Annotated in this window: 106 protein-coding genes, 2 pseudogenes and 1 riboswitch (2 of these 109 only partly in view); of the genes and pseudogenes, 77 read left to right on the forward strand and 31 right to left on the reverse strand. The window is 33.4% G+C overall.

What is annotated here, in order from left to right; genetic code table 11:
- The 19 genes from megL to NRK67_09910 form a co-directional block, all read left to right on the forward strand.
- Positions 1-605, forward strand: the 3' portion of a protein-coding gene (gene megL, locus NRK67_09820; protein ID UUV19706.1) for a methionine gamma-lyase. 586 nt of this gene lie to the left of the window's left edge; the window shows 605 of its 1,191 coding nt (coding positions 587-1,191); the start codon falls outside the window, past its left edge; its stop codon occupies positions 603-605.
- Between the two features lie 114 nt (positions 606-719).
- Positions 720-1,127 carry a PhnA protein gene (locus NRK67_09825; protein UUV19707.1) on the forward strand — a complete coding sequence of 136 codons (408 nt, stop codon included), beginning with the start codon at positions 720-722 and terminating at the stop codon, positions 1,125-1,127.
- 12 nt (positions 1,128-1,139) lie between these two features.
- Positions 1,140-1,991 carry a PHP domain-containing protein gene (locus NRK67_09830; GenBank protein ID UUV19708.1) on the forward strand — a complete coding sequence of 284 codons (852 nt, stop codon included), beginning with the start codon at positions 1,140-1,142 and terminating at the stop codon, positions 1,989-1,991.
- A 32-nt stretch (positions 1,992-2,023) separates the two neighbouring features.
- Positions 2,024-2,123, forward strand: a riboswitch (TPP riboswitch).
- Positions 2,124-2,219: 96 nt separating this feature from the next.
- Positions 2,220-2,417 (forward strand): sulfur carrier protein ThiS, encoded by a 198-nt coding sequence (gene thiS, locus NRK67_09835; protein UUV19709.1) that lies wholly within the window; start codon positions 2,220-2,222, stop codon positions 2,415-2,417.
- A gap of 2 nt (positions 2,418-2,419) precedes the next feature.
- Complete coding sequence (locus NRK67_09840; protein UUV19710.1) at positions 2,420-3,190, forward strand: thiazole synthase; 771 nt, start codon at positions 2,420-2,422, stop codon at positions 3,188-3,190.
- A gap of 8 nt (positions 3,191-3,198) precedes the next feature.
- Positions 3,199-4,305: a 2-iminoacetate synthase ThiH gene (thiH, locus tag NRK67_09845; GenBank protein UUV19711.1), complete on the forward strand. Its 1,107-nt coding sequence runs from the start codon at positions 3,199-3,201 to the stop codon at positions 4,303-4,305.
- Positions 4,302-4,847 (forward strand): sulfur carrier protein ThiS adenylyltransferase ThiF, encoded by a 546-nt coding sequence (gene thiF, locus NRK67_09850; protein UUV19712.1) that lies wholly within the window; start codon positions 4,302-4,304, stop codon positions 4,845-4,847. The genes thiH and thiF overlap by 4 nt, the downstream gene beginning before the upstream one ends.
- Positions 4,834-5,463, forward strand: a complete 630-nt coding sequence (gene thiE, locus NRK67_09855; protein UUV19713.1) for a thiamine phosphate synthase — start codon at positions 4,834-4,836, stop codon at positions 5,461-5,463. Before thiF ends, thiE begins: the two co-directional genes overlap by 14 nt.
- Before the next feature lie 13 nt (positions 5,464-5,476).
- Positions 5,477-6,757 (forward strand): phosphomethylpyrimidine synthase ThiC, encoded by a 1,281-nt coding sequence (gene thiC, locus NRK67_09860; protein UUV19714.1) that lies wholly within the window; start codon positions 5,477-5,479, stop codon positions 6,755-6,757.
- The gene (locus NRK67_09865) at positions 6,757-7,128 is read left to right on the forward strand and encodes a hypothetical protein (protein ID UUV19715.1); all 372 of its coding nucleotides are present in this window, start codon (positions 6,757-6,759) and stop codon (positions 7,126-7,128) included. Before thiC ends, NRK67_09865 begins: the two co-directional genes overlap by 1 nt.
- A gap of 342 nt (positions 7,129-7,470) precedes the next feature.
- Complete coding sequence (locus NRK67_09870; protein ID UUV19716.1) at positions 7,471-8,160, forward strand: amino acid ABC transporter permease; 690 nt, start codon at positions 7,471-7,473, stop codon at positions 8,158-8,160.
- Positions 8,160-8,888 (forward strand): amino acid ABC transporter ATP-binding protein, encoded by a 729-nt coding sequence (locus NRK67_09875; protein UUV19717.1) that lies wholly within the window; start codon positions 8,160-8,162, stop codon positions 8,886-8,888. Before NRK67_09870 ends, NRK67_09875 begins: the two co-directional genes overlap by 1 nt.
- Positions 8,889-8,942: 54 nt before the next feature.
- Entirely contained in the window at positions 8,943-10,259 is a 1,317-nt protein-coding gene (locus tag NRK67_09880; GenBank protein UUV19718.1) for a YjiH family protein, read from the forward strand.
- A gap of 18 nt (positions 10,260-10,277) precedes the next feature.
- Positions 10,278-11,012: a basic amino acid ABC transporter substrate-binding protein gene (locus tag NRK67_09885; protein ID UUV19719.1), complete on the forward strand. Its 735-nt coding sequence runs from the start codon at positions 10,278-10,280 to the stop codon at positions 11,010-11,012.
- Between the two features lie 138 nt (positions 11,013-11,150).
- Positions 11,151-12,314: a M20 family metallopeptidase gene (locus tag NRK67_09890; GenBank protein UUV19916.1), complete on the forward strand. Its 1,164-nt coding sequence runs from the start codon at positions 11,151-11,153 to the stop codon at positions 12,312-12,314.
- 14 nt (positions 12,315-12,328) lie between these two features.
- On the forward strand, positions 12,329-13,075 hold the full coding sequence (locus NRK67_09895) for a basic amino acid ABC transporter substrate-binding protein (GenBank protein UUV19720.1): 747 nt from the start codon (positions 12,329-12,331) through the stop codon (positions 13,073-13,075).
- Positions 13,076-13,120: 45 nt separating this feature from the next.
- Positions 13,121-14,494 carry an argininosuccinate lyase gene (gene argH, locus NRK67_09900; protein UUV19721.1) on the forward strand — a complete coding sequence of 458 codons (1,374 nt, stop codon included), beginning with the start codon at positions 13,121-13,123 and terminating at the stop codon, positions 14,492-14,494.
- Positions 14,495-14,509: 15 nt separating this feature from the next.
- Positions 14,510-15,262, forward strand: a complete 753-nt coding sequence (locus NRK67_09905; protein UUV19722.1) for a transporter substrate-binding domain-containing protein — start codon at positions 14,510-14,512, stop codon at positions 15,260-15,262.
- A 9-nt stretch (positions 15,263-15,271) separates the two neighbouring features.
- The gene (locus NRK67_09910; GenBank protein UUV19917.1) at positions 15,272-16,462 is read left to right on the forward strand and encodes an argininosuccinate synthase; all 1,191 of its coding nucleotides are present in this window, start codon (positions 15,272-15,274) and stop codon (positions 16,460-16,462) included.
- Between the two features lie 47 nt (positions 16,463-16,509).
- On the opposite strand, the gene NRK67_09915 is transcribed toward NRK67_09910, so the two are convergent.
- Positions 16,510-17,382: an AraC family transcriptional regulator gene (locus tag NRK67_09915; GenBank protein ID UUV19723.1), complete on the reverse strand. Its 873-nt coding sequence runs from the start codon at positions 17,380-17,382 to the stop codon at positions 16,510-16,512.
- A gap of 259 nt (positions 17,383-17,641) precedes the next feature.
- Here NRK67_09915 and NRK67_09920 point away from each other — a divergent pair, with 259 nt between their 5' ends.
- Positions 17,642-18,811, forward strand: coding sequence for an IS110 family transposase (locus NRK67_09920; protein ID UUV19724.1), 1,170 nt, complete (start codon positions 17,642-17,644; stop codon positions 18,809-18,811).
- Positions 18,812-19,094: 283 nt separating this feature from the next.
- On the opposite strand, the gene NRK67_09925 is transcribed toward NRK67_09920, so the two are convergent.
- Positions 19,095-19,358 (reverse strand): co-chaperone GroES, encoded by a 264-nt coding sequence (locus tag NRK67_09925; protein UUV19725.1) that lies wholly within the window; start codon positions 19,356-19,358, stop codon positions 19,095-19,097.
- A gap of 537 nt (positions 19,359-19,895) precedes the next feature.
- On the opposite strand from NRK67_09925, the gene ilvB reads away from it, so the two are divergent.
- The 5 genes from ilvB (at position 19,896) to NRK67_09950 (ending at position 26,120) form a co-directional block, all read left to right on the forward strand.
- Positions 19,896-21,605 (forward strand): biosynthetic-type acetolactate synthase large subunit, encoded by a 1,710-nt coding sequence (ilvB, locus tag NRK67_09930; protein ID UUV19726.1) that lies wholly within the window; start codon positions 19,896-19,898, stop codon positions 21,603-21,605.
- Positions 21,602-22,081 (forward strand): acetolactate synthase small subunit, encoded by a 480-nt coding sequence (gene ilvN, locus NRK67_09935; GenBank protein ID UUV19727.1) that lies wholly within the window; start codon positions 21,602-21,604, stop codon positions 22,079-22,081. The genes ilvB and ilvN overlap by 4 nt, the downstream gene beginning before the upstream one ends.
- An 18-nt stretch (positions 22,082-22,099) precedes the next feature.
- Positions 22,100-23,059, forward strand: coding sequence for a ketol-acid reductoisomerase (gene ilvC, locus NRK67_09940; GenBank protein ID UUV19728.1), 960 nt, complete (start codon positions 22,100-22,102; stop codon positions 23,057-23,059).
- A gap of 161 nt (positions 23,060-23,220) precedes the next feature.
- A complete protein-coding gene (locus NRK67_09945) occupies positions 23,221-24,432 on the forward strand; it encodes a family 10 glycosylhydrolase (protein ID UUV19729.1) in 1,212 nt (403 codons plus the stop codon).
- 23 nt (positions 24,433-24,455) lie between these two features.
- Positions 24,456-26,120 carry a peptide ABC transporter substrate-binding protein gene (locus tag NRK67_09950; GenBank protein ID UUV19730.1) on the forward strand — a complete coding sequence of 555 codons (1,665 nt, stop codon included), beginning with the start codon at positions 24,456-24,458 and terminating at the stop codon, positions 26,118-26,120.
- A 69-nt stretch (positions 26,121-26,189) separates the two neighbouring features.
- Here NRK67_09950 and murI read toward each other — a convergent pair whose 3' ends face one another.
- Entirely contained in the window at positions 26,190-26,981 is a 792-nt protein-coding gene (gene murI, locus NRK67_09955; protein ID UUV19731.1) for a glutamate racemase, read from the reverse strand.
- 217 nt (positions 26,982-27,198) lie between these two features.
- On the opposite strand from murI, the gene lysA reads away from it, so the two are divergent.
- Positions 27,199-28,485 (forward strand): diaminopimelate decarboxylase, encoded by a 1,287-nt coding sequence (lysA, locus tag NRK67_09960; protein UUV19918.1) that lies wholly within the window; start codon positions 27,199-27,201, stop codon positions 28,483-28,485.
- Positions 28,486-28,524: 39 nt separating this feature from the next.
- Here the strand turns inward: lysA and NRK67_09965 are convergent, their stop codons facing one another.
- The 5 genes from NRK67_09965 to NRK67_09985 all read right to left on the reverse strand — a co-directional run bounded on the left by NRK67_09965 (position 28,525) and on the right by NRK67_09985 (position 34,724).
- The gene (locus tag NRK67_09965; GenBank protein UUV19732.1) at positions 28,525-30,048 is read right to left on the reverse strand and encodes a DHA2 family efflux MFS transporter permease subunit; all 1,524 of its coding nucleotides are present in this window, start codon (positions 30,046-30,048) and stop codon (positions 28,525-28,527) included.
- A gap of 17 nt (positions 30,049-30,065) precedes the next feature.
- Positions 30,066-31,238, reverse strand: a complete 1,173-nt coding sequence (locus NRK67_09970) for an HlyD family secretion protein (GenBank protein UUV19733.1) — start codon at positions 31,236-31,238, stop codon at positions 30,066-30,068.
- Positions 31,239-31,275: 37 nt separating this feature from the next.
- The gene (locus NRK67_09975; protein ID UUV19734.1) at positions 31,276-32,811 is read right to left on the reverse strand and encodes a TolC family protein; all 1,536 of its coding nucleotides are present in this window, start codon (positions 32,809-32,811) and stop codon (positions 31,276-31,278) included.
- Between the two features lie 199 nt (positions 32,812-33,010).
- A complete protein-coding gene (locus NRK67_09980) occupies positions 33,011-33,853 on the reverse strand; it encodes an AraC family transcriptional regulator (GenBank protein ID UUV19735.1) in 843 nt (280 codons plus the stop codon).
- A 19-nt stretch (positions 33,854-33,872) separates the two neighbouring features.
- Positions 33,873-34,724: a MurR/RpiR family transcriptional regulator gene (locus NRK67_09985; GenBank protein ID UUV19736.1), complete on the reverse strand. Its 852-nt coding sequence runs from the start codon at positions 34,722-34,724 to the stop codon at positions 33,873-33,875.
- 209 nt (positions 34,725-34,933) lie between these two features.
- On the opposite strand from NRK67_09985, the gene NRK67_09990 reads away from it, so the two are divergent.
- From NRK67_09990 to NRK67_10020, 7 genes and pseudogenes are all read left to right on the forward strand, one after another.
- A complete protein-coding gene (locus NRK67_09990) occupies positions 34,934-35,500 on the forward strand; it encodes an undecaprenyl-diphosphatase (protein UUV19737.1) in 567 nt (188 codons plus the stop codon).
- Between the two features lie 74 nt (positions 35,501-35,574).
- A pseudogene (locus NRK67_09995) lies at positions 35,575-36,141 on the forward strand (thymidine kinase).
- A 9-nt stretch (positions 36,142-36,150) separates the two neighbouring features.
- The gene (gene bioD / locus NRK67_10000) at positions 36,151-36,798 is read left to right on the forward strand and encodes a dethiobiotin synthase (protein ID UUV19919.1); all 648 of its coding nucleotides are present in this window, start codon (positions 36,151-36,153) and stop codon (positions 36,796-36,798) included.
- Positions 36,788-37,642, forward strand: a complete 855-nt coding sequence (locus NRK67_10005) for a pseudouridylate synthase (protein ID UUV19738.1) — start codon at positions 36,788-36,790, stop codon at positions 37,640-37,642. The genes bioD and NRK67_10005 overlap by 11 nt, the downstream gene beginning before the upstream one ends.
- A 17-nt stretch (positions 37,643-37,659) precedes the next feature.
- Positions 37,660-38,079, forward strand: a complete 420-nt coding sequence (locus NRK67_10010) for an HD domain-containing protein (GenBank protein UUV19739.1) — start codon at positions 37,660-37,662, stop codon at positions 38,077-38,079.
- A gap of 68 nt (positions 38,080-38,147) precedes the next feature.
- On the forward strand, positions 38,148-39,926 hold the full coding sequence (locus NRK67_10015; GenBank protein ID UUV19740.1) for a TIGR03960 family B12-binding radical SAM protein: 1,779 nt from the start codon (positions 38,148-38,150) through the stop codon (positions 39,924-39,926).
- Between the two features lie 155 nt (positions 39,927-40,081).
- Positions 40,082-40,354 (forward strand): hypothetical protein, encoded by a 273-nt coding sequence (locus NRK67_10020; protein UUV19741.1) that lies wholly within the window; start codon positions 40,082-40,084, stop codon positions 40,352-40,354.
- A gap of 186 nt (positions 40,355-40,540) precedes the next feature.
- On the opposite strand, the gene NRK67_10025 is transcribed toward NRK67_10020, so the two are convergent.
- Complete coding sequence (locus NRK67_10025; protein UUV19742.1) at positions 40,541-40,849, reverse strand: thioredoxin family protein; 309 nt, start codon at positions 40,847-40,849, stop codon at positions 40,541-40,543.
- Between the two features lie 262 nt (positions 40,850-41,111).
- On the opposite strand from NRK67_10025, the gene NRK67_10030 reads away from it, so the two are divergent.
- Complete coding sequence (locus NRK67_10030; GenBank protein ID UUV19743.1) at positions 41,112-42,395, forward strand: L-serine ammonia-lyase, iron-sulfur-dependent, subunit alpha; 1,284 nt, start codon at positions 41,112-41,114, stop codon at positions 42,393-42,395.
- Between the two features lie 26 nt (positions 42,396-42,421).
- Here NRK67_10030 and NRK67_10035 read toward each other — a convergent pair whose 3' ends face one another.
- Positions 42,422-43,768, reverse strand: coding sequence for an MATE family efflux transporter (locus NRK67_10035; protein ID UUV19744.1), 1,347 nt, complete (start codon positions 43,766-43,768; stop codon positions 42,422-42,424).
- Between the two features lie 213 nt (positions 43,769-43,981).
- Here NRK67_10035 and NRK67_10040 point away from each other — a divergent pair, with 213 nt between their 5' ends.
- The 6 genes from NRK67_10040 to NRK67_10065 all read left to right on the forward strand — a co-directional run bounded on the left by NRK67_10040 (position 43,982) and on the right by NRK67_10065 (position 53,780).
- The gene (locus tag NRK67_10040) at positions 43,982-45,133 is read left to right on the forward strand and encodes a pyridoxal phosphate-dependent aminotransferase (protein UUV19745.1); all 1,152 of its coding nucleotides are present in this window, start codon (positions 43,982-43,984) and stop codon (positions 45,131-45,133) included.
- 509 nt (positions 45,134-45,642) lie between these two features.
- The gene (ftsY, locus tag NRK67_10045) at positions 45,643-46,731 is read left to right on the forward strand and encodes a signal recognition particle-docking protein FtsY (GenBank protein ID UUV19920.1); all 1,089 of its coding nucleotides are present in this window, start codon (positions 45,643-45,645) and stop codon (positions 46,729-46,731) included.
- A 229-nt stretch (positions 46,732-46,960) separates the two neighbouring features.
- Entirely contained in the window at positions 46,961-47,956 is a 996-nt protein-coding gene (gene pta / locus NRK67_10050; protein UUV19746.1) for a phosphate acetyltransferase, read from the forward strand.
- A gap of 99 nt (positions 47,957-48,055) precedes the next feature.
- The gene (locus tag NRK67_10055; protein UUV19747.1) at positions 48,056-49,249 is read left to right on the forward strand and encodes an acetate kinase; all 1,194 of its coding nucleotides are present in this window, start codon (positions 48,056-48,058) and stop codon (positions 49,247-49,249) included.
- Positions 49,250-49,735: 486 nt separating this feature from the next.
- Positions 49,736-53,260 (forward strand): pyruvate:ferredoxin (flavodoxin) oxidoreductase, encoded by a 3,525-nt coding sequence (gene nifJ, locus NRK67_10060; GenBank protein ID UUV19748.1) that lies wholly within the window; start codon positions 49,736-49,738, stop codon positions 53,258-53,260.
- 205 nt (positions 53,261-53,465) lie between these two features.
- Positions 53,466-53,780, forward strand: coding sequence for a hypothetical protein (locus tag NRK67_10065; GenBank protein UUV19749.1), 315 nt, complete (start codon positions 53,466-53,468; stop codon positions 53,778-53,780).
- A 31-nt stretch (positions 53,781-53,811) separates the two neighbouring features.
- On the opposite strand, the gene NRK67_10070 is transcribed toward NRK67_10065, so the two are convergent.
- The gene (locus NRK67_10070; GenBank protein UUV19750.1) at positions 53,812-55,164 is read right to left on the reverse strand and encodes an MATE family efflux transporter; all 1,353 of its coding nucleotides are present in this window, start codon (positions 55,162-55,164) and stop codon (positions 53,812-53,814) included.
- A 309-nt stretch (positions 55,165-55,473) separates the two neighbouring features.
- Here NRK67_10070 and NRK67_10075 point away from each other — a divergent pair, with 309 nt between their 5' ends.
- Complete coding sequence (locus NRK67_10075) at positions 55,474-56,376, forward strand: hypothetical protein (GenBank protein ID UUV19751.1); 903 nt, start codon at positions 55,474-55,476, stop codon at positions 56,374-56,376.
- Positions 56,377-56,474: 98 nt separating this feature from the next.
- Here the strand turns inward: NRK67_10075 and recR are convergent, their stop codons facing one another.
- On the reverse strand, positions 56,475-57,068 hold the full coding sequence (gene recR / locus NRK67_10080; protein UUV19921.1) for a recombination mediator RecR: 594 nt from the start codon (positions 57,066-57,068) through the stop codon (positions 56,475-56,477).
- 282 nt (positions 57,069-57,350) lie between these two features.
- Here recR and NRK67_10085 point away from each other — a divergent pair, with 282 nt between their 5' ends.
- On the forward strand, positions 57,351-58,388 hold the full coding sequence (locus tag NRK67_10085; GenBank protein ID UUV19752.1) for a hypothetical protein: 1,038 nt from the start codon (positions 57,351-57,353) through the stop codon (positions 58,386-58,388).
- A 591-nt stretch (positions 58,389-58,979) separates the two neighbouring features.
- Here NRK67_10085 and NRK67_10090 read toward each other — a convergent pair.
- Positions 58,980-59,291, reverse strand: coding sequence for a DUF496 family protein (locus NRK67_10090; protein UUV19753.1), 312 nt, complete (start codon positions 59,289-59,291; stop codon positions 58,980-58,982).
- Between the two features lie 193 nt (positions 59,292-59,484).
- Here NRK67_10090 and NRK67_10095 point away from each other — a divergent pair, with 193 nt between their 5' ends.
- Entirely contained in the window at positions 59,485-60,342 is an 858-nt protein-coding gene (locus NRK67_10095) for a MurR/RpiR family transcriptional regulator (protein ID UUV19754.1), read from the forward strand.
- Positions 60,343-60,452: 110 nt separating this feature from the next.
- On the opposite strand, the gene NRK67_10100 is transcribed toward NRK67_10095, so the two are convergent.
- Entirely contained in the window at positions 60,453-61,361 is a 909-nt protein-coding gene (locus tag NRK67_10100; protein ID UUV19755.1) for an acyl-ACP desaturase, read from the reverse strand.
- Between the two features lie 385 nt (positions 61,362-61,746).
- Here NRK67_10100 and NRK67_10105 point away from each other — a divergent pair, with 385 nt between their 5' ends.
- The 3 genes from NRK67_10105 (at position 61,747) to NRK67_10115 (ending at position 65,755) form a co-directional block, all read left to right on the forward strand.
- Positions 61,747-63,420, forward strand: a complete 1,674-nt coding sequence (locus NRK67_10105) for a histidine kinase (protein ID UUV19756.1) — start codon at positions 61,747-61,749, stop codon at positions 63,418-63,420.
- Complete coding sequence (locus tag NRK67_10110) at positions 63,420-64,136, forward strand: LytTR family DNA-binding domain-containing protein (GenBank protein UUV19757.1); 717 nt, start codon at positions 63,420-63,422, stop codon at positions 64,134-64,136. Before NRK67_10105 ends, NRK67_10110 begins: the two co-directional genes overlap by 1 nt.
- A gap of 191 nt (positions 64,137-64,327) precedes the next feature.
- On the forward strand, positions 64,328-65,755 hold the full coding sequence (locus NRK67_10115; protein UUV19758.1) for a carbon starvation protein A: 1,428 nt from the start codon (positions 64,328-64,330) through the stop codon (positions 65,753-65,755).
- A 129-nt stretch (positions 65,756-65,884) separates the two neighbouring features.
- Here the strand turns inward: NRK67_10115 and trpS are convergent, their stop codons facing one another.
- The 5 genes from trpS to NRK67_10140 form a co-directional block, all read right to left on the reverse strand.
- Positions 65,885-66,847, reverse strand: coding sequence for a tryptophan--tRNA ligase (trpS, locus tag NRK67_10120; GenBank protein ID UUV19759.1), 963 nt, complete (start codon positions 66,845-66,847; stop codon positions 65,885-65,887).
- 261 nt (positions 66,848-67,108) lie between these two features.
- The gene (locus tag NRK67_10125) at positions 67,109-68,776 is read right to left on the reverse strand and encodes a glycoside hydrolase (GenBank protein ID UUV19760.1); all 1,668 of its coding nucleotides are present in this window, start codon (positions 68,774-68,776) and stop codon (positions 67,109-67,111) included.
- Between the two features lie 22 nt (positions 68,777-68,798).
- Complete coding sequence (locus NRK67_10130) at positions 68,799-69,341, reverse strand: hypothetical protein (GenBank protein ID UUV19761.1); 543 nt, start codon at positions 69,339-69,341, stop codon at positions 68,799-68,801.
- A 65-nt stretch (positions 69,342-69,406) separates the two neighbouring features.
- Positions 69,407-70,741 (reverse strand): HAMP domain-containing histidine kinase, encoded by a 1,335-nt coding sequence (locus NRK67_10135; GenBank protein UUV19762.1) that lies wholly within the window; start codon positions 70,739-70,741, stop codon positions 69,407-69,409.
- Positions 70,725-71,396 (reverse strand): response regulator transcription factor, encoded by a 672-nt coding sequence (locus NRK67_10140; GenBank protein ID UUV19763.1) that lies wholly within the window; start codon positions 71,394-71,396, stop codon positions 70,725-70,727. Before NRK67_10140 ends, NRK67_10135 begins: the two co-directional genes overlap by 17 nt.
- 139 nt (positions 71,397-71,535) lie before the next feature.
- Between NRK67_10140 and NRK67_10145 the strand changes: the two genes are divergently transcribed.
- The 11 genes and pseudogenes from NRK67_10145 (at position 71,536) to NRK67_10195 (ending at position 82,253) form a co-directional block, all read left to right on the forward strand.
- Positions 71,536-71,883 (forward strand): hypothetical protein, encoded by a 348-nt coding sequence (locus tag NRK67_10145; protein UUV19764.1) that lies wholly within the window; start codon positions 71,536-71,538, stop codon positions 71,881-71,883.
- A 412-nt stretch (positions 71,884-72,295) separates the two neighbouring features.
- Positions 72,296-74,344 (forward strand): ATP-dependent DNA helicase RecG, encoded by a 2,049-nt coding sequence (gene recG / locus NRK67_10150; GenBank protein UUV19765.1) that lies wholly within the window; start codon positions 72,296-72,298, stop codon positions 74,342-74,344.
- Positions 74,345-74,354: 10 nt separating this feature from the next.
- A complete protein-coding gene (locus NRK67_10155; GenBank protein ID UUV19766.1) occupies positions 74,355-75,059 on the forward strand; it encodes a serine/threonine protein phosphatase in 705 nt (234 codons plus the stop codon).
- Positions 75,060-75,168: 109 nt separating this feature from the next.
- The gene (locus tag NRK67_10160) at positions 75,169-76,674 is read left to right on the forward strand and encodes a glutathione ABC transporter substrate-binding protein (protein ID UUV19767.1); all 1,506 of its coding nucleotides are present in this window, start codon (positions 75,169-75,171) and stop codon (positions 76,672-76,674) included.
- Positions 76,675-76,698: 24 nt separating this feature from the next.
- Entirely contained in the window at positions 76,699-77,463 is a 765-nt protein-coding gene (locus tag NRK67_10165) for a DUF4344 domain-containing metallopeptidase (GenBank protein ID UUV19768.1), read from the forward strand.
- Positions 77,464-77,843: 380 nt separating this feature from the next.
- Entirely contained in the window at positions 77,844-78,401 is a 558-nt protein-coding gene (locus NRK67_10170) for a phaC PHA synthase (protein UUV19769.1), read from the forward strand.
- Positions 78,402-78,588: 187 nt separating this feature from the next.
- The gene (locus tag NRK67_10175) at positions 78,589-78,744 is read left to right on the forward strand and encodes a hypothetical protein (protein ID UUV19770.1); all 156 of its coding nucleotides are present in this window, start codon (positions 78,589-78,591) and stop codon (positions 78,742-78,744) included.
- Positions 78,745-78,777: 33 nt separating this feature from the next.
- Positions 78,778-79,227, forward strand: a pseudogene (locus NRK67_10180) (porin family protein).
- Between the two features lie 383 nt (positions 79,228-79,610).
- On the forward strand, positions 79,611-80,519 hold the full coding sequence (locus NRK67_10185) for a VirK/YbjX family protein (GenBank protein UUV19771.1): 909 nt from the start codon (positions 79,611-79,613) through the stop codon (positions 80,517-80,519).
- Positions 80,520-80,591: 72 nt separating this feature from the next.
- Entirely contained in the window at positions 80,592-81,140 is a 549-nt protein-coding gene (locus NRK67_10190; GenBank protein ID UUV19772.1) for a hypothetical protein, read from the forward strand.
- A 156-nt stretch (positions 81,141-81,296) separates the two neighbouring features.
- Positions 81,297-82,253, forward strand: a complete 957-nt coding sequence (locus NRK67_10195) for an outer membrane beta-barrel protein (protein UUV19773.1) — start codon at positions 81,297-81,299, stop codon at positions 82,251-82,253.
- Positions 82,254-82,314: 61 nt separating this feature from the next.
- Here the strand turns inward: NRK67_10195 and NRK67_10200 are convergent, their stop codons facing one another.
- Positions 82,315-83,127 (reverse strand): MerR family transcriptional regulator, encoded by an 813-nt coding sequence (locus NRK67_10200; GenBank protein ID UUV19774.1) that lies wholly within the window; start codon positions 83,125-83,127, stop codon positions 82,315-82,317.
- 299 nt (positions 83,128-83,426) lie between these two features.
- On the opposite strand from NRK67_10200, the gene NRK67_10205 reads away from it, so the two are divergent.
- The 4 genes from NRK67_10205 to NRK67_10220 all read left to right on the forward strand — a co-directional run bounded on the left by NRK67_10205 (position 83,427) and on the right by NRK67_10220 (position 88,864).
- Entirely contained in the window at positions 83,427-85,148 is a 1,722-nt protein-coding gene (locus NRK67_10205; protein UUV19775.1) for a proline--tRNA ligase, read from the forward strand.
- Positions 85,149-85,968: 820 nt separating this feature from the next.
- Positions 85,969-87,252: a branched-chain amino acid transport system II carrier protein gene (brnQ, locus tag NRK67_10210; GenBank protein UUV19776.1), complete on the forward strand. Its 1,284-nt coding sequence runs from the start codon at positions 85,969-85,971 to the stop codon at positions 87,250-87,252.
- A gap of 121 nt (positions 87,253-87,373) precedes the next feature.
- Positions 87,374-87,949, forward strand: coding sequence for a porin family protein (locus NRK67_10215; GenBank protein ID UUV19777.1), 576 nt, complete (start codon positions 87,374-87,376; stop codon positions 87,947-87,949).
- Between the two features lie 9 nt (positions 87,950-87,958).
- Entirely contained in the window at positions 87,959-88,864 is a 906-nt protein-coding gene (locus NRK67_10220) for a YdcF family protein (GenBank protein UUV19778.1), read from the forward strand.
- Positions 88,865-88,911: 47 nt separating this feature from the next.
- Here the strand turns inward: NRK67_10220 and NRK67_10225 are convergent, their stop codons facing one another.
- On the reverse strand, positions 88,912-89,598 hold the full coding sequence (locus NRK67_10225) for a TIGR02206 family membrane protein (protein ID UUV19779.1): 687 nt from the start codon (positions 89,596-89,598) through the stop codon (positions 88,912-88,914).
- A complete protein-coding gene (locus NRK67_10230) occupies positions 89,599-90,381 on the reverse strand; it encodes a ribonuclease H family protein (GenBank protein ID UUV19780.1) in 783 nt (260 codons plus the stop codon).
- Positions 90,382-90,515: 134 nt separating this feature from the next.
- On the opposite strand from NRK67_10230, the gene NRK67_10235 reads away from it, so the two are divergent.
- The 10 genes from NRK67_10235 (at position 90,516) to NRK67_10280 (ending at position 98,290) form a co-directional block, all read left to right on the forward strand.
- Positions 90,516-91,217: a DUF547 domain-containing protein gene (locus NRK67_10235; GenBank protein UUV19781.1), complete on the forward strand. Its 702-nt coding sequence runs from the start codon at positions 90,516-90,518 to the stop codon at positions 91,215-91,217.
- Positions 91,218-91,323: 106 nt separating this feature from the next.
- Entirely contained in the window at positions 91,324-91,533 is a 210-nt protein-coding gene (gene rpmE, locus NRK67_10240) for a 50S ribosomal protein L31 (GenBank protein UUV19782.1), read from the forward strand.
- Between the two features lie 73 nt (positions 91,534-91,606).
- Entirely contained in the window at positions 91,607-92,230 is a 624-nt protein-coding gene (gene upp, locus NRK67_10245; GenBank protein UUV19783.1) for a uracil phosphoribosyltransferase, read from the forward strand.
- 183 nt (positions 92,231-92,413) lie between these two features.
- On the forward strand, positions 92,414-92,998 hold the full coding sequence (locus NRK67_10250) for an NAD(P)H-dependent oxidoreductase (protein ID UUV19784.1): 585 nt from the start codon (positions 92,414-92,416) through the stop codon (positions 92,996-92,998).
- Positions 92,999-93,024: 26 nt separating this feature from the next.
- Positions 93,025-94,011 carry a hypothetical protein gene (locus tag NRK67_10255; GenBank protein UUV19785.1) on the forward strand — a complete coding sequence of 329 codons (987 nt, stop codon included), beginning with the start codon at positions 93,025-93,027 and terminating at the stop codon, positions 94,009-94,011.
- Positions 93,971-94,459, forward strand: coding sequence for a DUF2147 domain-containing protein (locus NRK67_10260; protein UUV19786.1), 489 nt, complete (start codon positions 93,971-93,973; stop codon positions 94,457-94,459). Before NRK67_10255 ends, NRK67_10260 begins: the two co-directional genes overlap by 41 nt.
- Positions 94,446-95,051, forward strand: coding sequence for a class I SAM-dependent methyltransferase (locus NRK67_10265; protein ID UUV19787.1), 606 nt, complete (start codon positions 94,446-94,448; stop codon positions 95,049-95,051). The genes NRK67_10260 and NRK67_10265 overlap by 14 nt, the downstream gene beginning before the upstream one ends.
- A 145-nt stretch (positions 95,052-95,196) precedes the next feature.
- Positions 95,197-95,829 (forward strand): CoA pyrophosphatase, encoded by a 633-nt coding sequence (locus NRK67_10270; GenBank protein UUV19788.1) that lies wholly within the window; start codon positions 95,197-95,199, stop codon positions 95,827-95,829.
- 66 nt (positions 95,830-95,895) lie between these two features.
- On the forward strand, positions 95,896-97,143 hold the full coding sequence (locus NRK67_10275) for an exopolysaccharide biosynthesis polyprenyl glycosylphosphotransferase (GenBank protein UUV19789.1): 1,248 nt from the start codon (positions 95,896-95,898) through the stop codon (positions 97,141-97,143).
- A gap of 1 nt (position 97,144) precedes the next feature.
- Positions 97,145-98,290, forward strand: coding sequence for a glycosyltransferase family 4 protein (locus NRK67_10280; GenBank protein UUV19790.1), 1,146 nt, complete (start codon positions 97,145-97,147; stop codon positions 98,288-98,290).
- Positions 98,291-98,358: 68 nt separating this feature from the next.
- Here NRK67_10280 and NRK67_10285 read toward each other — a convergent pair whose 3' ends face one another.
- Positions 98,359-99,822 (reverse strand): amino acid permease, encoded by a 1,464-nt coding sequence (locus NRK67_10285; protein UUV19791.1) that lies wholly within the window; start codon positions 99,820-99,822, stop codon positions 98,359-98,361.
- Between the two features lie 534 nt (positions 99,823-100,356).
- Here NRK67_10285 and NRK67_10290 point away from each other — a divergent pair.
- Positions 100,357-101,130 (forward strand): tRNA 2-thiocytidine biosynthesis protein TtcA, encoded by a 774-nt coding sequence (locus tag NRK67_10290; GenBank protein ID UUV19922.1) that lies wholly within the window; start codon positions 100,357-100,359, stop codon positions 101,128-101,130.
- Positions 101,131-101,172: 42 nt separating this feature from the next.
- Positions 101,173-102,117 (forward strand): tRNA 2-thiocytidine(32) synthetase TtcA, encoded by a 945-nt coding sequence (locus NRK67_10295; protein UUV19792.1) that lies wholly within the window; start codon positions 101,173-101,175, stop codon positions 102,115-102,117.
- A gap of 52 nt (positions 102,118-102,169) precedes the next feature.
- On the opposite strand, the gene NRK67_10300 is transcribed toward NRK67_10295, so the two are convergent.
- The 8 genes from NRK67_10300 to NRK67_10335 all read right to left on the reverse strand — a co-directional run bounded on the left by NRK67_10300 (position 102,170) and on the right by NRK67_10335 (position 110,177).
- Positions 102,170-102,838: a deoxynucleoside kinase gene (locus tag NRK67_10300; protein UUV19793.1), complete on the reverse strand. Its 669-nt coding sequence runs from the start codon at positions 102,836-102,838 to the stop codon at positions 102,170-102,172.
- Positions 102,839-102,868: 30 nt separating this feature from the next.
- Positions 102,869-103,462 carry a Holliday junction branch migration protein RuvA gene (gene ruvA, locus NRK67_10305; GenBank protein ID UUV19794.1) on the reverse strand — a complete coding sequence of 198 codons (594 nt, stop codon included), beginning with the start codon at positions 103,460-103,462 and terminating at the stop codon, positions 102,869-102,871.
- Positions 103,463-103,506: 44 nt separating this feature from the next.
- Positions 103,507-104,415 (reverse strand): RluA family pseudouridine synthase, encoded by a 909-nt coding sequence (locus tag NRK67_10310; GenBank protein ID UUV19923.1) that lies wholly within the window; start codon positions 104,413-104,415, stop codon positions 103,507-103,509.
- Between the two features lie 169 nt (positions 104,416-104,584).
- The gene (locus NRK67_10315) at positions 104,585-106,045 is read right to left on the reverse strand and encodes a TrkH family potassium uptake protein (protein ID UUV19795.1); all 1,461 of its coding nucleotides are present in this window, start codon (positions 106,043-106,045) and stop codon (positions 104,585-104,587) included.
- Complete coding sequence (gene trkA, locus NRK67_10320; GenBank protein ID UUV19796.1) at positions 106,042-107,418, reverse strand: Trk system potassium transporter TrkA; 1,377 nt, start codon at positions 107,416-107,418, stop codon at positions 106,042-106,044. The genes NRK67_10315 and trkA overlap by 4 nt, the downstream gene beginning before the upstream one ends.
- 229 nt (positions 107,419-107,647) lie before the next feature.
- Positions 107,648-108,043 carry a cytidine deaminase gene (gene cdd, locus NRK67_10325; protein UUV19797.1) on the reverse strand — a complete coding sequence of 132 codons (396 nt, stop codon included), beginning with the start codon at positions 108,041-108,043 and terminating at the stop codon, positions 107,648-107,650.
- A 153-nt stretch (positions 108,044-108,196) separates the two neighbouring features.
- Positions 108,197-108,895 carry a purine-nucleoside phosphorylase gene (gene deoD / locus NRK67_10330; GenBank protein UUV19798.1) on the reverse strand — a complete coding sequence of 233 codons (699 nt, stop codon included), beginning with the start codon at positions 108,893-108,895 and terminating at the stop codon, positions 108,197-108,199.
- 16 nt (positions 108,896-108,911) lie between these two features.
- Positions 108,912-110,177 (reverse strand): phosphopentomutase, encoded by a 1,266-nt coding sequence (locus NRK67_10335; GenBank protein UUV19799.1) that lies wholly within the window; start codon positions 110,175-110,177, stop codon positions 108,912-108,914.
- A gap of 256 nt (positions 110,178-110,433) precedes the next feature.
- On the opposite strand from NRK67_10335, the gene NRK67_10340 reads away from it, so the two are divergent.
- The 4 genes from NRK67_10340 to NRK67_10355 all read left to right on the forward strand — a co-directional run.
- Complete coding sequence (locus NRK67_10340; GenBank protein UUV19800.1) at positions 110,434-111,474, forward strand: TetR/AcrR family transcriptional regulator; 1,041 nt, start codon at positions 110,434-110,436, stop codon at positions 111,472-111,474.
- A gap of 110 nt (positions 111,475-111,584) precedes the next feature.
- A complete protein-coding gene (uvrA, locus tag NRK67_10345; GenBank protein ID UUV19801.1) occupies positions 111,585-114,410 on the forward strand; it encodes an excinuclease ABC subunit UvrA in 2,826 nt (941 codons plus the stop codon).
- A 134-nt stretch (positions 114,411-114,544) separates the two neighbouring features.
- Positions 114,545-114,802 carry a 30S ribosomal protein S15 gene (rpsO, locus tag NRK67_10350; protein UUV19924.1) on the forward strand — a complete coding sequence of 86 codons (258 nt, stop codon included), beginning with the start codon at positions 114,545-114,547 and terminating at the stop codon, positions 114,800-114,802.
- A 97-nt stretch (positions 114,803-114,899) separates the two neighbouring features.
- Positions 114,900-115,343: the start of an ABC transporter permease gene (locus tag NRK67_10355; protein ID UUV19802.1), read on the forward strand. Its footprint extends 723 nt past the window's final position; the window shows 444 of its 1,167 coding nt (coding positions 1-444); its start codon is at positions 114,900-114,902; the stop codon falls past the right edge of the window.

A 115,343-nucleotide genomic window follows, 5' to 3' on the forward strand; every position in this document is an offset into this window, starting at 1 on the left:
CTATAAAATTAGGAGCTGACTTAGTAGTTCATTCAGCAACTAAATATTTAAACGGTCATGGAGACGTAGTAGCAGGATTTGTAGCAGGAGATTTAGAAACAGTAACTCAAATAAGATTAATAGGTGTAAAGGATATGACGGGTTCAGTTCTTAGCCCCCAAGATGCTTTCCTTATGATAAGAGGAATGAAGACTTTAGAACTAAGAATGGAAAGACACTGCAGTAATGCATATGAGATAGCTAGATTCTTAGATGATCATCCTATGATAGAAAAGGTATACTATCCAGGACTTGAATCTCATGAAGGACATGAAATTGCAAAGGAGCAAATGAACGGATTCGGTGGAATAATGGCCTTTGAGGTAAAGGGTGGAATAGAAGCAGGAAAGAAATTATTGAACAGTTTAGAGTTATGTACTTTGGCAGTAAGTTTAGGAGATACAGAAACATTGATCCAGCATCCGGCATCTATGACTCATTCTCCATATACTAGAGAAGAGAGATTGGCATCAGGAATCACAGATGGATTAGTTAGAATATCTGTAGGTTTAGAAGGTGTAAATGATATTATAGATGATTTAAAGCAGGGATTGGAAAAATTATAGAAGATATAAAATAGCGGAGATCTTTCTTCGCTATTTTTTTATTATCACTAAATTTTTTATGTTGTTTATGATATAATAACAGGTGGAAATAAAAAATAAAAAGGAGATAGGAACATGGCTAAATGGACAGGGAGAAGCAAGGGAAGAAAAAATAATGTAGTGGAATTCGGAAAAGAATTGGTAAGAAGATCTAAATCAACCTGTGAACTATGTGGGGAATCTGGGAGAAGTCTCAGTGTATATGAAGTTGGAAAAACAGAGGAAGATGCTGACTTAGAAAGATGTATCCATGTATGTGATGAATGTAAAAATACAATAAAAAAATTAAATAAAGCCAGTGAAAATGACCTGAGATTTTTAAATCATGCAATCTGGAGTGAAGAAAATACAGTAAAAGCCACAGCACTTCATATCATTTCTGAGATAGAGAACAGGAATAGATATTCATGGATCGGTGATCTGGTGGATATGGTTTATATAGACAATGAATTAAAAGAGATATGTGAAAGGATGAAACATTAAAAAGGAGGGTTCATGATAGATTTACATATGCATTCTACATTTTCAGATGGGACACTGACTCCTGCACAGCTGGTAGAACGAGCTAAACAAAATAATATAGAGGTCATGGCTATTACTGATCATGACAATGTGGATGGTCTGAAAGAGGGAAGGATAGAGGCAGAAAAAAAGGGGATAACTTTTGTAAATGGAATAGAGGTTTCAGCTAATTTTATGGATAAAGACGTCCATATACTGGGATATTTTTTAGATTTAGAGGATAAAGAATTTTTGGGATGGCTGAAAAATTTACAGGAGAAAAGGCACAATAGAACTTTGAAGATACTGAAAAAATTAAGCAGCTTAGGGATAGACATAAGTTTATCCGAAGTAGAAGGTGAAGTTCTTGGGAATGTAATAGGGCGGCCTCATATAGCTAAGATGATAATAAAAAAAGGTTTTGCAGTTACCATGGATGAAGTATTTGACAGATATTTGGGAGACGGAAAACCTGCATACGTTCCCAAGGTAGGAGTAGATATGGTGGAGGTAGTGAAAAAATTAAAAGCCAATGGAGCTGTAGTTATCTTAGCTCATCCCCATCTGATATCTCATCCAGATGATACAGTGATAAATATAATAGATAATTTGGTAAAAAATGGATTGGACGGGCTGGAATTGTATTATCCGAATATAGCTCCAAGAAAAAAAAATAAACTTATGAAAACCGCTAAAAAAAGGGATCTTATCTTAACTGGAGGTTCTGATTTTCATGGGCTTCATAGGGCAGGGATAGATATAGGACTGGGAAATATTTCTACAGAAGTGTTTCAAAAAATGGTAGAAAAAAAAGAAAAGATTGACAAAAATAGAAAATATATATAAACTGAAATTGAGTTAAGATAAGAGACAATCGAATAGACAGCTAGGGGAGCCATATGGCTGAGAAGTATAATTACTGACCCTTTGAACCTGAATCTAGTTAGCACTAGCGTAGGAAAGCGGAGTTTTTTTATAAAATTTATAGTAAGTTATATTTTTTTAGAGAACGATTATAACCGTATACCTGTGGGTATGCGGTTTTTTTATTACATAAAGACTAAAGGGGGATAGATGGAGATAACTTTAAATGGTGAAGTAAAAAAAGTGGAAGCAGAAAATATCTATGATCTGATAAAAAGTTTGGGTCTGGATAGTGATGGTGTGGTAATTTTACACAACGATGAGGTCATAAAAAAGGACCTTTGGTCGGAAAGTAATTTGAATCTAAAAGATAGCGTAGAAGTATTATATTTTGTATCAGGGGGATAGAGATGGATAAATTAATATTAGGCGGAGTGGAATTTAAAAGCAGATTATTGACAGGAACAGGTAAGTTTTCTTCTAAAGATGAGATACCAAAGATGCTAAAAGCCAGTGAATCACAGATAATAACCATGGCCCTTAGAAGGGTAAATCTAAATAATAGTGATGAAAATATATTGAACTATATTCCTAAAGACATTACTCTGCTGCCCAATACATCTGGAGCTAGAAATGCTGAAGAAGCTATAAAGATCGCAAGAATAGCAAGAGCTGCAGGATGCGGAGATTTTATTAAGATCGAGGTAATAAACGATATGAAATACCTGATGCCAGACAATGCAGAAACTATAAAGGCAACTAAGGTCCTGGCAAGTGAGGGGTTTATAGTATTGCCGTATATGACTCCGGATCTAATAGCGGGACAGAGATTAAAGGAAGCTGGAGCAGCAGCAGTAATGCCTTTGGGGTCACCTATAGGATCAAATCGTGGGATAGAAACCAAGGCAATGATAGAGATAATGATAGAAAATATAGACCTGCCAATCATAGTGGATGCAGGGATCGGTAAACCATCCCAGGCAGCAGAAGCTATGGAAATGGGAGCAGCAGCAGTACTTGTGAACACTGCAATAGCCTGCTCTCCTAACCCGGCTGAGATGGGGGAAGCCTTTTCATTGGCAGTAAAAGCAGGAAGGATGGCATATAAAGCCAGAATGGCTGAGGAAAGCAGATATGCCAATGCATCGTCACCGCTGACAGGTTTTTTACATAATAATTAGGAGGAAAGATGTCATTTTATAATGAAATAGAAAAATTCAAAGATTTTGATATGGAAAAATATATGGATGAACTGACCCATGAAGAGATAAAAAGATCTATAAAAAAAGATAAACTAACTAAGTTTGATTTTTTAAATCTTTTATCTCCTAAGGCCAAGGATCACCTGGAGGAGATGGCAAAAATAGCTCAAAGGAGGAGTATACAGCAGTTTGGGAAGATAATTAGTCTGTATATCCCCATGTATATTTCGAATTACTGTACCAATGAATGTACCTATTGCGGGTTTAATAAAAATAATAAGATAGACAGAAAACACCTTAAACTAAACGAGATAGAAGCTGAAGCTGTGGAGATAGCTAAAACAGGGATAAGGCATATCCTCCTTTTAACAGGGGAAGCCGAAGGGTTAGTAGGAGTAGGTTATATAGAGGACGCAGTTAAAATATTGAAAAAGCATTTTGATTCTGTAGTGGTAGAGATATATCCATTGGAGACAGAAGAATATAGAAGGCTAGGAAAGATAGGAGTAGACGGGCTGACTATATATCAGGAAGTTTACGATGAAAAAATTTATAAAAGTGTACATTTGGGAGGTAAAAAATCAGACTATATGTGGAGGCTGGAAACTCCTGAAAGGGGGGCTAAAGCAGGGCTTAGAAGTATAAATATAGGGACGTTATTTGGATTGGGAAATCTGGTAGAGGAAGCTTATTTATCGGGGCTTCATGCTAAATATCTTACAGATAAATATTTAAACAGTGAGTTTTCCATCTCCCTGCCCAGGATAAATGATGCAGAGGGGGGCTATAAGAGTAAATATATCTTAGATGACGCAAGTTTTGTCCAGTTTGTTCTGGCCTATCGACTATTTCTTCCTAAAGCAGGGATAAATATCTCTACCAGAGAGGTGGCTGAGTTCAGGGATAATCTGATTGGACTGGGAGTTACAAAATTTTCAGCAGGATCCAAAACCAATGTAGGGGCATATAGTGATTTAGAAAAATCAACCCCTCAATTTGAAATTTCAGATAACAGAAGTGTAGAAGAAACGGAAAAAGCCATAAAGGCAAGGGGTTATCAGGTAGTCCATAAAGACTGGGAGCTGATTGTATGAAGATAGGTATTTTAGGAGCTGGGGGGATAGGATCAAATGTAGCTGTAAATTTAGTGAGAAGCGGAGTATCTAACCTTAAGATAGCTGATTTTGACAGGATAGACCTTTCTAATCTCAACAGACAGTTTTATTTTCATGACCAGATAGGAAGACCTAAGGTAGAGGTGTTGAGGGAAAACTTAGTGAGAATATTACCTGACTTAGAGATCGAGGTCATAGATAAAAAAATTGAAAAAAACAATATAAAAGATCTTTTTTCCGACTGCGATATCTTAGTGGAAGCCTTTGATAAGAAGGAATATAAGAGGTTATTGGTAGAGGAATTTTATGGTTCTAACAAACTCATTGTTTCAGCCTCAGGTATAGCTCATCATGATCTAGATGATATACAGACTAAAAAAATTGGTGAAAATCTATATGTGGTTGGAGATTTTAAGAAGGGAATTGAGGAGTATAAAACTTACTCTCCCAAGGTTTTGATAGTAGCTTCTATAATGGCTAATCTTGTTATGAGTAAGGGAGGATATTATGAAAAAAACTAAAAGAACTATACCTCATGGGATATATGGGATCACAGGAGAGAAGTTTGCCAATGGAAGATCTAATATAGAGTGTGTGAAATCTATGATTGATGGCGGGATAAAGATAATTCAGTACAGGGAAAAGGAAAAATCCATAAGGGAAAAGGTAGAAGAGATTATAGAGATAAGAAGGTTGTGCCTTGAAAATAATGTTATTTTTATAGTCAATGATCATGTGGATATAGCTATTTTAGTGGATGCAGACGGTGTTCATGTTGGGCAGGATGATATGGAGATATCCCATGTTAGAAAGCTGATAGGAGAAGATAAGATAATAGGAAGATCTACCCATTGTCTTGAACATGCCAGGAAAGCTGTGTCAGACGGGGCTGATTATATCGGTGTAGGACCTATATTTAAGACCACTACAAAAGAGAAAGATCCTGTAGGACTGGGATATTTAGAAGAGGTAGTTAAGAATATAGAGCTTCCCTTTGTAGCTATTGGGGGGATAAAAGAAAGTAATATAGATAAGGTGAAAAAATTGGGAGCTAGTAGTATATGTCTGGTCAGTGAGATAGTAGGAGCAGAAAATATTGTAGAAAAGATTAAAAAATTAAATGAAATAATAGATTAAATAGGGGGACAGGATGAATAATTACACAACACAGATGAATGCAGCTAAAAAGGGGATAATAACAAAGGAAATGAGGGACGTACTGGCATCTGAAGCTATAGATGAAAAGACATTGCTTAAAAAAATGAGTGAGGGAAAGATCGTAATACCTGCAAATAAAAATCATAGATCTCTCAGGGGAATAGCTGTTGGAGAGGGTGTGAAAACTAAGGTAAATGTAAATTTAGGGGTGTCAGAAGATTCCTATGATTTAGATTTAGAGTTTGAAAAGGTAAAAAAAGCATTGGAGTATAAGGCTGATGCGATTATGGACCTAAGCATCTTTGGAGCTACCAATGAATTTAGAACTAAGTTAGTAGAATATTCAGACGTTATGCTGGGGACCGTGCCTATGTATGATGCAGTAGCAAAATATGGGAAAAATATAAAGGATATGACAGTGGATGATCTCTTTGAGGTAGTGGAGGAGCATGCAAAAAATGGGATAGATTTTTTGACTATCCATGCAGGATTAAACCAGGTATGTGCAGAAAGAGTAGACAACAACCCTAGATTAACTAAGGTTGTAAGTCGTGGAGGAGCTATCTTATATGAGTGGATGAAATTAAATAATAAGGAAAATCCATTCTATGAACACTATGACAGACTGTTAGATATATGTGTAGAGCACGATGTAACCCTTAGTTTGGGAGATGGTCTTAGACCAGGAAGTATAAAGGATGCAACAGATGCTCCTCAAATTCAAGAATTATTATTTTTAGGAGAGTTGACAAAAAAAGCATGGGCAAGGGATGTACAGGTAATGATAGAGGGACCTGGACATGTTCCACTACATGAGATAGCTGCTAATATGCAGTTGGAAAAAAAATTATGTCATGGAGCACCATTTTATGTGTTGGGACCCCTTGTTACTGATATTGCTCCAGGATATGATCATATAACTTCAGCTATTGGAGGAGCATTGGCAGCTGCCAGTGGAGCAGACTTTCTCTGTTATGTAACACCGGCAGAACACCTTAGATTACCGGATTTAGATGACATGAAAGAGGGAATAATAGCTTCAAGGATTGCAGCACATGCAGGGGACATAGCTAAGCAGATTCCCGGAGCTATAGAGTGGGACAATGCCATGAGTAAAGCTCGTGGGGAATTAAACTGGGATAAGATGTTTGAACTATGTATCGACCCTGTAAAGGCAAAGGAGTATAGAAAATCATCTCAACCGATAGATGGGGAAACTTGTACTATGTGCGGGGACCTGTGCCCCATAAAAAGAACTAAAGACCTTGCATAATGAAAGTTTTGGACGAAGATGATTTTAAACGAGATGAGTTTAAAATAAAATTTGTTGGGAAGATAGATAATTTTTTTATTTTAAATTCCATGCTGGAAGACCTAAAGATTAGTTCGAAGGATGAAGAAGAACTTATTTTAAATGTTTTTTTTAGGAGATCTAAAAAATTGCTGGATAGATTGGTGGATATAATAGATCTTTTAAAGGGCAATTATTCCTTTGAGATATATTCTTCTGATTATAGATTTAGATTCATAGATTTTTATGGAAAAGCTGTATTTAACTCTGAAGACAGGAAAAAAACAGGGAAATTTATAATAGATGATGGGTATAGAATCCAGGAAATTTCTAAGTTTGAGAAAGTATTATAAAAAAAACAGGAAAATATTTTAAAATAAAAGTTGACCAAATGAAATAAATTGTGATAGTATTTCTTTAAATAAATTAGAGTAAAAAATTCAAAGAGGAGGTTTAGCCATGTTAATAAACAGCAGGATAAGGGGAAGAAAATTACACCCAACTAAATTTATAAACAGGCTGATCTTCGGATAGACTTTTTGCAAAGATTAGAGATAGTAACATTATGTCTCTATGAGTATATTAAGTATTGAAATTTTAGCCGTCAACTATGACGGCTTTTTTTATCCCAGGAGATGTAGTCTAACTACGTGTTTTGGGATTTTTTTTATGAATAAATAAGGAGGAAAGGAAAAATGGCATATTTAGAAACACTTAAGGAAATATTTATAGATGGGGACAGATATATGTATATCCTGAAAGGGTTATTGTTTTCCATCAATGTAACGATATTAGCAGCAATAATTGGAATAGTATTAGGAGTAGTTTTGGCCCTCTGCAGACTGAGTCACTTCTACCCATTTAAAAATAAATTTAATCCATTGTCTCAGGGAGCATTGATCTATGTTGACCTGATTCGTGGAACACCAGCTGTGGTGCAACTGATGGTTTTAGCCAATGTAATCTTTGTAGGAGCCTTAAGAGATGTACCGATCTTAGTGGTAGCGGGATTAGCTTTTGGATTAAACAGTGCAGCATATGTAGCAGAGATCATAAGAGCAGGAATAGAAGGATTGGATAAGGGCCAGAGTGAAGCAGCCAGAGCATTGGGGATGAACTATATAACTACCATGAAGGAAGTTATCGTACCTCAGGCAGTGAGAAAGATACTACCGACACTGGTAAGTGAATTCATATCTCTTTTGAAGGAAACATCTATAGTGGGATTTATCGGTGGGGTGGACCTGCTCCGTTCGGCAAATATAATAACCAGTCAGACATATAGAGGTGTAGAACCACTCCTGGCAGTTGGAATTATCTACCTGATATTGACAAGTTTATTTACTAAGTTTATGAGAAAAATTGAGGAGAAGGTGAAAAACTGATGATTAAAATAGAGAACTTATATAAAAGTTATGGTGACCTGGAGGTATTAAAGGGAATAAGTAAAAATATCGATAAGGGAGAAGTTGTAGCAGTGATAGGACCTTCCGGATCTGGAAAATCTACATTTTTAAGATGTATCAACATGATGGAAGAGATAACTTCAGGAAAGGTAGTTGTACAGGGAAAAGATCTTACCGATCCCAAGGTAAATATAAATAAGGTCAGACAGAATGTAGGGATGGTATTTCAGCACTTTAACTTATTCCCTCACAAGACAGTATTAGAAAATCTTATGCTGGCTCCCATGAAGGTAAAAAAGATGAAAAAAATAGAGGTTATGGAAAAATCAAAAACTCTGTTAAAAAAAGTAGGATTGGAAGATAAGGCAGATGTATATCCTGATTCTCTTTCAGGAGGGCAGAAACAAAGAATAGCAATAGCCAGAGCATTAGCTATGGAGCCAGATGTACTTTTATTCGATGAACCGACATCGGCACTGGATCCAGAGATGGTAAGAGAGGTGCTAGATGTAATGAGAGATTTAGCGAAATCCGGTATGACAATGATAGTTGTAACTCATGAGATGGGCTTTGCCAAGAGTGTAGCCAACAGAGTGTTCTTTATGGATTACGGAGTTGTTCTTGAGGATGCCGCTCCCAAGGAGTTATTTGAAGCTCCTACCCATGAAAGAACGAAGGAATTTTTAGACAAGGTATTAAACCATTAAAAATTTACTTTTAAACAGTAAAACACAATAAAAAAAGAAGAAAGAGGAGAAGAAATGAAAAAAAGTTTAAAATTTATATTACCATCGCTATTAGGGATAGGACTATTTATCCTGCCGATAACATTCAACGGAACTACAACTGTATTTTTAGGGCATGCCAATGGTTTTGTAAAGAATAATATTAAGGATCAGGTATTATTTTACGGGATGTTGATCTCAGTCATAACGATTATCCTTAGTATATTGGGAAGTTTAGTAAAACCTAAGTTTATTGAAGACAACGAGATGTTAAAATCTATGTTTAATATGAGTTTAGGAGGGTTAGTGGTAAGGATCGTAGGTGCTTTATTCTATATCATGGTTTATTTTAAGATAGGACCTGAGATGGTTATTGGAAAATATACAGGAGGACTGGTAGTAAATGATTTTATCGGGTCATTGTTAGTAACATTTACAGTTGGAAACTTAATACTGCCATTTCTTTTAGACTTTGGATTACTGGAGTTTCTGGGAAATTTATCTAAACCAATTATGAGAACTCTATTTAAGGTGCCGGGAAGAAGTGCTGTAGATGCTATCACTTCATTTGTAGGAGATGGAACCCTGGGAATATTAGTTACCGATGAACAGCATGCCAAAGGATATTATACCAAGAGGGAAGCTATTATAATCTCAACATGTTTTTCAGTGGTAGGGATATCATTTACTTCCTTTGTAGCAGAGGAGCTGGGATTTTCAGAAAGATTTCCGTTATTTTATGGGACGATAATTATGACCTGTATTCTGGTAGCAATGATAATAGCAAGGTTACCAATAATGAAAAAATACCCGGATGAATATATGAAGGGTGTAGGGAAACAAATCTCAGAAGAGGAATCTCAGGTGAATCTGAAGGTAGCGTATGCCACAGCAGTAAAAAAAGCTGAAAGTGGAAATGTATCTTCATTTAGTAAGATGGTTCCTGCAATAGTAAATATTCATATGACATTTATTCCCACAATAGTTTTTGTAGGAACTCTGGGATTGATCACAGCAGAACACACAGAAATATTTAATTATATAGCGATGCCTGTAACACCGATATTTAAAATTTTAAATATTCCAGATGCAGCTCTGGTAGCCAAGGCATCTTTAGTAGGGTTTACAGATATGTATCTGCCGACAATTTTTATAAAGGGTTCGGAACATGAGATATCTAAATTTATAGTTGGGACTCTATCATTTACACAGTTGATCTTTATGGCAGAGACCGGATCAATCTTGTTGAAAACAAAGATGAAATTTAATATATTGGAAGTAGCTGGATTTTTCTTACTGAGAACAGCTCTTAGTTTACCGATAATAATAATAGTAGCGAAATTATTTGTTTAAAATTAAAGGAGGAACAAAATGAAAAAAACGATGAAATTAATAATGACAGTAATAGTGGGAATATTTATGGTAGCTTGTGGAAATAAGAGTGAGGAAAAAATATCTAAGATATACGTGGGAACCAATGCCGAGTTTGCACCATTTGAATATTTAGAAGATGGAAAAACAGTGGGATTTGATATGGATCTGATGGCCGCGATATCAAAGGAGATAGGGGTAGAGATAGAGATTAAAGATATGGCTTTTGATGGTCTGTTACCGGCATTACAGGCTAAAAAAGTGGATATGATAATTGCAGGGATGACAGCTACAGAGGAAAGAAAGAAAGCTGTAAACTTCAGTGAAACATACTATAAAGCAAATCAAGTGATCATAACAGCTGAAGACGCAGAGGATATCTCAAATTTTAAAATGTTAAAAGGAAAGAAAGTAGGAGTAATATTAGGATTTACAGGAGATGTAGTAGTCAGTGAGATAGATGGTGTAGAAGTAAAAAAATATAATGCAGGGTATGCAGCTATAATGGACTTAAAGGAAGGAAAGATAGACGCAGTAGTATTAGATGGTGAACCAGCTAAGAACTTTGTAAAAAACAATGAGGGGATAAAAGTTACATCGGCAGAGGGAGAAAAGGAAGAGTATGCAATGGCAGTATCTAAAGATAATGCAGAGTTATTGAAAGATATAAATACAGCTTTAACAACATTAAAGGGAAATGGAACGTACGATAAATTATTAAAAAAATGGTTTTAGAAAGAGAGATTAATATGGGAAGCAGGTATATTGAAAATTAAATAGGAAATAAATCATGCTAATCTAACAGGGATTCTGTTGAAAACGGCAGGGTCCCTTTTTTATACAAAAAAATAAGGAAATTTGGAGGAAAAGATGATATTAAATGCGAAAAAAATTTATTCAGATTATGCAGATGAACTAATAAAATTAAATCATTATATCTATAAAAATCCAGAATTAGGAAATCGTGAAATAAAAGCAAGGGATGCTCATACTGTCCTTTTAGAAAAAAATGGATTTCAGATAGAAAAAGAATTTATAGGGATAAAAACAGCATTTAAAGCCACCTATAAATCCAAAAAAAATGGACCTAAAATAGCTTTTTTAGCTGAGTATGATGCTCTTCCAGAGATAGGACATGGGTGCGGGCATAATATATTGGGAACTTCCAGTACAGGAGCAGGATTAATATTAAAGGAATTTGCAGAAGATTTAGGTGGAGAAGTAATAGTTCTTGGGACACCGGCAGAGGAAACTGACGGAGCCAAGGTGGATATGGCTAAAGAAGGGGTCTTTGAAGATATAGATGTAGTGATGTCAGTTCACCCTACAGGGGAATTTCATATTGAAAGCGGAACCTCTCAGGCTATGGAAGCTATAAGGTTTAAGTATTTTGGTAAGACAGCTCATGCGGCAGGATCTCCTCACTTAGGGATAAATGCTCTGGATGGAGTTATAACTCTTTTTAACGGGGTAAATGCCATGAGACAGCAAACTTATGAAACCGACAGGATCCACGGAATAATTACAAATGGAGGAGAAGCTGCCAATATAATCCCGGATTTTTGTTCGGCAGATTTTTATATAAGGAGCAGTAGCGATAAAGAGTTGAAAAAATTGTCAGAAAGGGTAAAAAAATGTGCCGAAGGAGCAGCCCTTGCTACAGGAACCAGACTGGAGATGGAAAATTATGAATACAGTTTTAAAGATCTTATAACCAACAAAAAATTATCTGAAACTTATATAAAAAATCTGAAACTTTTAGGTGTTAAAGAGATAAAAAAAGGAGAAAAATCAGGTTCTACAGATATGGGAGATGTCAGTTACTGCTGCCCGGTTATTCATCCATATTTTCCCATAAGCGATGAAGAGTTACCAGGTCATAGTGTAGAGTTTGCCAGAGCAAGTATAACAGAAAAAGCTTACGAAGGAATGAAGGAAGCAGTTCTATCTATGGTAATGACTGCAGTAGACATAATAATGGATAAAGAATTATTAAAAGAAATTAAAGAGGAATTTCTTTTAACCCATAAAAAATAAAGGAGATAAAACTTATGAAAAAATTAATAAATTTAGTTGGAATTTTAATGATGGTTGTATTGGCTGGATGCGGTAAAGAAGAGGTGCAGACTAAAAAAATATACATAGGAACAAACGCCGAATATAAACCCTATGAATATATTGAAAATGGAGAAATAACAGGGTTTGACATCGAGTTTATGGAAGCTTTGGCTGAAAATTTAGAGTATGAAATAGAGTGGAAAAACTTAAGTTTTGACGGATTATTACCGGCTCTTCAGACCCATAAGATAGATATGGTGATAGCCGGTATGTCACCTACAGAGGAAAGAAAAAAAGCTGTAGATTTTACCGATATCTATCATAGCAGTGGACAGGCTGTTTTAGTTAACAAAGAAAATAAGGAGATTCAATCAGCAGAAAATTTAAAGGGAAAAGTTATAGGGGTCCAGTTGGGAAGTCTTCAGGAAGGTATCGCTTCTAAAATAGAAGGTACAGAGGTAAAAAATTATAATTCTTTTACGGGAGCAGTCTTAGAACTTAATGCACAAAAGATAGATGCTGTTATAGTTGGGGATATTGTAGCAGATAATTATTTGGAAAATAATAAGAATTTAAAGAAAATAAGTTTATCGGAAGAGCAGCAGAAAGGGACAGACGGAACAGCTATAGCCCTGGAAAAAGGCCAGACTGAGTTACTTAAAAATCTCAATAAAGGGATAAAAGAGTTAAAAACTAATGGGAAATACCAGGAACTATTAAATAAATATTTTGGTGACTAGTATATAAATAAAAACTAATGAAATCAATATATTCAAGGAGGAGCAATGAAACTTTGGGGTGGACGATTTAATAAGGAAACAGCAAAAATATTAGAGGAATTCAATGGATCTATAAATTTTGATAAAAGAATGTATGAAGAGGACATAGTGGGGAGTATAGCCCACTCTAAGATGCTGGCTAAACAGGAGATTATTGGAATAGATGAACAAAAAAAAATAGAAAACGGACTGAAACAGATACTCGAAGAGATAAAGGCTGGGAAGTTTACATTTGATCTAAAAGATGAAGATATCCATATGGCTATTGAGAAAAGATTGATAGAGATCGTAGGAGAAGTAGGGGGGAAACTCCATACAGCTAGAAGCAGAAATGATCAGGTAGCTTTGGATATCAGAATGTATCTAAAAAAAGAAAGTATGGCAATTGAGGAATTATTAGGAGAACTATTGGATGGGTTGGTAGAAACAGCTGATAAAAATAAAGATGTTATTATGCCTGGATACACCCATCTCCAGAGAGCACAGCCTATCTTATTTTCCCATCATATGATGGCTTATTATGAGATGTTTAAAAGAGATTTAGACAGATTAAAAGACTCCTACAAAAGACTGGATGTAATGCCACTGGGAGCCGGAGCGTTAGCTGGGACAACCTATAATATCGACAGACACTTTGTAGCCGGTGAACTTGGATTTTCTAGTGTTACTAAAAATAGTTTGGATACTGTCAGCGACAGAGACTTTATAATTGAATTGAATTTTATAATTTCTATGGTATCTATGCATATGTCCAGACTGGCTGAAGAGGTTATTTTATGGTCTACAAGTGAATTTTCCTTTGTGACTTTGGATGACTCCTATTCTACAGGATCTTCTATTATGCCCCAGAAAAAAAATCCGGATATAGCAGAACTTATTCGGGGGAAAACAGGAAGAATTTTTGGGAATTTAATGGGAATATTGACTGTTATGAAGGGACTGCCACTGGCTTACAACAAGGATACTCAGGAGGATAAGGAGGGAATTTTTGATTCCATAGATACCATAAAGATCTCACTGGTTATCTTTAAAGAGATGCTGGTTACTATGAAGATAAATGAAAAAAATATGATAAAAGGGATTGAAAATGGATTTATAAATGCTACCGATGTAGCTGATTATCTGGCAAAAAAAGGTCTGCCATTCAGAGAAGCCCACAGAATAGTAGGGGAATTGGTTGTTTATTGTGAGATAAATAAAAAAAGATTATCAGAATTAAAGTTAGAGGAATTTAAAGGGTACAGTGATCTATTTGAAGGTGATATAAATAAAAAGATAAGTATAGAGGAGTGTGTCAATGAGAGAAAAAGTTATGGTGGAACCGGGATAGAATCGGTAGAAAGACAGATAAAGGATGCCAAGGAATTTTTAAAAAAATAAAAAAGGAGGAAAAATATGAAAAAAATAATGCAATTAATGATGGTGTTAATAGTGGGATTAATAATGACAGCATGTGGAGGAAGTAAGGAGGAGGAAAAGGTTATAGTTGTAGGAACTGCTCCGAATTTTGTGCCATTTGAATATATGGATGGGGATGAGATAGTAGGGTTTGATATGGACCTGTTGAAGGAGATCGGAAAAGAAAGCGGACTTAAATTTAAAGTAGTAGGGATGGATTTCAGCGGACTTCTGCCAGCTCTTCAGACTAAAAAAATAGATTTAATCGTAGCTGGAATGTCAATAACAGAGGATAGAAAGAAAAATGTGAATTTTAGCCACCCATATTTTAATGTGAGTCAGGTAATCATGGTAGAAGAAGGATCAAAAGACATAGGGAAAGAGTCGGAGATAGCAGGTAAGAAAATAGGTGTGGTGATGGGTACAACCAGTGATACCATAGCTGAGGATCTATCTAAAAAATTAGATGGGGTAGAGGTAGAAAAATACAATAAATTACATGAAGCGGCTTTATCATTACAGGCAGAAAAAATAGATATGATAATCCTGGATTACCAGCAGGCAGTTAAAACTGTGGAAAAAAATAAAGGGTTAAAATTAGCTGCTCATACTCTGCAATCGGAAGAATATGCCATAGCTATAGGGAAAGAGGATGTAGAACTGTTAGATAAAATAAATAAGGCCTTGGATAAGATTCTTGGAAGCGAAAAATATAATGAATTAATAGAAAAACACATAGAAAATAAATAGGGGGAAAAAATTATGGAAAAAGTAGTATTAGCATATTCAGGGGGATTAGATACATCTATAATAGTGCCTTGGTTAAAAGAAAATTATGATTTAGAGGTTATCGCTGTCTGTGTAAATGTAGGACAGGAAGACGAGATGGAGGAGGTAAAGGTAAAGGCTATTGAATCTGGAGCGTCTAAAATTTATATAGAAAATGTAGCTGAGGAGTTTGTTGGTGAGTATGCTTTTAAAGGGCTGAAAGCAGGAGCGATATATGAGGATAATTATCTATTGGGAACAGCATTTGCGAGACCACTTATAGCTAAGAAATTAGTGGAAGTTGCACATAAAGAAGGGGCTGCTTATATTTGCCACGGGTGTACTGGAAAAGGAAATGATCAGGTAAGATTTGAAGTGGGAATAGCTTCGATAGATCCTGCTATAAAGATAATTGCTCCTTGGAGAGAGTGGGATATTAAATCCAGAGAAGATGCCATAGACTATGCTGAATCTAAAGGGATTGAGCTTTCTGTGACAAAAGAAAAGATCTACTCAAGAGACCAGAATCTTTGGCATATAAGTCATGAAGGAGGAGATATAGAATTTTTAGAAAATGAACATAAGGATGAACTCTATATGATGGTAAAATCCCTTGAAGATGCTAAGGATGAGGCTGAGTATGTGGAGATAGGTTTTGAATCAGGAGTGCCGATAAGTGTAGATGGGGAAAAATTATCTGCTGCTAATCTTTTGATAAAATTGAATAAAATAGCCGGTGAACATGGGGTAGGAGTAGTGGATATTGTAGAAAACAGACTTGTAGGAATGAAATCCAGAGGGATCTATGAAACTCCTGGAGGAACTCTACTGTATAAAGCTATAAAAGAATTAGAAAGTATATGTCTAGATAAGGAAACACAGGCTTTTAAGAAAAATATGGGACAAAAATATGGAGAACTGGTTTATAATGGTTTATGGTTTACTCCTTTAAAAGATGGGATGGATGCATTTATAGATGAAGTTTGTAAAGTAGTAACTGGAACTATAAAACTCAAGTTATACAAGGGAAATATAAAGGTAGCAGGAAGAGTATCTCCTAATGCTCTCTATGATGAAGGTATTTCATCTTTCGGAGCCAGCGATCTGTATGATCATCACGATGCTGAAGGATTTATTAAATTATTCTCCCTTCCAAGTAAGATCAGAGCAATGAAAGGATAAAAAAAGAAATTGAGGGCAGTTCTAGCTGCCCTCAATTTCTTTTTTTATTATTTTATAGGGATATAGATATCGATTTCAGAGTCATCGCTGTTATTTTTGAAGCGTTCATCATAAAATTCAAAATTAAAACTTTTATCTACTTGAAACTCTGTGGATGGAAGAAGTTTGCCATATAAGTAGTCGTATGTTTTTGGCAGTTTTGATTCCCCATTTTCATAAAATAATCTTCCTTTATGGGTAAATACAAGGTACTTTTGTGGTGCTATTACTTTGGTTGCCATACCTTCAGGAATATCCTCAAAAGATGATACTTCAAGAGCAACCATCTCATCAAATTCATAAGTTTCCGGGATCATATTATATGCCAATCCATAACCACCAGTGTTTGAGTTGTTTTTGATTTCTTCTGTTCTTGTTAAAAATGTTTCCCAAAGCTGCGGGATAGTATTATTTGGCATAACTACCCTTTCTTTCAATCCGACTAATTTGATTTCCCCTTTTTCAATTATTTTGTAATCCATACTTGTTCCTCCTTTTAAATTTTTGATTTCCAGGTTAGCAAGATAAAGTTCACTTTTTTCATAAAACCATATACTGGGTTTCACTCTTCTAAAATTTAGAGGTGAAGAAGAAAAATACTGCTTAAATGATTTTGAAAAAGCTTCTTGGGAACTGAACCCGGATATAATAGCTATTTCAAGAATTCTTATATCAGTATTAATTAATAATTTTGCCGACTCACTCAGTCTCCTTCTTCTGATATATTCGTGTGTTGTTATTCCTATGACAGCTTTAAATATTCTTGAAAAGTGATAGGGGGATATATAAACAAAATCTGATATATCCTGCAGCATAAGTTTTTCACTGAGATTCTCTTCAATATAATCTAGTGATTTTTGTATAGAAGCTATATAATCCATAATTCCTCCTTGTATAATGAAATAGAACTGTATAAGCACTATTTCTAGTTTATTTAATTTTTAATATATAATTAACATAGACGCTGTGGATTAGTTCTTCCTCCTATAGCTTAGACTATTTCATTAAGGCTCTAACCATAGTTCTATGTTCAATTGTTAATTAGTTAGATAACACTCGATGTTTTATATGTAGCAAGGATACGTTAACATAGTTTTTATGGAGCACAACGTCAAATAAATTATTTAAGGAGTGGTAACTATGATTTTTGTTGGTATCGATGTTGCTAAAAATAAACATGATTGCTATATTTTTGACTCTTCAAAAGAAATAGTTGAAACAAAATTTTCTTTTCTAAATTCTTTTGAAGGGTTTACAACTTTTAAAAATGTTTTATCTTCATATTCTGATGATTTTTCCAATATAAAAGTAGGAATAGAATCAACTGGGCATTATGGCAATAATATTATCAATTTCATTCGCAAAAACAGTCTGGAGTTAAAAATATTTAACCCGCTTGCTGTAAACCTTTATCGTAAAGCTATGACACTTCGAAAGACTAAAACCGATAAAATTGACGCTCAAATTATAGCTCAAATGCTTTTCAGCGATGATTCTAATTCCTACCTACCTATAGATTACAACATAAATGAGTTAAAATCACTAGCAAGACATAGATATAGGTTGGTAAATCATCGCGGGAAGTTAAAAATATCTGTAACAAGGATATTAGATCTTGCTTTCCCTGAGCTAAGTAATGTAGTTTGGTCAATACATCAAAAATCTTCTTATGCTTTATTATTAGAATTTCCTACAGTAAAAGATCTTTCAAAAGGTCATTTAACAAAGGTAACAAATATCTTATCTAAAAATTCTCATGGGCGCTATGGTAAAGAAAAAGCTAAAGAAATTAAAATCCTTGCAACTAATTCTATCGGTACAAGCGAATGGTCAATTGGTTTTGAATTACAACAAAGCATAAGGCTAATCCAAAACATCCAATATGAAATAGATCTTTTAGATAAAAAAATAAAAGAAGCTGTCATAGCAACTAAAACACCATTATTAACAATTCCAGGAATATCCTATGTTTTAGCTAGCATTATTCTATCTGAAATTGGAAATGTTAAAAACTTTTCAAATTCTGGAAAATTATTAGCTTTCGCGGGATTAGACCCTTCAACTCATCAATCAGGCAATTATACTGCAACTATGGCTAGAATGGTTAAAAGAGGCTCTAAATATCTTCGTTGGGCACTATTACAAGCAGCTAGGACAGTTAGTATAAGAGTTCCTGTTTTTAAAGAATACTTATATTTAAAAAAATCTCAAGGAAAACATTACTTAGTAGCCATGAGTCATACAGCTAAAAAATTATTAAGAGTGATATTTCATTTATTAAAAACAGGCGAAAAGTTCATCTGTAGTTAACTTAAAAAAATTAAAATGTCTCACTTTTTTTGTAATGCAATTTTTTAGGATTCCAATTAAAAAATATATTAACTATTTTTACTTGACTTCATATAGTTAGTCTTAATTTATCTTACTTGATCCAAGTATATCATAAGAAATTTTGTTTTTTTTGACGTAGATTGCTATAAATAAAAATTAAAATTTTGAGTATATTTTTTTTTGATTTTAGTATTGATATAGAAAAATGAGAAGTAATAATTAAAGAATTATTACCTCTCATTTTATAAAAGATTTCTATTTTTTATCCTATTACAGCCAATACTTCTTCTACCTCTAAGATGAGAAAGTTCTTATCTGAATCGGGTATTTCTATTCCAGAATGAGGTTTGAAAAATACCTTATCTCCCAGGGTGATCTCCTCTTTAATATTTCCAAGTGCAACAACAACTCCCATATTAGAAGATGTAGCTTCCCCAGAACTTGGCAGGATTATACCACTAAAAGTTTTTTCTTCAACCTTTAAAGGTTCTACTAATATTCTATTTCCAATTGGTTTAATTTCCATAAATAAACCTCCTTAAATGATTTTTTTATATCTATTATTATACACTAAAATAAAAGATATTAGAATTATCATTAATTGATGAAATAAAAGGTTAAATTAAGTAATGTTTCTTTAATTGGTGTAAAAGTTTTTATTTTTATACAAAAAAGTGTTGACATAAAAAAAAAAAACTGGTATTATCTTTCTTAATTACAAAAGAGGAGGAAAGGAATATGATTTTAACTAATGTTTTATTTATGAATTTATTATTATTGCTGCTAGTCTTATTAGACTTAAACCGCAATCAATTGAATAGATTAGGAAAATAATATTAGGAAAATTATATGCTTTTGGAGTGAGAAACTTTATTTTAGAATAGTTAAAAGTATAATTTATAGGTGGCAGCTAATGTTATTAGCTGCTTTTTTTATAAAAATAAATAAATTTAGAAAGATGTGTAAACTTTTTTTTAGATTAGGCAGCTATAGTCATAGCTGCTTTTTTTTATAACTTGATATAGGTAAAAATAATATTAAAAAATTATTGGGGGTGAAGTTAATGAGAGAGATAAATGGGGCAGAAATAATTTTAGAAATTCTGCAAGAGCATGATTTAAACACAGTATTTGGGTATCCAGGTGGATCAGTACTCCCTATCTACGATGCTCTTTATTCGTATAGAGAACAGATAGATCATATTTTAACTAGGCACGAACAGGGAGCAGCTCATGCAGCAGACGGGTATGCCAGATGTAGTGGGAAAACAGGAGTTTGTATAGTTACTTCAGGGCCTGGAGCGGCTAATACAGTTTCTGGCTTGATGACAGCTTATATGGATTCTACACCCATGCTTGTTATTACAGGGCAGGTATCCGTTAATAATTTGGGGACAGATGCTTTTCAAGAGTTGGATATAACAGGGGTAACCGATTCCATTACAAAGCATAATTACCTTGTGCGTTCACTAGAAGAACTACCTGACCTCTTGAAAGAAGCGATTTATTTAACAAAAAATGGGAGACCGGGACCAGTACTTATAGATATCCCCAAGGACATTCAGATGAGTAAGATGAGTTATGGCAACTTCAAGGGTGGTTGCAGCGGTGAATATAACACAACTTCAGAGTATAAATATATCTATGAAAAACCGAAAAAAAATGAAACTGATGAGTTTGTAGAGATGATAAGAAAAAGTAAAAGACCAGTTATTTTAGCTGGGAATGGAGTAATGAAATCGAACTCTTCTAAAGAGCTGAAAGAGTTATCTCAAAAATTTGATATACCGGTAGCATCTACTCTTTTGGGATTAGGTATCCTTCCATCAGAAGATAGATATAACCTTCATATGCTGGGAATGCACGGGACAGCTTATGCAAATTATGCTGTGGATGAAGCAGATCTTGTAATAGCCTTAGGGATGAGATTTGATAATAGAGTTACAGGGAATATCCACAGGTTTTGTAAAGATGCAAAAATAATTCATGTAGATATAGATGAGGCAGAGATAGATAAAAATAAGCGTGCTGACCTACATATAGTTGGAGATGTAAATTTAGTCTTGAAAGCTCTCTTAAAATATAAAGAAGAGGGAGAAAATAAAACTTGGATGAATAGGATAATGGAACTCAAGAAAAAATACCCGTTGGACAGGAATTTTTCGACAGATTATATATTACCGCAATACCTGATTTTTAAAATAAGTGAAATGACTAAGGGACAAGCGATTGTATGTACAGACGTGGGGCAGCACCAGATGTGGACTGCACAATATTATAATTTTAATAGGATTAATAGTCTTGTAACTTCAGGGGGAGCAGGGACAATGGGGTTTGGGCTGCCGGCAGCTATAGGAGCAAAATTAGCTAATCCTGATAGAGAGGTTGTAGCCATAGTTGGAGATGGAGGATTTCAAATGAATTCACAAGAACTTATGACTATCTCTGAATATAATTTAGATATAAAAATTATTATTGTAAATAATTCATTTTTAGGGATGGTAAAACAGCTGCAGGAAGTTTTTTATGAAAAAAGACATTCATTTGTAAAATTAGAAAAAAATCCTGATTTTGTAATGCTGGGTCAGGCATATGGAATAGATTCCCACCTTGCAGAGACTCCTGCAGAGCTAGATAAGCTTTTAAAAAAAATATTTTCTACAAAGAGATCATCTTTAATTAACTGTATCGTATCTAAGGAAGAAAATGTGTTTCCAATGATACCTGGAGGGAGATCGGTAGATGAGATGATTATATCTAAGGAGGAGTTATGAAAAAATACCAAATTTTAGTGATCATGAGAAACAGGCCGGGGATATTATCTAAAGTTTCTGGATTATTTTCAAAGAGGGGATTTAATATAGATGGAATAACTTGCGGAGTAAGTGAAAAAAAGGAACATTTTAGGATGACAATCACAGTTATTGGTGATGAAAGTTTTGTTGAGCAGGTAAAAAAACAAATAGCTAAACTCATAGATGTAGTAAAAGTAGAAATTTTAGATGAAAAAAAGGTAGTTAAAAGAGAGTTAGCATTAATAAAGGTTAAATCGGATTCTAAAAATCGTTTAGAAATAATAAACATAATCGAGATTTACAGAGCTAAAATTATAGATATTTCCCATGAGGCACTGATTATAGAGCTTACTGGAGATTCAAATAAAGTAGAAGGGTTGATAGGTGTCATGGATGAGTTTGGAATATTGGAATCAGCTAGAACTGGAATAAGTGCTATGAACAGAGGAATTTAAACTTTAGGAGGTAAAAAAATGAAAGAACTAAAATTTTTAGAGGGAAAGAAGTTAACGGTAGTCGGTTATGGGAGTCAGGGACATGCACATGCATTAAATCTTTATGATCTAGGAATGGATGTAACTGTAGGTCTTAGAAAAGGATCAAAATCATGGGAAAAAGCTGAAAATGACGGTGTAAAAGTAGCGACTGTAGGAGAAGCTGTAAAAGGTGCTGACGTAGTAATGATCTTAGCTCCAGATGAAGCTCAGCCGGAACTATATAGATCTGAAATTGAAGAAAATTTAAAAGATGGGGCTTATTTAGGGTTTGCACATGGATTTAATATTCATTATGAAAGAATCACACCAAGAGAAGGCATAAATGTATTTATGGTTGCTCCTAAGGGACCGGGACATATGGTAAGAGAGATATTCGAGGGAGGACATGGTGTTCCTTGTTTGGCAGCAATACATAATGATATAACTGGAGATACCAAAGAGGCAGCATATGCCTGGGCAAATGGTGTAGGAAGAAAGGTCGGCGTGATAGAAACTACATTCCAAGAGGAAACAGAAACTGATCTATTTGGAGAGCAGGCAGTACTATGTGGAGGAGTAACGGAATTGATGCAGGCAGGATTTGATACTTTAGTAGAAGCAGGGTATAATCCTGAAATAGCATATTTTGAATGTGTACATGAGATGAAGTTAATAATAGATCTAGTATATGAAAAAGGATTTGCAGCAATGAGAGATTCTATTTCAAATACAGCTGAATATGGAGATTATATAACCGGTAAAAAAATAATTACAAAGGAAAGTAAGGAAGCAATGAGAGGAGTGTTAAAAGATATCCAAAATGGAAAATTTGCTAAAGATTTTATAGAGGAAACAGAAAATGGATATAAGTTTATGAATGAAGAAAGATCTCAGTATTTTGATTCTAAGATAGAGGAAGTGGGATCAAAGATGAGAAAGATGGTATTTTCAAAATAAATAATAAGATCTAAGCAGGAGTTAATTTACTCCTGTTTTTTGATAGAAATAAATTTTATTTTAAATTTGACTTTTTCTTAAAAAAAATTAATACTTATAGTAATAAACAGTAAGGTAAAAAAGACAATAAAAAGTTATAGATAATTGAGGGAGGAGAGAAAATGAAGAAATTTTGGAGTATATTATTCCTATTGATATTAGTGGGGTGTAGCGGAATAGATAAAAGAGACAACAGAGTAGAACAGAGGGAAGGACCGGAATTCAGAGGAGTTTGGATAGCCAGTGTTGTGAATATAAACTGGCCTAAAACTGTGGGGACAGGTAAAGACGCCGAGAAAGCCCAAAAAGAAGAGTTTATAAAGTTACTTGATCAGGCTGTAGAAATGAATATGAATGCTGTAGTAGTTCAGATTCGGCCTACTGCTGATACATTTTATCCGTCTTCATTTGAACCATGGTCAAAATATCTTACAGGAACTCAAGGAACATCTCCAGGTTGGGATCCATTGCAATTTATGGTAGAAGAATCTCATAGAAGAGGTTTGCAATTTCATGCATGGTTCAACCCATACAGGGTAACTATGAAAAAAGAAGATGTTCCTATGAGTAACCATCCAGCTGTTTTAAATCCAGAGTGGACATTTAGATATGGAGGAAAATTATATTATAATCCCGGAATTCCAGAAGCTATGAACTATAGTATAGATAATATTATGGAAGTGGTGAAAAACTATGATATAGATGGGGTACATATGGATGATTATTTTTATCCATACCCGGTTAAAGGAGAAAAACTGCCTGATTGGAAAACATATTTAAAATATGGAAAAGATTTTTCTATAGCAGCTGACTGGAGGAGAGATAATGTAGATAAATTTATTAAAACTCTGAATGGCAGGATAAAAAAGGAGAAACCAAATGTTCAATTTGGTATCAGCCCCTTTGGTGTATGGAGAAACTATAATATAGATAAAAGCGGGTCAAAAACCAGAGCAGGGATAACGAACTATGACAACCTCTATGCAGATACCAGAAAATGGATAGACAGGGGATGGATAGACTATATTGTGCCACAGATCTATTGGAATCAGGGGTTTAAGGCAGCTGAATATAATACCCTTGTTAATTGGTGGGCCCATGAGGTAAGGGGAACCGGTGTAAAATTATATATTGGCCAGGCTGCCTACAAAGTTGGAACCAAAGGATGGAAAGATCCAGATGAGCTCATAAATCAGGTTAGATATAATAGAGGAGTAGAAGGGGTAGGAGGAAGTATATATTTTAGTATAGACTCCCTCATAGATAATCCTATGGAAATAAAAGAAAATATGAAAAAGACAGTATATAAAGAAAGGGTTAAAATCCCGAATTAGAAATTGTTTTAGGAGGGGGAAAGATGAAAAGAATTATGTATGTTTTTAGTGTTTTACTACTACTGCTGCTTACAGCATGCGGGGGTAATAAAAATGAAGATCAAGGGGAAGCTGGAGTAAATAAGGTAGAACAGGTTTTGAGATTTAACTTAGATGCAGATCCTCCATCCATTGATCCACAATTAAATACCGATTCATCTGGTGCAATGGTGATCAATAATACCTTTGAAGGGCTGATGAGAAATGATGCGTCAGGGAAACCGGAACCGGCAATGGCAGAATCTGTGGATATTTCTGAAGACAAGACTGTATATACCTTTCATTTGAGAAAAGGTGCTAAATGGTCAGATGGTAAACCGGTAACAGCTGAAGATTTTAAATATGCCTGGTTGAGGGGCTTAGATCCAGAAGTTGCTTCTGAATATGCTTATCAGCTTTATTATATTAGAGGTGGGCAGGATTATTTTAAGGGGAAAGGAAAGAGGGAGGATGTAGGATTAGAAGTCTTGGATGACTATACCCTAAGGGTTGTTTTAGAGGCTCCTACACCATATTTTTTAAACTTAGTGACATTTTTTACATATATGCCTGTAAGAAAAGATATAGTGGATCAAAAATCTGAGGGGTGGGCAAAAGATCCTAAATTAACCGTATCAAATGGTCCCTTTGTCGTGTCGGAATATAAGATAAATGATAAGATTGTATTGACTCCCAATAAAAACTATTGGAACAAAGAGAATATAAAACTAAAGAAGATGGTACTTACTATGATTATAGAGGGAAGTACGGTATTAACTGCATATGATAACAACGAGATAGATGTTATATCCGGCCAGGTACCTATACAGGAAATCCCCAAAAGACAGATGGAAGATCCAACCTTTAAAACGTTACCATACCTAGGAACATATTATTACCTATTCAATGTAGATAAAGCACCTACAAATGATATAAATGTAAGGAAAGCCCTTTCACTGGCTATAGACAGAGAGGCCATTGTAAATCAGATTACTAAGGCGGGACAGATGCCGGCAACAGGATTTGTTCCCAATGGACTCATAGATTCTAAAGGGAATGACTTTAGAGCTACAGCCGGTGACTACGATATGTCTACAACAGCCAATATAGAGTTAGCTCGTGAATATTTGGCTAAAGCTGGATATCCAAATGGTCAGGGGATGCCTCCTGTGGAACTTATGTATAATACCAGTGAATCCCACAAAGCCATAGCGGAAGCTATCCAGAGTATGTGGAAGAAAAATCTTGGAATAGAAGTTACCTTGGCTAACCAGGAATGGGCAGTGTTTAAAACTACAAGAAGTATGGGGAACTTTCAGGTGATGAGATCTGTGTGGCTGGGAGATTACAATGATCCTATGACATTTTTAGATATGTGGACCTCATATTCAGGAAATAATAATGCCCAGTGGAGAGCCACAGAAGACGGTAAATTTCCAGAGAATAAAAAATTTACAAGAATGATTGAGGAGTCGAAGTTAGTCAGCGGGGAAGCTCGTGATAAAAAACTCTATGCTGCTGAAAAGATAATAATGGATCAGGCCATTATAGCGCCTCTTTATTATTATACAGGTGTAGTAATGATTAAGGATAAAGTTAAAAGCTGGGAAAGGGATATACTGGGAACTTGGTATTTTGGAAATGCAGAGATAACGGAAAAATTAAAATAATAATTTAAGGTAGATAAAAGGGGTTCTATATTTTAGAATCCCTTTTTATAATTTTATAGTGTTAGAGTTTTAATAATCCACAGAAAAAATATTATTAAATTCTTCCATGAATATCTCTGGAAGTCTGTTTAAAAGAAGAGATGTGTCTCCATTGATGCAAAAATCTACATTTCCTTTTTTATTTTCTTTGTTGAAGAGATCCATGGAAATAAGTAAATTTAACAGTTCAAAGACAGATTCTCTGGAAGAATCCACAATTTTTTCAGGGAAAATTTTTCTAATATCCTCCTTTATAAGGGGATAATGTGTTCCGCCGAGAATAAGGGTATCGGTGTCCTTTGGAATTTTATCCAAATATTTCTTTAAAACTTCCAGACGATTGGGATGATTTTCCCAGCCAGATTCAATTAGGGCACAGAGTTTTTTACAGGGGATACCATAGAGGGATCCATCCTTTGAGTATTTTTTATAGGTCTTTTCATAAATTTTAGTTTTTACAGTAAAAGGATTTGCAATATAGGCAATCTTTTTCTTCTTACTTTCCAGAAGGGCTGCTTTTACTCCTCCTTCTACAACTCCTATGATGGGAATAGGATATTTTTCTTTTAAATATTCCAAGGAAGCTGCAGTCATAAGGCTGCAGGCTATTATGATTACCTTACAATGATTTTGAATCATGAATTTAACTATATCTTCACTTAATTTTTGAATCTCTGAGGTAGTCTTAATACCATAGGGAGTATTTTTAAAGTCCCCGTAGTAGATGATGTTTTCTCTGGGTAAAATTTTTCTGATCTCCTTTAGGATGGTAAGGCCTCCAATCCCTGAGTCGAATATTCCAATAGGCATTTTATTTCTCATAGTTTACTCCTTAGTATCAAGATATTATTAAGTATAACTCCATATTTGAAATACTTCAAATTAATATATTTTTAATATATGTAAAAAATGCATTTGATATATGTAGGTCTAGTGCAATTAATGGTGGTTATTTATTTTATATAATATCTATATTTTACAGAATGAGGCAAAAAAGATAAGATATTTGTATAAGAAATTAAAGAAAGGCGGGGATATTATGTTTGGAACTCAAGAGATTAATGGCGATGGAATTTTGGAAATTGGTGGAGTATCGGTAAAGAAATTAAAGGAAGAGTATGGAACTCCCCTCTATGTTATGGATAAAAATTATATAGTAGAAAAGGCGGAATTAATAAAAACAAGTTTTCAATCTAAAGTATTTAAGACTGAGGTAGCCTACGCTTCCAAAGCATTTTTAACTGTTGGGATGTGCAAGATAGTAGATGAACTGGATCTTTGTTTAGATGTTGTTTCTGGAGGAGAGATATATACTGCTTTAAAGGCAGGATTTCCAATGGAGAGGGCTCATTTTCACGGGAACAGTAAATCTATAGAGGAACTTGAGATGGCAGTAGAATATGGGGTGGGAACCATTATAGTAGATAATCATTTGGAATTTGAATTGTTAGAAGATATATGTGTGAAAAAACAAAGGAAGACAAATGCAATCTTACGTGTAAATCCAGGGATAGATGCACATACCCATGAGTATATTCAGACCTCTAAGTTTGATTCGAAATTTGGAGAATCGATCTTTCTGGAGGAGACCAAGGAACTCATTAGAGGAATTCATAGAAGTAAGTGGATAAAATTTGAGGGACTCCATGCCCATATAGGTTCTCAAATATTTGATATCAATTCTTTTTTGAAGGAAGCTGAAGTTATGACCGAGTATATAAAAGGATTGGTTGGAGAAGGGATAGGAGTAGAAACCCTTAATTTAGGCGGCGGATACGGTATCTATTATTCAGAGGGAGATGAGCCTATCGATATAGAACTCTGCCTGAAGGAACAAGTAAAGATTATAGAGAATATAAATGAAGAATATAATTTAGGGATCAAAAAACTCCAGATTGAACCGGGAAGATCGTTAATAGCCAATGCCGGGACTACCCTTTATACGGTGCAGGGATTAAAAACTACCTATTCGGGGAAAAATTATTATTTTATTGATGGAGGGATGACGGATAATATAAGACCGGCTCTGTATCAGGCAGTCTATAGTGGGACAATTGGGAACAGGTGTTTGGAGGAAAAAGAAAACCTGGTAACTGTAGCAGGGAAATGCTGTGAATCAGGAGATCTAATTCTGAAGGATACAAAATTACAGAAAGCAGAATTGGGAGATGTTTTATGTGTATTTGGTACAGGAGCATATAATTATTCCATGGCAAGCAACTATAATAAGATCCCCAGACCTGCTGTGGTTATGGTAGAAGATGGGGAATCAGCTCTCATGGTTAAAAGGGAATCATATGAAGATTTAATAAGAAATGACCTGTAGAGTATTAAATAAAAAAAGTCGTGAATTTCACGACTTTTTTTAATGTCCACCTTGGGCAGAACCTGTTGTTCTGTTAGCCAAGAGTACAAATGGAACCAGAGCTAAGGTGATAAATCCAGCAATCAAGAGGACATCATTTACTCCCATGGTAGCAGATTCCTTAGTGATCAAACCATTTATAACAACTAATTTAGCCTGGATAGAACCAGGGATAGAGTTAATCAGGGGTAAAAAGTTTGGGTTGCCTGTATGGATATGACTGGCCAATACCTCGTGGTGATAAGCCTGAGAATGGTTCCACAGGGGAATAAACAGGCTGCTGCCGATACTGTTCCCCAAATTTCTCATGAAGTTAAAGATCCCGGCGGCAGCTACAATCTCTGTGGGTTTTATACTGCCCAGGGAAACGTTGTTCAGGGCTACAAAGAAAAATGCAAGTCCGATACCGCTTAAAGCTCTGGTATATGAAACATAGCTAGAGGTAACATCTAAACTGTAATTAGCAGTAAAAACTGTAACTATAGTAAAAATAATAAATCCTGTAATGGTAATGTATCTGTTGTCTATTCTATCTGTATATTTACCTATAATAGGAGATAAAAGCAATATGGGTAAACCCAAGGTAGCTGTTGTTTTCCCACTTATAAATGAGGTATAACCCATAACATTTTGCAGCCAAAAAGGTAAAATAACAGCAGTCATATAGAATGCTGCAGATACAATTAGGAGGGAAAATACTCCTATGGTAAAGTTTTTATTTAAGAATAGTCTGACATTTATAACTGGATTTTCATGATACCACTCCCAAATTCCCAATATAACCAGGGACATAAATGAAATAAGAGCTAGTATAACGATCGATGGACTGGCAAACCAGTCTAAATCGGTACCCTGTTCTAAAAAAACCTGGAGGGAACCGATACCGCTTATAAGTAAGAAGATACCTACAACATCCGTTTTTACCCTTATAAATTTTTCACTGGCATAATCCTTCTTAAACATATAGTAGATTACACCACTGGATAAAAAACAAAGGGGGATACTAAAATAAAAACACCATCTCCAAGATGCTACATCGGTAATGGCTCCTCCAATAACCGGGCCTAAGATAGGACCCAGTATAAGGGTCATTGTCCAGATAGCTATTCCTATTCCCTGTTTTTTCTTGGGAAAAATCTTCATTATCAGAGTCTGAGAAAGGGGGATCATACTAGCTCCTACAACTCCCTGCAATAGTCTGGCAGCAACCATTGAAGAGAGGGAAAAACTCAGTCCGCAGAGTAAACTGGCTATGGCAAATAATATTGTGGACCAGATATACTGCTTCACAGTTCCGAACTGCAGCGTCAGCCACCCGATAAGGGGTAATACTATGGCTTCAGCAACGGAATAAGACGTGATAATCCATGTACTTTTACTGGTAGCCATCCCAAAATCTCCTGCAATATGTGTCAGGGATACATTGACTATACTGGCATTTAACATATTTAAAAATGAACCCATAGCAAGGGCTATAGTTATAAAAATTATTTTTCCTGTGATCTTATCATTTGTTTCTGGCATACAACCCTCCCATGCAATTAATATAAATTAGCTTTAACTATACGATCTATTGTTCTTTGAATTTTTTGTACATTCAAAGAGTATGGATTGGAAGATTTAACCTCTATATCGGAAACCTCATCCTCTACTGAGTTAGTGTTTATCTCAGCATCCATAGTAGTTCCCAGGGGAAGCACTCCATTCTTTTCTAAACTTTCTTTATGAAAGGCAACTCTCACAGGGAGTCTCTGGGTGATCTTGATCCAGTTACCACTTGCATTTTGAGGTGGCAGAAGGGAAAATGCATTCCCGGTACCAGCAGAGATACCCACAATGTGACCCTCATAGATTTTTTCATTCAGGCTGCTTGTTAATTCCACTGTATTTCCAATTTTTATATTTTTCATTTGATTTTCCTTTAAATTTACCTCTACCCATTCATTGTTCAGATCTACTACGGAAAATAATGGATGTCCAATTCCAATTTTTTGTCCCAAAGAGACAGATTTTTTAGCAATAACTCCATCTACAGGAGCATAAACTTTTGTTCTAGACAGATTAAGATATGCCTGTTTATATTTTAAAATTGCACTTTGAATAGCGGGATGACTATAAGCATCCTTTGAACTGGCCTGCAATTGTGCATTTGAAAGAGCTTCTTTTTTTTGAGAAACGGCTAATTTTGCATTTTCCAGCTGGGTAGTGGTTGTATCCATCTGTTGACGACTGATGATACCGGCATTAAATAGCTTAAAGTTTCTATCATAATTTTTTTTAACGTTAGTTAAATTGTTCAGACTCTCTCCCAGGGCATATTGATACTGGGAAACATTAGTTTCAAGGGCCGAATAATTTCTAACTGCTTGAGCCAGAGCAATCTCAGCTCCTTCTAAGGCCAGCTGGTAGTCTGTGTTCTCAAATTCTATCAACAGGTCACCTTTTTTTACTTTTGCAGTATCTACAAAATTGATCTGAGTTACTCTTCCTGCTATCTGGGCAGTTACAGCAGTTTGATTCCCTGTAACATAGGCATTTTCAGTAGATTCATAGCCATTGCCGTAAAGGAAAAAATAGAGAGCATAAAGAACTCCCAGAACTGCCATTCCCCCAAGAAAGGTCCCAATTTTTTTCTTGGCTTTTTTTCTATTTTCTTCTATTTTTATATCTTTTTTATCTTCTAAATTTTCATTTGTTCTTATAACTTCTGACATATATATAACTCCTTTAATTTTTTTAATAGATTAAAATCTATATTTTTTCTTTTATTACCTGCTCCTTGCTCTTATACACTCCTCCTAAACTGTTGATCAGATCGATTTGATCTGAGTAAAGTTTATAGACCTGCTGGGTTTTGTGGAGGGAAGAACTCAGGTAGATATAGTGATCTTTTAAATTTTGATATTCAGAAATAGAACCATTTTCTAATTTTAAATTTGAATTTTTATAGATCTTTTCTTCGTTTTTTTCAATGATATCCAAGTTCATATAGTTGATCTTTGATACTTTAGCACTGCTTAACTTGTTATTGATATCCTGAATAGAATTATTGATAGTTTTATTGTAATTTGCAATAAATGTATTTACCTGGATATCAGCAATTTTATAATTAGCTTTGATACCAGATAGGTTAAAGATTGGAAGATAAACCTTTGGCCCGAATGACCACATTAAAGATGAAAAATCTTGAAAACTATTGTCTATTCCCAGTCCTCTGTATCCTATGTCTCCTCCAATTGAAACCTGCGGGTAGAAATCTGACTTTAATGACTTTAACTTGGCTTTTTGAGAGTTGATCATCATGAGATAATATTGTACATCGGGACGATGGATAATAACATCGGAAGATATCTTGTCGGGAATTAGAAGTTCCTGATCCATAAGATGAGAGTAAACAGCGTCTTTTAATATCTTTTTTACCTCAGTCTTATTTTTATAAGATGACAATGAATATATAGTCTCTGCAGTAGATTCTTTTTTAAATCTGTTTATATTTATATATCTTTTTAGATTAAGGATCTTGTTTTGGATAATCAGCAGATCATCTTCTGATCCTCCACCAAATTCAATGGTTGATCTGACCTTATCTTCGATAGATACCAGTACAGACAGCTTTTTATCGAGGTTTATTTTTTCCTCCTGGAGATAGATATAATACCCGTAAAGTTTAGCAATATTTGTAGTAATATTCAGTTCTATCAGTTTTGAATGAAATTTAGTACTTTCAGCCATATACGCTTTCTGCTTAGTTAAATTTTCATATTTATCATAAAAATCAAAGTTGTAATTAGCTCTGATCCCTGTCCCGGCTACATAAGCAGTTTCCCCTGCAAGTGCATCTTCAGAAAGCAGTGTAGGAGTAAGGGGAGTCCCTCCTGGTCCGGAAATAGATCTTGAGACAGCTTTTGATTTTGTATATGTTTTACTTGTACCTACGACATTTGCTCCTGCATAGAGTCCCATTTGAAAAGCACTGTGGTCAGCTGCATCAATAACCGCAGTGGCAGCCTGGATATTTAATTTAGCTACTCTCAGATCGGTATTTGAATCTAACACAATTTCCATCAGTTTATTAAGAGCCGGATCATTGTAGTTTAACCACCATTTTTCATGACTAAAAACCAAGTTTTGATCTTTGGAATCACTTGTTTCTCCTAGGGTGAAATTATCCTGTAACTGGATCTCGTTTTTTGTCTGCATGAGGTCTTCATGGGTCTCTGGAACATAGCTGGAACATCCCATTATCAGGAGCAGCCATGAAATTAATATTATTTTTTTTGCCTTCATCTATATCCTCCTATTTACTAAATGTGTACTATATATACACGAAAGTTTTGAAAATTAAGTTAACCTAAAGGTTGAAGTAATTTGTTAATTAAATTTTAGCATTTTTTTCTATGAAAGAGTTAAACCATTCTTGCTACATTAAAAAAAGACGATATATCCTATAATATCGTCTTTTTTTAATATTTATTGTTTAAATCTTTTATTGGCTTACTTTTACAGGGATCATGATGGAATAATGAGCCGGATTATCGATGAAAAACTGCTGAACAACCTCAAGGGTATCCGTATTAGGAGTGAGGTGTTCCTTGTCAAAAATACTCTGTATATCATTCATTACAACACCTAAAGAGTTATACAACCGGTCACCAGAATAGTGGAGGAGAGCATATAATCCTGAAGGGATTGTGAAATGTTCTTGAAAATCAAGTTTTTTATCGGTAAAAAAACCAAAGGTATAGATATCTTTAGTTCTTTTGATAGAAACATAGTAGAATTTTTTTAGTCGGGGTGTAGCGATAAAATCCTGTGATTTTATCTTGGTAAACGCCACAACTTCCTCTTCGCTAAGGGGTGTTTTAGTAAGGTCTATAGAATAGGTAATTCCATAAACCTTTGTTTTTTTAAAATACTCCAGGGAAAGGTCGATTCTAATCTTTCCATTTAGTGAGATAGTTTCCTTTTCCAAAATGATCAGTCTCTCCTGTATGACCTTTCTGATGTTGTCTTTCCGATACTGTGTAGGAGTAATATTATAATATTTTTTAAAGGTTCTATTCAAAATCTGAGGGTGGGTATAGGAATATTTAAGAGCAATTTTCCAGATTTCCTCAGTTCTGTTACCTAAGATATCATCGCCTATATACTGGAGCCTTCGCTTACCTATGTATTGCCCAAAGGAGATACCGGTATAAACTTTAAATATTCTATGGAAATGAAATTTTGAGATAAAAAAATTAGCCGAAATTTCATCTAAAGTGATAGGTCTGTAGATATTATCTTCAACATAGTTGATTATCTCCTTTAATATAGGTGTATAATTCATAAAATTGACTCCCTTATATTTATACTGTTTTTAATTTTTTTATCAGATCTCTGCTTTCCTTTATAGATGTTGTTGAATTTTGATACTCTCTTTGAACGATGCCGATAAAGAGTATGTCTATGAGGGACAGCTGTGCCATTCGAGATGAGATAGCCGAAGATCTGAAAAGATCCTCGTAGGCAATAGAGTAAAGATTTATATCACTATTATTGCTCACAGGATTGTTGCCTATATTTGTAATGGAAATAGTAGTAGCTCCATGTTCCTTTGCTTTTTCAACCCCTAGTATAACTTCCTTACTCTCTCCTCCGTGGGAGATTGCTACCACTAAATCCTCTTTATTTAAAGTAGTGGTATGAGTCAGCTGTACATGGGGATCAAAGTCATGAAATGCCATCTTCCCGATCTTACTTAATTTATAGAAAAAATCTTTTGCAACCAGGGAAGAAGCTCCGACACCTAATATCACTATTTTTCTTGCCTTATGGAGATAGTCTATAGCTATATCTAACTGGTGAAAATTCAGGTTATCCAAAGTTTCACTGATAGCATTTATGCTGTTATAGGAAAGTTTTTTTGATATATCTTCCATGGAATCATTTAAGGTGATATCTCCATATAGATATGACGTTGTAGATGAGGCCTTAGCCAACTCCTCTCCCAGACTTATTTTAAACTCTGTAAATCCCTTGATATCTATTTTTTTTATAAATTTTATGATAGTGGATTGGCCAACTCCTATTTTTTTAGCCAGATCAGAGGATGTTATAGTTTTAACCTCTTCTAGATTGTCCAATATATAGTTAGCCACTTTTATTTCAGTTTTAGATAAATTTTTTATTTCATTTTTTATTCGCAGTGTTATAGACACCATTCCCCCCCTTAATCAACCTTATTTTTACTTTTATTATAACCTTATTTAAAACTAAGGTGAAGTAAAATTTGAAAAAGGTAAAAAATCAAAAATTTCAAACTTTCTGAGGAAATGCTAAATTGTAATAAGGTAGAAAATATGTTACAATTTAGTCTGAATTTAAGGCGGAGAGATTAGAAAAATCAAGTAAGAGGGAGTAAAAAAATATGGTGAAAAGCTTGAATCAATGGTTATTTTTGTCTATCAATAATTTGGCAGGGAAAAGTGATGTATTAGACAAAATAGGGGTGTTCTTGGGAGAAAAAGGACCTTATATCTTTATGGGTTTAATAATTTATATTTATTTTAAAAAGCAGAATAAAAAAGAAGCTGTCTATGCTACGATTACTGTTATCTTAGCTATACTGCTCAATCATTTTGTAGAATTGTTTTATTATCACCCCAGACCATTTGCAGATGGATTAGGAGTAGTTCTGAAAGAACATATAGCAGACAGTTCTTTTCCTTCAGATCATACAACCTTTATGCTGGCTTTATCTTGGTCTTTGACTATGTTTAAAGATACCAAAAAATGGGGAAGAAATATGCTGATACTGGGGGTCTTATCGGGGCTCTGCAGGGTTTTTGAAGGGGTCCACTATCCATTTGATATATTAGGAGCTTTAGTTATGGGGTATTTCAGTGCGGTTATAATTTATAGACTAAAGAAAACGTTAAAACCATTAATAGATTTAATTTTGAAGATAGATAATAAACTTTTTAGAAGAGCCTAATTAGTAATGATTAATTACTAGTTACTTATTATATAGATGAGGTGAGAGATTTGCAATTTATAGTAACAGAGGGAATGGGATGGTTAGAAGTTGTAACTGGAAGTATGTTTTCAGGTAAGAGTGAGGAATTAATAAAAAGATTGAGAAGATCAAAGTATGCACGTCAAAAAGTAGTAGCCTTTAAACATGCAAGTGATGTTAGGTATGATGATGAAAAATTGGCCTCACACAGCCAGTCTTTTATAGAGGGTGTGCCGGCAGCCAGTGTTGAAGAGATGAAAAAAATATTCTTTGAAAAGTACAGTGATGCACAGGTAATTGGAATAGATGAAGTCCAGTTTTTTGGAAACTCAGTTGTTAAATTTTGTGAAGATTTGGCTGATATGGGAAAGAGAGTGATTGTGGCTGGTTTAGATAAAGATTTTAAGGGTGAACCTTTTAAACCTATGGATGAACTTTTGGCCAGAGCTGAATATGTAGATAAATTTCAGGCTATTTGTGCTGTATGTGGAAATCCTGCCACAGTATCCCAGAGATTGATAGACGGAGAACCAGCTTATTATGATGATCCCATTGTATTGGTAGGGGCGACAGAATCATATGAACCTAGATGCAGAAAGTGTCATAGAATAAAATATAAAGATGACAGTATGGGAAATATTTATTTTATAGTGGGAACTGGAACTGAGATCGGGAAAACCCATGTGACTCTAAAATTGATAGAGGAAGATCTTAAAAATAAAAAAAATGTTATGGCATTAAAGCCCATAGAAACAGGATCAGAAACTTTTGGTGAAAATTTAGAAGGATCGGATACCAGAAAATATGCGGATCTTTTAGGGAAAAGTATGGAAGAGATAAATACATATTTCTTTAAAAAGCCTATGTCTCCTCATATTGCAGCAAACCTGGACGGGAAACAAATATTTGTCGATAAGTTAAAGAAAAGGATAGATGAAGAAATTCAAACCAGTGAAATTTTGTATGTTGAGGGTGCAGGAGGTTTGTTGGTTCCTTATAAAGACAGGTATACATATTTAGACCTTTTGGTAGATTACAGAAAAAAATCAGAGGTTATAGTAGTAGCTGCTAATTCTTTGGGTACAATCAACCATACCTTATTAACAATAGAAACATTGAAAAGAAATGATATCATGATAAAGGGGATTATCTTTAATAATAAAGATAATGATACCGATGAAATTTTATTGAAGGATAATATAGAAACTATAGAGAAATTAAGCGGGATAAAGGTTTTAAAAAACATGGGATATGACGGAGGCACAGGTGAATTTTAGGAGTTTAGAAAAAACAACAAAATTTGGATATTTATTTTATATCTCATACAGAGGAACTAAATTTCATTCTTTTGATGAAAATAAAGATGAAAATTCCACGAAGAAAACTGTAAAAGGTGAATTTATAAAGATATTAGGAGAACTGGGGATTACATGGGCTAAGGGAGTTCAGCAAGGCGGAAGAACCGATGGTCAGGTAAGTGCCAGGGAAAATATATTGTATATAAATTCAAACAATAAGATAGATAAGGTCTCATTGAAGGACAAATTCAATAAAAAAATAAATGAGATGAAGATCGTAAAGATAGAAAAAACTCTGCCTAACCTGGCTCTGCCTGAGATGATAGAGGGAAGGGTCTATCGGTATAACTACCCGACAGATAAGATAACCTCTACTAAAGAAGAGATCTTAAAAAGATGTGATGAACTTACGGGAACCTATGATGTAAGTGAATTTACCGATAGAAAAGGTCAGAAATTAAAGGAAAAAATAAGAAGAGTAGAGATATCATACGACAATGGAAGTTTGGTATTTTTAGGAAACTCATTTATGCCAAAACAGGTAAGGATCATGTCTGGCTATATATTAACCGGGGAGAAAAAAATCCTGCCGGGGAAATATCTGACTTTGGAAAAGATGATCTTATCCAGGGAGTTAGAGGAGATAATAATAGAGGAAGTTCATGATATTTCTGAAGATAATATTTTGAAAATAGAAAAAATTAAAGATATCTATATTTTCTATGTGGCTAAAAACAAAAAAGGTGAAGTTATTGGTAAAAATGCCTCTAATATCAAAAATTTAAGAAAAAAATATGGAAAGATAATAATAAAGACAATCTAATTTTCCGGAGTGGTATCATGGGCAGAATAAAACAGGGATTAAATTATTTATTTGGAAAACCTAAGGCTGAAAAGATAGAAGAGATAAAATTATTCTTAACAGGGGAAGAATATAATATTTTTATAGATATGGATAACTATGATAAAGTACATAGTATAAGTGTTTATGAGATGGTAAAGAAAGACAAAGTGTTAAATAGTGATGAAAAATATTTGAAATTAGCCCTCCTGCATGATTGCGGTAAGGAAAGAGTTTGCCTCCTGACTAGAGTAAAAAAAGTTTTAGTAGGAGACAAACAGTTGGATATGCACCCTAAATTGGGGTATGAAAAATTAAAAGAGATAGATCTGGAGTTGGCTAATTTAATTTTAAATCACCATGATTTAGATGGAGATGAGAGGTTAAAGAGGTTCCAGGAGATAGATGATAAAAATTAGTGAGAAACTAAAAAAAAATAGTTTAAATTCAAGGTTAAGGTCAAAAAAATAATTACAAGGAGTAATGTATGATGATTGATATAGAAAAATATCTACTTTCAGTAGAAAAACCGGTGCAATATATGGGGAATGAGGTAAACAGTATACATAAGAAAGATTATAAAGCAAATATGTGTTTATTTTTCCCTGATATCTATGAGGTAGGGATGTCCAACTTAGGTATAAGAATATTATACGATATATTAAATAAAGTTGACGGGTTTTCATTGGAGAGAGGATTTTCTCCTCAAGAGGATATGGAAGCTGTTATGAGAGAAAATAATATACCGATGTTTTCATTAGAGAGTAAGACTCCTCTAAAAGAATTTGATGTGGTAGGGTTTTCACTTTCATATGAGATGAGTTATACCAATGTGTTAAATGCACTTGATTTAGCAGGAATACCAATGAGAGCAGAGGATAGAACAGAAGAATATCCGCTGATTATGGCAGGGGGAACCTGTACGGTAAATCCAGCTCCAATGAGTAAATTTGTAGATTATTTTGTGATTGGTGATGGAGAAGAAGTTATGCCGGAAATAGCTGAGATATTTGTGGCAAATACCGATAAAACTAAGGCAGAAAAATTAGAACTGATAAAAGATCTAGATGGAGTATATATTCCAAAACTCCATAAGGATAAGAAAATAAAAAAGGCTATAGTTCATAATTTGGATAATACAGAATTTTATACTGACCAAATAGTTCCCTTTGTTAAGATTGTTCACGATAGGGTATCTGTAGAGATCCAAAGGGGATGTACCAGAGGATGCAGGTTCTGTCAGGCTGGGTATACATACAGACCTGTAAGGGAGAGAACTCTGGGAAAAAATATGGCTCTTATAGAAAAAACACTTAAGTCTACCGGGTATAATGAAGTATCTTTATCTTCATTATCGAGTAGTGATTACAGTAAAATAAACCCTTTGTTGGAAAATTTACAGAAGAAACACGGTGAGAGTAATTTGAGTATAGGGCTTCCTTCTCTAAGGATGAACCCATATTCTGTAGAGGTTGCAGAGCAGATCCAAAGTGGTAAAAAAACTGGATTTACATTTGCACCAGAAGCAGGAACTCAAAGGATGAGGGATATTATTAATAAGGGTGTTACAGAGGAAGATATTTTAGAAACGGCGATTTCAGCTGTAAAAGCTGGATGGGGGACACTAAAATTTTACTTTATGATAGGTCTGCCTTTTGAAACAGATGAAGATTTAAAAGGGATACATGAGTTAGTAATGAAGGTAGTAAAAGTATGTAAACCATTTACAAAAAAATTAAATATAACAGTGAGTATATCTAATTTTGTGCCAAAACCTCATACTCCATTCCAATGGGCTGAGCAAATGAATATAGAGGAGATGGAAAGAAAGCACCAACTCCTAAAAGATATTTTTTATAGAGCAAGACACACGACTCTAAAGATGCATTTCAGAGAAAAATCATATTTAGAGGGGTTCTTATCTCGTGGAGATGAAAAGATAAGTGATCTATTGGAGAATGTATGGAAAAAAGGTGCCAGATTGGAAGATCATGGTAGAAACTTTCAATTTTCCAGATGGAAGGAAGCTATAGAGGAATTGAACTTAGATGAGAAAGATTACCTAGGGGAAAGATCGACAGATGTGGAACTGCCTTGGCATATGGTAGATATTGGTGTATCGGATAAATTTTATATAAGTGAATTAAATAAAGCTAAAGAGATAGCCCTTACTCCAGACTGTAGAGATAACTGTCTGGGTTGTGGAATGAAGGGAAGAGTTAAAGAGTGTGGAGAGTTAATCTCTGATAATTTGAAGAAAAAATAATATAAAAACTCCTAGAGGAATCAAACTATTATAGTTAGTGTTTCCTTGGGAGTTTTTTTATTAAGAATAAAAAAAGGAAATAAGTTTTTTTCGAATAAAAGATTAATTAGAGTAGTTAAATTTATTTAACTGGTGAATAAAGGGAGGGGAGTAATTTGAAAAAAATGCAGTTAGAAATAAATGGAGATACGGTAAAAATAAACGATATTCTAATTTTTGGTGTACACGATCTCGAGATCGGGGAAGACTATGTACTATTAAAAAAAGACAACGATAACTTAATTCATTTTATCGATCATGAAAAAGAGTTCCACCCTTATTTTACTGTAATAAGGATAAAAGATGGAGCAAGGTTAGCTCACAACTATAGGTACTGCAATTTTAAACCCATAGAGATAATGGAAGGTTATCATCAAAAAACTTTATAAGTTTTTGATATATGAATCTAAATAGAATCCTGAATTTACTGAAGAGGCTGGTGTTTTTCAGCCTCTTTTTATTGTCCAGAAAATTATACCCACAAAGGTGTGTCGAAAAGTGGAGTCATCAAGATTTCTGAAGATTATGAAAAAATTAGATTTTACCTGCCTGGATGCAACGTCACGTTGCTCTTTTTATAATAATAACTCTTTATATTTATAGATTTTATCCTTTAATTCTGAAATCCTCAAAAATCGACCTTCCCTATAGACTTCCTTTCCCATGGTAAACATGAGGATTGTAGGAGCAGTAAATACATTATATATGGTACCAACCTCTCTATTCTCCTCTATATAGAGATCTATAAACTTTATCTTTTCTGTCTCTGCAATTTCCTCGACCTTTGGCAGAAGTTCAATACAGACACTGCAGCTCCTGCTCTTTACATACAGGATAACAATTTCTTCATCTTTTATAGTTTTAGTGATCTTATCTAAATTCATTTGAAACCTCCTCGTTTTTATAAAATTATACTCTATTATCAGCTTATATGCATATCTATTATAAAAAAACGTGGATTTGTAAGTTTAAACTGATGTTTTAATAAAAAATTATTATCTTGTGTGATAGAAAAAAATTAAGTTGTACTAAATATCGGTTAAAATACGTTAATTCGAACATAAAATGTTGCTTTTTTTTTGTTTTAGGTGTATAATCCACATACAATATAATAAAAAATTATCACGAGAGGTTGAAGGGGGAGTTATGGACGTTAAAAAAATTGTAAAAATATTAAGTGAAGAGATAGTACCAGCAGAGGGGTGTACTGAGCCCATTGCTATAGCATATGTAGGAGCAAAAGCTGTAGAAATTTTAGGAAAAAATCCAACTAAATTAGATATATATGTTTCTGGAAATATGATAAAAAATGTTAAAAGTGTAAATGTTCCAAATGGTGGAGGAATGGTAGGAATAGAGGTTTCTGCTGTTATGGGAGCTATTGCTGGAAATGCAGATGCAGAATTAATGGTTATCAGTGATGTTACCCCTGAACAATTAGAGGATGTTAAGGAATTTATTAAAAATAAAGAGATAAATGTAATCCATGAAAAAACTGATGTAAAGTTATATGCAAGAGTTATTGCCTATAACGGAGATGAATCTGCAAGTGTTGAGATAAAACATCTACATACTAATATTACAAAGATAGAAAAAAATGGAGAAACTTTAATAAATAGAGCCTGTAATGATACAAATTTTGTTTCTACAGAGGAAGACAGAGCTATCCTTACAATTGAAGGGATATATAATTTTGCTAAAACTGTAGATTTATCTGAGATAGAAGATGTTTTTAAGATGGTAGTAGATTATAACTCTGCAATAGCCAAAGAGGGATTGACTGAAAAATATGGTGTGAATATGGGATCTATGATCCGTGAAAATATGGAAAAAGGAATATATGGAAATGATCAAAAAAATAGAAGTGCCAGTTTTGCAGCTGCAGGGTCAGACGCAAGGATGGCAGGATGTCCATTGCCGGTAATGACTACCAGTGGAAGTGGAAACCAGGGGATGACGGCTTCGTTACCAATAATTCAATATTGCACTGATAATAATTTGAGTTATGAGCAAATGATCAGAGGGTTGGCTTTTTCTCACCTAGCTTGTATTCACATAAAAACAAACGTAGGTAGATTATCGGCTTATTGTGGAGCTATATGTGCATCAGCAGCTGTCGGAGGAGCTCTAGCTTTCGTAATGGAAGAGAGTTTAGAGGTAGTAGCTGACTCAATAACGAATACTTTAGGGAATGTTTCTGGGATGATCTGTGATGGAGCTAAGGCATCTTGTGCTATGAAAATAGCCAGTGGAGTTTATGCCGCATTTGATTCACTACACCTTTCAAAAGCCAAAAAAGTATTGTCTAATGGAGAGGGGATAGTAGGTGAAGATATAGAAAAAACTATAAAAAATATCGGTATCCTATCTCAAATAGGGATGAATGGAACCGATGAAACGATCTTGGGAATAATGACAAATAAATACTAAATTAAAAAAAACCTATGAAAGAGATACTAGGGAGTATCTCTTTCATAGGTTTTTAACATATATATGGTATAGGAAACAAGGATGATAACGGCACTCCAATTTACTACAAGGATTCCTACCCAAACACCGTATATGGGGTTTGGTAAAAGCCCTATTAAGATAGGGAATAATAATAGGGGTAGCAAAAATTGCCGGTATATTCCTATAAAGATAACAAAATTTGGTTTCTTGAGACCCTGAAGGACAGCTACAGAGATGTTTAAAAAAACGTAGGAGTTAAAGGCAAAGGTTTCTATATTAAGATAGGTGACACCATATTTTATAACTTCCATGTCATCTGTAAATAATCTTAAAAAATATTTTGAAAAGGGAAAGATTATAAACATGGCAGTGGTCATTATGAGGAGTCCGTAAATAAGACCTAATCTATAAACTTTTTTAATCCTTTCTAAGTTCCTGGCACCAAAATTCTGGCCTGTAATACTTAAAATAGCGATATTTAAACCAATAGTAGGAAGAAGTGCCATCTGTTCTACTCTCATAGAGATACCGTAGCCTGCTACTGCAGAGCTGCCTCCTACATCTAAAACGAAATAGTTGATCACAAAAACTCCTAAAGCCATACTCATCATATTCAGGCTGGCTGGGAATCCCTGCTTCAAAATTTCTAAATAGTGGTGAAAATCAGGTTTTTTCAGATGTAGTCTGGCTTCTAAAAATAAGGGAGATCTTATAACTTTTTTCAGAAGATAAAAAGATCCTGTTATTTGGATAAAAATAGTGGCTAAAGCAAGACCTGCAATCCCCATATCAAAAACTAATATAAATAGAGGGTCTAAGATTAAATTCAAGAAAAAACCAAGAATAAGAAAATTTCTGTAAGGTTTGGTGTCTCCCTGGGCAGAAAGGATAGCGTTGAAGGAACTGTTTAAGATAAAGAATAAACTTCCTCCCATAATTATATGGATATATTGAACACCATAAATTGTGGTTTCGGCAGGAGCGTTTAAAAATTTAAATGTAGTACCTGTGAGGGAAATTCCTAAAAAGGTAACGAAAAAGCTCAAAATAATTCCAAGACTGATAGAGTCTTCAGAAGTGTCCCTGGCACTTTCCATATTTTTTTCTCCTAAAAGGTTGGAGATAAGAGCTGTAGTTCCTGTCCCCATTCCGGAGCCGATAGATATGAGGATAAAAAAAAGCGGAAATGAGAGAGTGAGACCTGAAACTGCATCAGATCCTATATAACTGGCATAGAGAGTATCTACTATGTTAAATAAGGTATTGAATAAAAATCCAATACTTGAAGGGATAGCTATTTTTTTTATGAGACATCCGATGTCTCCTTGAGTCAGATCTAAATGTTTGCTCATAGTTTATCTCCTTTTTAGAAGTCTCTACAAATTTCTTCGTAGGAGAAGTTGTATTGTCTGGGATAAATTGTTGTTAATATAAATATTATGCCATAAAAAAAATGGAATTACTTAAAATTGCCAGAGAAAAAAATAGAAGTTTAAATATAATATTTATATCTTTTTGGAAATGACTGAAGTATAATATTAAGAAAAAACAGAGGAGGATAAAAGATGATTGATTTTAATAAAAAAATAGATAGAAGTCAAAATGATTCAAGAAAATGGGCTGGAAGAAAAAATTATTTTGGAAGGGAAGATATTCTACCTATGTGGGTGGCAGATATGGATATAGAGGCTCCTAATGTAGTGGTGGAAGCTTTAAAAAATAAAGCTGACCAAAAAATATTCGGTTATACCATGGAAAGTGAAAGGTATATAGGTAGTCTGGTAGACTGGGTGGAAAAAAGACACGGATATAAATTACCTTGTGATAAAATCGCTCATTCTCCTACGGTAGTAACCAGCCTGAATCTATTGATTAAGAGTTTGACCGATGAAGGAGATAAAATAATGATACAGTCTCCAACTTATCCGCAGTTTGTAAAACAGATTAAGAATAACGGGAGAAAACTAGTTGTAAATGAACTGATAAAAAAAGAAGAAAGATATGTAATTGATTTTATAGATTTCGAGGAAAAAGTAAAGTGCTCTAAGGTATTTATATTGTGTAACCCCCACAATCCTAGTGGAAGAGTTTGGGAGAGGGAAGAATTATCAAAAATCGCAGAGATTTGTGTGAGATACGGAGTTAAGATCATTTCCGATGAAATTCATAGTGACCTGATCTTAGATGGAAAACATATTTCCATAGCCAGTCTGGGGAGTGAAGTAGAAAACCTTGTATATACTTGTCTTTCTTCTACTAAAACCTTTAATCTGGCTGGAATTCAGAGTTCATTCGTAGTTTTCCCTACAATAGGGGAGAAAGAAGGTTTTATAGATGAACTTTCTCTGATTGGAGTTCATGAACCCAATAGTTTTTGTATGGATATGGTGATATCTGCCTACAATGATGGGGAGGAGTGGTTAGAAGAACTTCTAGATCATTTGAGAGGAAATATGGAATTTGCCATAGACTACATAGGTAAAAATATTCCTCAAATCAGGGTGAGAAAACCTGAGGCTACTTATCTGCTTTGGCTAGATCTAAGAGAATATGGAATGGATAATGAAAAATTAAAAGAAAAATTAGTGGAAGATGGCGGCTTAGCCCTTACAATGGGAGGGGCTTTTATGGGTGCTGGATTTGCAAGAATGAATATAGCGTGTCCTAGATATATCTTAGAGGATGGATTAGAAAGGCTGAAGAAAGCTTTTGGTTAGTGATAATTGGTGTAATTTGTGACAAAGAAAAAGATTTTTAGCGGTAGATTATTCAGATTAAAAGGGGAGCGAAAGAATTTAAGCTTGGTTTTATGACAAAAAAAAATAAATATGTTAATATTTGAGTACAAAATCAATAAAATGCTAGGAGGAAAAAGATGTTTAAAAAATTATTTGGGTTTGGGAAGAAGAAAGTTGAAACTGATGAAAAGTTAAAAATAAAGGAAGAGGAAGAAAAAAAAGAACTGGAACAATTGAAGGCTAAAGAGGAAGAGGAAAGAAAGGAACTGGAGGCATTAGAAAATCAAAAAGAAGCTGACAGGGTTGAAACGGAAAGAAAAGAAGAGTTAAGGATTAAAAATGAAGAGCTGGAAATAGAAAAAGCTAAGGAAAAGAAACTGGCAGAGGAAAATGAAAGATTGAAAGCCGAGCAAGAGGCTAAAAGAAAAGAGTTAGAGGAATTAAGAGCTAAAGAGAAAGCAGAAAGAGAAAAGCTTGAGAAGTTAAAAATTAAAGAGGAAGAAGAGAGAAAAGAATTGGAGGAGTTAAAGGCTAAAGAGGAGAAAGAGAGAAAAGAATTAGAGAGATTAAAGGCTGAAGAAGATAAAATAGCGAAAGAAGCTGAAGAAGAAGCCAAAAGAAAAGAAGATGAGGAGTCAAAGAAGAGGGAAGAAAAATCTAAGAAAAGAGGATTTTTCAAATCTTTAAAGGAAAGACTTGTAAAAACCAGGGAAGGGTTGTTTGGAAAGATGAAAACACTTTTTGCCGGAAGAAGTGTTATAGATGAGGAGATGTATGAGGAATTAGAGGATCTATTGATCCAATCGGATATCGGTATGGATATGACACTTAAGATAGTAGGAGAGTTAGAGAAGGAAGTTAGAAAAAGAGGGATCAAAGATCCTAACTTAGTCTATGATGTATTAAAAGATGTAATGGAAGGGTTCTTAATCGCTGAAGGAACAGAGTTAGAAGTAGATAAACCCGGGATGAATATAGTCTTAGTAGTAGGGGTAAATGGAGTAGGGAAAACAACTACTATTGGAAAATTGGCTGCTAAGTTTGTAAAAGACGGTAAAAAAGTAGTGATAGGTGCAGGAGATACATTTAGAGCGGCAGCTATTGAGCAATTAGAAGAATGGTCAGATAGAGCAGGTGCTGATATCATAAAGCATGAGCAGGGAAGTGACCCGGGAGCAGTGGTCTTTGATACACTAAAAGCTGCAAAAAACAGAGGTGCTGATATAGTGATAATAGATACAGCAGGAAGATTACATAATAAGAATAATCTTATGAAAGAGTTAGAGAAGATAAACATTATTATAAAAAAACATGTAGGGGAAACAGCCTATGAGAGTTTATTGGTAATAGATGGAACTACCGGTCAAAATGGATTGAACCAAGCTAAAGTATTCAATGAGGTAACTAAATTGAGTGGATTTGTAGTGACTAAATTAGATGGGACAGCCAAGGGTGGGATAGTATTTGCTATATCTGAAGAGTTGAAAAAACCAATTAAATTTATTGGGGTAGGAGAGGGGATAGAAGACCTCCGTGAATTTAAATCTAAAGAGTATATAGATGCTATTTTTGAATAAAAATTAAATTTGGATAAAAATAAATCAAAAAAAGCTTTTAAAATAAACGTAAAAATAATATAATAGTTATGTTAGGAAAAAATGGTATAAAAAATATGTTTATGGGAATAAAAGTTTGTAAATGAAACACAAAACTCTGACCGACTGTAAGAAAGCAAAAACCATATGTACAACTAGAGTAAAATGTGTTAATATAGGTTTCATATTATATAGATCGGGAGGATGACTAATGGGAATCATTAATCAAATAAAAGAAAAAGCTAAAGTGACACAAAAGACTATCGTTTTACCAGAAGCAACTGATGAAAGAGTATTAAAAGCAGCACAAGAAATCGTAAAAGAGGGATTGGCTAAAGTTGTATTAGTAGGGAATGCAGAAACTTTAAACGCAGAAGCAGCAAAAGTAGGAGCTAACTTAGAGGGAGCTGTTATAATTGATCCAAACACTTTTGAAAATATAGATGCTTATGTAGCTAAATTAGTAGAAAGAAGAGCTAAGAAAGGAATGACTCCAGAAAAAGCTAAAGAGATATTAACTACAGATGTTAACTTCTTTGGTGCTATGATGGTAGCTTTAGGAGATGCAGATGGAATGGTATCTGGATCAGATTCACCTACAGCAAACGTACTTAGAGCTGGATTCCAAGTAATAGGACCTAAGCCAGGAATGAAAACAGTATCATCTGTATTCATCATGGAGTTAAAAGATAAAGTTGAAGAGTATGGAAATATCTTAATATTTGGTGACTGTGCAGTAATACCAGAACCTAATTCTCAACAATTAGCTGATATTGCTATGGGTGCAGCTGAAACAGCTAGATCAGTAGCAGGAATCGAGCCAAAGGTAGCATTAATGACATTCTCAACTAAAGGATCAGCTAAACATGATTCAGTAGATGTAGTAGCAGAAGCAGGAAAGATATTAGCTGAAAGTAATGTAGATTTCGAATTTGAAGCTGAATTACAAGCTGATGCAGCATTAGTAGCAGCAGTAGGAGCTAAAAAAGCACCTGAATCAAAAGTAGCAGGAAATGCAAACATCTTAGTATTCCCTAACTTAGCAGCAGGAAATATCGGATATAAATTAGTACAAAGATTAGCAGGAGCAGAAGCTCACGGACCATTATTACAAGGTTTAGCAGCACCAATCAACGACCTTTCAAGAGGTTGTTCAGTATCTGATATAGTAAACTTAACAGCAATAACATCAGTACAAGCTAACTAATAGATAAAATAGTAGGAGTTAGAGATGACTCCTACAAAAATAATATAGATGATAAGTGAAATATATATCATCAAAATAAAATCTAGGAGGAAATAATTAATGAAAGTTTTAGTAATTAACTGTGGTAGTTCATCTTTAAAGTACCAACTAATCAACCCAACAACTGAAGAGGTATTCGCAATCGGTCTATGTGACAGAATTGGAATCCACGGATCTAAGTTTGAGTACGAAGTACCAGCTACAGATTTCGAATTAGAGTTAGAGCATGATATGCCTACACATAAGGAAGCTTTAGAATTAGTGTTAAATACATTAACAGGAGAGCACGGAGTAATTGCAGATATCAATGAAGTTGACGCAGTTGGACATAGAATAGTACATGGTGGAGAAGAATTCACAACATCTGTATTATTAGATGAAAAAGTAATGGCAGGAATCGAAGCTAACAACGACTTAGCTCCATTACATAACCCAGCTAACTTATTAGGTGTAAAGACTTGTATGGAACTTATTCCTGGAAAGCCTAATGTAGGAGTATTTGATACAGCATTCCACCAAACTATGCCAGCAAAAGCATTTATGTATCCATTACCATATGCTGACTATACAGAGTTAAAAGTAAGAAAGTACGGATTCCACGGAACTTCTCATAAATTTGTTGCAGGATTAGCTAACGATTTATTAGGAAACCCAGCTAACTCAAAAGTAATCGTATGTCACTTAGGAAACGGAGCATCTATATCAGCTGTTAAAGATGGTGAATCAGTAGATACTTCAATGGGATTAACTCCATTACAAGGATTAATGATGGGAACTAGATGTGGAGATATCGACCCAGCAGCAGCATTATTTATCAAAGCTAAGAGAGAATTAACTGATAAAGAGATCGATGCTAGAATGAACAAGAAATCTGGAATCTTAGGAATCTTCGAAAAGTCATCTGACTGTAGAGACCTTGAAATTGCAAGAGGAGCTGGAGATGAGAGAGCAGCATTAGCTATCGATATGATGACTTATAGAATCAGAGCTTATATCGCATCATACGCAGCAGCTATGGGTGGAGTAGACATGATCTGTTTCACAGGTGGAATTGGAGAAAACTCTAACTTAATAAGATCTAAATCTTTAGAAGGATTAGAATTTATGGGTGTAGAATTAGATGAAGCTGTTAACTCAGTAAGAAAGAAAGGATCTGTAAAATTATCTACAGAAACTTCTAAAGTAGCTATCTATAAGATCCAAACAAACGAAGAATTAGTAATCGCTAGAGATACATTAGCAATAGTTAAATAATTTTAAAACTGCCAGATTAATCTGGCAGTTTTTTTTTTATTGTATAGGAAATTATAAAATTTATGAAATAAAAAAAATTGTAAAACCTAAATTATACTTATTTGGACACAACGTCATGTTTTTTTTGATGTAAAAATAGATAATACCTGACCTCCAGACCCAATGAATAAAAAAAAATTAAATTTATCAAAACAATGTCCGTAAAATGTAGAAAAAACAGGGTATTTGTAAAGTATAACCATACAAAAACTTAGAGATTCAAAGGATTTTACCACGATAATACTAAGTGAAAAAAGTAATTAAATGTATTAAAGTGGTTAAATATGATGTTTTAAGAACGAAAAAAGTGTAAAAAGTGATAAGTTTAAAAAAATAATAATGAATTATTGACAAAATATTGCTAGTGAAGTAAAATTGTACATGAAAGATATTTTATTTTACTGACACCAATAAAATATAATTAAAATTTTCAGGAGGTCAAAAAAAATGGCTAAAACTATGCAAACAATGGACGGAAACCAAGCTGCAGCGTGGGTATCATACGCATTCACAGAAGTAGCAGGGATCTATCCTATAACACCATCATCACCAATGGCAGAATACACTGATCAATGGGCAGCTCAAGGTAAGAAAAACTTATTCGGAGTACCTGTAAAGTTAGTAGAAATGCAATCGGAAGCAGGAGCAGCAGGATCAGTTCATGGAGCGTTACAAGCAGGAGCTTTAACGACTACTTATACAGCATCACAAGGATTATTATTAAAAATACCTAACATGTATAAGATCGCTGGAGAATTATTACCTTCAGTAATCCATGTATCAGCTAGATCATTATCAGCTCAAGCATTATCTATATTTGGAGATCACTCAGATATATATGCTGCAAGACAAACTGGTTATGCAATGTTGGCCTCTGGATCTGTACAAGAAGTAATGGACCTTGCAGGTGTGGCTCATTTAGCAACATTTAAAACAAGAGTACCTTTCATGCATTTCTTCGACGGTTTCAGAACTTCACATGAAATCAACAAAGTAGAAGTAATGGATTATGCAGATTTAGATAGATTATTAGATAGAGATGCTGTTCAAGCATTCAGAGATAGAGCAATCAACCCTCATCACCCAGTGACTAGAGGAACAGCTCAAAACGATGACGTTTATTTCCAAGCTAGAGAAGCTCAAAATAAATATTATGATGCAGTACCAGCAGCAGTTTTAGAATATATGGAAGAAATTTCAAAGATTACAGGAAGAGAATATAAGCCATTTACTTACTATGGAGCAGCAGATGCTGAAAGAGTAGTAGTAGCTATGGGATCAGTTACAGAGACTATCAAAGAAACTGTAGATCATTTAGTGGCATCAGGAGAAAAAGTAGGATTATTAACTGTTCACTTATACAGACCATTCTCTGCTGAGTACTTCATGAACGTTTTACCTAAGACAGTTAAGTCAATATCTGTATTAGATAGAACTAAAGAACCTGGAGCAAACGGAGAACCTTTATACCTTGACGTAGTTGAGTTATTCAAAGATGACAAAAATGCACCAAAAATCATTGGAGGAAGATACGGATTATCTTCTAAAGATACTACACCTGCTCAAATAGTAGCTGTATTTGAAAATGCAAAAATAGATACTCCTAAAGAAGGATTCACAGTAGGAATTATCGATGACGTTACTCACTTATCATTACCAGTAGGAGAAGCTGTATCAGTAGTTGCTGATAATGTAAAAGAATGTTTATTCTTCGGGTTAGGATCTGACGGTACTGTAGGAGCTAACAAAAACTCAATCAAAATCATAGGAGACAAGACTGATCTTTATGCTCAAGCTTACTTCGCATATGATTCAAAGAAATCTGGAGGAGTTACTAGATCTCATTTAAGATTCGGTAAAGACCCTATCAGATCAACTTACTTAATCAACAGACCTTCATTCGTAGCATGTTCTACACCATCTTACTTAGGTAAGTATGACATGACAAGTGGATTAAAAAAAGGTGGATCATTCTTATTAAACTGTGTATGGGATGCAGAGGAAACTGTTGCAAACTTACCTAACTCAGTTAAGATTAAGTTAGCTAAAGCAGAAGCTAAGTTATTCATCATCAATGCAAATAAATTAGCAGTTGAATTAGGATTAGGAAACAGAACTAACACAATAATGCAATCTGCATTCTTTAAATTAGCTAACGTAATTCCATTTGCAGAAGCTCAAGAATATATGAAAGAGTATACTTATAAGTCATACATCAAAAAAGGTCAAGATATCGTTGACATGAACTACAACGCAATTGATAAAGGAGCAGACGAGTTAGTAGAAGTTACTGTAGATCCAGCTTGGATCAACTTAGTACATGAAACAGCTGAAGACGCTTACAAAGGTTCTGCATTCGTAGAAAAAATTGCTAAGCCAATAAACGCTATCAAAGGATATGATTTACCAGTATCTGCATTTGACGGATATGAAGATGGTACATTTGAAAATGGAACTACAGCATTTGAAAAAAGAGGGGTAGCAGTAAACGTACCTCAATGGATTCCTGAAAACTGTATCCAATGTAACCAATGTTCATTTGTTTGTCCACATGCAGTAATCAGACCTTTCTTAATTAATGAAGAAGAAAAAGCTAATGGACCAGAAGATATGAAAACTTTAAAAGTTATCGGAAAAGCTGACGGTGTAGAATACAGATTACAAGTTTCACCACTTGACTGTACTGGTTGTGGAGTATGTGCAAACGTATGTCCAGCACCTAAAGGAAAAGCATTAGTTATGACTCCAATTGCTGAAGTTATGCCTGAGCAAAAATTCGCTGATTTCTTATTCAACGAAGTAACTTACAAGAAAGAAATCATGGGAACTGCAAATGTTAAAACTTCTCAATTTGCACAACCTTTATTCGAATTCCATGGGGCATGTGCTGGTTGTGGAGAAACTCCATATATCAAGTTAATCACTCAATTATTCGGAGATAGAATGATGGTAGCAAACGCTACTGGTTGTTCATCAATATACGGTGGATCAGCTCCATCAACTCCTTACTGTACAAACGGTTGCGGAGAAGGTCCAGCTTGGGCATCATCATTATTTGAAGATAATGCAGAGTTCGGATATGGAATGCACGTTGCTGTAGAAGCATTAAGAGATAGATTAGAAGTAGAAATGGAAAAAATCATGGATAAAGTTACTCCAGAAGTAGCAGAATTATTCAAAGAATGGATTGAAAACAGAACTGATGGAGAGAAAACTCAAGAGATCAGAACTAAGTTATTACCATTAATCGAAGGTAATGAAGACGCTAAAGAAGTAACATCATTAAAAGACTACATCACTAAGAAATCACAATGGATCTTCGGTGGAGACGGTTGGGCAAATGACATCGGTTACGGTGGAATAGATCACGTTTTAGCTACATCTGATGATATCAACATCTTAGTAATGGATACAGAGATGTACTCAAATACTGGTGGACAAGCATCAAAAGCATCACCAACTGGATCAGTAGTTAAGTTTGCTGCAGCTGGAATGCCATTAAAGAAGAAAGATTTAGCTGCTATCTGCATGTCTTATGGACATATCTATGTAGCTCAAGTATCTATGGGTGGAAGTCAAGCTCAATACTTAAAAGCTGTTAAAGAAGCAGAAGCTCATAAAGGACCATCTATCATCATTGCATATGCTCCTTGTATCTCACATGGTGTAAGAAAAGGTATGGGTCACTCTCAAACAGAGATGAAGTTAGCTACTGAATGTGGTTACTGGCCATTATTCAGATTTGATCCTAAATTAGAATTAGAAGGTAAGAACCCATTACAAATCGATTCTAAAGAACCTAACTGGGACAAATATGAAGAGTTCTTATTAGGAGAGACTAGATACTTAACATTAACTAAGTCTAATCCTGAAAGAGCAAAAGAATTATTCGCTAAGAATAAAGCAGAAGCTGCAAAGAAAATAAGACACTATAAGAGATTAGCTGCACTTGACTATTCTCAAGGTCTATAATTTATCCTCTTCCTTTTAGGAGTGAGAATAAAATAGATATATAGAGAAAGGACTGGAAAATTTCCAGTCCTTTTTTTTTCTTTAATATTGTTTAATTTTAATTTTATTATTTTTCAATTAAATTTTTGTGAAAGGTAAAAAAAGATGTATAAAGTAATAGATGAAGATTATTTAGGGTGTATTATATTTATGGAGGGAGATTATTATGAAAAACCAAACTATAACTATCTGGGGGGAATTAAAGGATAGACTTAATATCTTAACTAAAGGATTTAGAATTTTATTATTAGAAAAACCTAAAACAAAGGAGGATATTTTATTTGAAATAGATGAATATCAAAAAAATAGGGAAGAAAAATATAGATATTTTGAAGAAAATAATGAACTACGAATGGAGAGAGATAATATAATTTATAAGATAGAAGTAATGGAAACAGTAAGAACTTTATTTTATCCTCAACCCAAATTAGGTACTATAGCAGGAACATGGATTATTGAAGTAACTGAAATTAGAAAGTAAAAAAATAAGGGATCCTTGGGATCCCTTATTTTTATGCCATGATATATTTATTTTTCCTCTTCCATAGACCTGACAGATAAAACAGGATGGAGATAACTCCTATGGCATTTGTAGCAATAGCTGTAGAATACCATAATGATCTTTCTCCTACAAAAATTCCTAGGATGAAAACAAGGGGAATTCTCAGGAGCCATAATCTAATAATGGTGATATACATGGATATCTTAGTATAACCGGCTCCCTGGTGTACTCCCATGATAATCTGAGAGATCCCCCATGCAACAGCTGTAGGTGTTGTAGCAATAAAAAATTCCTTTGTAAGTTTTTTTATTGAGGGGTCGGCGGTAAAGAAAGACAGGATATTCTCTGAAAATAAAATTATAATAACCGAACCTGAGAGGCTGATAAAAATACTTATAATTCCTAATTTTTTCACAGCTTCTTCAACTCTTTTTATCTTTCCGGCACCTATATTCTGACCAGCAATAGTAGTCATAGTAGCAGATAGACTGGTTCCCAGACTGAATAAAATACTATTTATCTTATTGCCCAGACCCACTGCTGCAATGACGGAACTACCATAACCAACAGCATAGGAATTGATAAGCATATTTCCTAAAGGAGAGGTAGACTTAGTGATAACAGCAGGAATTCCCAAGGCAAGGATGTATATAAAATCTTTCCTTGATATTTTAAGGTGCTTTTTTGAAATCCTTAATCCTTTTCCCTTATAAAATAAATCATAGATTCCATAGATGGTTAAAAATCCTTTTGAAACTACCGTAGCTATGGCAGCTCCTTTAATTCCTAAATTCATTTGAAATATTAAAATAGGATTGAGTAAAAGATTCAGACCAAGGGAAGCAATATTCAGATATAAAGGCTTCATGGTATCTCCTTCAGCTTGTTTTATAGAGAGATAACATACGTTTATAAAGGTGAAAAAAGTTCCCCAGAGAATGATTTTTAAATAACGGGAACTCTCTGCTAACAATACTCCGTGGGCATTTAGTGTTTCAAGGATTGGGTCTGAAAGAAAAACTCCTGCCAGCCCAATGAAGACAGATAAAATAGATGCTAAAAAAATAAGGTTACCGATATTTTTTTTAGCACCATCATAGTTTTTGGCTCCTATATTTTGAGAAACCATAGATAGCATAGGAACTGCTAACCCCATTCCAATAGCCATTATTCCATTTATTATTGGGTCAACAAAGGTAAGGGCCGCTACCTGTATACTTCCCATCTTCCCCATAAAAAACATGTCTGTAAGGGTATAGGCTCTTTGAATCAACTCACCAATCATGAGGGGAATGGAGATCTTTAAGATTACTTTATAGAGACTTTTATTAACTATCAAATCTCTGTGTTTTATATATTTCATTTAAAACTCCTTATATTATTAATTAGCTAAAAAACAACTCTTAGATGAGTTTAGCCAGAATGAAAAAATCTTTATATTTTATCACATATTTAATACTTTAACAACTGTAGCTTGCACTAGCCTTGAGTTATAAGGTTAAAATTATGAAGAAATCTTTATATTTTATATATATTTGAAATTTTTTAAGGTTATTTTTATATTTTTTTAACCTTAACTTGTTTAAACTTAAAAAAGTAGTATAATTGTAGCAATGATTTAAAATATAGGGAAATGAGGTCATCTATAAAATTAAAGTAGGGGGAAGAAAAAATGTTTGGAGAGTTAAAAAGAGGCAGGGGGGATTCAAAATATATCCTATCATTTCCTATATTTATTGTGTTATTCACCATAAATATAGGACTTTATTTGCTGGTATCACCAAAGGCGGTATATTTATTTTTGATACTTGGAATTATTGAATTTATCTTGGCAAAAAAAAGATTTAATGGGATAGTGAAATCTTCTAATATGAATATTTTATCCGCTTTATTTCTCCTGCTGCCAAGTATGATGGCATTAATATTTAACAATAGAAGCGAAGGATTTCCAATAGGAGTAGCAGGATTAATTGTTCTCCTAGGGCTCAAAGTTTATCTTATGGCAGCAAAAACGAGAAAAAGAGTTGTCATAAGGAGTTCTTCTAGTGGTTTATTCAATCTAATAACTCTTACATTGTTTATATCAAATTTTTATTTTATGATCTTTTACAACTATCAAAATAAAGTAAAATGGGTATCAAAAGTTCCCAGCGGAATAACTTCTAATCTAAAGTTTTCAGATCAAAATATTTCCTTTTTGACCAATGATGATTTTTTGAGAAGAGATGTCTATAATTTTCCCCAAACCTATATTGTTGATAAAGACACTGGAAAAACAACAGATATAGAAACAGGATATAAATTTCCTGAAGAGTTTAGCCCTTTTAAAGGAAAGGTAGAAAAAATAAGATACCAGAATTTAGAGATCTCAGTTACAGGGGATAAATTATATATTGAAGATACCTCTTCTAAAAAACAATTATTTAAATTTATAGTAAATGGAGATATAGTAACAACTCCTGTTGTGAAAGATAATATACTTTATCTTGCAGCCAATGGAAGGGCTGTTATGGATAAGGTTAAAAGGACAGATATTTTTGCAGTGGATATAAATTTTTTATTAGGAGATAAATAATAGGAATAAAAGATATTATTTTAAATTTATTGAAAAAGGTTAAAAAGAATATTTATAAAAAAATCACTCCTAATTAGGAGTGATTTTTAATATCCTGTCTACTGTTCTTTTCTATCGTTTAATGCTCTGTTGATAGTAGCAATATCGGAAAATTCAATATTTCCACCCATAGGAATTCCACTGGCGATCTTAGAGATCTTTACACCAAATGGTTTGAGTAATTTCATAAGATACATGGCTGTAGTTTCCCCTTCTAAATCAGGATTAAGAGCCAGAATAATCTCGTTTATTTCTTCAGCAGCTACCCTGGTTAAAAGTGATTTGATATTTAATTTATCCGGGGTTATCCCGCTGAGGGGAGCGATCTTTCCGTTTAAAACATGGTATTTACCGTTATATGACTTTGATTTTTCCAGGGCGATAATGTCTCTATTATCTTCTACAACACAGATGACAGAACTATCTCTAGTTTCATTATCACATATATCACAGATAGGAGATTCACTTAAGTTACCGCAGACTGTACATTTTTCAGTATTCTCCTTTACCTCGTAGACAGCTTTTATAAATTCCTCTATCTCATTTTTTTCCATCTCCAGGATATGAAATGCCAACCTGCTGGCAGATTTTTTCCCGATTCCCGGGAATCTATAAAAATAATCTGTTAATTTTTCTATACTTTTTGTTGCCAAATTTTTCACCTCTTTGAATTTAAATATTATATCTATTATTATAACATTTAAAACAATAAACTTCATCCTAAAGAAAAGAGGAGATGTTGATATTTTTTGATATATATATGTATATATATTTTTTTATTCTAACAATTGGTGGAGATAAAACCTGTAAATTAAGGTTAAAAGCCTTTACTAATCCTGGGATTCATTAGGTTAGAATATGTTTAAATCCCTCAATTATAAGGAGGGGAATTATCTAAAATCAAAACAAATAAGTTAATGGGAGGAGGAGTTATTTTGAAAAAAAATTTAATGTTATTAGGGGTAGTTGCCGTAATCCTTTCTTTAGTAGTGCATGTGTTTTTTTATGAAAAGGATTATAGTGGAACATATAAGGGAGTATACTGGAAGGGACACTCTAAAGGTGTGGCCTTGGAGGATGCTAAACAGAAGATCGAAACGGTTTTAACATTGGAGAAAGATGGAACAATTTCAGATGCCAGGATCGATTTTTTAGTCTTTAAAAATGGTGAGTGGATAGCCAGGAATAATCCTGAAGCCGAAGTATCTGTTGATTTTTCTGTAGACCCTGTGGCAGCTATTCCAGGATCAAACTACAAAAAAGGAATATCTATGTTTGATATAACAACTAATGATCTGATGGGATTTTATGCTGTAGCAGTAGATGATGATGGTAGTGTGGCTCTTGTAATATTAGATCCTGTTACCCGTTATCAGATGGAAGCTAAATTTAAGCCTGGTTTTGATTTTAATTCCAAGTTTAAAGATATAGTTATTAACAGAGAGTTGATTCCCACTGTAAGAGCTTCTAAAAGCGGACTTTTAAAACCTGAAAACTGGTCTGAACTGGAGGGGAAAAATTTATACGGGATCCATTTTTACGATAATGTAATTAAAGATCGTGGTGTTTTAGAGGGAACGGATGAAAATTCGACAATTCTTGAGATACTTAGTGCTCTAGGTGTAAAGTTTGAAAATGAAATCCCAGAGAAGATGGGATTAAAATATGGTTTCCATTCCAATGGTGGATGGCAGGGGAATTATAGTGCCATTGAAAATTATCTTGTCGGTAAAAATGCAAATCAAATCAAATCATTGATCGATTGGTCTCCTAAGAGGTATTCTGAAAGTATAGATGAAAATAATTATTTTGGGATAGATATACCTGCTGGTGCAACTAAAACCATTCAAGATTCATATGAAGGGATAGCAGGATCTACAGTGCGAATGTCAAGGGAGAACACTTCCTATATGGCTGCTTTGGTAGAAGCTGGCATTCTAGATGAAGAAGATGTAATTAAAGGGCGTTTTTAAAAAAATATTTTTTAGAATAATATTTATGCGACTTGATCTCTTTTAAAAGTCTTAAGGTTAAAACTATTTAAAAAGGGCGAAAAAAATGATGTTTCAAAGAGAAATAATATTAAAATAAAATAAAAGAACCTAGTGTAAAGGGGGAAATTATTATGTCTGAAAAGGAACTGAGAAATAAGGTTATTGAACTCTTCTAAAAGACATCTTTCTTTGGAGGAATAGAAGGAGAAGATACAGATATTGTTTTAGCAGTGATCCCCAAGACGACCTTCTCCCTTTTGGAAAATCAAAAACCCGAACTCTATGGAAAGTTAATACTCAAAATGTGGAAAGATGCCTCAAATTGCTAAAAGAGATAAAAGTTGGCTATAAAGGAAAAAAATGTGAAGAGCTATTATATTCATTAAGTAATATTGAAAAGGTATTAAACAATTAAAAAGAGGGAAACCTCTTTTTTTTATGTACAAGAACAATATTTAATTGTTCTTATTATTGCCTTAATATTTTGATATTATTAAATAAACCAATAGGAAGAAAATCTCTTTTCAATAAAAAAATGAAGGTTTCCCTTCATTTTTATATAACTGTTATTTAGTTATTTTCATTCATTTGGTTAGCCTGCATCAATTCCTTGATACTTTTATTAAGGTCTCTTCTTTCCTTTGAATATTCAGCAGTTCTAATGATGAAATCATCGATTCTATCCTCATAGTCACTCTTCATACCTTGAATGATATCCTTTATCTCAGATGTAGTCATATTATCCTTGATATATGATGATAAGTTGTCTAATAATTCAACTCTTTTTCTGTTATCTCTTATTTTTTTCTCAACATCAGTTACTTCTCTTTTGATTTTATTTTTTCTTCTCATATTTCTTACGATTTCTAAAGCGTTATCCATAATTTGTCCCTCCTATAAATTAATTGACTGTTACTACACCAATAGTATAACATATCATCTGTAAATATTTAAATAGATAGTGGATTAAATTATGTTCATTAAAACTTGATTTTGTAATTTTATTTCAAAAAAAAATAAAATTTTGCACAAATTTCAATAATGCTTTATAATTTGTAAAGGGGGTTGAATAAAAATGGATTGTATAACAAAATTAAAGGAAATGAAAGAGGTATTTACAAAGACAGAAAAAAAGATAGCTCAATATATTTTAGGGAATTTAGAAAACATAAAGGGGATGAGAGCCAAGGAATTAGGAGAATTAATAGGTATAAGCCAACCCAGCATAATTAGGTTTGCCAAAAAATTGGGATATAAGGGGTTTCCGGAATTTAAGATAGCTCTAAGTGAAGCAATAATAAGAAAAAAATCAAAAAAAACTAAGATAGTACACGACCAGATTTCAATGGATGACATAAGTTCGGAAGTTATAAAAAAAGTGGCCTATCAAAATATTGAAGCCATAAGAAATACTACTTCTATTGTGGATGTTTCAGATATGGAAGAAACTGTAGATGCCATATGTAAGGCTAGGAATATCTATATTTTAGGAGCTGGATTTTCAGGTCTGGTGGCCAAGAATTTGATGTATAAACTGTTGGAGATAAATCTAAGTGCCAGTTATCTGGATGATACCCATGTACAGTTGACCAGTATGAACAATACCACTCCTGAGGATTTGGTCTTTGCTATATCCCACAGCGGCCAGACATATGAGATAATTAAGTCTGTAGAGATAGCGAAAAAAAATGGGGCAAAGGTAATTACCCTGACCAAGGTAGTGGAAAATCCACTGAGTAAGTTGGCAGATATAGCCATTAAAACTGTAGCTGAAAATGTTAATTTCAGGCTGACTGCGATTTCCTCTACAATAACTCAGCTGACTGTGATAGATGCAATTTTTATCCTCCTCAGTAAGATTAACTATGAAAAAAACTTGAGTTTAGCCAAGAAAAATACAAAGACAGTGAAGATATTGAAGGTAAAGAAGTAGAAAAAGTCATCTAAAATTTAGATGACTTTTTCTATTTTAGGAAATTATTTGTAAAGCTGGATCTGTAATCTAAAACTTATGAAATAAATGAAAGACTATAACAATCTAAATTATGCCTGTCTGGATGCAACGTCACGTTGCTTTTTTAATCTGGCATTAATTCTTTTGATCTTCTCTAAATACTTTAAAATATTTTTCTGAGCTTCCTTTCCTTCTGAAGTAGTTGGCTCTAATTTAGCAATTTTCCACCTTTTAATAAGAACTTCTAAAACCTGGTTTACATATTCATCCGGGCCATATCCGGCTTTTTGAATGACCTTCATCCTATCATCAAAATCACTCAAAGATCCTCCGGGCATTTTGAAGTTTTTGATTACAGGCCAGACATGTGTTATTAAATTAGGATTCAGCTCCAGGTGTGCATCAACTATCTGGTTGTAGAAAGCATAGTGAGATGATTCATCCTTGGCTATTCTAAGGAGTAAATCGCTCAGTCCAGAGTCATATTGTTGTGCATACTTAGCTATATTTCTATAAAATACAACTGTTCCCAATTCCTGTAACGAAGTGTATACCATAGATGCCAGAGGTTCCGACAAGATAGAGTCCCATCCGGTAGTAAGGATCTCTTTTTTTACTTTGGTAAGCTCCTTAGGGTCAGCGTTTCTGGTCAAGATTAAGTAAGTTTCCAAAGCTGCGGCATGCTGGTCTTCCTCACTTACCCAAGTATGTACAAAATTTTGCAGGGGCTCTAAACTATCTGTAAACATATTATTTAAAAAAGTAGTATACCAGGGAAGATTTAATTCTGTCAGCATAGAAGTTTCTATTGCTGTGATCAACTCCTGAGGCAATGTATTTTGTGACTTATCATAGGGCAGGGTAGAAAAAGACTGCCCCCTATCCCAAGGCATATATTCATAAAAATTCCATTCCATTGATTCACTTTGTTTTTGGTGTCTTAAATATAAATTCATTATTTTTTCTTCTAAATCTATTTGATTTTTAATTGTATTCATCGTTACCTCCATATTATTAACATCGATATTTTTCTATAAACAAAGTTTACTAAACAAGTAAAGAAATGTCAACAAAAATATAATAACACCTGAAATTTTATTTTTCTAAGGTGATTGCTTAGAATATTTGGTGAGTTCAATCCTTTTAATACCAAAAGCCTATAATATTCTTGAGTTAGATAAAATTTCCTGCACGGGATTTCTTTGTTCTCATAGTTTGATACCTTTAATCAAATTAATTTTTAAAAAGTATCCATAGAGTTGTCACAACTTTAAACTTTATATTCATAATTGTGAGCAATAAGGTCCTGATAAACTTTTTGCAACACTCTTACTAATAGTGTAAAATGAACTTATATAAATATATTAATATAAAGGAGGAGTTATGTTCGGGCTTGTTGGAAATCTAATAAATAGTTTGGGTTATATCATAACGATAGCATTTTTCCTATCGAGGGCTAGGGGATTCAAACGATTAATAAAAAAAGAAAAATATACAAAACTAGATATGGTATTATTATCTCTAATATTTTCTGTACTTGCTATAGGTGGAACCTATATGGGAACAGATTATAATGGTGCCATAGCCAATACTAGAAATATCAGTGTAGTTGTAGCAGCGATTATAGGGGGACCTATGATCGGACTTATCACAGGATTAACTGCAGGGATCCACAGGATCATGATAGATCCCTATGGAATAACGGCAATTCCCTGTGGCATAGCCACTTTTTTAGGGGGCTGGGGACTGGGATACTTAAATAAACTCAATGTAAAAAATAAATATATATTGGGGTTTATAGGTGGAATTATTATTGAAAATATCAGTATGGGATTGATATTACTCATGTCAAAACCATTTTATCTGGCTTTAAATATAGTAGAAACTATATATTTTCCTATGGTTTTAGTAAATGCTTTGGGAGTAGCCATCGTAATATTAATAACAGAAAATATGATGCTGGAAGAAGACAGGGTAGCAGGGGAAGAGGCTAGGTTAGTTTTGGAGATAGCTAATAAAACATTGCCATATTTTAGAGATGTAAATAATGATTCGTTAAAAAATGTATGCAGGACTATACTGGAATCTTTAGGTGCTAAAATAGTGGTATTTACCGATATGGAAGATATAATTTCATATTGTGCCCAGGATGAGAAATATGAAATAACGCATACAAAGATTCGAGGGAATGTCACAAAGGAAGTGCTTAGAACAGGGAAGTTTAGAATGGTTAACAAGGATGACGAGGAAGAGAGAAAATTAGATTGTATCTCTGAGGATATTATTTCATTTATAATAGTACCACTCAAATCAGGAACTGAAGTAACTGGGGCATTAAAAGTTTATTTTTCGGAAAACTCTTATATATCGGAAAGAAATAAAAACCTAGTTCTGGGATTATCTGAGCTTATATCGACCCAGCTGGAGATAAGCAGGATAAAAAAGCTGGAGGAGATGGCCAGAGATGCAGAGATAAAAGCGTTACAAACTCAAATCAATCCGCATTTTTTATTCAATGCACTAAATACAATAACCTCTTTTGTGAGAATAGACCCTATTCAGGCCAGGAGTACAATTATTGATCTGGCGACCTATCTCAGATACAATTTGGACAATGGAAATAAACCTGTGGATATAGTTATGGAATTAGAGCAGGTAAAAGCCTATGTGAATATAGAAAAAGCAAGATTTTATGATAAAATAAATATGCACTATGAGATAGATGAAGATGTTAAACTGGTAAAGATACCAAGTTTGACAATTCAGCCCCTGGTAGAAAATGCAATACAGCACGGGCTTTTAAATGGAACAGGGGGAAAGGATATCTACCTCAAAATATACAGAGTAGATAAAAATAAAATACGTGTGATCATAGAAAATAATGGTAGGAGTATAGACCAGGAAGTGATCGATAAAATATATAGCGATAGCATTGAAAGCAGTAAGATAGGTCTTTATAATGTACATCGAAGGATAAAATTGATCTATGGAAAGGGATTGGATATAGAAAAATTAGAGGAGGGAACAAGGATAACTTTTGATATCAGGGGGGAATAATGAAGTGTATAATAATTGATGATGAATATCCGGCAAGGATGGAGCTACGATATTTTATAGAAAAATATGAAGAGTTAGAGATTGTAGGAGAGTTTGAAGATTCTATGTCAGCGCTTAATTTTTTTGAAAAAAATAGTGTGGATATAATCTTTTTAGATATAAATATGCCAAATATGAATGGGATGGTCTTAGCTAAATTAATATCGAAATTTGAAATAAAACCACAGATTATATTTATCACTGCATATGGTGAATATGCAGTGGATGCTTTCAGTATAAAAGCTTTTGACTATATATTAAAACCATATTCTGAGGAGAGGATAATAAAAACCTTAGATAGTTTAATAGAAAAAAACATAGAAGAAAAACCTAAGGAAGAGAAGAGTATCAACAGACTGACTTTGTGGAAGGGGGAAAAGATGTATGTTTTATCACTGGATGAAATCTATATTTTTGAAGCCTGTGAAAGGGAAACTAAGGTATATGCCAAGGGTGAAATATATTTTTCCAAACAGAAAATATCTGATTTGGAGGGAGAGCTGCCAAATATATTTTTCAGAACCCACAGATCATATATAGTGAATATAAATAAGATAAAAGAAATAATACCCTGGTTTAACAGTACGTATAACCTAAAGATAGAGGATTTGGATGTAGAAGTTCCTGTGAGCCGGAATAAGATAAAAGAATTTCGAACTTTATTGAATATAAAATAGAAAATAAAACTAAAAGTTCCAAAATAGAACTAGATGGCTTAATAAAGATCGGAACTTTAAAATGCATTTCATGACGAATATTTGTATTTAATGTTTGGAATTTTGTATTTTATCTCCAAATTACACCTTGAATCTATAATAGATGTATAATAATCATATCAAATATATTAAATTTATTTTAGGAGGACGATATGATTACTTTTTTAGTATCGATAGTTTTATTAGTTTTAGGTCATCTTTTTTATGGAAAATTTGTTGAGAAGGTATTTGGAGTAGATCCAAAAGCGAAAACACCAGCAATTAAGTTAGAGGATGGAGTAGACTTTATACCATTACCAGGTTGGAAAATATTTATGATTCAATTCTTAAATATTGCAGGATTAGGACCAATATTTGGAGCCATTGCAGGAGCTTTATTTGGACCGGTAGCATTTATATGGATTGTAATTGGATCAATATTTGCAGGTGGAGTACATGACTATATGTCAGGGATGTTATCACTTAGGAATGACGGTAGATCAGTACCGGAATTAGTCGGAAAATATTTAGGACAACCTTATAGAATGGCAATGAGAGTTATATCTGTAGTACTTTTAGTATTAGTAGGAGTAGTATTTGTAGCAGGACCTGCAACTATCTTACATGGATTAACAGGATTAAATGTACAAGTATTGATCTACATCATATTCGCTTACTATTTAATAGCAACATTAGTACCGGTAGATAAGATAATAGCTAAGATCTATCCATTGTTTGGAGCAGCGTTGTTATTCATGGCAGCTGGTGTAGGAGTAATGTTATTTGTAGGAGGATTTGAGATCCCTGAATTATTTGGAAATATAACAAATATGCAAGCAGCACCTATGAAAACTCCTATATTCCCAATGTTATTTATCACAATAGCATGTGGAGCAATATCAGGATTCCATTCAACTCAATCACCACTTATGGCAAGATGTTTAACTAATGAAAAGCAAGGTAGAAGTGTATTCTATGGTTCTATGATCGCAGAGGGTGTAGTAGCATTAGTATGGGCAGCAGCAGCAATGGCATTCTTTGGTGGAGTAAAAGGATTAGCAGGATTTGACGGGAATGCAGCAGCAATTGTAAATGTAATATCTAACTCATTATTAGGAAAAGTTGGAGGAGCATTGGCAGTATTTGGAGTAGTAGCAGCACCTATCACATCTGGAGATACAGCATTTAGAAGTGCAAGACTTACAATAGCAGATGCACTTAACTTTGAACAGCACTCTATGAAAAATAGATTATTAGTAGCTATCCCATTATTCGTTATTGGATTCTTCCTTTCAAAGGTAGACTTCAACATTGTATGGAGATATTTCGGATTCACTAACCAATTGATCGCAACTATCGTATTATGGACTTCTACAGCTTACTTTGTAAGAGAAAAGAAAAACTTCTGGATTACATATATTCCGGCAGTATTCATGACATCTGTGTGTATCGCATTCATAATGATGGCACCGATTGGATTTGGATTACCAGTAATGATGTCTAAGTATGCAGGAATTGCTTTAGCAATAGTTATCGGAGTAGTATTCTTAGCAGTAAAAGATAAGGTATACAATAAAGAAGGTAAAAAAGTAACAGCATAACCCCCCCTTACTCAGCCTTCTCCTACATGGGAAGGACAGAGTAAATAATATAATGTAACAGAAAAGAGAGAAGATCCAGATGGATCTTCTCTCTTTTAGTTTATTGACTAGTGATCAATAAATTATTTACTATATCAATCCTACTGCTTTCTTAACTTCTACCATCTTAGCTCTTGCAATTGCACTAGCTTTTTCAGCACCTTCAGCTAGTATTTTATCTACATATTCAGGGTTAGCTACTAATTCTTCACGTTTAGTTCTTGCTTCTGCAAAATGCTCCAGGATAGCTTCTAAAAGTTCTTTTTTAGCATGACCATATCCGTAGTTACCAGCTCTAAATTTTTCCTTCATCTCTTCTAATTTTTCAGGTGTAGCGAATAATTTATACAGGGTAGTTACATTGTTATCCGGGTCCTTAGGATCCTCTAACGGTGTAGAATCAGTTACAATACTCATTACCTGCTTTTTTAATGCTTTTTTAGATGCAAACATATCGATGGTATTACCATATGATTTTGACATCTTAGCTCCGTCTACTCCGGGAACCACAGCTGTACTCTCGACAATCATAGGTTCAGGAAGCTTGAAAGTTTCAGTGTATTTCTCATTGAACTTTGTAGCGATGTCACGGGTCATCTCCAGATGCTGTTTTTGGTCTTTTCCAACTGGAACCATATCTACATCATACATTAAGATATCCGCTGCCATAAGTACCGGATATGTAAATAATCCTGTATTAGATGAGATACCACGAGCACTCTTATCTTTAAAAGAATGACCTCTCTCTAAAAGTGACATTGGAGTAAGATTTGATAAAACCCACATAAGCTCTGTATGTTCCGGTACATGAGACTGGATGAAGATACTGGCTTTTGCAGGATCTACTCCTAATGCTAAGTAGTCTAAAACTACATCTCTGGTATTTTTACGCAGTGCATCTGCATCTGTAGAAGATGTAAGAGCATGGTAATCTGCTACGAAGAAGAGACAGTCGTTTTCTTCCTGGAATTTGATAAATTGTTGTATTGCACCAAAATAGTTTCCTATATGTAAGATTCCACTTGGTTGTATTCCTGATATTATTTTTTTCATGGTTCCCTCCTATAATAAAAAAAGACCAGTCGAGATGACTGGTCAAGTATATATGTTTTTCCTCTGATTCCATATTTTAATTTAGAATTAAAGGATAAAAAAGATATTACTATTGATTAGACGTCAATCTACTTAGATGAAACAGTATTAAAATTATTAGATAAATTTCTCCACCACCAAGTAAATCTTTTTGACACAATAGCTACCTCCTTTATAGATTATTTTAGATAAATGATACCTTTTTTAGATGGGAATGTCAACTTATTTAGGGCTATATTTCTCTTTTTTTCCAGTTTCATGATCTAAAATAATAAGGGATTGTTTTTTTATTTTTTCCCCATTATAAAATTTATCAGTGGTAGAATAATTCGTTATGATACTGTATCTCTTTCCAAATTCAGTTTTTTGGAGTGTGTTGTCACTAGATAGATATTTAAAATTAGTCATAGGTAGTTTTACCAAGATTTTATGCCATTTAGAGAAAAAAACTGCATGGGGAACTATATATTTTTTGTCCCTCTTCCAAATCCTTCTATCCAGATGATATAAAGGTGGGATATTATATGAAATTTCCATAAGGTAAGTGTTTTTTCTTTGACCTTTAAACTTTAAGCTTCCCATTGTCCAGTGGTGTGTTGTTATAATAGAATCATTGTAAACCAATTGGTATAAAGGAAGATTAAATTTATTATTAAAATAAATATAGGAATAGATATCTTTTAATGGAACCTCTTTTTCAAATAAAGCAGGAACTCCTCCAGTAGGAGAGTAATATTTTCCCAGATAATACTTTGAAGTTTTATTTTTACGGAGATCTTTGTCTCCCCATCCAAACAAAGGTCTTGTCATTCCGTGAGCAAAATCAATATATTTACTTGAAAATCCCATTCCATTTTCAGACCCTAAAACCATATTATAATTTTTAGAAATATAATTCATTTTTTTTATCCTAGCATTCATGTCATCTTTTTGTGTAGACATCCTGCTTGGAGTATAATCATTGTGAAATTCACCAGTAGCATCTACATCTAAAAACCATGAATTAATCTCCATACCATTGCTTAAAATTTTATCTATTCGATCTTTTATTAAGGGTATTGTGGTAGATGGATTTAATTTTCTACCTGTCTGCTGGAACCCCTTAATTTTTTTACCATTTTTGTCTGTAATAGTATCGTTGTTATAGGCATTTTGATTATTGAATTCAACTGTTGACCATGCTTTATCTCCAGGTTTGACAATTGTATGATATGAATCGTAGACACCTATCAGATACCCCATCTTATTTGCTCGCTTAACAACGTCAGGGTTACCAATAGTATAGAGGTCGTTATTGTCTCCCAGCCAAGCCTTGTCTATATTATTATTTTTAAGTTCCGTTAAAATATAGTTAGATACACCATCTCCAAAACTGTCCACGGGATTTAAATATTCTTTATATCTATTATAAAATTCATATTTATTTTTTAAAATTTTATCACTGTCAGTGAATTGTTTTGGATACTGGAGTAAGTTTTTTTGTTCCAAAGAATGATTTATCCCCTTTATAAAAATATTTGTATTGTAGCTATGGTATTGCTTTATTTCAGTTTTTAAATTATTTATAAACTCATCTTTTTCATCATAATTTTTTAGTCCGGAGTAGATTTTTATAGCAATATTATTCTCTTTAATCTTTAAATCTTTTTTAAAGGCCTGATATAGCCCTTTAGGATCTTTTACATTTTCTGGAGAGATCACTCCTAATCCCCATAGATAAAAATGAGAAGCCCCGTATAATTTTTTTATGTTAGGATTTATTTGTGCCTTTTCTTCCAATGTTTTAAATTTTTTATTTTTGATCAGTAAATTTCTATATGTAGCAGTGATCGCTTTGATATCTTTAGGCAATATATAAATACTAAAAGATATAGTTTTTGGAGCTTCCATAATAGGGAAGGTGTGGGTGAGGTTAAACTGTATATCCTGTAAATTTATAGGTATTATTAAAGATATTTCCAACTACTATCATAGCATTAAAATGTTTATATTCAGAACTGAAGAAAGCCATGGAAAACCTTTCACTAAAAATTTCTTCCCCCTTACTAATTAGATAGTTTTTCAACTTTTTATCCTTTGCAGGAATTCTTTGCCCTTGATATAGTGGTAAAATAAAATTTTCTACCCCTTTTGAAATCTGAGGAAAAGTTATTTTATCGTCTGTTTTAGTAGCGGTAATAGAGATATCTAAACGATTTTTTATAACTTTGAAACTAAAATTTTTACTGTTTCTATAAAAACTAATCTTATTATTGTTTTTTAAAACATTAGTTGGTTCTAAGTTATTCTGAGCTATAGATAATACCTCACTATGGTTACCTTTGTTGACCATTATTTCTAGAGTATTAGTATCTATAAAATAAGACACCTCTCTATCAGAGTATATTTTGATACTCTCCCCAAAAGTTGTAAGTGCAGAAAACATCATAAATACAACTAACAATATTTTTTTCATCATATCGACCTCCCTTTTTTTTAAGAATACCAAAAAAAAGTGATGAAAAAGTGATATTGAACAAATTATATTTGCGTTAAATTTAATTTATATAAGACTCCGTTATTAAAATTTTCTATAGTGATATTTATTTTTGAATTGTCTAAAATATTTTTTATAATAGTGGTGCCTAATCCAGATCCATTTTTATTTTTTTCTCCTTTTTCTGTATAAAAAATATTCCATATTTTGTCTATATTCTTTATTTTTTCTCCATCGTTATAAAAATTTAAATATAATTTATTGTCTTCTATATTTAAGTAAATAAGTACATTCTTGTCAGCAAACTTAAATATATTTGAAAAAATATTGTCCAATGCAATCGCTAATTTTCTTTGATCCCCTTTTAAAATAAGGTTATTTTCTATTTTATTTATACAGTTTATATCCAAATATTTGTTTATATATTTTATCTCTAATTCTTTTATTATTTCTCCCAAATCGACTATTTCTTCTACACTGGCTTCTTCTAAGCTAGATATAGTTAGAAGGTTGTCGATTACTTTAGCACTGCTAAAACATTCTTCTATGATAGTTTCTAAATAAAAGTTATTTTTATGAGGGATTATATTATCTTTTACAGCAGAGGCATAGCTTCCGATTATAGCTAAAGGGGTTTTTAGTTGATGCCCTGCATTTCTTATAAACTCCTCTTTTTCTTCAATTTTTAAATTTAATTTATCAATGTTTGTCTTTAAATTAGCTCCTAAAATATTTATACTTTTTCCTAATCTATCAAACTCATCATTTGTTTTGATGTTATACTGGCTTTCAAATTTTAAATTTGAAAATTCTAGAGATATATCGTTTATTAAATAAAGTGGCCTTATCAACTTCCTCAAAATAAATACTAAGGTAATTACAGTTAAAATTGATAGAATAAAACTAAATATAAATAGTATATTTTTTAAATATGGAAAAAATTCATTAAACTCAATAAGGGGAGTGATTACTGCTATTATTTTATTATCTGTACTTTTAAAATAAAGGACAAGAGCACTGGCGTTTATCTTAGGCTGTCTATATTCAATTATTATCTTTTCCTTCTTTTCAAGTAGACCTCTATTAGCCTGTGTTAACCATATTTTAGTAAGGGGAAGTTTTTTATTATATACACCCCATCGTAGAGAATTATTAAATTCTTCTAAATCAGCATTGTTATCTAATTCTAAAATAATCACATTGTTATCTTCCTCTAATTTGTTATTTTTTTTATACGAATTATATGTATTTTCTAAAATTTTAGATTTATGTTTACGGTAACTGATCTGAATCATAGATGTATTGAGATAAAATAATAAGATAAAGTTTATGAGTAAAACAGTAAATACAGAGAATAAAATTTTATTTTTTAATTTCATTTTTTACCTCCAAATAGTATCCAACCTTTGATTTGGTCTTTATTCCGTCTATTCCTAGTTTTTTTCTAAGTGATTTAATGTGTGTATCAATGGTTCTAGTGTCTCCATAATAATCATATCCCCATATGATATTTAATAACTGCTCCCTGGAATAGATTTTATTTTTATTCTCGACTAAATGAAGGAAGAGTTTATATTCCTTTGGGGTTAAGTTTATGTGTTCTTTACCTTTAGATATTAGCTGCTTTTTTTTGTCGACAAGAAGTCCAAATATCTCAAATGTATCTTCACCGTATACTCTGGTTAAAATAGATTTTATTTTTGCTATGAGTATTTGAGGGTTGAATGGTTTTATTATATATTCATCTATGCCCAATTTGTAGCCCATTAACTGGTCTTTGTCATTTGAGTTAGCAGTTATCATAACAATAGGGATTTCACTAATTTTTTTTATTTCTGTGCATATATCAAATCCATTCTTCTTCCCTTCTATCATTAAATCTAATAGAATAAGAGATATATTTTTAGAAGTATAGTATTGACTCATAGCTTCTTCATAACTTTTAGCTTCTAAAACTTCAAATCCTTCACTTTCAAGGTAATCTTTTACTATTATCATTAATTTTAAATCATCTTCTACAATTAATATTTTCAAGTTTGCTCCTCCTAATTTATAGTTAATTTTATTATACCTAAAAAAAGTGATGAAAATATGATTAAATTAATTTTTGTTACTAATTCTAAAAAAAACTTTGTGGTATACTTAATAAAAAGAAATAAAATGGAGTGAAAATATGAAAAAAATATTAATATTATTGGCAGTTATAACTTTATTTGGATGCAGCGATAAAGGATCAGCCAAAAAAATAGAGTTTAGAAAGGAAATCATCTATACCCTTGATGGGGATAAGCCCTATACAGGTGAGGGAGTTCTATACTATGATGGAGATAATATAGAAAGCAGAGGTTATTCCAAAGACGGGAAACCAGATGGAGAGTGGATATATTATTTTTATAACGGGAAGGTAAAGAGAAAGGGGAGTTACCTGAACGGGAAGATGGAAGGTCACTGGATCTACTACTATCATAGTGGTGAAGTAGAGGGGGAAGTTGAATATAAAGATGGGAAGGAAATCAAGTAGTTTACTCTTTCTTGTCATTAGGATTTTATATAGTTTTTTCTCCCGATTGACGAGTACGAAAAAATTATATTTAGTAAATACGATTTTTACGATGTCAAGGGAGAGAGGGTAAAAACGACATTATAAAAATTATGTAAATGGGATATAAAAAGAAAAATTATAAAAATATTAAGCGACCTGCTAAGTAATGTTGCAATCGATTCTCTCACAACTCTTAAATTTATAGAATAAATTTTATAGAGTTATGGTGAAGACCCTTGCGGTCTGATTTTTTATAATTTTATTGAATATGGAATAATAATTTTTATATAGTCTTGAATTATTAGATACTTTTCTTCCACATCTTAATTTTTTCTAAATAGAAATAAATTGAGTACTGGTGGTTCGAAAAAAGTATCAAAAGGGGTATGATATGTACAAAAACTTATACAATAAAATAGAAAATTTAGATATTAAGGGTGTAGGTGAAAAAACTATAGTTGCCCTAAAAAATCTGGGAATAAATACCATCATGGATCTGATGTGTTTTTTCCCTCGAACCTATGAGGACAGGTCCAATATAAAGAAGATAGGTGAGATCAGGTCGGAAGAATACGTGGTGGTTATCGGGAGGATCATCTCGGTGGAAAATAGAAAAACTAAAACTCGTAAGACCATGACTGTGGCTCGTATTACTGACGGAACAGGGATGCTGGATATGGTTTGGTTCCAGATGCCGTATCTAAAGAAAAGCCTTCAGGTAGGAGAGGAATATGTATTTATCGGCAATGTAAAAAGGGGATATAACTTTCAGATTATGGGTCCGGAATACAGAAAATATAGTGGTAAATTAAGTGAGGAGATAAAACCTATCTACAGCAGCAATAGAAACTTATCTCAAAATGGACTCCGAAAAATAATAAGGAGTACAATAAAAAAGTATATCCCCCTTATGGAGGAAAATATCCCTAAAGAGATACTCCAAAAATATAAATTGATAGGTAGGAGGGAAGCAATCCTAAAAATTCATCTGCCAAAAACCTTAAGGGAAATAGAGGAAGCTAAGAGCAGAATGGCTGTAGAGGAACTCCTGATATTGGAATTAGGAATATTATCTAAAAGGTTTCAATTGGATGCCGATAACAGTTCTAAATACAAGTTAAATGATGACAGACATATGGTGAAAAAATACCTAAACAGCCTGGGATTTGACCTTACCAGGGCGCAAAAAAAAGTGATCACAGAGATATATAAAGATCTGGCAGGTGGAAAGATTGTAAACAGGCTTATCCAGGGTGATGTTGGATCTGGGAAAACTATTGTAGCTGTTTTAATGCTCTTATACCTTGTGGAGAATTCCTACCAGGGGGTAATTATGGCTCCTACAGAGATTCTGGCTGTCCAGCATTATCTGTCAGTGGTAGATGACTTGGCTGAATTAGGAGTGAGGGTAGAGATCCTGACCGGTAGTATCAAGGGGAAAAAAAGGGAAAAACTCCTATCTGAGATAAGGGAGGGAGTCATCGATATAGTGGTGGGAACCCATGCCCTTATAGAAGATCATGTGGAGTTTCATAAATTGGGATTGATTGTAGTAGATGAACAGCACAGGTTTGGAGTGGAGCAGCGGAAAAAATTGAGAGATAAGGGTGAGATAGCTAATCTTCTAGTCATGAGTGCTACTCCTATTCCAAGATCATTGGCTCTCAGTATCTATGGGGATCTGGATGTTTCCATCATAGATGAACTGCCTCCAGGGAGAACTCCTATAAAGACCAAGTGGATAGAGTCGGATAATGATCTGGAAAAAGCCTATGAGTTTATCAGAAAACAATTGGTTAAGGGAAGACAGGCATATGTTGTAGCACCCCTTATTGAGGAAAGTGAAAAACTGGCTGTGACCTCTGCTACAGAACTCTATGAGGATATGGTCAGAAGATTTTCTGAGTTTGAGATAGGACTCCTCCATGGGAGGATGAAAAATGGAGAAAAGGAAGAGATTATGGCTAAGTTTAAGAAAAATAAGATCCAGATATTGGTGTCTACTACAGTTATAGAGGTAGGAGTGAATGTTCCTAATGCTACTATTATGATGATAACCAATGCCAACAGGTTCGGGCTGGCAGGATTGCACCAGCTTCGTGGAAGGGTAGGAAGGGGAGAACATAGATCCTACTGTTTTTTAATAGCCAAAACAGATAATGATACCTCTAAATCCAGATTAAAGGTTATGGAATCAACTACAGATGGTTTTTTAATAGCCGAGGAAGATCTAAAACTCCGTAAACCAGGGGAGATATTCGGGACACGTCAGAGCGGGATCTCAGATCTAAAATTTGTAGATATAGTTCACGATGTAAAAACCATAAAGTTAGTCAGGGATATCTCCATAGAGTATCTAAAAAAATACAGTGGAGAGATACAGGAAAATACATTGAGAATTGATATAGTGGAAAAATTCAAAGTGGATGAGATAAAATAGGAGTGGATTTATGAATATAGTGAAGTTGAATATGGAAGATTATGACAAGGTATGGATTATAAGTGACATCCATGGATATCATAATGTATTCTTAAAATTAATGGATAAGATAAAATTGACAGCAAAGGATCTATTGATTATAAATGGTGATTCCTGCGATCGTGGGCCTTCAAGTTTAAAGATGTATGAAACAATAGAAGATTTGATCGAGAGGGGATTAAACATAATTCATACCTTTGGTAACCATGAGGATCTTATGGTCAATGCCATTGAAAAGGGTGAATTATTTGCCTGGTATAGAAATGGAGGGAGACAGACAGTTGATTCCTATAAGAAAAAATATGATATCTTGAATAAACACTTAAAATATATAAAGAATATGCCCATAGCAGTTGATCTGGGTAAATATTTTATAGTACATGGAGGGATAAATCCAGAAAAAAGCATCGAAGATCAGACTCCCTATGAGATGACGTGGATAAGGGGAGATTTTATAGATTATCCCCTTTTAAAAACCGATAAAATTATAGTTTATGGGCATACTCCTAACTTAGATGGGAAGATCCACTTTGTCAGTGATCAAAAGATATCTATAGACTGCGGGAGTTACGACACCGGAGTTGTAGGAGCTATTGAGCTGAAAAGTATGGAGATTATATATGAAAGCACAGACAGATTAAATATATATTTGAATCAGCACTTTAAAAAAAGATAGAGTTGGACTTTGGTTAATACTATGAAAATATCGAGGAATTAAACTTGCTAATACTCCAATATAAAAGTAATATCATAAGGATATTATTTTGTATTTAGGAGGAGAGAGTATGAAAAAGTTAATATTTATAATACTGTCATTGCTGCTTTTAGCATGTGGAAAAGAAGAGGTATCTAAAAAAACTAGAGATACACTAGTGATTGCAGATTCGGCTAATCCAAAATCGTTGGATCCACACATGGGAAATGACGGGAGTTCTTTACGGATAAACAAGCAAATTTATTCAAGACTGGTAGAATCAACTGGAGACATGGAAATTATTCCTGGGTTGGCAGAAAGCTGGGAACAGATCAATCCAAAAACTGTAGAATTTAAATTGAGAAAGGGAGTTAAATTTCATAATGGAGAAGATTTTACAGCAGAGGATGTAAAGTATTCATTTGAAAGGATGCAGACTTCACCAAGGATAGCCTTTATCCTGCCACCATTGGAGGAGATCAAGGTTATAGATGATTACACTGTACAGATAGTTACAAAAACACCATTTGGTCCATTATTTGCTCACCTGTCCCACCCGGCTTTGGCTATTGTAAATAAAAAAGCCATAGAAAAATATGGAAAAGATTATGGACAGCATCCAGTGGGGACAGGGCCTTATAAATTTGAATCTTGGGACGCAGGGGATAAAGTTACTTTGGTTAGAAATGATGAATATTTTCTGACTCCTCCAACATTTAAGCACCTTGTAATGAGAAATATTGTGGAAGCTTCTAATAGGACCATTGGTCTGGAAACGAAGGAATTGGATATCGCTCTTTCTATTGGTGCTGTTGATATTGAAAATATAAAAAATAACAAAAATTTAAAGTTATTGGAAAAACCATCGATCTCATATTCATATATTGGTTTTAATAATGATAAAGAGGTCTTTAAAAATAAGGATTTAAGGCTGGCTATAAACTATGCTATAGACAAGCAAAGCATAGTGGACGTAGTATTAGATGGAGCAGGAAAGGTAGCGACCTCTCCACTTGCTCCAGGTGTTTTTGGATTTACAGATAAAACAAAGGCATATGAGTATAACCCGGAAAAGGCAAGGGAATATATGGTTAAAGCCGGGTATAAAGATGGGCTGACATTAACATTGACTATATATGAAGGAAATTCAAACAGCGATGTAGCTACTATTGTACAGGCTCAATTAAAAGAGATTGGTATAGATTTGATTATTCAATCTTATGAAACAGGAGCGTTTTTTACATACACTGCTGAAGGAAAACATGAGATGTTTTTAGGATCTTGGGGCTGTGTAACTGGTGATGCAGACTACGGATTGTATGCAGTTTATCACTCAACAGCAAAGGGAGCAGCAGGGAATAGAAGTTTTTATAGTAATCCTGAGGTAGATAAATTATTGGAGGAAGGGAAAATTTCTATAGACCCTGAGAGAAGAAAGAAAATATATGAAAAAGCTCAAGAGATTATCGTAGATGATGCAGCGGAAGTTATGTTATATAACAGAATTTTAAGTGTAGGAACTCAAAAAGATATTCAGGGGTTGAATCTACATCCGGTAACACTGCATGATTTTTATCCGGTTTCTATAGGAAAATAAAAGAGTAGTATTAAGGGAGAGAAAATGAAGAAAGTATTGGTATTATTTATGTTAAATATTCTAGTTGTTTTCGGTGAAGTCCAGGTAAAGTATTCCTCTTCATCTGAAAAGGAAGAGAAAGAAGTAAAGGAATGGATGGTAAAAAACAGGGTGATTGAAGATCTGACAGATACTGTAAATAAAGAGATAAAGATAGAAAAAGAACTAGTGGTAGCAGTAGGAGATGGAGATTCTGTACACTATAATCCTGAAAATCGTGAGATAGTTATAACTTATGATTTTATAATAGAAGTCAGGGAAAGGTTTAAAGGTGAATATAAGAAAGAATGGGAAATCTATGCAAAGGATGCAATAGAACATACTTTCTATCACGAATTAGGCCATGCTCTGGTAGATCTTTTAAATATACCTGTTCTGGGAAAAGAGGAAGATGCTGTAGATGATTTTGGGATAATTATGCTTATTTTGACAAAGGAAGATGGGGAAGAACGGGCTATCTCAGCAGCAGAACTTTTCTTTATGGAGGGGCTGGAAATAGAAGAATTTTCTTCTGAAGATTTAATGGATGAGCACAGTTTGGATGATCAGAGGGGATATAGGAGTCTTAATTTGGTATATGGAAGTAATCCAGAAAAATATAAGGATATAGCAGAAGACCTAAAGATGGATGAAGACAGACGGCTTATGGCTCAGGGGATCTTTGAACAGCAGACTATCAATTGGTTGAGGCTTTTAAAACCCTATTTGAAAGACGGTATTCTTTTAACAACATATAAAGAATTTCAATAAAACATAAGGACCTATGAAATAAAAAAAAGCGGCTTAATCTATAGATTAAGCCGCTTTTTTTTATTTCATAGACAAAATTTATTAGTAATAGAAAAAAACTTGAAGGTGGTATGAGACCAAGTTGTAGAATGTCTTTATAATAGAGATTATCAATAAATTGGAGGGGAAGAGATATGAAGAAAAAAATATTAGGAGTAAGGCTATTTTTAAGGATAAAAATGGAGATTAAGAAAAAATAGTATGAAAAAAATGATTTAGTCATAATAGATTAGGTCATTTTTTTTATAAAAATTATTAATAATAAAAAACTTGAACATGGTTTCGCACCATGTTTTAGAATAACTTATAGAAAAAAATAAAAAATATTTAGGAGGAAGAAAGTGAAAAAAATAAAAATTATATTAGGAATGCTATTTTTATTATCTAGTATGTCATTTGCAACAGGGTTACAATTGAATGTTGCAGGAAAAGGGATCCCGGCATCTCAAGAGGTAAATGGACTAAGGTTAAATCTGATTTATGGAAAAACAGAAGCTGTGAAAGGTGTAGATTTTAATTTAGTAGCTTTAGGAGATACTGATAATTTTAAAGGACTACAAATTGGGATGTTAGGAGCCAATAGAATAGAAAATACATTCAAAGGGGCAGGGATTGGCGTTGTTAATATTCATAAGGGAGATTCTACAGGACTTTTATGGGGACTTGTTAATGTATCAAAGGATGTAAAAGGTGTCCGGTATGGATTTGTTAACTATTCAAAAGGCAGATCAACAGTTGATCTGGGAACGGTTAATATTTCTCAAAGTTCAGCATTTCAAATGGGATTATTCAACAAGACAGATGACCTCACAGGGGTACAGTTAGGATTAATAAATATGGCTAAGACAGGATTTTTACCAATATTCCCATTCTTTAATATCGATGGAAGGATATTCTAGATACTTAAAAAATACCACTATATCTATAGTGGTATTTTTTTATTAAGGAATGGGAATAAGATACAGAGGTTGTATTGCTAAAAAAAACTTAAACTTTGATAAAAAACAAAAAAAGCTTGAAGCTGGTTTCACACCATGTTTTAGAATGGTTTATAGAAAAAAATAAAAGATATTTAGGAGGAAGAAGATGAAAAAAGTATTAATTGGATTAACAGCTTTAACAATGGCAACATCGGTAATGGCAGCAGGAAGAACAGTGGTAGAAACCAGAGTAGGTGGATCTTTTGCGGGAGCTTACAAATCACAAGGTGTTTCTTATGAAGGGAAAAGTGCAGATTTATAGGGAAGTAAAACTTCTGGATTAGGTTATGAATTAGCTATTGAAGGAATGCAGGAAGTAAAAGATAACGTATTCCTAGGATTAGGTGTAGCTTACCAAAGTCATGCTAAGAATAAATCTACATTACAAGGGAATTCTGTAGGGCCAACAGGTTATGAAAAAGCACAAATGTTTAAATCAGTACCTTTATACCTGACAGCTAAATATCAGTTTGATATGGGAACGGAAGTTAAGCCATTTGTAAAAGCTAATTTGGGATATTCATTCAATTTAAAAGGTGATGAAATAATGACTAAGAAAAATAGTGTAAGTAATGGATTATACTATTCAGTTGGTGCAGGAATAGACTACAATAATTTCGTATTGGACCTGTCTTACCAGGTAAACCAAGGTAAAATGAAAATAGAAGCAGAAGGAGTAAGTAAGAAATTAAAGGCAGACCATAGCAGGGTAACATTGGGACTTGGATATAGATTCGATTTATAAAAAATAAGAAAAAAAGGCTTATGCCTTTTTTTCTTATTTTGATTATAATTGTTTTCGTATTAAGTGTTATTGATTTTTTACAGTAAAACCAAAAAAATAAAAGACCTCCCAGCTGTAATAGTCGTACAGTCAAGAGGTCTTTATTTTATTATTTAAGGAAAGAAAGAAACGAAAAAATTATTATTCTCATTTGCTTCTATTAATTAGTCGGAGAAAGCAGGAAAAAAGTTTAAAATTTTTTTTAAAATAATAAAAAAAGCTTGAACGTGGTCTTAGACCATGAATTATTATAGGTTATATTAAAAACATCAGATGAGAAGGGTCTATAAATACAAAAGTTTATAAAATTAAATTTTACGGGGTAGAAAAGGAGAAGGATGTAGATGAAAAACATAAAATTTTACTATAAATTAATCAAACAGGGGAGTAAGAAGGGGCAGTTGAATACAAGGAAAAAGAAGATCAGGTTTTCCCTGAGAACTATGATTTTTTACCCGTGGATGACAGAACTGACAGATTTCATTAGGAATCATGACTACCTTTCAGCAAGGGTCTTTGAATATCCTATCTTAATGAGTAAGATCCATCGGCCGTACTTATCTAATTCTTTTAAGGTAGGGGAAAAAATAAAAACTATAAAGGACAGTTACAGATTTATAGATAAATATTTATCTCCTGGGATGAGGGAGAGGCTCTATACAGATGGAAAGATAAAAATTGGAGAGATCAGAGGCAACAAGGAGGAAGTGTTTGAAATAAATCTGGCCCTCTACCCCCACTATGACAAGGAAGGGGAATTCAATTTGATACTGACCAATTCAGATAAGGTTGTTCTTTCCACATTGACATTCAGTCTCCAGAAAGTTAAAGATGGGTTCAGAATATTTGTAGGGGGGCTCCAGGGAGCTGGTAGGAATGTAGATCACAATATAATAAAAGCTGCTACTAAAAGTATGTATGGAATTTTTCCAAAGAAAGTGGTCATGGAATCTCTTTATTTCCTGGAAAAAACATTGGATATGGAGATTGAAAAGGTTTGCGTGGGAAATGCCCAGCATGTCTATGGTGCAAAAAGATATAAAAGAAAAAGAACTATTCATTCCAGCTACGATGAATTCTGGGAGTCTTTAAACGGGAAGATTTTGAACTCAGGTCTATGGCTGCTGCCGAAAAAACTTGAAAGAAAGGATATCCTTGAAGTTGCCAGCAAGAAAAGGGGACAGTATAGGAAAAAATACAATTTATTGGATCAATTGGAAGGTTCTATTTTAAATACGGTTAAAGGTGTCTAAAAAAGCTTGAACTTGGGCTTAGCCCAAATGGTAATCTATGGTTATATTAATAAAATTTTGGAGGGAAAGAGGATGAAAGTAATGAAAAAAATTAGTATGTTATTGGTTGTCTTATCGATGGTTGTATTTACAGGGTGCAGTAATGTGGTGGCTACAAGGACTACCTTTGATGTGAAGAAAACAAAGTTAAGTGATGAGCAGATGTTGGATGTAGTGGAGAAAATACTGACTGAAGAGGGAATGAAGGTTGTCAGCCAGGAATCAACAGAAAAATATAAGGTAGTAAAAGCCGTAAAGGATATTGAGCCAGAATCAAATCAATCAGCTGCAGATCAGGCATTGACTATAGGTGTAGATTATTTATTAGGAAGGGATGTACTGACATTATTCTTCGTGTTAGATGATGATAAGATGTATCTGTACGGGACCCTTAAAAATGTAAAAAAGCAGCTGTTAGCTGGTGATGATGTAAGTTATAAAAATATGACTGAGGAGATGCATACTGAGCGTTCGCTGGATATAATGAATAAAATTGCAAAGAGAATCAAAGAGGATACTGGCTTATCCGGTAGAATATGGAATACCACAGGTAAGCTGGGATCGGAATATAAGATAAACTAAATATTATATAAAATTAAGGAAAACCTTTTTGAATGAGTAGAGATAGTATCTATTTATTTAAGAAGGTTTTTTTATTTGAAAAAACTTGAACATGGTGTTACACCATGAATTAGAATTTATTTATATCAATAAAATTTAATTTGGAGGAAAAAAGGAATGAAGAAGAAATTATTATTAATGAGTTTAATGACAGCGCTTTCTACAGGTGCTATGGCAATATCCGGGTCTTGGGGGATGTCCATGGAGGGAGAGAATAACTCAAATGCTTTCAACAACGGAGATATGATCTTACCGGCAATTACAGGTACATTATTCCCAATGGAGGACTCATCTTTTTATGTGGGGACTAAGATAACTACAAGGATTCATCTGAATAACTCAGCATTTTATAACGCAGATGACAGAAGTCTCAGCAAGGGAGACGGAAGGGATAGATATGAGATCTTCACAGGGTATACCTGGACTGAGGGCAATTTCTCATTTATGCCAAAGATCGCCTACAGATATGAAAACTATAAGTTTAAACAATCCAAAGACCAGATGCACTTTGTCAGAATCAATCCCAATATGAAATACACTGTAAATGAGGATGTAACTGTTTATTTCAAAGGGTTGATCAACCCTGGAACAAAAAAAGGGGATGCTTATGACTGGACTAATCTAGATGGAACTAAGACAGGACATAAAGACAGTTATAAACATAAGAGTTTTTCCTATGAGGCAGAGTTAGGAGCTAAGTATAAGCTGGCGGATAACCAGGATGTAGCTTTTGGTGTTTATAATGAAAGAGAGATTGAGAAAGATAAGTTTGAAAGAAATATCTGGGAAGCCAGAGCATATTATGACTATAAATTTGAAAATGGTGTAAAAGCAGGACCATATGCAAGATTCTGTCTTTCCAGAAATGATAAAGGAAACGGGGATAATAAATTTGATAAGTACAGCAATAAAAGAAACAGATACGGAATAAAGGCAGACTTCCCAGTATCAGAAACGTTTGCTATGTACTCAGAAGTTTACTACCAAGTGCATAAAAATGCAGGGATAAAAAAAGGAAATAGTGTAACCAATGACAGGTTATTCTATAAGTTAGGATTTACACAAAAATTCTAAAATAAAAAAATTTAAAGGTAAAATAGATCTAAAAAAGGAGGGGTCCCCTCCTTTTTTAGATCTATTTTATAGGTATCTGGATCTCAAAGATCCAGTCTTTATCTGACTTTGCTGTAATGGTACTGGAAATAGAGATCAGGTAGACAGGGCCATTTTGTTCTAAACCTTGTTCTTTTAGGAGTGACAGTTCGTGAATGATGTTTTCTTCTATAGTTTTAAGAAGATCTTTCTCATCTTTCATATTAGCTTTAAACTGTACACAAAAATATCTTCCCTCAGACATTATATTTGTTTCCTCACTTTTTATATTCTCAACGGGGAATAAAAAATAGTTGTCAGCCCAAAGTTTATTTTCTTTGAAAGTAAAAGTGAGACCTGAAGTATTTAAAAATTGTCTAACCAATTGAGGAGACTCAATTTCCATAATTTTTTTCTGACTGAGGTTGTCTAGGCTCATATCTAATTTAAGGGAGACTATATTTCGCTTTTGCAGTGTTTTGATGATAGGTTTTTCTAAAAGGTTATTTTCAGCATCTATAGTTTCAACAATACTGTTTAAAATATTTAAATAGCCATGGATAGACTGAATCTGATCCTCTAGTATATTCATTCTGCCTAATAAAAAGTTCTTTGTAGAAGAATTTACAGGACATTCTTCCTTGAGTTTTAAAAATTCAGTGGTTTCTTTTGTAGATAGTCCAGAGGCTTTGAGGCATTGAATCAAGTAAAAGAAATGAAGCTGGGTATCGGAATAATATCTCCTTTTAGATTCCGGGTCGGTATATTCAGGGATTAAAAGTTTTTTCTTTTCATAGTATCGTAAAGTATCTAAAGTAACATTGTATTTTTTTATTAATTCTCCTCTGGAAATCATAATATACACTCCTTTAAAATATATTTAATAATTATGATTATAACAAAGAAAAAAGGAAAACAAAAGTAATCTGATTGAAAATTTTTTAATAGAAGAATTTGGTTATAGTAATAGAAATAAAATGGCATAAACTTTAGAAATTTTTCACAAATTCATTTTATATCAATAAAAATTTTGATAAACCAAAACAAACTTGATATAATGATAGATAAGAAAAATTACAGGATAAAATAATTTATTAATTTAAAATTATTGATGAAGGATAGACTTTCATCAAAATATTAGGAGGATTAGATCATATGAGATTCAGTAAGATGTATGCAAAAACACTGAAAGAAACACCAAAAGATGCTGAGGTAGTCAGTCATCAATTGATGTTAAGATCAGGAATGATAAAAAAATTAGCAAGTGGGGTTTATACATACCTTCCTTTAGGGTATAAAGCATTAAAAAAAGTAGAAAAAATAACTAGAGAAGAGATGGATAGAGCAGGTTCTCAAGAATTATTTATGCCAGTATTACAACCAGCGGAACTATGGAAAGAAACTGGAAGATGGGAAGTAATGGGACCAGAAATGATGAGACTTAAAGACAGACATGACAGAGACTTTATATTAGGACCTACTCATGAAGAGGTAATCACAGACATAATTAGAAACGATATATCATCATATAAATCTTTACCACTTAGTCTTTACCAAATCCAGACTAAATTTAGAGATGAAAGAAGACCTAGATTCGGACTTATGAGAGGAAGAGAATTCTTAATGAAGGATGCTTACTCATTTCATGCAACTGATGAATCTTTAGATGATGAATTTGAAAATATGAAGGCTGCATATACTAGAGTTTTTGAAAGATGTGGACTTAAATTTAGATCTGTAGAAGCAGATTCAGGAGCTATCGGAGGAAGCGGATCACAAGAATTTCATGTGTTAGCTGAATCTGGTGAAGATGAAATAATCTTCTGTAATACTTGTGATTATGCAGCTAACCTTGAGAAAGCAGAAAGTGTTATAAAAGAAGAAATAGTACAAACTAAAGAGGAATTAGCAGAGGTAGAATTAAGAGATACTCCTAATGTTGCCAAGATAGACGACGTTTGTGAATATTTTGGAATTCCTGCTTCTAAAACTGTAAAAGCTATCACTTATATGGATACTTTATCATTAAAAGTGTACATGGTTTTACAAAGAGGAGACTATGAGATAAACGAAGTTAAACTTAAGAATTTAGTAAATGAAACTGACCTAGTTATGTTAAGTGACGCTGATCTTGTTGCTCATAACTTAATAAAAGGTTATATGGGACCATATAATGTTGAATTAGGTGATATAACACTTGTTGCAGATGAGAGTGTAACTAAGATAATAAACCATACTGCTGGTGGAAATAAAGTGGATACACACTATATGAACGTAAACTATGGTAGAGACTATACAGCTCATATTGTAGGAGATGTTAGAAGCGTAAAAGCTGGTGAAGGATGTCCTAGATGTAGCGGGGGAGAATTAGAAAGTGCCAGAGGAATAGAAGCTGGTCACGTATTCAAACTTGGAAAGAAGTATTCTGAAAGTATGGGAGCTACATTTTTAGATGAAAATGGAAAGACAAATACAATGACTATGGGATGTTATGGTATCGGAGTTTCTAGAACTATGGCAGCTGCAATAGAGCAAAATAACGATGAGAATGGAATTATCTGGCCTATGTCAATAGCTCCTTACTTAGTAGATGTAATTCCTGCAAATATAAAAGATGCAGATCAATTAGGATTAGCAGAAAAATTATATGCTGAATTAACTGATAAAAATATCGATACTGTAATCGATGACAGAAAGGAAAGACCAGGATTTAAATTTAAAGATGCAGACTTAATCGGATTCCCAATTAAATTAATAGTTGGAAGAGGAGCTAAGGATGGATTAGTAGAAGTTAAGATTAGAAAAACTAACGAAGCTTTCGAAGTAAAAGCAGAAGAAGTAATTTCATTCATTGAAGAAATAATAGCTAAAGGTTAAACAAATGAAAAAGGAACTCTGAGGAGTTCCTTTTTTCATAGATAGATAGTTTTAAAAATACATTAAATATACTAACAGAAATACAATAAATTTTTCATTTCTAACTTTTTACTCTAATACTTCTAAATTTCTAATTTCTAATTTCTAATAAAAATTTTGCCTTTTAAAATAATATCCAGCTCACAATTAGCTGGTTGTTATTTTAAATTTGAAACCAATAACCATTGTCTAAAAGGGGTTATTTTGAACCTTGAAACATAACGAATAACTCTCAACAGTTACCTGTTATTTGTTAATAAATCTTTTTTCTTTTTTACTACAACTAGTTGGTTTATCATATTACTACTTACTACTTACTACTTACTACTTACTACTTACTACTTATTCTATTACCCTTGCTATTTTCAAAATACATTTTAACAAAAAAACTTTAACTTCTAATAATGATAATCCTAATGACCGACATTAACCAAAATTAAATTAACTTTTTGAAACTATCAACTATCTATCTTATTACAGTAATACACTAAAAAAAATGAAAAGTCAAATTTTTTTTATTTTTTTTTATAAAGTATCACTTATTTGATACTTTTTTAAAAAATATACTTTTTATGCTTGACTTTTTTTATTTCTTAGAATATAATCGGTTTGAAAAGGCACAAATGAACTAAAAAAAAACAGAAACAGGCAACTGTAGAACACAACATAAGTATATTAAACTTGGAGGTGAACCTTAAATAAAATTATCAAAATAAGATAAAACATCAGAAATAGATAATTATTTCGTCGGTTAATACTAAATTTAAGGATGGTGGATAAAATGAAAAAAAATAAATTAGATTGGTTAGTTATAGGGTTAGCATTATTTTCAATGTTTTTTGGAGCAGGAAATTTGATATTTCCTCCCAGTATAGGATTAGCTATGGGTGAAAATTGGTTAGTTTCAGCAATGGGATTTGCATTTACCGGTATAGGGCTTCCTGTATTAGGAGTGCTGACAATGAACAAGGTTGGAAGTTTTGAAAATTTTGCAGGGAAGGTATCAAAATCGTTTTTTACAATGTATTCATTACTTTTAATGGCATCAGTTGTATTTACAAATACACCAAGGACAGCAGCTACAGCATATGAATTAGGGCTGTTACCAAACCTTGGGAGTTTTCATATAAGCCCGATAATCATTTCAATAATATTCTTTGCAGTAACTCTATATATGTCATTGAATCCTTCTAGAGCGATAGATCAAGTAGGGAAGTTTCTTACTCCTACAATAGTTATTATTGTATTATCCATGATTGTTCTTGGTATAACGAATAAGGTTGCTGCTCCAGGGGCTTCCCATGTTCAGGTAAATTCATTTGGATTTGGATTTTCTCAAGGATATCAAACAATGGATGGTATCATGGCAGGGTTGTTCAGTATGGTTATATTAGCTAACTTGACTGCAAGGGGATATACTTCTAAAAATGAAAGAGCATCCCTTATAAAAAGAGCAAGTATCGTAACAGGTACAGGACTTTCTATAATATATCTTGGGTTATTTTATCTAGGAGCTACAGGAAATCAATATTTTCCAGCTGATATATCCAGACCGGAATTAGTATCAAATTTTGTAAATATATTCTTAGGACAGTATGGAAACTTAATATTTGGAATATGTGTAATAGCAGCATGTCTTTCAACAGCAGTTGCACTAACAATGGTTGTATCGGAGTTTTTCTCAAAAACATATAATATGGATTATAAAAAAGTAGCTGTAGTTTCTTGTGTACTGTCAGCATTTATGGCTAACTTTGGAGTGGATAAGATAGTTGTGATAGCATCTCCAATCTTGGGAATACTTTATCCAATAACAATAGTTTTGATATTCTTAGGAATATTAGGAATTAATTCTATAGCAATCAGACGTAGTTGTGTGGGAGTATCTGGAATCTTAGCTGTTTTACAAATAGTAGTAGATAATACACAAATCGGAGCAATAGAAAGTCTCTATAGAGCTATTCCGTTGTCTAGCCAGGGGTTTGTATGGGTAGTACCTACAGTAGCAGCAGGGCTTCTTACATATATATTGATGAAAGATACTAGAGAACTCGTAAGAGCATAAAAAAAAGAACCTTTGGGTTCTTTTTTTTATTTAGAGGAAAATCAGAATTATGTTAGAATAAATTGGATAGAAGTACATTTGTGGTAAAATATGAGACGTTTTAATAAAGTGAGGAGATATTATGAAGAAATTATACGTGTTGATGTTTTTTATATATTCTATTGTAAGTCTGGCAGAGGATACAGATAAGATAGAATTCAGGCTAGGAGGGAATTTAGCTGGGAAATACAAGGAGGTTAATGCAACTAATTTTAAGAATGATAGTGATCCCCAGGGGATAGGATATGAATTTATTGTAGAATTGGTTCATGAGCCCATCCCGAATTTGATAACTGGTTTAGGAACAGGCTATCAAAGGGAGAGTGAGATAAGGATAGAGGGGAAAAATTATGGAATAATCGATACTATACCTATCTATGCAACTGTAAAATATAGATTCAATGAAGAAGGAATATATAAACCATATATAAAATTAAATTTAGGTGCATCTATCCCTTATACTAGATCGGAGTTAGAGAGGACAGGTGTTACAGCAGAAACGGGGTTCTATTATTCCCTTGGAGGAGGAGTAGAGTATGAAAATATGATAATTGAACTCAGTTACCAGTATAATGGAAATAAATTGGATGGGGATTATGATGGTAAGGTAGAGTTTTCTAAGTTAACATTGGGTATAGGGTACAGGCTGGATATATAGGAGGCTGTTATGATAGATTATCGGTGTAAGATAGATAATATAGCAAATCTATATAAAATATATGACTATGAGATGTTTCTTTATCAATTGAGAGAAAAGATCCTGGACGAACAGTTTAGGGAAATATTCAATGAGATCAGGTGGGCAAGGGAGATTAGAAAGCTGGGATCACCTATTCCTAAAGAACTTCTCAATATGCTGGAGAAACTAAAGGAAAGGATAGTTAACTACTATATAGAATACCTGAAAACCAACAGGGAGATAAAAAAAATAGAAGATCCAGATCTGATTATTGGTCTGGGCTGCAGTAATGGACTGGGATTTTTGGATAAGAGGGTAGAGGTTTTAGGTGAGTTGGTGGGAAAATTCCCCAAAGCTAAAATACTACTCTCTGGTGGAGGAATGGGTGTTTTAAAGACCGAGGCCTTAGAGATGCTGGAGAAGTTGAAAAAAAATTATAAAGTTGATGAGAAATTTGTGATTTTGGAGGAGGATTCCTTGGATACCTTGGGAAATATTGTTTTTTCAAAACTTCTCTTAAAAAAAATGAATATATTATGTCATATAGAAAAAATAATTGTAGTGACATCTCCATTCCATGTGATCAGGGTTCATTCTTTATTCAGCAGAGTTTTTCCAAAGGAGGTTTCCTTTGAGATTAGAGGTCATGATTATTATTTAAATAAGGTTAGCAGTGATGCAACCACAAGAAAAATTGTTGAAAATGAGATAAAATCCCTCTATAGATCTGACAGGATATTTAATATAGTTAATTTGAAGGAGGAGAAAAAAACTGGTTTTGAAGTGGATGAAACCAGCCTTTTCTACCAAATGCTCCTATATCATGATCTTTACAGGAATAGAAGGGATATTTTGAGAAAATATTATGGATGTCTGGAGACTTATAAGATTTAAATTTTTTTCTCCGGGATAGATTTAGTTCAGAAAAAAAGCACTAAAAACTATTGAGTTTTTAGTGCTTTTTTTCTGAATGGCAGATACATCAGTGTGAATAAGATTATCATAACTATCTCTAAGGAGATTATATAATATGGCCAGGGGCCTAAAAAATCCATGGGACTTGAGATAGGTTTTTTCTTTAAAAACATATAGTTTGTATTGAGTAAAAAATTAAGTGGGAAAAGCACCAGCATTATTCCGTTTATATATATATATGATTTTTTTAAAGCGTCAAAAGTAATGGTAAAGTTAAAGTATTTTAAACTATAAAATACAGCAAAATAGATATAGTAATGTGTTACAAAAAAACTGATATTTGAGTAATTTGGAAAAGCGATCCTGATATCTGGTGTCATAATAGCTAAGATAGCTCCGATACTCCAAAAATATACGAGATTAAAGATCTTATTGGATCTGAATATCATCATAAAAGCTGCTAAAACCAGGGTGTAATTACACATATTAAATGGTAAAAGGTTGGTAACGGGCTCCTTAAAAACAATGTATCTATAGATCAATTCGATAGTTTTTTCTATTAAGATAAAATACCCGGAAATTTTGGCAAATTTATCTATATCAAGTTTAAATATTTTTGGAAGGTATAAAGCTAAAACAGCTAAGCCACCGTAACCAAAAATATAAAAAAAGTGTTCTATACTGAATAATGTAAATTCTCTGATTGTAATCACCTACCTATGAAATCCTAGATCTGAAGGGTTGATATCTCCAGATACATGGGCAATATTTCCTCCTGATTTTTCAAACTCTTTTCGAAGTTTTACTACTTTTTTAGCTAATTCGACAGTATCAGTACTTAAATTTTCTGCTTTTATTCGTCCCTTTGACCAATATTCTATGATTAACTTACTGTCTCCATAGATATTTTTTTTTCCCTCTTTTAGAGCAATATTTAGTGCTATATAACAACCTAAAAGTTCGCCAAAATTATTGGTACTCCCTGGTTTAGTAAGGTAGTTATCAAATTGATTGATCTTTTCCTGGGGGACAAAATGATGGAGGATGGAATTCCCGTATTTATCAGTTACTCTGACTTCGGTACCAATACCACGACCGGTTCCGGCATCAAAATATATTCCTGAAGGTAATTTTTCCTGAAGCATCTCTTTGGTTTCATAGATTCCTCCATTTGCTATCCATTTCTCAGCTTCCTTCCGACTTTTAAATGACTTATAACGGACGTTTCCGCCACGAGTGAGGGTCTTACATTCGTCCCAATCGTTGGTGATCACACCGGTATTTGAGTGGGTATAAAAACAGGCATAAAACTTATCCAGTTTTTTTTCATAATTTCCCCCTGCACCTAACCATTTTTTTGCCTCTAACTTGGTTACAAACCCCTTATATCTTGCTTTTTTCCCTTTGACCTTATTTTGGCATTCTGGCCAGGATGTCAGTATACCGGTTTCATTTATATTTTCAATTACATATGCATAAAATTTGTTTTTTGCCATTATTATCTCCTATTTTTAAATTTCTATTCTCAGTTATTATACCATTATATTGGAAAATCAAAAAAAATAAAATTAAAAAGGAAAATCAAAATATAGACAGAAAAAATAAAATAGGAAAATTTGGAGGTGGAAAGGTGAAAAAAATACTGATTTTATTTTTTATTGTAACAAGTCTGGCTATGGGAAATTATTTGGATACCTGGGATGAACTCCTTCAAAAATATACATCTGTTGGAGAAAAAGGTGGAACAAATTTGGTGGTGGTAGATTACAGGAGATTAAAGCAAGATATTAAGTTTGAAAAATTATTAGAAGAGGTAAGGGAGGTAGAAATTAAAAGAATAGAGGGCGATGAGCTGAAAGCATTTTGGATAAATGCCTATAATATAGGAGCAGTTAAAACCATAGTGGATAACTATCCCATAGAGGGGATCAAAGATGCCGGTTCATTATTTGGATCAGTTTGGAGTAAAGAGGTTATAGAGATAGGGAATAAGGTATATTCTCTGGGGGAGATAGAAAATGAAATTTTGAGAAAGACTGGAGATGAACTTATCCATTTTGCCATAGTATGTGCTTCGGTGTCATGCCCGGATCTAAAGAGGAGTGCCTATCGTGGTAGAGAGTTGGATAGACAGCTTTTGGAACAGAAACTAAAATTTTTAGAGGAAAAAAATAAGGGGGTTAATATAGTAGGAGATACCATATATATATCTAAACTTTTTAAATGGTATAGTGATGATTTTGGAAATATAAGGGAATATCTGGATATTTCTCCAGATAAAAAAATAAAATATCTGGACTATAATTGGGAATTAAATGGGTCAAGTCAATAAAAATTTGTCAAGTAGATTAAATTTACAAAAACACTTGAATTTATGTGGTTTTTCTGATATAATTACTCTCGTGAATAAAAAATTTTTATAAAGGAAGGTGACTAGAATGAAAAAAGGTATTCATCCTGATTATCACTTAATTAACGTTGAGTGTTCATGTGGAAACAAATTTGAAACTAGATCAACATATACAAAAGAAACTTTAAATGTAGCTGTTTGTTCTGAGTGTCATCCATTCTATACAGGTAAGGCGAAATTCGTTGATGCTGCTGGTAGAGTAGATAAGTTTAACAAAAGATACAACCTTAAGAAATAATAAAAGTAGGACTTTTTTTAAAGTCCTATTTTTTTAGGAAAAAATAAAGTAAAAAAAAATTAGGAGGAAAAAAATGTCAGTAATAGAAATTAATCACCCATTAGTACAACATAAATTAACTTTACTTAGAAATAAAGATGCAGAAACAAAATTGTTTAGAGAAACTTTAACGGAAATAACAGGGTTAATGACCTATGAAGCTACAAAGGACTTTAAATTAAAGGACGTAGATGTAGAAACTCCTATAATGAAGACAACAGCTAAAGTATTAGCTGATAAGGTAGCTGTAGTTCCTATCTTAAGAGCTGGATTAGGAATGGTAGAAGGTGTTACTACATTTATCCCAACAGCTAAAATAGGGCATATAGGAGTATACAGAGATGAAGAAACATTACAACCAGTATACTACTATTGTAAATTACCAGAAAATATAGCTGATATGAAAGTTTTATTAGTAGATCCTATGCTTGCAACTGGTGGATCAGCAATCTACTCAATTGATTATCTTAAAGAAGCAGGTGTAAAAGATATTTCATTTATGTGTATCATAGCAGCTCCTGAAGGGATTGCAAAAGTAATTGAAAAGCATCCTGACGTAGATATCTTTGTAGGGAAGATGGATCAGGGATTAGATGAAAATTCATATATCTATCCAGGATTAGGAGATTGTGGAGATAGAATATTTGGAACTAAGTAATGAAAATTTGTAATTAATAGAAAAATAAAATAACATAATTTCAAAAGGATTTCCCTTAAGGGGAGTCCTTTTTTTTTAGTTTTCATTATGAAAATTGAGAGATCTGTGTTATTCTTAATATTGTAACTATAACAATTCAACTATATATTATAACAAATTAAAAAAGAATAAAAGGGAGAATCAATGAAAGTATTGTATATAAAAGCCAGCCCAAAACCGAAAGATGAGTCGGTTTCCCATAGAATTGCTGAGGCATTTATAGATGAGTATAAAAAAAATAACTCAGAGGATGAAGTAACTGAATTAAACCTCCACGATGAGAGATGCCCCTATGTAGATTATAAGATCCTGTGTGATTCATTTGAAAGAAGGGGAGCTATGGTAGAAACAGCAAATAAATTTATTACATATGATAAATATATAATCAGTTCTCCCATGTGGAACCTTTCAATCCCAGCAATTTTAAAAGCCTATATAGATCTTATAACTGTAAAAGGAATTACTTTTAAATATAGCAGGCTAGGAATTCCCATAGGTCTTGCAAAGGGAAAAAAGGCTTTCTATTTAGGAGCTAGAGGAGGGGGATATCCATTTCCGCTTTCCTTGATTGCATTTGATATGAGGTATATAAAGTATATATTTAGATTTATAGGGATAAAAAACTTTAAAAGTTTCATCCTTGAAAATGTAGATAAATCTCCAGAAAAAACAAAACAAAATTTTGAAAGAAATCTAAAAAAAGTTAGGAAATTGGCAAGAAAATTTTAATTTAAAGAGAAATAGGACGGTAATAGATGTATACAACTGGTAAATTTTTGAAACAGCTTTTAAAATCAAACAAGATATACAACAAAGTAGTAAAAGAAATAAAAAAAGATCTCTCAGAAGTGTCTTTTTTTGACGAAATAGAGATACATGAAGAAAATTTAAAAGAGAATTTTAAAAAGAATTTTTTCTCTATATTTATGCTGAGTTTAATAGAACTTTTAGAAACTGAGAGGGAAGATATGATTAAATATGGAAAATGTTTATTCTATCTTAGAGGAATAATAACCTGTACAGATAATATTATAGATGATGAGAGTAAGGGAGTCATATTTTTAAATGGGATAGATGAGAAAACAACAGAAAATACCCTGTTGACCCTACTACTTCAAAAAAATCTGGAAAAAATTATCTCTGAATTAGACATAAAAGATACAGGGATGAGTAATGCAGTACTTGAAAGTGTATATTTGATAGCTAAAAGTGAGGGGATGAGAGAGAGATCTATATATGAAAACTACCCAGATTATAATTTTATTTCCCATAAGATTCATAGCGGAATAGGAGGAGAGCTGTTAAAAATAGGTGTTCTTGTCCCACTATATCAGGAAAAAAATGGTGAATTTAAGGATATATCAAGGGCTTTATATAATTTAGGGCTATCTTTACAAGGGTTGGATGACATCTGTGATATGGGGGAGGATTTTTCTGCTCAAAAGATAAATTTAGCCACTTCATTTTTCATGGATAGATTAAAGATAGATGAGGAGACAGCTGCTGGTTTGGATATCTTAGATACATCTGTTACAGAGGAGTATTTACAGAGAATTATGAGTTATTCTATGGAAAGTTTTAATATATTGGAGGAGATAGGTTATCCAATCAATAAAAAATTAGGTATGAAATTACTATTTCACCTATTTAAGATAAGGGGATTAGAAGACCTTTGGAAGATTTATAAGGAGGAAGAAGAGGATGAAAAAACTGATTTTGGGATTTATGCTTTTAATGACTAGTTTGACCTTTGCCCAAGATGGATATACAGGGTATTGGATGATGCCCGAAGGGAAATTTATCATCCATATTGAAAAAACTGAAAACAATGAATATATAGGTCAGGTTGCCTGGCTGAAGGATCTTTACTACCCTAAGGGAGATAAGATGGAAGGGATAGAGCAATACGACAGAAATAATCCAGATAAAACCATGAGGATAGAGAGCAGAAAGGTTATGGGGCTGCCAGTTGTAGGAGAATTATTTGAAAAAGATGGCAAGTTACAAGATGGATGGATCTATGACTCTTGGAATGGAAAACTATATCATGGGAGTGCTAAATTATTGGATGAAAATACTCTAAAGCTGAGAGGGTCATTTGATAAGTGGGGAATTTTTGGATTGAGTCAAAAGGCTAAGAGGGTAGTGGACCTGAAAAAATACGGGATACTAACTGATGAAAAAAAATAATTATAGTGAAAGATCTAAGGTTTTTTTTAATAGAGTTGCAGATACGAATTATGGCAATTCAGAAAAATTAGACAGATATATCCTAAAAAATATAGTTGTAGATGATGAAACAACCGTTCTTGACTTAGGTTGTGGTGATGGAAGATTTTTACAAAAATTAAGGGGTTTGAATTCAAATAATACTCTCTATGGACTGGATATATCTGAAAAAATGCTGGAGACAGCCAGATCTAAAAATATAGAAAAATGTAAATTTACTCTTGGGGACAGCACTTATTTACCCTATGGCAATGGAAGTATAGACATGATAGTCTGCCTGAATTCATTTCATCATTATTCGACTCCAGATTTGACTCTAAAGGAGATAAAAAGAGTTTTAAGTTCAGATGGAAGGGTAGTAATAGGGGATATATTTACCCTGCCAATTATCAGAGAGATAATTAATTTATATCTGCCATATAGCAGAAGTGGAGATTATAAGATGTATTCTAAGAAAAGTTTGGATAAAATATTTAGTGCAGAAGGATTTAAAAATCAAAACTTTTCTATAGTATCTCCCTGGCTATTTGTGTCAGAATATAAAAAGAAATAAAAAAAATCATCCTCAATGGGATGATTTTTTTTGATAAACTATTAATTTTATGTAGTGGGAAATAATATTTTTTTAATATAGTAATAAGTATAGAATGGTGATATACTTTAAATATTAATTTTTTTTAATAAATAGGGGGATTACAATGGATAGGGAAAGGATACGGGAAAAATTAAATGATGGAATAATTGGCAGGGAAAAAAATTTTAATAGTGCAGTACTTGCTAGTATTATAGAGATAGACGGAAAGTATAACTTTATTTTGGAAAAAAGATCGAAAAACATAAGGCAAGGTGGAGAGATAAGTTTCCCCGGGGGAGGATGGGAAGAAACAGATAAAAATTTTGAGGAGACAGCCATAAGGGAAACTGTAGAAGAACTGGGAATACTACCTAAAAACATAGAGATACTGGGGAAATTGGGAACTCTAATAATCCCTGCCGGTGTATTGATAGAGGTATATGTAGGAGAGATCCTATGCAGGGTAGAAGATTTAAATATAAATTTAAAGGAAGTGGATGAAATCTTGATAATTCCCATAGATTATTTTAGAAATAACCCTCCTAAGCTTGAAAAAATAACTGTACAGATGCATCCACACTATGAATTAGACGGAAAAAGAGTAGAATTCCCGGCTAAATATTATAATTTACCTGAAAAATATCATAAACCTTGGAATGGAAGGGAGAGAGAGGTATATATATATGAGTATCATGGGGGAGCTATTTGGGGAATTACAGCAGATATAATTTATGAAATTATAAATAAAATAATTTAAGAAACAGGAAAAAATATTTAATGTTTGTAAATTATTGAGGTAAAATAAAAATAAAGGCGGTAGGGTATGATAAATGAAATAAAAGTACTGACAACGATAAAATTCTTGCTATACTTGGTGTTGCTGGGAGTATTTAGAAATGGTATGAATGATACAGTTGTAATAGATATAGTTGTTACAATGGTTATCTACTACTTATTTAACAGCTATTTTATAGAGAGGGATATAGATAAACTATTAGTGATTGCATTTGTTAATATAATCAACTTCATAATAACAATAAATAGTTTACCTCTAACAATAGGAATAACTATCTATACCTTGATGTTTTTATATCAAATTTTGAGTAATAAATTTCTAAAAAAGCATCTAAAACAGGAAAAATCTATCCTTATAATTGGGGAAACAGAAAAAAAGCCCGAAGCATTAAAACTTATCGAAGAGAGCGATGATTATAAAGGGGTTCATCATTTTTTTAAAGATGACCTATCCCTATTTGATGAGAAAAATTTCATGGGATTTATAAAGGATAAAAAAATCCATGAGATCTTGGTATTGGATAAAGATTTAAAAAATCAAGTGGTAACAAATATATTGAATGTAAAGGTTACGGGGATTAAAATTTATAATTATTATGAGTTTTTTGAGTATATAAGAGGGCAGCTTCATTTGGAGGAGTTAGATGAAAAGAAACTCTTGTTTGATCATGGGTTTGGTGTATACCACAACCAATTTCAAAAACAACTGAAGAGAACCGTAGATATAATTTTAGCTATATCGGTGGCTATAGTAGTAGCTCCAATTGTAGCAGTAGCCGCACTGATTGTAAAGCTGGAATCCAAAGGGCCTGTATTATTTAAGCAGGATAGGGTAGGAGAGGGAAACAAGGTTTTTAAGATGATTAAATTCCGTTCAATGAAACTTCATGATGAAAATGCCCACTCAAAATATGCAGGAAAGACGGATTCGAGAATAACTAACTTTGGAAAAATAATGAGAAAAACCAGGATAGATGAACTGCCTCAACTTTGGAATGTTATAAAGGGAGAGATGAGTTTTGTTGGCCCACGGGCTGAGTGGGTCAAGTTAGCCAATGAATATGAAAAAAATATTTCTTTTTTCCCGCTTCGACACACAGTCAGACCGGGGCTGACTGGCTGGGCTCAAGTAAACTATCCATATGGGGCTTCAGAAGATGATATGAAAAAAAAATTGATGTACGATCTTTATTATGTAAAACATCAGACTGCAGGGATAGATCTAGTGATCTTATTAAAAACTGCTGGTGTAGTATTTTTGGGAAAGGGGCAATAATATGAATAAAAAAAAGGGAACAGGTGGGAAAAAAAAGATAGGAATGGTAGTAAATGAAGCTTGGAATATGTATAATTTTAGGGGTGGTTTGATAAAAAAGTTGATACTGGAGGGGTATGAAGTTGTAGTGATTGCTCCGACAGATAAGTTTGACGAAAAGTTAAAGAGTTTAGGAGCTAAAGTGGTAGATGTTGAGATAAATTCCAAGGGTACCAATCCAATAGAAGATTTAAAGTTGATATTTGCCCTCCGTAAAATATATAAGAGGGAAAAATTAGATATAGTTTTTAACTATACTATAAAACCAATAATCTATGGAACTATTGCCGCTAAACTTGCAAAAGTCATACCAATAGCTGTGACAACAGGTCTGGGATATGCATTTATAAAGGAAGGGAAAGTAACCAAGGTAGTTGAAAAACTATACAGGTTTTCCCTTAGATTTGCCAAGGAAGTCTGGTTCTTAAATGAAAATGATAAGAAGGTATTTTTAGAAAGAAAATTAGTTGATTCGGATAAAACATTTGTCTTAAATGGAGAGGGGATCGACACCGATTATTTTAAACCTCTGAAAGAAACAGGAGCAGTCCGTAAAATAAAGTTTTTAATGATAGCCAGAGCTCTCTGGGATAAGGGAGTAAAGGAATATTGTGAGGCAGCTGAGATTATAAAGTCTAAACATAGGGACAAGGAGATAGAATTTCTATTTTTAGGAAGGGTAGGAGCACCGAATCCATCAGCTGTTCCCAAGGAATATATAGAAAAATATCATAATGAAGGGACAATTAACTACTTAGGAGTAGTTGATGATGTGACTGCAGTAATTGAGAAGTCCTCCTGTTTTGTGCTGCCTTCATACAGGGAAGGGATTTCCAGAGTGATAATGGAAAATGCATCTATGGGAAAACCTATAATAGCATCAGATGTCCCTGGATGTCGTGAATTGGTGGATGATGGGAAAACTGGATACCTTTGCACACCTGGGGAGTCTAAAGATCTGGCTCAAAAAATAGAGTGGTTTATAAATCTGCCTGAGGAGAGAAGGGCAAAGGCAGGGAGGTTAGGGCGACAGAAGATGATAGATGAATTCTCTGAAAAAATGGTAGTAGAAGTCTACTCAGAGAAATTAAAAAAATGGCTCAATTAATATTTATCTTTAAAATTAGAAAACCCAAACTAGATCATCTAAATCTAGTTTGGGTTTTTTTAAATTACTTATACTTCAGTATTTAAAGCTTCTTTTAATTTATTTTCTTTCTTTGCAATCTTAGGAAGGATAAATCCTAAACCTACCAAAACTAAAGGTGTTAAAATATTTAGAGTGATCTGGAAAAACCATTCAGATGAAAATAATATAAGACCCTTTGGGAAGACCCCCATTAAACAGGCAAAGGCTGTAAAAGCGAAACACCAAGCTCCTACAAAGAAGGCAATTTTATCATTTTTAATAAATATATAATCACTGTTTTTAGATCGGTCTTTATTTCTCTTAAATCCTCTAAGTGCCATATAAGCTAAGAATACCCATAAATATCTAAGAGGCATAACTATAGAGTTAAGATCTAGCAGCCAGTTATATAATGTATTCATATTTCCAATTCCAATAGCAGGAATTATTATTAAGATACTTACCAGAACACCTGTTAATTTGTATCCATTAATAGGAGCTCCGTATTTATTTAATTTAGCAAATGATTTTGGAATAAAGTTTCTGTCTGCATCTCCTATAAGGATCTTAAGGGGAGCATCTATAGAGAACATAAGAGCTGATATTTGAGCTAATGTGTTTGCTATTGCAAATAGTATGATTAAGAAATTTCCGACACCATAATACTCTCCTAATAGTTTAAATGCATAATACTGTCCATTCATCTTTAAATCAGTAGGGATCAGATTACTATTAAACATCATTCCCATAGCTACTGAACCTAAAAGTGCAGAGATTCCTACCATGATAGCTAAGGTTAACATTCCCTTAGGGAAGTTTTTAGAAGGATTTTTAATTTCCTTTACATAGGGAGATAATTTTTCACATCCTCCTACAGCAAACACTAACATTGAGATAGTAGTAAAATACTTAAAATCAAATGAAGGCATAAGTGTAGATGCATCCCATGTTGTTGTTGCAGATTTAAGATCTACAAGAGAGGGTGCTGCCAGCATCATTAGAATATATAAGATTCCCATGATAAACATAGCTGTTCCTGCCAATGCTCCAATTCTTTTTAAAGAAGTGACACCACGGGAAGCAATCCAAAGAAAAATTATAAAAATAACTAAAACAACAGATTGTAATAGAATAGGATTTACACCTTTAACTAAATCACCATCCTGAAAAAATACCCAGCTGAGAGCTACTAATATACTCTGTGGTTTTTGAGCTAAATAAGGTACATGTACTACCCAGTATGTCCATCCTGCAAAGTAAGCTAACATTGGTCCATATGTAGAACCTATCCAGCTTGAAACTCCTCCGCTCTTATCCTTGAAAGCAGAACCCATCTCTCCAACCATCAACGCATAGGGAACAAAATATAATGATAATATCAATATCCACGAAACAACAACTGCTAACCCTTGATTAGCGTAGTTATTTACTACATTTCCAAATCCCCAAACAACTGTAAATCCCATTAAGGCTAACATTTTCCAACTTGTTTTCTTACTACTACTGTCCATTTATATCTCCTTTTGTAAGTGATTTGTGCTATATAAATATCCTATCATGACGAATTATGATAATAAAAATATATTATTTAAATGATTTAGTTATTTTAATTAAGTTTTAAGAATCTTTGTAATGTATCCGTTAAAATTGTATTTCTTATATGGTATAAAAAATGAAAAAAGTTATATATATAGAAACTATTTTTCTTTAAAAATAATAACAATATATGATATATATATGAATTAGGAAAAAAACTTAATAAAAATATTCAAAAAATTAAATTTTTTCATTAAATCTTTCCTAATCTAGTCAACTTTTAGAGGGTATGATATAATAGAAGTAAATATAATTATAAATTAAACCTCAATTTTCTTTTAGATCAGATAAAAAAATCGGCTGTTGTTGTCCTGGTTTTTTCTGGCTTTAAAGAATCAGTAAAAAGACGAGGTTTTTAAATTACGTATGGAGGAAGAATTTTGAATAAAAATTGTGAGATATTAGATGTGGAAAATACAGATTTAAATGGATTTGAGAGTCGTGGAAAGATGGCTACTGACAGCTTGAGAAAAACCTATAGAAAAGAAATATGGAGAAAATTTGTAAAAGCCATAAAGGATTTTGATTTGATTGAAGATGGGGATAAGATAGCTGTAGGAGTATCAGGAGGAAAGGACAGTCTTTTACTTTGTAAGCTGCTTCAGGAATTAGCCAAGGATAGAACTAAAAATTTTGAGCTTAAATTTATCTCTATGAATCCAGGGTTTGGATCTATGGATATAGAACAGTTCAAAAAAAACTTGGTGGAGTTAGAGATTCCATGTGAGATTTTTGATGCCAATGTCTGGGAAGTGGCTTTTGAAGAAAACCCGGAAAGTCCATGTTTTCTATGTGCAAAGATGAGAAGGGGAGTACTATATAAAAAAGTGGAGGAGTTAGGATGTAATAAACTAGCTCTGGGACATCATTTTGATGATGTAATCGAAACTAGTTTGATAAATATGTTCTATGCCGGAACTATAAAAACTATGATCCCCAAGGTAAACTCTACTAGTGGGAAACTATCTATAATCAGACCTTTGGTCTATGTAAAGGAAGCTAATATAATAAACTTTACTAAATGGAATGGGATAAAACCAATGAGCTGTGGATGTCCTGTAGAAGGGGAAAAAACTGATTCTAAAAGAGCAGAATTAAAAAAATTGTTGGAAACTTTAGAAGCTACAAACCCTAATATAAAGCAGAGTATATTTAATTCTATGAAAAATATAAACTTGGATTATGTGTTTGGTTATACAAGGGGAAATAAGAAGGATAAGTAAAAATTGAAAGGATATTACCTAAAAAGCAGATGAGGAGTCAGGATGAAAATAGAAAGAATTGAAGAATTAGATAATTTAAAGTATGAAAATTTTAGATTTCAAATTATAGAAAATGAACTGATTATAAAAAATATCGGGGAAAAATATGAGATAAAGTTTCCTTTAAATGAAAAAAGAAGGGTAAAAACAGCTGAATCCATAGAAAAGCTTACAGGTTTAAAATTAAGGTTTTCAAAGTTAGACGGTAGGGAGATCACATCTTATATTGAGTCTAAGGGTTTTAATAAGAGTATCTGGAGTCTGGCAGGAAAGGCTATGTGTGATTATAATATGGTTGAAGAGGGAGACAGGATAGCTGTAGGAGTATCGGGAGGAAAGGACAGTCTTACCCTTCTAAATGTATTGGTTCGTGTAAAGATGATAACCAGGGTGAACTTTGAGATAATCCCTATTCATATCCACCCCAAGCAAAAAAGTATTGCAACAAATGAAATTGAAGATTATTGCAGATCTTTAGGGTTAGAACTAATCGTAGAAGAAACTAATCTAGAGGATATCTTGTTTGGAGAGGATAAGATGAAAAATCCTTGTTTTATGTGTGGACGTATGAGGAGGGGAATCCTCTACAGAATGATGAAGGAAAAAAATATTAATAAATTAGCTTTGGGACACCATAAAGACGATATTATTGAAACATTTTTACTAAATACTTTTTATCAGGGGAATTTGGGAGTAATGAAACCCAGGTATATGTCAAAGGAACATGGGGTAGAGGTTATAAGACCTATGGCATATATAGAGGAAAGTACCATAATCAGGTATGCCCGTAGGATAAAGTTACCCATATTAAAATCTGAATGTGAATATGAGACAAGTAAAGATTCCAAGAGGTTAGAAGTAAAGGAAATGATCGAAGAGTTGAGTAAAAAAAGTGAAAATATCAGGAGTGTAATTTTAAATAGTATAAAGCCGTTGCTGGCAGATTAAATAAAAATAGGTATTTTCTATAATTAGAAAATACCTATTTTAAAATTACTATTTATTTTGAGTTGATCTCATCTAATCTTGCTTTAACTGTATCTATAAACCATTTTCTATCCTGGGGATTTTCTTTTATATCTACATTATCCACATTGATTCTCAAGATATTTGAAAGATTATAAGAGTTGAAATAACTTTCATAGTTTTGATTCAAACTTTCCCAATAAGTCCTAGGAACAACCTTTTCGTAATCTCTACCTCTTCTAGAGATCTTCTCAATAGCACCTTCTACAGATGACTCTAAATAGATCATTAGTTTAGGAGGAGACAGATGTTCCAGCATATTATAAAGTAACTCTTCATAGAGTTCAAACTCTTCAGGTGTCATATCTCCATCTTCCATAAGCATCCTAGCAAAGATAACATCACCATAGATACTCCTGTCCATAACACAACCATCTAATAGATTAGCTTCCTTTATCATCTTAAATCTCTTGTTCAAGAAAAATATTTGAAGGGGAAAGCTATATCTTTTTTTATCATAGTAGAATTTATCCAAAATAGGATTATTTAAAACAGGTTCTTCAAACAATGAAATCCCTAATTCTTTAGCTAAAATATCCCCTAAAGTACTCTTTCCAGCTCCTACAACACCGTCAATACAAATTATTCCGTTCATGTCATCTCCATTTAATTTAGTTTTTTTAAAATATTCATTATAATACATAATTTCCTCACAAAATTTATTAATATAAAATTATTTACTTATCTTTCTTAAGATATCTTTTATAGCCATTTCTATAGAGTCATATGATTCTATATCCTTAGAAGTGACAAATTTATCGATATCTTTTTTAGAATATCCAAGAGCACCTAAAGCCAGGTAGATATCTTCTTCTAACTGAGCCTTGATACTACCAGTACCAGAATCAATATTGTCTACAAGTTGAAGGTTTTTCATCTTATCTTTCACATCAACTATTAGTTTTTGAGATTTTTTAGCTCCTAATTTAGGAACCTTAGTAAGTAATTTTGTGTCCTCATTGGCAATTATCTGTTTTAGATCGTTAATAGTGAATGTAGAGAGGATAGCCAAACCAAGTGACATCCCTATTCCATTTACATTGATAAGGATCTCAAAGAAATCTCTTTCTCTCTCCTCAGCAAATCCAATTAACTTAAACATATCTTCTTTTACATGATTGTAGATATACAGTCTTGTAGTTTCATCTAGTTTAATTTTATCTAAAGTTTGAAGGGATACAAATACCTTGTAACCTAAACCATTTACATCTATGGCAACATAACCCATTTTTTTTATGGTGATCTTACCATCTAAATATTCAAACATTTTAACCTCCTGTAATTTAGGATAGGATGCAGAAAAGAGTGGGGTTATCTCTTTCTCATTCTTTTAAATACTTTTTCAAAACTAGCAGGGATCTTAGTTTCAAACTTATATTCTTTTCCTGTTATTGGATGAATAAACTCCAAAACTCTAGCATGTAATCCCATTCTTTTGATTGGGTTTCCGTCAGCACCATACTTTTTATCTCCTACAATTGGATGCTTCAGGTCCTGCATGTGGACTCTGATCTGATTTTTTCTACCAGTTTCTAGGGATGCCTCTAGTAGTGTGAAGTTATTAGTTTTCTTGATAACTTCATAGTTTGTAATAGCTTTTTTACCGCCGTTATCTGTTTTACTTGAGTAAACTACAAATGCAGTGTTCTCCTTTAACCAAGATGTGATAGTTCCCTTATCATCTTTAACTTTTCCCTCTACTAATACAGAGTATTTTCTGCTGACAATATATTTCTTCCAGTCACTTTGTAATAGTTGTTGAGCTTCAGCAGTTTTAGCGAACATCATTATTCCAGAGGTATTTCTATCCAGTCTATGAACGATAAAGATTTTGTTCTTAGGATTGCTTGATTTAACATGATCCTTCAACTTATTATAGGCAGTATTTTCATCTCTGCCACCAGTAGATACTGAAAGGATCCCTGCATCTTTATTTGCAACTATGATATTATCATCTTCAAATAAGATTTGAACTCCCTGCATCTTCTTTACATCTCTATCCTTATTCCAGTTGATTTTTACCTCTTGACCGATAGTTAAGACATGGTTGTACTGGCTGACCATTTGGCTATCTACAGTTATTTGACCATGGCTAAGTAATGATTTTAAATTATTTTTACTCTTTCCTTGCAGGTGGAAAGCTAAAAATTCCATTAATTCCATTTTTTCTTTGACTTTTAATATTGTATCTCTTTTTATTTTCATATTTTTTTTCAAAATAAATCTCCTTGTCTTACATTTTTTTATTTACCTATAATTATATCATTTTATCAATAGTTTAGCCATGAAATTTTAAGAATATAAAAATGCTGATGATTCCCACCAGCATTTTTATATTCTTATTTATTTTTTTATTCGTAGTCACATAAGAACATTCATAAGGAATGGTCTATCTCTTTCTAAATATTACAGAATAAATTAATATTAAAACTGAATATATCTCCAGTCTGCCTAAAAGCATACAAAAGATAAGGATTCCCTTGCTGTATGGATCAAAAAATCCAAAGTTTTCAATGGCTCCTACTCGAGCTAACCCTGGTCCAATGTTTCCAAGGCAAGAGATAGCAGCAGTAAAACTTGTGATAATATCATATCCCATTCCTGCCAGGAAAAGTGTAGATCCAGCAAAGATAAATACGAATAATATTGAAAATCCCAAGACATTTCTAACTACGTAATTTTCTACATGTTCCTCTCCTACTCTCAGTGAGAAAAATGCTCTAGGATGTGCTAATTTTTTAATTTCATTGTATAGGTGTTTAAATAGTATCAATATTCTAATTTGTTTCATTCCGCCACCTGTAGATCCAGCACAACCACCAAAAAACATAAGTGCCACTAAGAGAAGAGCAGAAAATGAAGGCCATAGATTAAAGTCGGCAGTCATAAATCCTGTCGTAGTAGTAATAGATACCACTTGAAATGCAGAATCGAGGAGTGCTCGACCATAATTTACAGTATATTTTTCTATCCCTGAAGAAAAATATATATTCAACGAGATCAAGATAGTTGTAATAGTAATTACAGCTGTATAAAATCTTAGTTCACTATCTTTAAGAAAATCTCTAAATCTTCCTTTGATAAGGTAAAAATGAAGTGCAAAGTTAACCCCGGCTAAAAACATAAAGATAGTTATAACTATCTCTATATAAACGCTATTGAAACCTGACACAGAGCTATTTAATGTAGAAAAACCACCTGTAGCTACAGTAGCAAATGAATGGTTAACAGCTGTGTAAAGATCCATACCGCCAAACATCAAAAATATAGTTTCAATAATAGTAAGTCCGATATAGATAAGCCACAAAATCTTAGCAGTATCCTTTATCTTAGGACTTAGTCTATCTTTTGTAGGACCTGGAACCTCTGCATTATATAACTGACCTGGAGCGATCCCAAACATAGGTAAGATAGCAATGGTGAATAAAACTATTCCCATTCCACCCAGCCAATGAGTCAATGATCTCCAAAACAACAATCCTCTAGGAATAGATTCAATATCGGATAAGATAGTAGACCCTGTGGTAGTAAATCCTGACATTGCTTCAAAAACACAGTTTATATACGGCCCAAAGGAACCATGGAAAAAATATGGCAGGCCTCCAAAGAGGGCGGCCAAAATCCAGCCCAATGAAACACTTGCAAACCCTTCTTTAGCTTTAAATTTTTTATTTGATTTAAATATAAATATAAAGGCTAATCCGGTAATTAAAGTTATTCCAATAGAAAGAGCTATAGCACTGAAATCTCCTCCTCCATAATGAAATGAGATCATAAGGGGAAAGGTCATCATAATGCCTAAGATAAGTAAAAGATATCCCTGTACTTTTATTATTAAGCTCCAGTTCATCTTCTACCTCCAAATTTTGGGGCAGTAAACATCTTTTCTACCTCATAGATTGATTCAGGAAGCAAGAATACAATAACTTTATCTCCCATTTTTATTATGTCATTTCCAGTAGGGATGATAACGTTATTTTCTCTAATTATCACACCTATTATGGATTTTTTCGGGAAAATAATATCCTTTATAGGAGTATCTAAGATAGGTGAATTTTGAGTAACATTTATACCTATTGTCTCTGCATCAATCTCTGTAAATGGAGAGACTGAGAAAAGATCAGTTTTTCTGGTATGTTTTAATATATCTCCAATTGTAAGTGCATGGGGAGAAAATACAGTATCGATGGGATCAAGGTTGTTGATCAAGTTTACGATGGAGCTGTTTTTTACCATACACATGGTTTTAGAAGCACCATATTTTTTTGCTGTAAACGCCGATAAGATATTATATTCATCGTTATTACTCATACTGATTACACAAGAATCTTCAATAGAGACTTCATCCATCAAGTGGGAATCAGTAGCCGACCCATTCATAATAAGAACATTATCTAGTAAGAAACTTAATTTTTTACATCTGAACTTATCCTCTTCAATGATTGTGATATTCTTCTTTGATTTGTTGAGAGCCTTAGAAAGTTCGATGGCATGTTTAGTTCCACCAACGATAATTATATTTTTTAAATTCATAGGACTGGAAAAATGTTCTTTAACTATTTTTTTTACAATATCTGTCTTACCTACTAAATATAATTTATCTTTAGGATAGATTACATCCTGCCCCTTTGGGACGATAAGCTTACCCTCTCTTTGTATGGCTACCAACCTAACTTTAGAAAAAATATTATCTCTTGAAGAAATTTCAGAGATAGGTATCCCCTTGTGCCTAAAGTCCCTTTTAACCTTAACTCCTACCAATTGAGCCATATTATCTGCGTAGTTCATAATTTCAAATATATTTGGATTATTCATAAGTTCCATAATTTTCGCAACAGTAATTTCTAGTGGTTTTATAATAGTTTCTATCCCAAAATCATCAGGAGAAAGATATTCCTCGTTAAAATACTGGTAATAACTGTCGATTTTACAAGTTATAGAGATATTATTTTTACAGCATTTTTTTACAATACTACAAGCTATAAGGTTATCCCCATCACTATTTGTAACTGCAATAAAAGAGTCGGCATTTAAGATATTTGACTCAATAAGAGTATTGATGTTAGTTGCATCTCCCTGTATGATCATGGCATCCAATTTACTTTGTAATGTTCTGATTAGTTGTGGATCTTTTTCTAAAATTGTAACGTCATGGTTTTCATAGATGAGTTTCTCGGCAATCTTTACTCCAACGTCTCCCCCACCAGCAATAACTATTTTCATTTTATTCCCCCAGTTTATGTATACAATGCTTTTAAGCAAGACATAAATATTAATTTCAATCATTCATTATATAGTCATTTTAAACTACTGTCAATAATATCAATATTTAAAAGATTAATGGTGAGCTTAAAGATAAGAAATATGCACTCTATAGTGCTAAAAAAATTTAAGTACAAAAAAATCTCCACTAAAAGTAGAGATTTATAATGACTTTTATGATGAAATCACCTTATAATCTAAATCCATAGGGGAATAGATCGGTAAACTTTACCACCTTATATTCTTTTTTCATATTTGCCATTATGACAATAGTATCTTCAGTAGAAAATTCATTTATAACTTGTCTGCAAGCACCACATGGTGAGATAGGACCCTCTGTCTCTCCTACAACGGCTATAACTTTAATCTTCTTCATCCCTTTGGAAACAGCATGGAAGATAGCATTTCTTTCCCCGCACATGGATAATCCATAAGATGAGTTTTCTACATTACACCCTGAATAGTGGTTACCTCTATCGTCGATCAGAGCAGCTCCTACCTTAAAATTTGAAAATTTTGCATATGCACCTTTACGAGCTGCGATAGCCTCGTCGATTAATTCCAATATCTCTTTTTCATTTAACATACTCTCACCTCTTTTTTTATTTACAAAAATTTAAATTATCCCTAATTAGATGCAACGTCACATTGCCTAAGGGTATCAAAAGGCATACCAAATGGTATGCCCTTTGTATTATAACATATAATTTTGTTTATTATGACCTGGCGTCACCTGTTTTTATAAAGTTCCTAATGCTACTTCGATCATTCCACCAAAAGTAGTCTGTCTTTCAGCAGAAGTAGTTTCCTCTCCAGTCACTAAGTGGTCAGAGATAGTAAGCAGAGTAAGAGCTTTTACTCCATGTTTAGCTGCTACAGTATATAGACCGGCAGTCTCCATCTCAACACAAAGTACACCGTATGATGCCCATTTTTTATAGTCATCGAAGTTATCTCCGTAAAATTCATCTGAAGTAAATACATTTCCAGCTTTTACTTTGATGTCTTTTTCTTCAGCGGATTTAATAGCCTTCATCATCAGATCAAAATCAGCTGTAGGGGCATAGTCTGCACCGTTAAATCTGATTCTGTTTAATCCTGAGTTTGTAGAAGCTGACATAGCTAAAACAATATCTCTGACTTTGATATCTTCTCTATAAGATCCGGCAGATCCTACTCTGATTAGGTTTTTCACTCCAAAGTCTTGGATCAATTCATTTACATAGATAGAGATAGATGGAACACCCATACCAGTTCCTTGAACAGATACTCTTTTACCTTTATAAGTACCAGTATATCCATACATTCCTCTAACTTCATTATAGCACACTACATCTTCTAAAAATGTATCAGCGATCCATTTTGCTCTAAGTGGATCTCCTGGTAGTAATACTGTTTCTGCGATATCACCTTTTTTTGCGTTAATATGTATACTCATCTTCTATTTCCCCCTTTTATTTACAACTGCATTTATGATTTTTTCCGTGATTGTGGTGACCGTGATGATTACCGTTGTCACAACATTTAAATAGATCTTTAGCAAAACTAGTACCAGGCAGTTCATTTGAATCTAAGATAAGCTCCTCAACAGTAGAAGCTATATCAGCAAATGATTCTCTGTCTCCTAAGTTTACTCCTTTTTTCAATCCATGTCCATATGTAAGGACAGGAATATATTCCCTGGTATGATCTGTTCCTTCATAGGTAGGGTCGCATCCGTGATCGGCAGTTAATATGAGAAGATCTCCATCTTTCATAGCATCTACAATCTCAGGTAGTTTATTGTCAAATTCTTCCAGTGCTTCCTTGTATCCTTCCGGGTTTCTTCTGTGTCCAAAATTCATGTCAAAATCAACTAAGTTTGTAAAAATAAGTCCCTTAGTATCCTCTTTGATGGCTTTTATAGTTTTGTGGATACCGTCCATGTTATCAAGATTTGTTCCACGAGTATCAGTCACTCCTGCACCTGCAAAGATATCATTTGTTTTTCCAACAGCGACTACATCTAAACCTTTATCTTTAATCTTATCTAAAAGTGTGGCCTTTGGCGGAACTACTGAATAGTCATGCCTGTTAGGAGTTCTTGCATAGTTTCCTACACCATCTCCAAGATAGGGTCTTGCAATTACTCTGGCTACAGGAGCCATCTCATTGCATATTTCTAGTGCTATTTCACAGGCTTTATATAGTTCTGCCAGAGGAATGTCCTCTTCGTGGGCTGCTATCTGCAGTACGGGGTCAGCAGAAGTATAAACTATCCAAGCTCCTGTTTCCTTTTGTTCAACTCCATAATCATCTAAGACTTTAGTCCCTGAATATGGCTTGTTGCAAAGAACTTTTCTTCCTGTTCTTTTCTCTAATTCATCCAGGACTTCTTTTGAGAATCCATTTGGATATGTTGGGAAAGGTGTCTCGTTGATTATTCCAGCAATCTCCCAATGACCTGTTGTGGTATCCTTTCCTTTAGAAGCTTCTTTAGCTTTTCCATAGGCTCCAAATGATTTTCCACTGCAGCAATCTGTAGTTTTGGCTACGCCCTCTATATCTGTTAAGTTTCCTAGACCTAATCGTTCCATATTGGGTAGACTGATTCCACCTGTAGAACTTGCAATGTGACCAAAGGTGTTTGCCCCTGCGTCTCCATAATCTTTAGCATCGGGTAATTCTCCTACACCAGCACTATCAAGTACGATGATTATAGCTCTATCTATATTTTTCATAACTACCTCCCTGTGTTTTTATTCTTTTAATCATTCTATAACGATTAATCTGCGATATATAGGACAAATGTCTTTGTTTCTTCAACTTGGTGTCTATATATCTATAATTTTAAAATGTCCGTTCTTTTCTATTTTAATTCACTATTATATTCTACTCTTTTTTTTATAAAAATTAAGAATTTATTTTAAAAAAATAGTTGAAGAAGGAATGTGATTAAATTTTGGTATATTTTGTATGTAGGAGGTGGGCAGTAGGATGGAAAATCAAATTATGATTAGCGGAAAAAAATTATTTTATAAAAATGGTTATTTTAAAACTAAGATCTCTGATATAACAGCTGATATAGGTATATCTACGGGGAATTTCTATACTTACTACAGCTCTAAAGAAGTACTTTTAGATAAAATTTTGAGGGAACAATTAAATATTTTAAACAGGGAATTCAAGATAGCTGTGGATATAGATGGTAGTCTGCCGGAGATATTAAATAATTTTTTTATTACAACTATTAATTTTGTAAAAAATATGACCTCACTGTATATTTTAAAGGGGGAAGTTGAAGAAAATATCAATAGATTTAAAGATTCAACTATTAAAATTATAAAGGAATATGATGAAATTTTATCCCACTATATCAAGATAATTATCTTGAAAGAATCTGTGAACTTAAAACAATTAGATATAATAGTGTCCCTTATAAATATTCAGACTAAAACATATATAGCACACCTTATAAAGGAGAAAAAAATAGAATATTTAAATACTAAAAGTTTGAAAAAAAAGGCTGAGATATTGACCTCGTTATCCCTTTCAACCTGTACTGTATTTAATTTAAATTTTGAAAATATCAATAAATACGACACTTTGACAGGGGTATATTCGGAGGAGTACTTCATTAATTTCTTGAAGGAGTTAACTTTAGTCAATGAGATGGATGATGCGGCTTTATTTTTGGTGTACCCCTTGAGGTTAATAATAAATAAAAAAGATTTTTTTTCAGATTCAATATTAAAGGGTATATCTGATGTTTTGAAAAAATATACAAAATCAGATGATGTTATAGGCATTCTAAATAAAATTTATTTTATCATATATATGAAAAAAATAGGGGGAGAGGAGGTCAGGGAGTCCATTGAAAACAGATTGAAAAAGATGTTTGAAAAGGTAGAAAAGAAATACTCTAATGGAGGGGATTGTGCAATACAAATAGAGTTTATCTCTCTGAAAGAATCAATGTCTTATACCATAATTAAATCAAAGATAGATGAAATTATATATAATGAAACAAAAGAATAAAAATTAAGGGGATCTAAAGGTTATTCTTTTTGGTCCTTTTTATTTGTAAGATTAAATATGAATGGTGTAATATAGTTATAGACATAAAGAATATAAAAAAGGAGGAAATTGTGAATAATAAAATTATTATTAAAGGAGCACGTGAACATAACCTTAAAAATATAAATTTAGAGATACCCAAATATAAATTTGTAGTTATTACAGGAGTAAGTGGCAGCGGAAAATCCTCCCTTGCCTTTGATACAATATATTCTGAGGGGCAGAGGAGATATGTAGAGAGTTTATCAGCTTATGCCAGGCAATTTATCGGACAGATGACGAAACCGGATCTAGATAGTATAGAGGGATTGTCACCGGCAATTTCAATCGAACAGAAAACAACCAATAAAAATCCCAGATCGATAGTGGGAACTATGACTGAGGTATACGATTATATGAGATTACTCTATGCCCATATTGGAACGGCATACTGTCCCATATGTAATTCCCCTGTAAAAAAACAAAGTGTAGATGAGATTGTTGATACTATTGTTGAGAAGGGGGAGTTAGGAGACAAACTCCTCCTCCTGTCACCAGTCATAAAAGATAAGAAAGGTACCCATAAAAATTTATTTATCAATTTAATAAAAAAAGGATTTGTGAGGGCTAGAGTAGATGGAGAGATCCTATATTTAGAAGATGAGATAGACTTAGACAAAAATAAAAAACACAATATAGAGGTTGTAATAGATAGGTTAATAATAAAAAAAGAAACTGAGTTTTTAACCCGGCTGACAGATGGAATAGAGAGTTCTATCGGGTTATCTGAAGGGAGAGTCATAGCCAATATAAACGGCATAAACCACTCTTATAGTGAAAATTTTACTTGTCCCAATCATGAGGATATTGAGATACCTGATATCAACCCTAGATTATTTTCTTTTAATGCACCCTATGGGGCATGTCCAGAGTGTAATGGATTAGGGAAAAAACTGGAGATAGATGAAAATAAACTGGTAATAGATGAAAATAAATCCATTAATGATGGAGGGTTGTATATACCCGGGGCTTCCAGTGCCAAGGGGTATGTATGGACAATATTTTCTGCTATGGCAAAAGCCTTTAAGATAAATTTGGATAAACCTTTAAAAAAGCTGACTAAAAAAGAAAAAAATATTATATTTTATGGAAGTTCCGGGAAAAAATTCAAAGTTGATTACATTGGACGGGAATTCAGCTATAACGGGATGAAGAGTTTTGAAGGAATAGTCAAAAATCTAGAGAGAAGATACTATGAAACCAATTCTGAATCTATGAAAGATGAGATAGAGAACAAATATATGATGCGTAGAATCTGCAATAGGTGTCATGGGAAAAGACTTAGAGATGAAGTACTGTCTATTACAATCAATAAGATGAATATTATGGATGTGAGTTTTTTAAGTATAAAAGATTGTTTAGTATTTTTTAATGAGCTTATTTTGAATCCTAAGGAAGAAACTATTGCCAAGGATATATTGAAGGAGATAAGGGAGCGTCTTAACTTTATGATAAATGTAGGTTTAGATTATCTGAGTCTTGCCCGGGAGACAAGAACCCTCTCTGGAGGAGAATCCCAGCGGATCAGACTGGCTACCCAGATTGGAAGCGGACTGACAGGGGTACTCTATGTATTGGATGAACCTAGTATAGGTCTGCATCAGAGGGACAATGATAAATTGTTAAAAACCCTTAACAGACTTAAGGAGTTAGGGAATACCTTGATAGTTGTAGAGCATGATGAAGACACCATGATGCAGTCGGATTATATCTTTGATTTAGGACCTGGGGCTGGAAGATTTGGTGGAAAAATAGTAGCCAAAGGAACTCCTAAACAGATTATGAAATCTAAAAAATCTCTCACCGGGAAATATTTAAAGGGCGAGATAGGGATAGAAGTTCCCGCGAAAAGACGGAAATCTAAAGAGTATTTGGAATTATTGGGAGCTTGCGGGAATAATCTAAAAGATGTGGATGTAAAGATACCCCTTGGGATAATGACAGCTGTCACAGGAGTCAGTGGCAGTGGTAAGTCTACTCTAATTAATCAAACCCTATATCCTGTGCTGTTTAACAGTTTGAATAAGGGGAAGTTATATCCGTTAAACTACAAAAAAATAAAGGGGTTAGACCATCTGAACAAGGTCATAGACATAAATCAAAGTCCCATCGGCCGGACTCCCAGATCCAATACAGCTACCTATACCAAGATATTTGATGATATTCGTGGAATATTTGCTGAAACCCGTGAAGCTAAACTCCGTGGATATCAAAAAGGAAGATTTTCATTCAACGTTAAAGGAGGCCGGTGTGAAGCCTGTCAGGGAGCGGGAATCATTAAGATTGAGATGAACTTTCTGCCTGATGTATATGTGGAATGTGAGGTGTGTAAGGGGAAAAGATATAATCGTGAAACTCTGGAAATAGAGTATAAAGGAAAAAATATATCTGAAATTTTGGATCTCAGTGTAGGGGATGCCTACGGACTATTTAACAAGATCCCGTCTCTAGAGAGAAGATTAAAGGTATTGATAGATGTAGGGTTGGATTATATAAAATTAGGTCAGCCTGCCACTACCCTGTCTGGAGGGGAAGCTCAGAGAATAAAACTGGCAACAGAGCTGTCTAAGATGAGCAGGGGTCATACAATCTATATATTAGACGAACCTACTACAGGACTTCATTTTGAGGATATAAGAAAGTTACTAGAAGTCTTGAACAGGCTGGTAGATAAGGGGAATACTGTTATTATAATTGAACATAATTTAGATGTGGTAAAAACCGCTGATTATGTTATAGATATTGGTCCTGAGGGAGGGGACGGTGGCGGTGAGATCATAGCCAAGGGTACTCCTGAGGAGATCATTAAATCCAAAACTTCATATACTGGAAAGTATCTAAAAAAAATATTGGATTAGATGAAGGTTGAAAACTTCTACTTTACAAAATGTTATTATTTTGTTACAATACCTTAAATTCATATCTAGGTTTTGGGGTGTCGCCCTTGGCTTGGTCTGGATAATTTAATTTTTAGGAGGAACAAACAATGGCAATGAGAACTAAAGCAGAAATCATTAAAGATTTCGGAAAAACAGCAACAGACACAGGATCTACTGAGGTACAAATAGCTATATTAACTGAAAGAATCAATCACTTAACTGATCACTTAAGAACTAACAAGAAGGATCACCATTCTAGATTAGGATTAATGAAAATGGTTGGTAAGAGAAGAAGATTATTAGACTACATGATCAAGAAAGATTTAGATGGTTACAGAGCGTTAATCTCTAAGTTAGGAATCAGAAAGTAATTAATTAGACAGGTCTTGGACCTGTCTTTTTTTTATTGTACAAACAGTTTTTATGTTGTATAATTTTGGTAACAGACGGAGGGTGATTAACATTAATATGATAGAATTTTTTATAGCTAAAAAGCATATTTTAGAGAGAAAAAGACAGAGTATAATAGCTATATTAGGCGTGGCTATTGGTGTAACGGTACTTACAGTTTCCATAGGAATAGCCAATGGGTTGGATAAAAATATGGTAGACAGTATATTATCAATAAGCTCCCATGTAGTGGCTACAAAGGAGGGGGAAGCTATAGATGATTATAGGGAACTCCAGACACAGATAGAATCGATAAAAGGTGTAAAGGGGGTAGTCCCACAGATATCCACCCAGGGAATATTGAAATATAATGGTATTTTTGGCTCATACGTTTCAGGGGTAAAGATAAATGGGTTGGATTTTGACGATGCCAAGACAGCCATGAGTTTAGATAAAAAAATAGTTGCAGGAACAATGGAGATAAAGAAACCTACAGAATTTCTCATAGGGAAGGAACTATTT

The organism is Fusobacteria bacterium ZRK30 (assembly GCA_024628785.1).
Classification (GTDB): Bacteria; Fusobacteriota; Fusobacteriia; order Fusobacteriales; family Fusobacteriaceae; genus Psychrilyobacter.

Excerpts from the sequence above, each read along its gene's own strand:
- NRK67_10015 (UUV19740.1), top strand. The coding sequence starts at position 38,148 with ATGATGATTGATATAGAAAAATATCTACTTTCAGTAGAAAAACCGGTG.
- NRK67_10270 (UUV19788.1), top strand. The coding sequence starts at position 95,197 with ATGGATAGGGAAAGGATACGGGAAAAATTAAATGATGGAATAATTGGC.
- NRK67_09840 (UUV19710.1), top strand. The coding sequence starts at position 2,420 with ATGGATAAATTAATATTAGGCGGAGTGGAATTTAAAAGCAGATTATTG.
- rpmE (UUV19782.1), top strand. The coding sequence starts at position 91,324 with ATGAAAAAAGGTATTCATCCTGATTATCACTTAATTAACGTTGAGTGT.
- NRK67_10030 (UUV19743.1), top strand. The coding sequence starts at position 41,112 with ATGGACGTTAAAAAAATTGTAAAAATATTAAGTGAAGAGATAGTACCA.
- NRK67_09895 (UUV19720.1), top strand. The coding sequence starts at position 12,329 with ATGAAAAAATTAATAAATTTAGTTGGAATTTTAATGATGGTTGTATTG.
- NRK67_10285 (UUV19791.1), bottom strand. The coding sequence starts at position 99,822 with ATGGACAGTAGTAGTAAGAAAACAAGTTGGAAAATGTTAGCCTTAATG.
- NRK67_10010 (UUV19739.1), top strand. The coding sequence starts at position 37,660 with ATGGGCAGAATAAAACAGGGATTAAATTATTTATTTGGAAAACCTAAG.
- NRK67_10195 (UUV19773.1), top strand. The coding sequence starts at position 81,297 with ATGAAGAAGAAATTATTATTAATGAGTTTAATGACAGCGCTTTCTACA.
- NRK67_10025 (UUV19742.1), bottom strand. The coding sequence starts at position 40,849 with ATGAATTTAGATAAGATCACTAAAACTATAAAAGATGAAGAAATTGTT.
- thiH (UUV19711.1), top strand. The coding sequence starts at position 3,199 with ATGTCATTTTATAATGAAATAGAAAAATTCAAAGATTTTGATATGGAA.
- NRK67_10155 (UUV19766.1), top strand. The coding sequence starts at position 74,355 with ATGAATATAGTGAAGTTGAATATGGAAGATTATGACAAGGTATGGATT.
- pta (UUV19746.1), top strand. The coding sequence starts at position 46,961 with ATGGGAATCATTAATCAAATAAAAGAAAAAGCTAAAGTGACACAAAAG.
- NRK67_10115 (UUV19758.1), top strand. The coding sequence starts at position 64,328 with ATGATTACTTTTTTAGTATCGATAGTTTTATTAGTTTTAGGTCATCTT.
- NRK67_10290 (UUV19922.1), top strand. The coding sequence starts at position 100,357 with ATGGCTACTGACAGCTTGAGAAAAACCTATAGAAAAGAAATATGGAGA.
- NRK67_10090 (UUV19753.1), bottom strand. The coding sequence starts at position 59,291 with ATGGATAACGCTTTAGAAATCGTAAGAAATATGAGAAGAAAAAATAAA.
- NRK67_09825 (UUV19707.1), top strand. The coding sequence starts at position 720 with ATGGCTAAATGGACAGGGAGAAGCAAGGGAAGAAAAAATAATGTAGTG.
- lysA (UUV19918.1), top strand. The coding sequence starts at position 27,199 with ATGTTTGGAACTCAAGAGATTAATGGCGATGGAATTTTGGAAATTGGT.
- NRK67_10280 (UUV19790.1), top strand. The coding sequence starts at position 97,145 with ATGAATAAAAAAAAGGGAACAGGTGGGAAAAAAAAGATAGGAATGGTA.
- NRK67_09980 (UUV19735.1), bottom strand. The coding sequence starts at position 33,853 with ATGAATTATACACCTATATTAAAGGAGATAATCAACTATGTTGAAGAT.
- recG (UUV19765.1), top strand. The coding sequence starts at position 72,296 with ATGTACAAAAACTTATACAATAAAATAGAAAATTTAGATATTAAGGGT.
- upp (UUV19783.1), top strand. The coding sequence starts at position 91,607 with ATGTCAGTAATAGAAATTAATCACCCATTAGTACAACATAAATTAACT.
- NRK67_09925 (UUV19725.1), bottom strand. The coding sequence starts at position 19,358 with ATGGAAATTAAACCAATTGGAAATAGAATATTAGTAGAACCTTTAAAG.
- NRK67_09950 (UUV19730.1), top strand. The coding sequence starts at position 24,456 with ATGAAAAGAATTATGTATGTTTTTAGTGTTTTACTACTACTGCTGCTT.
- NRK67_10205 (UUV19775.1), top strand. The coding sequence starts at position 83,427 with ATGAGATTCAGTAAGATGTATGCAAAAACACTGAAAGAAACACCAAAA.
- deoD (UUV19798.1), bottom strand. The coding sequence starts at position 108,895 with ATGAGTATACATATTAACGCAAAAAAAGGTGATATCGCAGAAACAGTA.
- bioD (UUV19919.1), top strand. The coding sequence starts at position 36,151 with ATGGGAAATATTTATTTTATAGTGGGAACTGGAACTGAGATCGGGAAA.
- ilvB (UUV19726.1), top strand. The coding sequence starts at position 19,896 with ATGAGAGAGATAAATGGGGCAGAAATAATTTTAGAAATTCTGCAAGAG.
- NRK67_10265 (UUV19787.1), top strand. The coding sequence starts at position 94,446 with ATGAAAAAAAATAATTATAGTGAAAGATCTAAGGTTTTTTTTAATAGA.
- NRK67_10040 (UUV19745.1), top strand. The coding sequence starts at position 43,982 with ATGATTGATTTTAATAAAAAAATAGATAGAAGTCAAAATGATTCAAGA.
- NRK67_10110 (UUV19757.1), top strand. The coding sequence starts at position 63,420 with ATGAAGTGTATAATAATTGATGATGAATATCCGGCAAGGATGGAGCTA.
- NRK67_10105 (UUV19756.1), top strand. The coding sequence starts at position 61,747 with ATGTTCGGGCTTGTTGGAAATCTAATAAATAGTTTGGGTTATATCATA.
- NRK67_10135 (UUV19762.1), bottom strand. The coding sequence starts at position 70,741 with ATGAAATTAAAAAATAAAATTTTATTCTCTGTATTTACTGTTTTACTC.
- NRK67_10145 (UUV19764.1), top strand. The coding sequence starts at position 71,536 with ATGAAAAAAATATTAATATTATTGGCAGTTATAACTTTATTTGGATGC.
- trpS (UUV19759.1), bottom strand. The coding sequence starts at position 66,847 with ATGAAAAAAATAATATCAGGAATACAACCAAGTGGAATCTTACATATA.
- NRK67_10315 (UUV19795.1), bottom strand. The coding sequence starts at position 106,045 with ATGAACTGGAGCTTAATAATAAAAGTACAGGGATATCTTTTACTTATC.
- NRK67_10340 (UUV19800.1), top strand. The coding sequence starts at position 110,434 with ATGGAAAATCAAATTATGATTAGCGGAAAAAAATTATTTTATAAAAAT.
- thiE (UUV19713.1), top strand. The coding sequence starts at position 4,834 with ATGAAAAAAACTAAAAGAACTATACCTCATGGGATATATGGGATCACA.
- NRK67_10190 (UUV19772.1), top strand. The coding sequence starts at position 80,592 with ATGAAAGTAATGAAAAAAATTAGTATGTTATTGGTTGTCTTATCGATG.
- NRK67_09830 (UUV19708.1), top strand. The coding sequence starts at position 1,140 with ATGATAGATTTACATATGCATTCTACATTTTCAGATGGGACACTGACT.
- NRK67_09965 (UUV19732.1), bottom strand. The coding sequence starts at position 30,048 with ATGCCAGAAACAAATGATAAGATCACAGGAAAAATAATTTTTATAACT.
- ilvN (UUV19727.1), top strand. The coding sequence starts at position 21,602 with ATGAAAAAATACCAAATTTTAGTGATCATGAGAAACAGGCCGGGGATA.
- NRK67_10160 (UUV19767.1), top strand. The coding sequence starts at position 75,169 with ATGAAAAAGTTAATATTTATAATACTGTCATTGCTGCTTTTAGCATGT.
- thiC (UUV19714.1), top strand. The coding sequence starts at position 5,477 with ATGAATAATTACACAACACAGATGAATGCAGCTAAAAAGGGGATAATA.
- NRK67_09865 (UUV19715.1), top strand. The coding sequence starts at position 6,757 with ATGAAAGTTTTGGACGAAGATGATTTTAAACGAGATGAGTTTAAAATA.
- NRK67_10230 (UUV19780.1), bottom strand. The coding sequence starts at position 90,381 with ATGGCAAAAAACAAATTTTATGCATATGTAATTGAAAATATAAATGAA.
- NRK67_10100 (UUV19755.1), bottom strand. The coding sequence starts at position 61,361 with ATGAATACAATTAAAAATCAAATAGATTTAGAAGAAAAAATAATGAAT.
- brnQ (UUV19776.1), top strand. The coding sequence starts at position 85,969 with ATGAAAAAAAATAAATTAGATTGGTTAGTTATAGGGTTAGCATTATTT.
- NRK67_09885 (UUV19719.1), top strand. The coding sequence starts at position 10,278 with ATGAAAAAAACGATGAAATTAATAATGACAGTAATAGTGGGAATATTT.
- NRK67_09970 (UUV19733.1), bottom strand. The coding sequence starts at position 31,238 with ATGTCAGAAGTTATAAGAACAAATGAAAATTTAGAAGATAAAAAAGAT.
- NRK67_10075 (UUV19751.1), top strand. The coding sequence starts at position 55,474 with ATGTTTGGAGAGTTAAAAAGAGGCAGGGGGGATTCAAAATATATCCTA.
- NRK67_09875 (UUV19717.1), top strand. The coding sequence starts at position 8,160 with ATGATTAAAATAGAGAACTTATATAAAAGTTATGGTGACCTGGAGGTA.
- NRK67_09975 (UUV19734.1), bottom strand. The coding sequence starts at position 32,811 with ATGAAGGCAAAAAAAATAATATTAATTTCATGGCTGCTCCTGATAATG.
- NRK67_10220 (UUV19778.1), top strand. The coding sequence starts at position 87,959 with ATGATAGATTATCGGTGTAAGATAGATAATATAGCAAATCTATATAAA.
- cdd (UUV19797.1), bottom strand. The coding sequence starts at position 108,043 with ATGTTAAATGAAAAAGAGATATTGGAATTAATCGACGAGGCTATCGCA.
- NRK67_10095 (UUV19754.1), top strand. The coding sequence starts at position 59,485 with ATGGATTGTATAACAAAATTAAAGGAAATGAAAGAGGTATTTACAAAG.
- ilvC (UUV19728.1), top strand. The coding sequence starts at position 22,100 with ATGAAAGAACTAAAATTTTTAGAGGGAAAGAAGTTAACGGTAGTCGGT.
- NRK67_10125 (UUV19760.1), bottom strand. The coding sequence starts at position 68,776 with ATGGAAGCTCCAAAAACTATATCTTTTAGTATTTATATATTGCCTAAA.
- NRK67_09920 (UUV19724.1), top strand. The coding sequence starts at position 17,642 with ATGATTTTTGTTGGTATCGATGTTGCTAAAAATAAACATGATTGCTAT.
- NRK67_10055 (UUV19747.1), top strand. The coding sequence starts at position 48,056 with ATGAAAGTTTTAGTAATTAACTGTGGTAGTTCATCTTTAAAGTACCAA.
- NRK67_10335 (UUV19799.1), bottom strand. The coding sequence starts at position 110,177 with ATGAAAAATATAGATAGAGCTATAATCATCGTACTTGATAGTGCTGGT.
- NRK67_09945 (UUV19729.1), top strand. The coding sequence starts at position 23,221 with ATGAAGAAATTTTGGAGTATATTATTCCTATTGATATTAGTGGGGTGT.
- NRK67_10295 (UUV19792.1), top strand. The coding sequence starts at position 101,173 with ATGAAAATAGAAAGAATTGAAGAATTAGATAATTTAAAGTATGAAAAT.
- NRK67_09905 (UUV19722.1), top strand. The coding sequence starts at position 14,510 with ATGAAAAAAATAATGCAATTAATGATGGTGTTAATAGTGGGATTAATA.
- trkA (UUV19796.1), bottom strand. The coding sequence starts at position 107,418 with ATGAAAATAGTTATTGCTGGTGGGGGAGACGTTGGAGTAAAGATTGCC.
- NRK67_10260 (UUV19786.1), top strand. The coding sequence starts at position 93,971 with ATGAAAAAACTGATTTTGGGATTTATGCTTTTAATGACTAGTTTGACC.
- NRK67_09870 (UUV19716.1), top strand. The coding sequence starts at position 7,471 with ATGGCATATTTAGAAACACTTAAGGAAATATTTATAGATGGGGACAGA.
- argH (UUV19721.1), top strand. The coding sequence starts at position 13,121 with ATGAAACTTTGGGGTGGACGATTTAATAAGGAAACAGCAAAAATATTA.
- NRK67_10065 (UUV19749.1), top strand. The coding sequence starts at position 53,466 with ATGAAAAACCAAACTATAACTATCTGGGGGGAATTAAAGGATAGACTT.
- NRK67_10130 (UUV19761.1), bottom strand. The coding sequence starts at position 69,341 with ATGAAAAAAATATTGTTAGTTGTATTTATGATGTTTTCTGCACTTACA.
- NRK67_10175 (UUV19770.1), top strand. The coding sequence starts at position 78,589 with ATGAAAAAAGTATTAATTGGATTAACAGCTTTAACAATGGCAACATCG.
- murI (UUV19731.1), bottom strand. The coding sequence starts at position 26,981 with ATGAGAAATAAAATGCCTATTGGAATATTCGACTCAGGGATTGGAGGC.
- NRK67_10185 (UUV19771.1), top strand. The coding sequence starts at position 79,611 with ATGAAAAACATAAAATTTTACTATAAATTAATCAAACAGGGGAGTAAG.
- NRK67_09915 (UUV19723.1), bottom strand. The coding sequence starts at position 17,382 with ATGGATTATATAGCTTCTATACAAAAATCACTAGATTATATTGAAGAG.
- NRK67_10165 (UUV19768.1), top strand. The coding sequence starts at position 76,699 with ATGAAGAAAGTATTGGTATTATTTATGTTAAATATTCTAGTTGTTTTC.
- NRK67_10275 (UUV19789.1), top strand. The coding sequence starts at position 95,896 with ATGATAAATGAAATAAAAGTACTGACAACGATAAAATTCTTGCTATAC.
- NRK67_10300 (UUV19793.1), bottom strand. The coding sequence starts at position 102,838 with ATGTATTATAATGAATATTTTAAAAAAACTAAATTAAATGGAGATGAC.
- NRK67_09880 (UUV19718.1), top strand. The coding sequence starts at position 8,943 with ATGAAAAAAAGTTTAAAATTTATATTACCATCGCTATTAGGGATAGGA.
- NRK67_10255 (UUV19785.1), top strand. The coding sequence starts at position 93,025 with ATGTATACAACTGGTAAATTTTTGAAACAGCTTTTAAAATCAAACAAG.
- thiF (UUV19712.1), top strand. The coding sequence starts at position 4,302 with ATGAAGATAGGTATTTTAGGAGCTGGGGGGATAGGATCAAATGTAGCT.
- NRK67_10215 (UUV19777.1), top strand. The coding sequence starts at position 87,374 with ATGAAGAAATTATACGTGTTGATGTTTTTTATATATTCTATTGTAAGT.
- NRK67_10200 (UUV19774.1), bottom strand. The coding sequence starts at position 83,127 with ATGATTTCCAGAGGAGAATTAATAAAAAAATACAATGTTACTTTAGAT.
- ruvA (UUV19794.1), bottom strand. The coding sequence starts at position 103,462 with ATGTTTGAATATTTAGATGGTAAGATCACCATAAAAAAAATGGGTTAT.
- nifJ (UUV19748.1), top strand. The coding sequence starts at position 49,736 with ATGGCTAAAACTATGCAAACAATGGACGGAAACCAAGCTGCAGCGTGG.
- NRK67_10250 (UUV19784.1), top strand. The coding sequence starts at position 92,414 with ATGAAAGTATTGTATATAAAAGCCAGCCCAAAACCGAAAGATGAGTCG.
- thiS (UUV19709.1), top strand. The coding sequence starts at position 2,220 with ATGGAGATAACTTTAAATGGTGAAGTAAAAAAAGTGGAAGCAGAAAAT.
- NRK67_10070 (UUV19750.1), bottom strand. The coding sequence starts at position 55,164 with ATGAAATATATAAAACACAGAGATTTGATAGTTAATAAAAGTCTCTAT.
- NRK67_09990 (UUV19737.1), top strand. The coding sequence starts at position 34,934 with ATGGTGAAAAGCTTGAATCAATGGTTATTTTTGTCTATCAATAATTTG.
- NRK67_10035 (UUV19744.1), bottom strand. The coding sequence starts at position 43,768 with ATGAGCAAACATTTAGATCTGACTCAAGGAGACATCGGATGTCTCATA.
- rpsO (UUV19924.1), top strand. The coding sequence starts at position 114,545 with ATGAGAACTAAAGCAGAAATCATTAAAGATTTCGGAAAAACAGCAACA.